General features: G+C 73.8%; 105 protein-coding genes, 1 tRNA gene, 1 pseudogene and 1 riboswitch (1 of these 108 only partly in view). Of the genes and pseudogenes, 56 read left to right on the top strand and 51 right to left on the bottom strand.

Annotated features, from left to right (window positions below):
* Positions 1 to 261: the 5' portion of a (2Fe-2S)-binding protein gene (locus tag ABIB53_RS11955; RefSeq protein WP_354588322.1), read on the bottom strand. The gene continues 378 nt to the left of window position 1, outside the view; only the first 261 of its 639 coding nucleotides appear in the window; its start codon is at positions 259 to 261; its stop codon lies beyond the left edge, outside the window.
* 221 nt (positions 262 to 482) lie between these two features.
* Between ABIB53_RS11955 and fdh the strand changes: the two genes are divergently transcribed.
* From fdh to ABIB53_RS11930, 5 genes are all read left to right on the top strand, one after another.
* Positions 483 to 3,809, top strand: a complete 3,327-nt coding sequence (fdh, locus tag ABIB53_RS11950; protein WP_354588321.1) for a formate dehydrogenase — start codon at positions 483 to 485, stop codon at positions 3,807 to 3,809.
* Positions 3,806 to 4,942: a 4Fe-4S dicluster domain-containing protein gene (locus ABIB53_RS11945; protein WP_205473708.1), complete on the top strand. Its 1,137-nt coding sequence runs from the start codon at positions 3,806 to 3,808 to the stop codon at positions 4,940 to 4,942. Before fdh ends, ABIB53_RS11945 begins: the two co-directional genes overlap by 4 nt.
* Entirely contained in the window at positions 4,939 to 6,075 is a 1,137-nt protein-coding gene (gene nrfD / locus ABIB53_RS11940) for an NrfD/PsrC family molybdoenzyme membrane anchor subunit (RefSeq protein ID WP_354588320.1), read from the top strand. Before ABIB53_RS11945 ends, nrfD begins: the two co-directional genes overlap by 4 nt.
* Before the next feature lie 31 nt (positions 6,076 to 6,106).
* Positions 6,107 to 7,402 (top strand): L-lactate MFS transporter, encoded by a 1,296-nt coding sequence (locus ABIB53_RS11935; RefSeq protein WP_354588319.1) that lies wholly within the window; start codon positions 6,107 to 6,109, stop codon positions 7,400 to 7,402.
* A 239-nt stretch (positions 7,403 to 7,641) separates the two neighbouring features.
* A complete protein-coding gene (locus tag ABIB53_RS11930; RefSeq protein WP_354588318.1) occupies positions 7,642 to 8,499 on the top strand; it encodes an SCO6745 family protein in 858 nt (285 codons plus the stop codon).
* Between the two features lie 221 nt (positions 8,500 to 8,720).
* Here ABIB53_RS11930 and selD read toward each other — a convergent pair whose 3' ends face one another.
* On the bottom strand, positions 8,721 to 9,728 hold the full coding sequence (gene selD / locus ABIB53_RS11925) for a selenide, water dikinase SelD (protein WP_354588317.1): 1,008 nt from the start codon (positions 9,726 to 9,728) through the stop codon (positions 8,721 to 8,723).
* A gap of 63 nt (positions 9,729 to 9,791) precedes the next feature.
* Positions 9,792 to 9,887, bottom strand: a tRNA-Sec gene (locus ABIB53_RS11920).
* A gap of 91 nt (positions 9,888 to 9,978) precedes the next feature.
* On the opposite strand from ABIB53_RS11920, the gene ABIB53_RS11915 reads away from it, so the two are divergent.
* The 4 genes from ABIB53_RS11915 to ABIB53_RS11900 are packed head-to-tail and all read left to right on the top strand — an operon-like array spanning position 9,979 to position 14,554.
* On the top strand, positions 9,979 to 11,091 hold the full coding sequence (locus ABIB53_RS11915) for a C2 family cysteine protease (RefSeq protein WP_354588316.1): 1,113 nt from the start codon (positions 9,979 to 9,981) through the stop codon (positions 11,089 to 11,091).
* On the top strand, positions 11,088 to 11,456 hold the full coding sequence (locus ABIB53_RS11910) for a hypothetical protein (protein WP_354588315.1): 369 nt from the start codon (positions 11,088 to 11,090) through the stop codon (positions 11,454 to 11,456). Before ABIB53_RS11915 ends, ABIB53_RS11910 begins: the two co-directional genes overlap by 4 nt.
* Before the next feature lie 51 nt (positions 11,457 to 11,507).
* The gene (gene selA / locus ABIB53_RS11905) at positions 11,508 to 12,800 is read left to right on the top strand and encodes an L-seryl-tRNA(Sec) selenium transferase (RefSeq protein ID WP_354588314.1); all 1,293 of its coding nucleotides are present in this window, start codon (positions 11,508 to 11,510) and stop codon (positions 12,798 to 12,800) included.
* On the top strand, positions 12,797 to 14,554 hold the full coding sequence (locus tag ABIB53_RS11900; protein WP_354588313.1) for a SelB domain-containing protein: 1,758 nt from the start codon (positions 12,797 to 12,799) through the stop codon (positions 14,552 to 14,554). Before selA ends, ABIB53_RS11900 begins: the two co-directional genes overlap by 4 nt.
* Positions 14,555 to 14,743: 189 nt before the next feature.
* Here the strand turns inward: ABIB53_RS11900 and ABIB53_RS11895 are convergent, their stop codons facing one another.
* The 4 genes from ABIB53_RS11895 to ppk2 are packed head-to-tail and all read right to left on the bottom strand — an operon-like array spanning position 14,744 to position 17,856.
* On the bottom strand, positions 14,744 to 15,577 hold the full coding sequence (locus tag ABIB53_RS11895; protein WP_354588312.1) for an SGNH/GDSL hydrolase family protein: 834 nt from the start codon (positions 15,575 to 15,577) through the stop codon (positions 14,744 to 14,746).
* On the bottom strand, positions 15,574 to 15,927 hold the full coding sequence (locus ABIB53_RS11890; RefSeq protein WP_354588311.1) for a DUF952 domain-containing protein: 354 nt from the start codon (positions 15,925 to 15,927) through the stop codon (positions 15,574 to 15,576). The genes ABIB53_RS11895 and ABIB53_RS11890 overlap by 4 nt, the downstream gene beginning before the upstream one ends.
* Positions 15,924 to 16,967 carry an LLM class flavin-dependent oxidoreductase gene (locus ABIB53_RS11885; protein ID WP_354588310.1) on the bottom strand — a complete coding sequence of 348 codons (1,044 nt, stop codon included), beginning with the start codon at positions 16,965 to 16,967 and terminating at the stop codon, positions 15,924 to 15,926. Before ABIB53_RS11885 ends, ABIB53_RS11890 begins: the two co-directional genes overlap by 4 nt.
* Entirely contained in the window at positions 16,960 to 17,856 is an 897-nt protein-coding gene (gene ppk2 / locus ABIB53_RS11880; RefSeq protein ID WP_354588309.1) for a polyphosphate kinase 2, read from the bottom strand. Before ppk2 ends, ABIB53_RS11885 begins: the two co-directional genes overlap by 8 nt.
* Before the next feature lie 122 nt (positions 17,857 to 17,978).
* Between ppk2 and ABIB53_RS11875 the strand changes: the two genes are divergently transcribed.
* From ABIB53_RS11875 to recD, 6 genes are all read left to right on the top strand, one after another.
* On the top strand, positions 17,979 to 18,143 hold the full coding sequence (locus ABIB53_RS11875; RefSeq protein WP_354588308.1) for a hypothetical protein: 165 nt from the start codon (positions 17,979 to 17,981) through the stop codon (positions 18,141 to 18,143).
* Between the two features lie 111 nt (positions 18,144 to 18,254).
* Positions 18,255 to 18,878, top strand: coding sequence for a thioredoxin-like domain-containing protein (locus tag ABIB53_RS11870; RefSeq protein ID WP_354588307.1), 624 nt, complete (start codon positions 18,255 to 18,257; stop codon positions 18,876 to 18,878).
* Positions 18,878 to 19,501, top strand: a complete 624-nt coding sequence (locus tag ABIB53_RS11865; protein WP_354588306.1) for a DUF305 domain-containing protein — start codon at positions 18,878 to 18,880, stop codon at positions 19,499 to 19,501. The genes ABIB53_RS11870 and ABIB53_RS11865 overlap by 1 nt, the downstream gene beginning before the upstream one ends.
* A gap of 147 nt (positions 19,502 to 19,648) precedes the next feature.
* A complete protein-coding gene (gene recC, locus ABIB53_RS11860; RefSeq protein ID WP_354588305.1) occupies positions 19,649 to 23,047 on the top strand; it encodes an exodeoxyribonuclease V subunit gamma in 3,399 nt (1,132 codons plus the stop codon).
* Entirely contained in the window at positions 23,044 to 26,451 is a 3,408-nt protein-coding gene (locus tag ABIB53_RS11855) for a UvrD-helicase domain-containing protein (RefSeq protein ID WP_354588304.1), read from the top strand. The genes recC and ABIB53_RS11855 overlap by 4 nt, the downstream gene beginning before the upstream one ends.
* Positions 26,448 to 28,310, top strand: coding sequence for an exodeoxyribonuclease V subunit alpha (gene recD, locus ABIB53_RS11850; protein WP_354588303.1), 1,863 nt, complete (start codon positions 26,448 to 26,450; stop codon positions 28,308 to 28,310). The genes ABIB53_RS11855 and recD overlap by 4 nt, the downstream gene beginning before the upstream one ends.
* A 116-nt stretch (positions 28,311 to 28,426) precedes the next feature.
* Here the strand turns inward: recD and ABIB53_RS11845 are convergent, their stop codons facing one another.
* From ABIB53_RS11845 to ABIB53_RS11825, 5 genes are all read right to left on the bottom strand, one after another.
* A complete protein-coding gene (locus ABIB53_RS11845) occupies positions 28,427 to 29,233 on the bottom strand; it encodes a M57 family metalloprotease (protein ID WP_354588302.1) in 807 nt (268 codons plus the stop codon).
* Between the two features lie 366 nt (positions 29,234 to 29,599).
* Positions 29,600 to 30,433 (bottom strand): ABC transporter permease, encoded by an 834-nt coding sequence (locus ABIB53_RS11840; RefSeq protein WP_354588301.1) that lies wholly within the window; start codon positions 30,431 to 30,433, stop codon positions 29,600 to 29,602.
* A complete protein-coding gene (locus ABIB53_RS11835) occupies positions 30,430 to 31,422 on the bottom strand; it encodes an ATP-binding cassette domain-containing protein (protein ID WP_354588300.1) in 993 nt (330 codons plus the stop codon). Before ABIB53_RS11835 ends, ABIB53_RS11840 begins: the two co-directional genes overlap by 4 nt.
* 48 nt (positions 31,423 to 31,470) lie before the next feature.
* Positions 31,471 to 32,454, bottom strand: a complete 984-nt coding sequence (locus ABIB53_RS11830; RefSeq protein WP_354588299.1) for an NAD(P)H-binding protein — start codon at positions 32,452 to 32,454, stop codon at positions 31,471 to 31,473.
* Positions 32,451 to 33,005: an SRPBCC family protein gene (locus ABIB53_RS11825; protein ID WP_163562432.1), complete on the bottom strand. Its 555-nt coding sequence runs from the start codon at positions 33,003 to 33,005 to the stop codon at positions 32,451 to 32,453. Before ABIB53_RS11825 ends, ABIB53_RS11830 begins: the two co-directional genes overlap by 4 nt.
* A gap of 40 nt (positions 33,006 to 33,045) precedes the next feature.
* On the opposite strand from ABIB53_RS11825, the gene ABIB53_RS11820 reads away from it, so the two are divergent.
* From ABIB53_RS11820 to ABIB53_RS11775, 10 genes are all read left to right on the top strand, one after another.
* On the top strand, positions 33,046 to 33,489 hold the full coding sequence (locus tag ABIB53_RS11820) for a VOC family protein (protein ID WP_354588298.1): 444 nt from the start codon (positions 33,046 to 33,048) through the stop codon (positions 33,487 to 33,489).
* A gap of 57 nt (positions 33,490 to 33,546) precedes the next feature.
* Positions 33,547 to 34,215 carry an alanyl-tRNA editing protein gene (locus ABIB53_RS11815; protein WP_354588297.1) on the top strand — a complete coding sequence of 223 codons (669 nt, stop codon included), beginning with the start codon at positions 33,547 to 33,549 and terminating at the stop codon, positions 34,213 to 34,215.
* Complete coding sequence (locus tag ABIB53_RS11810; RefSeq protein WP_354588296.1) at positions 34,215 to 35,234, top strand: NAD(P)H-dependent flavin oxidoreductase; 1,020 nt, start codon at positions 34,215 to 34,217, stop codon at positions 35,232 to 35,234. Before ABIB53_RS11815 ends, ABIB53_RS11810 begins: the two co-directional genes overlap by 1 nt.
* Positions 35,235 to 35,251: 17 nt before the next feature.
* On the top strand, positions 35,252 to 36,058 hold the full coding sequence (locus ABIB53_RS11805) for a MerR family transcriptional regulator (protein ID WP_354588295.1): 807 nt from the start codon (positions 35,252 to 35,254) through the stop codon (positions 36,056 to 36,058).
* A 155-nt stretch (positions 36,059 to 36,213) separates the two neighbouring features.
* The gene (locus tag ABIB53_RS11800) at positions 36,214 to 37,272 is read left to right on the top strand and encodes a Gfo/Idh/MocA family protein (RefSeq protein ID WP_354588294.1); all 1,059 of its coding nucleotides are present in this window, start codon (positions 36,214 to 36,216) and stop codon (positions 37,270 to 37,272) included.
* A complete protein-coding gene (locus ABIB53_RS11795) occupies positions 37,269 to 38,243 on the top strand; it encodes an NAD-dependent epimerase/dehydratase family protein (protein WP_354588293.1) in 975 nt (324 codons plus the stop codon). Before ABIB53_RS11800 ends, ABIB53_RS11795 begins: the two co-directional genes overlap by 4 nt.
* Positions 38,244 to 38,245: 2 nt before the next feature.
* Positions 38,246 to 39,388, top strand: a complete 1,143-nt coding sequence (locus ABIB53_RS11790) for a DegT/DnrJ/EryC1/StrS family aminotransferase (protein ID WP_354588292.1) — start codon at positions 38,246 to 38,248, stop codon at positions 39,386 to 39,388.
* The gene (locus ABIB53_RS11785; protein ID WP_191680418.1) at positions 39,385 to 40,029 is read left to right on the top strand and encodes an LbetaH domain-containing protein; all 645 of its coding nucleotides are present in this window, start codon (positions 39,385 to 39,387) and stop codon (positions 40,027 to 40,029) included. Before ABIB53_RS11790 ends, ABIB53_RS11785 begins: the two co-directional genes overlap by 4 nt.
* Complete coding sequence (locus ABIB53_RS11780) at positions 40,029 to 41,132, top strand: DegT/DnrJ/EryC1/StrS family aminotransferase (protein ID WP_354588291.1); 1,104 nt, start codon at positions 40,029 to 40,031, stop codon at positions 41,130 to 41,132. Before ABIB53_RS11785 ends, ABIB53_RS11780 begins: the two co-directional genes overlap by 1 nt.
* Positions 41,133 to 41,136: 4 nt before the next feature.
* Positions 41,137 to 42,582, top strand: coding sequence for an oligosaccharide flippase family protein (locus ABIB53_RS11775; RefSeq protein WP_354588290.1), 1,446 nt, complete (start codon positions 41,137 to 41,139; stop codon positions 42,580 to 42,582).
* Between the two features lie 63 nt (positions 42,583 to 42,645).
* Here ABIB53_RS11775 and ABIB53_RS11770 read toward each other — a convergent pair whose 3' ends face one another.
* The 3 genes from ABIB53_RS11770 to ABIB53_RS11760 form a co-directional block, all read right to left on the bottom strand.
* Complete coding sequence (locus ABIB53_RS11770) at positions 42,646 to 43,443, bottom strand: WecB/TagA/CpsF family glycosyltransferase (RefSeq protein WP_354588289.1); 798 nt, start codon at positions 43,441 to 43,443, stop codon at positions 42,646 to 42,648.
* Positions 43,440 to 44,519: a hypothetical protein gene (locus ABIB53_RS11765; protein ID WP_191563616.1), complete on the bottom strand. Its 1,080-nt coding sequence runs from the start codon at positions 44,517 to 44,519 to the stop codon at positions 43,440 to 43,442. Before ABIB53_RS11765 ends, ABIB53_RS11770 begins: the two co-directional genes overlap by 4 nt.
* Positions 44,520 to 44,596: 77 nt before the next feature.
* On the bottom strand, positions 44,597 to 45,238 hold the full coding sequence (locus tag ABIB53_RS11760; RefSeq protein WP_354588288.1) for a hypothetical protein: 642 nt from the start codon (positions 45,236 to 45,238) through the stop codon (positions 44,597 to 44,599).
* A 158-nt stretch (positions 45,239 to 45,396) separates the two neighbouring features.
* Here ABIB53_RS11760 and ABIB53_RS11755 point away from each other — a divergent pair, with 158 nt between their 5' ends.
* Together ABIB53_RS11755 and ABIB53_RS11750 are read left to right on the top strand one after the other, a co-directional pair.
* Complete coding sequence (locus ABIB53_RS11755) at positions 45,397 to 46,212, top strand: YveK family protein (protein WP_354588287.1); 816 nt, start codon at positions 45,397 to 45,399, stop codon at positions 46,210 to 46,212.
* Positions 46,209 to 47,576, top strand: coding sequence for an O-antigen ligase family protein (locus ABIB53_RS11750; RefSeq protein WP_354588286.1), 1,368 nt, complete (start codon positions 46,209 to 46,211; stop codon positions 47,574 to 47,576). The genes ABIB53_RS11755 and ABIB53_RS11750 overlap by 4 nt, the downstream gene beginning before the upstream one ends.
* Here ABIB53_RS11750 and ABIB53_RS11745 read toward each other — a convergent pair.
* The 4 genes from ABIB53_RS11745 to ABIB53_RS11730 are packed head-to-tail and all read right to left on the bottom strand — an operon-like array spanning position 47,573 to position 52,334.
* The gene (locus tag ABIB53_RS11745; protein WP_354588285.1) at positions 47,573 to 48,007 is read right to left on the bottom strand and encodes an NUDIX domain-containing protein; all 435 of its coding nucleotides are present in this window, start codon (positions 48,005 to 48,007) and stop codon (positions 47,573 to 47,575) included. The genes ABIB53_RS11750 and ABIB53_RS11745 overlap by 4 nt on opposite strands.
* A 37-nt stretch (positions 48,008 to 48,044) precedes the next feature.
* Positions 48,045 to 48,986: a right-handed parallel beta-helix repeat-containing protein gene (locus tag ABIB53_RS11740; RefSeq protein WP_354588284.1), complete on the bottom strand. Its 942-nt coding sequence runs from the start codon at positions 48,984 to 48,986 to the stop codon at positions 48,045 to 48,047.
* On the bottom strand, positions 48,983 to 51,370 hold the full coding sequence (locus tag ABIB53_RS11735) for a glycosyltransferase (protein ID WP_354588283.1): 2,388 nt from the start codon (positions 51,368 to 51,370) through the stop codon (positions 48,983 to 48,985). The genes ABIB53_RS11740 and ABIB53_RS11735 overlap by 4 nt, the downstream gene beginning before the upstream one ends.
* Positions 51,371 to 51,425: 55 nt before the next feature.
* Positions 51,426 to 52,334 carry a glycosyltransferase family 2 protein gene (locus ABIB53_RS11730; protein WP_354588282.1) on the bottom strand — a complete coding sequence of 303 codons (909 nt, stop codon included), beginning with the start codon at positions 52,332 to 52,334 and terminating at the stop codon, positions 51,426 to 51,428.
* A 52-nt stretch (positions 52,335 to 52,386) separates the two neighbouring features.
* On the opposite strand from ABIB53_RS11730, the gene ABIB53_RS11725 reads away from it, so the two are divergent.
* Positions 52,387 to 53,589, top strand: coding sequence for a glycosyltransferase family 4 protein (locus ABIB53_RS11725; RefSeq protein ID WP_354588281.1), 1,203 nt, complete (start codon positions 52,387 to 52,389; stop codon positions 53,587 to 53,589).
* A complete protein-coding gene (locus tag ABIB53_RS11720) occupies positions 53,586 to 54,437 on the top strand; it encodes a glycosyltransferase family 2 protein (protein WP_354588280.1) in 852 nt (283 codons plus the stop codon). The genes ABIB53_RS11725 and ABIB53_RS11720 overlap by 4 nt, the downstream gene beginning before the upstream one ends.
* Positions 54,438 to 54,599: 162 nt before the next feature.
* Here ABIB53_RS11720 and ABIB53_RS11715 read toward each other — a convergent pair whose 3' ends face one another.
* Together ABIB53_RS11715 and ABIB53_RS11710 are read right to left on the bottom strand one after the other, a co-directional pair.
* The gene (locus ABIB53_RS11715) at positions 54,600 to 55,166 is read right to left on the bottom strand and encodes an acyltransferase (RefSeq protein WP_201467968.1); all 567 of its coding nucleotides are present in this window, start codon (positions 55,164 to 55,166) and stop codon (positions 54,600 to 54,602) included.
* Between the two features lie 4 nt (positions 55,167 to 55,170).
* On the bottom strand, positions 55,171 to 59,970 hold the full coding sequence (locus ABIB53_RS11710; RefSeq protein WP_354588279.1) for a DUF4082 domain-containing protein: 4,800 nt from the start codon (positions 59,968 to 59,970) through the stop codon (positions 55,171 to 55,173).
* Between the two features lie 223 nt (positions 59,971 to 60,193).
* On the opposite strand from ABIB53_RS11710, the gene ABIB53_RS11705 reads away from it, so the two are divergent.
* Complete coding sequence (locus tag ABIB53_RS11705; protein WP_354588278.1) at positions 60,194 to 61,645, top strand: protein adenylyltransferase SelO; 1,452 nt, start codon at positions 60,194 to 60,196, stop codon at positions 61,643 to 61,645.
* A 203-nt stretch (positions 61,646 to 61,848) separates the two neighbouring features.
* Positions 61,849 to 64,785, top strand: a complete 2,937-nt coding sequence (locus ABIB53_RS11700; protein ID WP_354588277.1) for an AfsR/SARP family transcriptional regulator — start codon at positions 61,849 to 61,851, stop codon at positions 64,783 to 64,785.
* 146 nt (positions 64,786 to 64,931) lie between these two features.
* On the opposite strand, the gene ABIB53_RS11695 is transcribed toward ABIB53_RS11700, so the two are convergent.
* The 3 genes from ABIB53_RS11695 to ABIB53_RS11685 form a co-directional block, all read right to left on the bottom strand.
* Entirely contained in the window at positions 64,932 to 65,762 is an 831-nt protein-coding gene (locus tag ABIB53_RS11695) for a CHAP domain-containing protein (protein WP_354588276.1), read from the bottom strand.
* The gene (locus tag ABIB53_RS11690; RefSeq protein WP_354588275.1) at positions 65,759 to 66,625 is read right to left on the bottom strand and encodes a peptidoglycan DD-metalloendopeptidase family protein; all 867 of its coding nucleotides are present in this window, start codon (positions 66,623 to 66,625) and stop codon (positions 65,759 to 65,761) included. Before ABIB53_RS11690 ends, ABIB53_RS11695 begins: the two co-directional genes overlap by 4 nt.
* 67 nt (positions 66,626 to 66,692) lie before the next feature.
* On the bottom strand, positions 66,693 to 67,520 hold the full coding sequence (locus ABIB53_RS11685; protein WP_354588274.1) for a peptidoglycan-binding protein: 828 nt from the start codon (positions 67,518 to 67,520) through the stop codon (positions 66,693 to 66,695).
* Positions 67,521 to 67,634: 114 nt separating this feature from the next.
* Between ABIB53_RS11685 and ABIB53_RS11680 the strand changes: the two genes are divergently transcribed.
* The gene (locus ABIB53_RS11680; protein ID WP_354588273.1) at positions 67,635 to 68,462 is read left to right on the top strand and encodes a GNAT family N-acetyltransferase; all 828 of its coding nucleotides are present in this window, start codon (positions 67,635 to 67,637) and stop codon (positions 68,460 to 68,462) included.
* Positions 68,463 to 68,474: 12 nt separating this feature from the next.
* Here the strand turns inward: ABIB53_RS11680 and ABIB53_RS11675 are convergent, their stop codons facing one another.
* Positions 68,475 to 68,660 carry a hypothetical protein gene (locus ABIB53_RS11675; RefSeq protein ID WP_068270527.1) on the bottom strand — a complete coding sequence of 62 codons (186 nt, stop codon included), beginning with the start codon at positions 68,658 to 68,660 and terminating at the stop codon, positions 68,475 to 68,477.
* Between the two features lie 154 nt (positions 68,661 to 68,814).
* Between ABIB53_RS11675 and ABIB53_RS11670 the strand changes: the two genes are divergently transcribed.
* Together ABIB53_RS11670 and ABIB53_RS11665 are read left to right on the top strand one after the other, a co-directional pair.
* Positions 68,815 to 69,615: a GTPase domain-containing protein gene (locus tag ABIB53_RS11670; RefSeq protein WP_123093424.1), complete on the top strand. Its 801-nt coding sequence runs from the start codon at positions 68,815 to 68,817 to the stop codon at positions 69,613 to 69,615.
* A 64-nt stretch (positions 69,616 to 69,679) separates the two neighbouring features.
* Positions 69,680 to 70,045, top strand: coding sequence for a hypothetical protein (locus ABIB53_RS11665; RefSeq protein ID WP_354588272.1), 366 nt, complete (start codon positions 69,680 to 69,682; stop codon positions 70,043 to 70,045).
* A gap of 90 nt (positions 70,046 to 70,135) precedes the next feature.
* Here the strand turns inward: ABIB53_RS11665 and ABIB53_RS11660 are convergent, their stop codons facing one another.
* Positions 70,136 to 70,597 (bottom strand): VOC family protein, encoded by a 462-nt coding sequence (locus tag ABIB53_RS11660; RefSeq protein WP_354588271.1) that lies wholly within the window; start codon positions 70,595 to 70,597, stop codon positions 70,136 to 70,138.
* Between the two features lie 69 nt (positions 70,598 to 70,666).
* On the opposite strand from ABIB53_RS11660, the gene ABIB53_RS11655 reads away from it, so the two are divergent.
* Positions 70,667 to 70,969 carry a thiamine-binding protein gene (locus ABIB53_RS11655; RefSeq protein ID WP_068270538.1) on the top strand — a complete coding sequence of 101 codons (303 nt, stop codon included), beginning with the start codon at positions 70,667 to 70,669 and terminating at the stop codon, positions 70,967 to 70,969.
* Between the two features lie 44 nt (positions 70,970 to 71,013).
* On the top strand, positions 71,014 to 71,655 hold the full coding sequence (locus tag ABIB53_RS11650; RefSeq protein ID WP_354588270.1) for a cysteine hydrolase family protein: 642 nt from the start codon (positions 71,014 to 71,016) through the stop codon (positions 71,653 to 71,655).
* Positions 71,656 to 71,699: 44 nt separating this feature from the next.
* Here the strand turns inward: ABIB53_RS11650 and ABIB53_RS11645 are convergent, their stop codons facing one another.
* Positions 71,700 to 72,020 carry a putative quinol monooxygenase gene (locus ABIB53_RS11645; protein ID WP_201467988.1) on the bottom strand — a complete coding sequence of 107 codons (321 nt, stop codon included), beginning with the start codon at positions 72,018 to 72,020 and terminating at the stop codon, positions 71,700 to 71,702.
* 79 nt (positions 72,021 to 72,099) lie between these two features.
* Here ABIB53_RS11645 and ABIB53_RS11640 point away from each other — a divergent pair, with 79 nt between their 5' ends.
* The gene (locus ABIB53_RS11640) at positions 72,100 to 72,597 is read left to right on the top strand and encodes a metallophosphoesterase family protein (protein ID WP_354588269.1); all 498 of its coding nucleotides are present in this window, start codon (positions 72,100 to 72,102) and stop codon (positions 72,595 to 72,597) included.
* Between the two features lie 105 nt (positions 72,598 to 72,702).
* On the opposite strand, the gene ABIB53_RS11635 is transcribed toward ABIB53_RS11640, so the two are convergent.
* Complete coding sequence (locus ABIB53_RS11635; RefSeq protein WP_201467992.1) at positions 72,703 to 74,121, bottom strand: aspartate aminotransferase family protein; 1,419 nt, start codon at positions 74,119 to 74,121, stop codon at positions 72,703 to 72,705.
* 234 nt (positions 74,122 to 74,355) lie between these two features.
* Positions 74,356 to 74,521, top strand: a riboswitch (cyclic di-AMP (ydaO/yuaA leader).
* On the opposite strand from ABIB53_RS11635, the gene ABIB53_RS11630 reads away from it, so the two are divergent.
* The 3 genes from ABIB53_RS11630 (at position 74,517) to ABIB53_RS11620 (ending at position 78,223) form a co-directional block, all read left to right on the top strand.
* A complete protein-coding gene (locus ABIB53_RS11630; RefSeq protein ID WP_354588268.1) occupies positions 74,517 to 75,269 on the top strand; it encodes a C40 family peptidase in 753 nt (250 codons plus the stop codon). (Overlaps the previous riboswitch by 5 nt.)
* Before the next feature lie 184 nt (positions 75,270 to 75,453).
* On the top strand, positions 75,454 to 77,202 hold the full coding sequence (locus tag ABIB53_RS11625; RefSeq protein WP_354588267.1) for a S8 family serine peptidase: 1,749 nt from the start codon (positions 75,454 to 75,456) through the stop codon (positions 77,200 to 77,202).
* Between the two features lie 25 nt (positions 77,203 to 77,227).
* Positions 77,228 to 78,223, top strand: a complete 996-nt coding sequence (locus tag ABIB53_RS11620) for a GTP pyrophosphokinase (RefSeq protein WP_354588266.1) — start codon at positions 77,228 to 77,230, stop codon at positions 78,221 to 78,223.
* A gap of 316 nt (positions 78,224 to 78,539) precedes the next feature.
* Here ABIB53_RS11620 and ABIB53_RS11615 read toward each other — a convergent pair whose 3' ends face one another.
* From ABIB53_RS11615 to ABIB53_RS11600, 4 genes are read right to left on the bottom strand one after another with little or no spacing between them, the layout of a single operon-like run.
* Positions 78,540 to 78,863, bottom strand: a complete 324-nt coding sequence (locus ABIB53_RS11615; protein ID WP_354588265.1) for a TfoX/Sxy family protein — start codon at positions 78,861 to 78,863, stop codon at positions 78,540 to 78,542.
* A 44-nt stretch (positions 78,864 to 78,907) separates the two neighbouring features.
* The gene (locus ABIB53_RS11610; protein WP_354588264.1) at positions 78,908 to 79,690 is read right to left on the bottom strand and encodes a sulfite exporter TauE/SafE family protein; all 783 of its coding nucleotides are present in this window, start codon (positions 79,688 to 79,690) and stop codon (positions 78,908 to 78,910) included.
* Positions 79,687 to 81,753 (bottom strand): vWA domain-containing protein, encoded by a 2,067-nt coding sequence (locus ABIB53_RS11605; RefSeq protein WP_068270561.1) that lies wholly within the window; start codon positions 81,751 to 81,753, stop codon positions 79,687 to 79,689. The genes ABIB53_RS11610 and ABIB53_RS11605 overlap by 4 nt, the downstream gene beginning before the upstream one ends.
* Before the next feature lie 2 nt (positions 81,754 to 81,755).
* A complete protein-coding gene (locus ABIB53_RS11600; protein WP_396326609.1) occupies positions 81,756 to 83,198 on the bottom strand; it encodes a magnesium chelatase ATPase subunit I in 1,443 nt (480 codons plus the stop codon).
* Between the two features lie 154 nt (positions 83,199 to 83,352).
* Between ABIB53_RS11600 and ABIB53_RS11595 the strand changes: the two genes are divergently transcribed.
* Positions 83,353 to 83,673 (top strand): hypothetical protein, encoded by a 321-nt coding sequence (locus ABIB53_RS11595; protein WP_354588263.1) that lies wholly within the window; start codon positions 83,353 to 83,355, stop codon positions 83,671 to 83,673.
* 131 nt (positions 83,674 to 83,804) lie between these two features.
* Here the strand turns inward: ABIB53_RS11595 and ABIB53_RS11590 are convergent, their stop codons facing one another.
* On the bottom strand, positions 83,805 to 84,116 hold the full coding sequence (locus tag ABIB53_RS11590) for a hypothetical protein (protein WP_354588262.1): 312 nt from the start codon (positions 84,114 to 84,116) through the stop codon (positions 83,805 to 83,807).
* A gap of 55 nt (positions 84,117 to 84,171) precedes the next feature.
* Between ABIB53_RS11590 and ABIB53_RS11585 the strand changes: the two genes are divergently transcribed.
* Positions 84,172 to 85,020 (top strand): HAD-IIA family hydrolase, encoded by an 849-nt coding sequence (locus ABIB53_RS11585; protein WP_354588261.1) that lies wholly within the window; start codon positions 84,172 to 84,174, stop codon positions 85,018 to 85,020.
* 77 nt (positions 85,021 to 85,097) lie between these two features.
* Here ABIB53_RS11585 and ABIB53_RS11580 read toward each other — a convergent pair whose 3' ends face one another.
* The 8 genes from ABIB53_RS11580 to ABIB53_RS11545 all read right to left on the bottom strand — a co-directional run bounded on the left by ABIB53_RS11580 (position 85,098) and on the right by ABIB53_RS11545 (position 92,565).
* Entirely contained in the window at positions 85,098 to 86,543 is a 1,446-nt protein-coding gene (locus tag ABIB53_RS11580) for a peptide MFS transporter (RefSeq protein WP_354588260.1), read from the bottom strand.
* Positions 86,544 to 86,656: 113 nt separating this feature from the next.
* Entirely contained in the window at positions 86,657 to 87,352 is a 696-nt protein-coding gene (locus ABIB53_RS11575; protein ID WP_502914648.1) for a DsbA family oxidoreductase, read from the bottom strand.
* A 55-nt stretch (positions 87,353 to 87,407) separates the two neighbouring features.
* Complete coding sequence (locus ABIB53_RS11570; RefSeq protein WP_354588258.1) at positions 87,408 to 88,196, bottom strand: siderophore-interacting protein; 789 nt, start codon at positions 88,194 to 88,196, stop codon at positions 87,408 to 87,410.
* A 65-nt stretch (positions 88,197 to 88,261) separates the two neighbouring features.
* Positions 88,262 to 89,470 carry an L-2-hydroxyglutarate dehydrogenase gene (gene lhgD, locus ABIB53_RS11565; RefSeq protein WP_354588257.1) on the bottom strand — a complete coding sequence of 403 codons (1,209 nt, stop codon included), beginning with the start codon at positions 89,468 to 89,470 and terminating at the stop codon, positions 88,262 to 88,264.
* Between the two features lie 2 nt (positions 89,471 to 89,472).
* Positions 89,473 to 90,447 carry a threo-3-hydroxy-L-aspartate ammonia-lyase gene (locus ABIB53_RS11560; RefSeq protein WP_354588256.1) on the bottom strand — a complete coding sequence of 325 codons (975 nt, stop codon included), beginning with the start codon at positions 90,445 to 90,447 and terminating at the stop codon, positions 89,473 to 89,475.
* A complete protein-coding gene (locus tag ABIB53_RS11555) occupies positions 90,444 to 91,109 on the bottom strand; it encodes a type 1 glutamine amidotransferase domain-containing protein (protein ID WP_123093440.1) in 666 nt (221 codons plus the stop codon). The genes ABIB53_RS11560 and ABIB53_RS11555 overlap by 4 nt, the downstream gene beginning before the upstream one ends.
* Before the next feature lie 40 nt (positions 91,110 to 91,149).
* Entirely contained in the window at positions 91,150 to 91,839 is a 690-nt protein-coding gene (locus ABIB53_RS11550) for a response regulator transcription factor (RefSeq protein ID WP_354588255.1), read from the bottom strand.
* Between the two features lie 24 nt (positions 91,840 to 91,863).
* A complete protein-coding gene (locus tag ABIB53_RS11545; RefSeq protein ID WP_354588254.1) occupies positions 91,864 to 92,565 on the bottom strand; it encodes a VOC family protein in 702 nt (233 codons plus the stop codon).
* Positions 92,566 to 92,618: 53 nt separating this feature from the next.
* On the opposite strand from ABIB53_RS11545, the gene ABIB53_RS11540 reads away from it, so the two are divergent.
* The gene (locus ABIB53_RS11540; RefSeq protein ID WP_354588253.1) at positions 92,619 to 93,209 is read left to right on the top strand and encodes a protein-L-isoaspartate O-methyltransferase family protein; all 591 of its coding nucleotides are present in this window, start codon (positions 92,619 to 92,621) and stop codon (positions 93,207 to 93,209) included.
* A 101-nt stretch (positions 93,210 to 93,310) separates the two neighbouring features.
* The gene (locus ABIB53_RS11535) at positions 93,311 to 93,667 is read left to right on the top strand and encodes a hypothetical protein (RefSeq protein ID WP_123093444.1); all 357 of its coding nucleotides are present in this window, start codon (positions 93,311 to 93,313) and stop codon (positions 93,665 to 93,667) included.
* 1 nt (position 93,668) lies between these two features.
* On the opposite strand, the gene ABIB53_RS11530 is transcribed toward ABIB53_RS11535, so the two are convergent.
* Positions 93,669 to 94,508 carry an FkbM family methyltransferase gene (locus tag ABIB53_RS11530; protein WP_354588252.1) on the bottom strand — a complete coding sequence of 280 codons (840 nt, stop codon included), beginning with the start codon at positions 94,506 to 94,508 and terminating at the stop codon, positions 93,669 to 93,671.
* 125 nt (positions 94,509 to 94,633) lie between these two features.
* Here ABIB53_RS11530 and ABIB53_RS11525 point away from each other — a divergent pair, with 125 nt between their 5' ends.
* The 3 genes from ABIB53_RS11525 to ABIB53_RS11515 are packed head-to-tail and all read left to right on the top strand — an operon-like array spanning position 94,634 to position 97,922.
* Positions 94,634 to 95,719 carry a glycosyltransferase family 1 protein gene (locus ABIB53_RS11525; protein WP_354588251.1) on the top strand — a complete coding sequence of 362 codons (1,086 nt, stop codon included), beginning with the start codon at positions 94,634 to 94,636 and terminating at the stop codon, positions 95,717 to 95,719.
* On the top strand, positions 95,716 to 96,702 hold the full coding sequence (locus ABIB53_RS11520) for a hypothetical protein (RefSeq protein WP_354588250.1): 987 nt from the start codon (positions 95,716 to 95,718) through the stop codon (positions 96,700 to 96,702). The genes ABIB53_RS11525 and ABIB53_RS11520 overlap by 4 nt, the downstream gene beginning before the upstream one ends.
* Complete coding sequence (locus ABIB53_RS11515; RefSeq protein WP_354588249.1) at positions 96,699 to 97,922, top strand: glycosyltransferase family 2 protein; 1,224 nt, start codon at positions 96,699 to 96,701, stop codon at positions 97,920 to 97,922. Before ABIB53_RS11520 ends, ABIB53_RS11515 begins: the two co-directional genes overlap by 4 nt.
* Positions 97,923 to 97,949: 27 nt before the next feature.
* On the opposite strand, the gene ABIB53_RS11510 is transcribed toward ABIB53_RS11515, so the two are convergent.
* Positions 97,950 to 99,332, bottom strand: coding sequence for a pyridoxal phosphate-dependent decarboxylase family protein (locus ABIB53_RS11510; RefSeq protein WP_354588248.1), 1,383 nt, complete (start codon positions 99,330 to 99,332; stop codon positions 97,950 to 97,952).
* A 54-nt stretch (positions 99,333 to 99,386) separates the two neighbouring features.
* Positions 99,387 to 99,740: a hypothetical protein gene (locus ABIB53_RS11505; protein WP_123093450.1), complete on the bottom strand. Its 354-nt coding sequence runs from the start codon at positions 99,738 to 99,740 to the stop codon at positions 99,387 to 99,389.
* A 147-nt stretch (positions 99,741 to 99,887) separates the two neighbouring features.
* Between ABIB53_RS11505 and ABIB53_RS11500 the strand changes: the two genes are divergently transcribed.
* Together ABIB53_RS11500 and ABIB53_RS11495 are read left to right on the top strand one after the other, a co-directional pair.
* Positions 99,888 to 101,081 carry an NAD(P)/FAD-dependent oxidoreductase gene (locus ABIB53_RS11500; protein ID WP_354588247.1) on the top strand — a complete coding sequence of 398 codons (1,194 nt, stop codon included), beginning with the start codon at positions 99,888 to 99,890 and terminating at the stop codon, positions 101,079 to 101,081.
* Positions 101,082 to 101,223: 142 nt separating this feature from the next.
* Positions 101,224 to 101,559: a YnfA family protein gene (locus ABIB53_RS11495; RefSeq protein WP_354588246.1), complete on the top strand. Its 336-nt coding sequence runs from the start codon at positions 101,224 to 101,226 to the stop codon at positions 101,557 to 101,559.
* A gap of 127 nt (positions 101,560 to 101,686) precedes the next feature.
* Here ABIB53_RS11495 and ABIB53_RS11490 read toward each other — a convergent pair whose 3' ends face one another.
* Positions 101,687 to 102,121, bottom strand: coding sequence for an SAM-dependent methyltransferase (locus ABIB53_RS11490; protein WP_354588245.1), 435 nt, complete (start codon positions 102,119 to 102,121; stop codon positions 101,687 to 101,689).
* A gap of 53 nt (positions 102,122 to 102,174) precedes the next feature.
* On the opposite strand from ABIB53_RS11490, the gene pdxH reads away from it, so the two are divergent.
* A complete protein-coding gene (pdxH, locus tag ABIB53_RS11485; protein ID WP_354588244.1) occupies positions 102,175 to 102,855 on the top strand; it encodes a pyridoxamine 5'-phosphate oxidase in 681 nt (226 codons plus the stop codon).
* 25 nt (positions 102,856 to 102,880) lie between these two features.
* On the opposite strand, the gene ABIB53_RS11480 is transcribed toward pdxH, so the two are convergent.
* The gene (locus ABIB53_RS11480) at positions 102,881 to 103,360 is read right to left on the bottom strand and encodes a DUF8821 family protein (RefSeq protein ID WP_354588243.1); all 480 of its coding nucleotides are present in this window, start codon (positions 103,358 to 103,360) and stop codon (positions 102,881 to 102,883) included.
* Between the two features lie 5 nt (positions 103,361 to 103,365).
* Positions 103,366 to 104,055, bottom strand: a complete 690-nt coding sequence (locus tag ABIB53_RS11475) for an alpha/beta fold hydrolase (RefSeq protein WP_354588242.1) — start codon at positions 104,053 to 104,055, stop codon at positions 103,366 to 103,368.
* Positions 104,056 to 104,195: 140 nt separating this feature from the next.
* Here ABIB53_RS11475 and ABIB53_RS11470 point away from each other — a divergent pair, with 140 nt between their 5' ends.
* Entirely contained in the window at positions 104,196 to 104,657 is a 462-nt protein-coding gene (locus ABIB53_RS11470; protein WP_354588241.1) for a GNAT family N-acetyltransferase, read from the top strand.
* A gap of 18 nt (positions 104,658 to 104,675) precedes the next feature.
* On the opposite strand, the gene ABIB53_RS11465 is transcribed toward ABIB53_RS11470, so the two are convergent.
* A complete protein-coding gene (locus ABIB53_RS11465; RefSeq protein WP_354588240.1) occupies positions 104,676 to 105,347 on the bottom strand; it encodes a CPBP family intramembrane glutamic endopeptidase in 672 nt (223 codons plus the stop codon).
* A 68-nt stretch (positions 105,348 to 105,415) separates the two neighbouring features.
* Here ABIB53_RS11465 and ABIB53_RS11460 point away from each other — a divergent pair, with 68 nt between their 5' ends.
* Genes ABIB53_RS11460 through ABIB53_RS11445 form a run of 4 tightly spaced genes read left to right on the top strand, consistent with a single transcriptional unit; the run spans position 105,416 to position 108,056 of the window.
* On the top strand, positions 105,416 to 105,994 hold the full coding sequence (locus ABIB53_RS11460) for a TetR/AcrR family transcriptional regulator (RefSeq protein ID WP_354588239.1): 579 nt from the start codon (positions 105,416 to 105,418) through the stop codon (positions 105,992 to 105,994).
* Positions 105,991 to 106,704 carry a transporter substrate-binding domain-containing protein gene (locus tag ABIB53_RS11455; RefSeq protein ID WP_354588238.1) on the top strand — a complete coding sequence of 238 codons (714 nt, stop codon included), beginning with the start codon at positions 105,991 to 105,993 and terminating at the stop codon, positions 106,702 to 106,704. The genes ABIB53_RS11460 and ABIB53_RS11455 overlap by 4 nt, the downstream gene beginning before the upstream one ends.
* A 45-nt stretch (positions 106,705 to 106,749) precedes the next feature.
* Positions 106,750 to 107,460, top strand: coding sequence for a 4a-hydroxytetrahydrobiopterin dehydratase (locus ABIB53_RS11450; protein WP_354588237.1), 711 nt, complete (start codon positions 106,750 to 106,752; stop codon positions 107,458 to 107,460).
* Positions 107,461 to 107,465: 5 nt separating this feature from the next.
* Positions 107,466 to 108,056: a GNAT family N-acetyltransferase gene (locus tag ABIB53_RS11445; RefSeq protein ID WP_354588236.1), complete on the top strand. Its 591-nt coding sequence runs from the start codon at positions 107,466 to 107,468 to the stop codon at positions 108,054 to 108,056.
* A gap of 6 nt (positions 108,057 to 108,062) precedes the next feature.
* On the opposite strand, the gene ABIB53_RS11440 is transcribed toward ABIB53_RS11445, so the two are convergent.
* From ABIB53_RS11440 to ABIB53_RS11430, 3 genes and pseudogenes are all read right to left on the bottom strand, one after another.
* Positions 108,063 to 108,935 carry a serine hydrolase domain-containing protein gene (locus ABIB53_RS11440; RefSeq protein WP_354588235.1) on the bottom strand — a complete coding sequence of 291 codons (873 nt, stop codon included), beginning with the start codon at positions 108,933 to 108,935 and terminating at the stop codon, positions 108,063 to 108,065.
* Positions 108,936 to 109,080: 145 nt separating this feature from the next.
* Positions 109,081 to 110,374 (bottom strand): annotated as a pseudogene (locus tag ABIB53_RS11435) (ISL3 family transposase).
* A 658-nt stretch (positions 110,375 to 111,032) separates the two neighbouring features.
* On the bottom strand, positions 111,033 to 111,344 hold the full coding sequence (locus ABIB53_RS11430; RefSeq protein WP_007929439.1) for a putative quinol monooxygenase: 312 nt from the start codon (positions 111,342 to 111,344) through the stop codon (positions 111,033 to 111,035).
* 107 nt (positions 111,345 to 111,451) lie between these two features.
* On the opposite strand from ABIB53_RS11430, the gene ABIB53_RS11425 reads away from it, so the two are divergent.
* Positions 111,452 to 112,393 carry a GlxA family transcriptional regulator gene (locus ABIB53_RS11425; protein WP_039994216.1) on the top strand — a complete coding sequence of 314 codons (942 nt, stop codon included), beginning with the start codon at positions 111,452 to 111,454 and terminating at the stop codon, positions 112,391 to 112,393.
* Positions 112,394 to 112,681: the final 288 nt, after the last annotated feature.

Raw genomic sequence — 112,681 nt, 5'->3', positions numbered from 1 at the left:
GTCGACGCCCGCGAGCCCGGCGGCGGTCGTGATCTCGGCGCCGTCCTGCTGCACGGCGAGGGTGAGGCAGGTGAGGTGCCGGCGGCCGTCGAGGAGCACCGTGCACGAGCCGCACTGTCCGTGGTCGCAGCCCTTCTTCGCGCTCGCCACCCCGAGCCGCTCTCGCAGGGTGTCGAGCAGCGTCGTGCGCGGCTCGACCTCGATCTGGTGGCTGCGGCCGTCGACCGTCAGGCTCACGGTCGTGGTGCTCCGATCCGTCACGGGGCGTCCTCTCCTGGTGGGGTCCGGCACGCCGCGGACGCGGCCGTCCCACCATGCCACCGGCATCGGGCCAGGTGGGCGGCCCGCCGCCCCCCTGTCTGGCTGCCGAGGTCGCTCCCCCTTCGACACACCCGAAGGGGGCCCCCGCCGCCCGCGACGGTGCGAGCGCCGTGTGCGAGAGTGACGTGGAGCACCAGCACCGACGCCCGACGGAGGCTCCCATGGCCATCACCCCGCTCGACTGGCCGGTCGTACGACAGCTACGGACCGGCGACTACCTGGGCCGAGGGAAGTCGGTGCAGAGCAAGCGCACCCGGGAGATCGAGCCGCGCACCTCGACGGCCGACCGCGTCGTGCAGAGCGTGTGCCCCTACTGCGCCGTCGGCTGCGGTCAGCGCGTCTTCGTCAAGGACGAGAAGGTCGTCCAGATCGAGGGCGACAAGGACTCGCCGATCAGCCGTGGTCGGCTGTGCCCGAAGGGGGCGGCGAGCGAGCAGCTCGTCAACTCGCCCTCACGGCAGAAGCAGGTGCTCTACCGCGCGCCGGGCGCGAGCGACTGGCGCCCGATCGACCGCGACGAGGCCATCGACATGGTCGCCGACCGCTTCATGGCCTCGCGGGCCGCGGGCTGGCAGGAGCACGACGAGCAGGGCCGGCGGCTGCGCCGCACGATGGGCGTCGCGGCGCTGGGAGGAGCGACCCTCGACAACGAGGAGAACTACCTCATCAAGAAGCTCTTCACGGCCGCTGGAGCGATCCAGATCGAGAACCAGGCGCGTGTTTGACACAGCTCCACGGTTCCCAGTCTGGGATCCTCCTTCGGTCGCGGTGGCGCCACGCAGTACCTGCAGGACATGGCCAACGCCGACTGCATCATCATCCAGGGCTCGAACATGGCCGAGTGCCACCCGGTGGGCTTCCAGTGGGTCTCCGAGGCCAAGGCCCGCGGTGCGCGTGTCATCCACGTCGACCCGCGCTTCACCCGCACCTCGGCGATCGCGGACACGCACGTCCCGATCCGTGCGGGCAGCGACGTCGTGCTGCTCGGCGCGCTCATCAACCACGTCCTGAGCAAGGACCTCTACTTCCGTGACTACGTCGTGGCGTACACCAACGCCGCGACGCTCGTGAGCGACGACTTCCGCGACACCGAGGACCTCGACGGCGTCTTCTCCGGGTACGACCCGAAGACCGGCCACTACGACATGTCGACGTGGGCCTACGCCGAGCGCGAGGACCCCGCCGAGGGCGAGAGCGCCGACGGCGAGGTCGAGGGCCCCGACGGCACGAGCGAGCACGGGTCGAGCAAGTCGGCCCGCGCCGCGGGCGACGAGACCGGTGGTCACGGCGCCCCGCTCGAGCACGCGAAGGTCGAGCGCGACGAGACCCTGCAGCACCCCCGCTCGGTCTTCCAGGTGCTCAAGCGGCACTACCAGCGCTACACGCCCGAGATGGTCCAGGAGGTGTGCGGCATCCGCCCGGAGCAGTTCCATGAGATCGCCGACGCGATCGTGGACAACTCCGGGCGCGAGCGCACGACGTGCTTCGCGTACGCGGTGGGCTGGACCCAGCACTCGCTCGGCGCGCAGTTCATCCGCACCGCCGCGATCCTCCAGCTGCTCATGGGCAACGTCGGCCGCCCCGGCGGCGGCATCATGGCGCTGCGCGGTCACGCGAGCATCCAGGGCAGCACCGACATCCCGACGCTCTTCAACCTCCTGCCGGGATACCTGCCGATGCCGGCGGCCGGCCAGCACGACAGCTACGAGGAGTACCTGTCCTCGATCGCGTCACCGCTGCAGAAGGGCTTCTGGACCAACGCCGACGCCTACACCGCGAGCCTGCTCAAGTCGTGGTGGGGCGACGCCGCCACCCCGGAGAACGACTTCGCCTTCGACTACCTGCCGAAGATCAACGGTCCTCACGGCACGTACCAGACGGCGATGGACATGCTCGAGGACAAGGTCGAGGGCTACTTCCTCCTCGGCCAGAACCCCGCGGTCGGGTCCGCCCACGGCCGGATGCAGCGCCTGGCGATGTCGCACCTGAAGTGGCTCGTCGTGCGCGACCTGCAGATGATCGAGTCGGCGACCTTCTGGAAGGACGCGCCGGAGATCGCGACCGGTGAGCTGCGCACCGAGGACATCGACACCGAGGTCTTCTTCTTCCCCGCGGCCACGCACGTCGAGAAGGCCGGCACCTTCACCCAGACCCAGCGCCTGCTCCAGTGGCGTCACCGCGCGGTCATGCCGCCGGGCGACTGCCAGAGCGAGCTCGAGTTCTTCTACGAGCTCGGGGTGCGCATCCGCGAGCGCCTCGCCGGGTCCACCGACGAGCGCGACCGCCCGCTGCTCGACCTCACCTGGGACTACCCGAAGGACGAGGAGGGTGAGATCGACGGCGAGGCCGTGCTGCGCGAGATCAACGGCATGCACCTCACCGGCGACAAGGCGGGCCAGCCGCTGTCGACCTTCAACGAGATGAAGGCCGACGGCTCGACCTCCGGCGGGTGCTGGATCTACTCCGGCGTCTACGCCGGCGGCGTCAACCACTCCGCGGACCGCGTGCCGGGCCAGGAGCAGGACGAGGTCGCCAAGGACTGGGGCTGGGCCTGGCCGATGAACCGGCGCATCCTCTACAACCGCGCCTCTGCCGACCCCGAGGGTCGTCCGTGGAGCGAGCGCAAGAAGTACATCTGGTGGGACGCGGAGCAGGGCAGATGGGTCGGCAAGGACGTCCCGGACTTCCCCGTCGACCGCGACCCGTCCTTCCGGCCCGACCCCGGCGTCGGTGGTCCCGCGGCGATCGCCGGCGACGACCCCTTCATCATGCAGGCGGACGGCAAGGGCTGGCTCTACGCGCCGAAGGGGATGGTCGACGGCCCGCTCCCCACGCACTACGAGGCGCAGGAGTCACCGGTCGTCAACCCGCTCTACCCCCAGCAGCGCAACCCCGGGCGGGTGCTCTTCCCGCGCAAGGACAACCTGTGGGCGCCCTCGGGCGACGAGCCGGGCAGCGGGGTCTACCCCTTCGTCTTCACGACCTACCGGCTCACCGAGCACCACACGGCCGGCGGCATGAGCCGGTGGCTGCCCTACCTCTCCGAGCTCCAGCCGGAGATGTTCTGCGAGGTCAGCCCCGCGCTGGCGCAGGAGCGGGGCCTGACCAACGGCGACTGGGCGACGATCGTCTCCGCGCGCTCGGCCATCGAGGCCCGGGTGCTCGTCACCGACCGCATGCGACCGCTGCTCGCCGGCGGGCGCACCGTGCACCAGATCGGCCTGCCCTATCACTGGGGCGTCGGCCGTGACGCCGTCGTCGAGGGCGACGCCGCCAACGACCTGCTCGGCCTGGCCCTGGACCCCAACGTCCAGATCCAGGAGAGCAAGGTCGGCTCGTGCGACATCCGTCCCGGTCGCCGCCCCCAGGGCGACGACCTGCTGCGGCTCGTCGCGGAGTACCAGTCGCTCGCCGGCGCCACGACCGAGACCGGCAACGCCCGGGTCGCCGAGGACGTCGTCGAGATCATCGAGCAGGAGGACACGTGACCTGGTTGACCGAGCAGCTCTCCGGTGCCACCGACGTCGCGCAGGACGCCGGCTGGGTGGACCCGCCGTCTCGCAAGGGCTTCTTCACCGACACCTCGATCTGCATCGGCTGCAAGGCCTGCGAGGTGGCCTGCAAGGAGTGGAACGCCGTGCCCATGGACGGGCTCGGCCTCAGCGGCAACTCCTACGACAACACCGGTGACCTCGGTGCGAGCACGTGGCGCCACGTCGCCTTCGTCGAGCAGGGCCAGGAGCGCATCGAGGCGGCGCGCGCCTCCGGCAAGGCGCTCGTCGACCTCGGCATGCCGAGCATCGGGGCCCCGGCCCCGCAGCCGGCCCGCGGCGGCACCCCCGCCGGGTACGGCAGCCTCCCCGCGCCCGTCGAGGACCACGGCCCGGCGCTGTCGGACATGCTCGCCGCGAAGGGGGCGCAGGAGGGCATCACCCCGTCGACGAACGGCGGGTCCCCCTTCGGCACCACCGTCGACGGCCAGCCGAAGGTCGGCCCGCTGCCGGAGTTCCGCTGGCTCATGGCCTCCGACGTGTGCAAGCACTGCACGCACGCCGGCTGCCTCGACGTCTGCCCGACCGGAGCGCTCTTCCGCACCGAGTTCGGCACCGTCGTCGTCCAGCCCGACGTGTGCAACGGCTGCGGCTACTGCGTCGGCGGCTGCCCCTTCGGGGTCATCGGGCGCCGTGACGAGAGCGGTGTCGAGGACTCCCGCGGCAGCGGCGCTCACGACCACGTGCCCAACATCGGCGTGGCCCAGAAGTGCACGCTCTGCTACGACCGTCTCGGCCACGACCAGACGCCGGCGTGCGCGCAGACCTGCCCGACGACCTCGATCAAGTTCGGCGACCACGACGACATGGTGGCCTCGGCCCAGGAGCGCGTCACCCAGCTGCACTCCCAGGGCTTCACCGAGGCCCGGCTCTACGGCGCCAACGACCAGGACGGCGTCGGCGGGACCGGCTCGGTCTTCCTGCTCCTCGACGAGCCCGAGGTCTACGGCCTGCCGCCGGACCCGGTCGTGCCGACCGCGCACCTGCCCGAGATGTTCCGCAAGGCCGGTCTGGCCGCGCTGGGGCTCCTGGGCGCCGCGGCCGTGTCCTTCGTCGGGGCGCGCCGATGAGCACGAGCGCCTTCGACAGCTACCGCCCGCCGGAGACCCAGGGCCGGCGCGAGCGCCGCCGGGCCGGTGAGCACCGCGACCCGCGCGGCCTCGCGGCCCGTGGCAGCGACTGGCTCTCCGGGCGGCAGCGCGGACGCGGCGAGCAGGCCGTCGTGCCCGACGCGGAGTTCCGCAGCTACTACGGCCAGCCGGTCATCAAGCCGGTGCCGTGGAAGCACGAGATCCCCGCCTACCTCTTCACCGGTGGCGTCGCCGCCGGCTCGGGCATGATCGGCGCCGCGGCCCACGCCGTCGGGCTGGAGGCGCTGCGCCGCAACGCGCGGCTCACCTCTATGACGGCCGTCGCCGTGAGCGGCGGGCTGCTCGTCTCCGACCTCGGCCGGCCCGAGCGCTTCATCAACATGCTGCGCACGGTCAAGCTCACCTCGCCGATGTCGGTCGGCACGTGGATCTTCTCGGCCTTCTCCGCCTTCGGGGCGCTGAGCACCGCGGCCGAGGTCGACCGGATGCTCGGCGGGCGCAGCGGCGGTCGCGGCCTGCCCGTCCTCGGCGGCGTCGTGCGTCCGCTCGAGACGATCGGCTCGCTCGGCAGCTTCGCCTTCGGCCCGCCGCTCGCGGCGTACACCGCCGTCCTGCTCTCCGACACCGCCACGCCCGTGTGGCTCGAGTCGCGGCGCACCCTCCCCTTCGTCTTCGTCTCCTCTGCGGCCATGGCCTCCTCCGGCCTGCAGCTCGTCCTCACCCCGGTCTCCCAGACCCGGCCGGTCCAGCGCCTCGCGGTGCTCGGCGCGGTCGGCGACCTCGTCGCCACCGAGGCCGTCGAGCGTCGGCTGCGCGAGCTCGACATCGACGACACGATCCACCACGGCCGACCGGGCGCGATGATGCGCGCGGCGAAGGTCCTCACGATCGCCGGCGGCGTCGGCTCGCTGCTCGCCCGCCGCTCGCGCACCGTCGCGGTCGCGAGCGGGCTGGCCCTGGCCACCGCCTCCGCGCTCACCCGCTTCGCCGTCGTCGAGGCCGGGATCGAGTCGGCGAAGGACCCCCGCCACACGGTCGCCACGCAGAAGGCCCGCCTCGAGGAGCGTCGCGCCCGCGGCGTCGTCCACGACAGCATCACCACGGCGCGCTGAGCGCGCCACCGCCACCTGAGAAGGAGTCGTCATGAGCACCCCTGCCACCACGCCACGCTCGACCACCACGAGCGCAGGGGGCAACCGCTGGCTCATCCTCGTCGGAGGCGTCCTCGTCCAGCTCGCCATCGGCGCCGTCTACGCGTGGAGCACCTTCGCCAAGGCGCTCCAGGCGGACAGCTCGGCCTTCGACATCTCCAAGGTGCAGGCCGCGATCCCCTTCGAGGTCGCGATCGGCATGATCTTCGTCGGGACCTTCCTCGGCGGGCGGATCCAGGACAAGCGGGGCCCGCGCACCGTGGCCCTCGTCGGCGTCGCGATCTACTCGGTCGGCATCATGCTCGCCAGCCTCGCGCGGGACGGCAGCGACCTGTGGCTGCTCGTGCTCGGCTACGGCGTGCTCGGCGGCTTCGGTCTCGGCCTGGCCTACATCGTCCCGATCGCCATGCTGCAGAAGTGGTTCCCGGACAAGACGGGCCTCATCACCGGCATCGCTGTCGGCGGCTTCGGCTTCGGTGCGGTCATCACCAGCCCCCTCGCCCAGCGGATGATCGCCGGCAGCGAGGACTACCAGCGCTACCCGACGAAGGTCTTCCTCTGGCTCGGTCTGGCCTACCTCGTCGCGGGTGTCATCGGCGCCTCCGTCTTCCGCAACCCGCCGGAGGGCTACACCGTCGCCGGGGCGACGCAGAGCACCGCGGCGAAGGGGGACACCACCGCCCCCGCGGCGCGCGACTTCACGCAGGCCGAGGCGCTGTCGACCCCGCAGTGGTACCTCCTCACCCTCATCCTCACGATCTCGGTCACCGCGGGCATCTCGCTCATCTCGATCGCCGCGGGCACGGCGACCGATGTGGCCGGCTTCAGCGCCGGTGCCGCCGCGACGCTCGTCGGCGTCATGGGGCTCTTCAACGGCGTCGGGCGCATCGCCTGGGCCGCCGTGTCGGACAAGATCGGCAAGATGACGGCCTTCGTCGGCATCCTCGCGATCCAGGGCCTGGCCCTCATCGCGATCCCGCACGCCGGCAACGTCGTGCTCTTCTACGTCCTCGCCGCGCTCATCTACCTCTGCTACGGCGGCGCCTTCGGGACGATGCCGTCGACCGCCGGCAGCTTCTTCGGCGTAAAGAACGCCGGCGGGATCTACGGCCTCATGCTCATCGGCTGGTCCATCGGCGGCGTCGTCGGCCCGCTGCTCATCTCCGCGCTCGTCGGCGAGGACAAGGCGTACACCGTCGGTTACACGGTCGTCGGCATCATCGCCCTCGTCGGTGCCGCCATCCCCCTCATCACGAAGAAGCCCGCCGGCCGCACCGCCGAGGCCTGACCACCCCGGGGGCTTCCCCCTTCGCTCCACCGAGCACGAATCGCCGCTACGCCCCCCGCGTAGCGGCGATTCGCGCTCATTGGGGATGGGGCGGGGCTGGTCACGTGGCGAAGGGAGCATGGTGGTCGAGGTGCGAAGGCCCCCGACTCCTCGCTGGTCGAGGTGCGAAGGCCCCCCCGGGCCTGAGCCTCGAGACCACCGCCTCCCCCTTCGCCCGGGTGCCCCGTAGGGTGCCAGACGTGACTTCGACGCTGGCCCGCACCGCCTACGAGACGCTCGAGCCGTACCACGTCCTGGCGTACTTCAACCCGCACCTCAAGACGGAGTCGGTGCCGCTGCGGCTGTCGCGGGCCGGCATGTACGTCGGGGGGCGGGCGGCGCCGCTGGGCCGGACCTCGGCGGCGACGGTCGCGGCGACCTTCTACAACTTCAACCCCGCGCTCATCACCTTCGGCTGGTCGGAGGCGCTGTCGACCGGTCTCGACGAGACCGACGCCGGACGGACCCGCGCGGTCGACGCCTCGCTGCGCGACGCCCTCGGCGAGCGCGTGTCCGACCCCGAGATCGCCTCCGTCGTCGGCGCGCTGCGGGCGGGCGTCGTCGACGCGCGCTTCGAGGGCCGGCCCCTCGCCGCCGCGTGGGCCGCCCACCCGTGGCCGGACGAGCCGCACCTGCAGCTCTGGCATGCGATCACCGTCGTGCGGGAGCACCGGGGCGACGGGCACGTCGCGGCCCTCGTCCTCGCCGATCTCTCCCCCGTCGAGGCCCTCGTGCTGCACGAGGCGCCCCACCCCGACCCGGCGATCCGTCGGCGCACGCTCGGTCGCTCCCTGCTGCTGACGACGCGCGGCTGGGAGGACTCGGACTGGGAGAGCGCGTCGCAGTCGCTGCGCTCGCGCGGGCTGCTCGACGCGGACGGCGCGATGACCGCTGCCGGCGCCGAGCTCTACGACCGGGTCGAGCGCGAGACCGACGCCGCCGCCGCGGGCCTGTGGGCCGGGGTGCCGGAGGCCGAGGAGACGCTGCGGCGGGCTCGCCCCTTCGTCAAGGCCGTCATCGACGTCGGCTACCTCCCGGGCACCCGCCCCCGCTCCTGACCCCCCTCAGCAAGCTGCTGCATGCAGCAGCTCGTCGTCCCCAGCCGCACCTCGTGCTGCTGCTCGCGCGTCGAGGTGCTGCTGGGTCCCCCTTCGCCCCCCGCTGCCTACGAAACCCTGCTGGCTGGGTCTTGACGTACCAGGACCCTCTCGAGAGGGTCCTGACCCGTCGAAGGGCTGCTGGCAGAGTTTCGTAGCCCCAGCCGGCGAGCGCGAAGGGGTCAGCGCACCCGGAGGGTGATCCCCTCGCCGAGCGCGCCGCCGGCGACGGTTCGGCCGACGACGGGGGCGCCGGGGATCTCGCCGACGACGAGCAGGCCGCCGGAGGTCTGGGCGTCGGCGAGCATGACGAGCTCGTCCTCGCTCACCCCGTCGGCGCTGAGATGGGGGCGCACCCAGTCGAGGTTGCGCCGTGACCCGCCGGGGACGTGCCCGGCGGCGAGCGCCTCGCGCGCTCCGCTCACGTACGGCACCGCCGCCGCGTCGATCTCGGCCGCGACGCCGCTCGCGCGGCACAGCTTGTGGAGGTGCCCCAGCAGACCGAAGCCGGTGACGTCGGTCGCCGAGCGCACCCCCGCCGCGAGCGCCGCCTCGGACGCCTCGCGGTTGAGCGTCGTCATCACCTCGACCGCCTCGGCGCTCAGCTCGCCGGTCGCCTTGTGCCGGTTGTTGAGGATGCCCAGGCCGAGGGGCTTGGTGAGGCTGATCGGCAGACCGGGCTGCGCGGCGTCGTTGCGCAGCAGGCGGTCCGGGTCGGCGGTGCCGGTGACGGCCATGCCGTAGATCGGCTCGGGGTTGTCGATGCTGTGCCCGCCGATGACCGGGCAGCCGGCCTGGGTCGCGACGTCGAGACCACCGCGCAGCACCTCGGTCAGGAGGTCGGTCGGCAGGACGTCGCGCGGCCAGCCGACGAGGTTGATCGCCATGACGGGCGTGCCACCCATGGCGTAGACGTCGGAGAGCGCGTTCGCCGCGGCGATCCGGCCCCAGTCGTAGGCGTCGTCGACGACGGGGGTGAAGAAGTCGGCGGTGGAGATCGCGGCGAGACCGTCGGCGACCCGCACGGCGGCCGCGTCGTCGCCGTCGTCGAGACCGACGAGCACCTCGGCGGTCGAGGCGGTGCGCACCCCGCGCAGGCCGGCGACGACCTGCTCGAGCTCACCGGGCGGGATCTTGCACGCGCACCCTCCGCCGTGGGCGTACTGGGTCAGTCGCAGCTGCTCCGCCATGCCCTCACCCTAGGTCGGGCCCTCCGGCGAAGGGGGCGGCGGGCCCCCTTCGCCGGTGGTGGCTGGCGGAGGCGGACGGGAATCGAACCCGCCAGACCGAGATGCTCGGCCTCACCGGTGTTGAAGACCGGGGAGCCCACCAGGTGCCCAGACGCCTCCACTCCTCACGCTATCGCAGGGGAGTGCTGCCCTGGCCGCGCCCACCACGCCGCCACTAGCCTGCGCAGGGACGAGGGCAGGGAGGCCGGTCATGACGCTCACCGACGGGATGGACGTCGCCCGGGTGCGCCAGGTGGGGGCGCAGCTGAGGGCGACGGAGCAACGGCTCGACGAGGTGTGCCGCACCGGGCGGGCCGGGCTGGCCACGCTCGACGAGGCCTGGCAGGGACCGGATCTCGCGTCCTTCGGCGACCGGTGGTCGGCGGCCGAGCGGGTCGTCCACGCCGCCGCCGACCGGGTGCGGGCGTACGCGGACGAGCTCGAGCGCCAGGCCGACGCTCAGGACTCCGCCTCCGACTCCCCCGGTGGTCGCGGACCGGGCGGACCGGGCGGACCGGCCGGGCAGGGCGGCCGCGACGGGGGCGCCGGCGGGGCCGACGACGCAGGTGCCGGCGGCAGCACGAAGGAGAAGGACAACCCGAACTTCGACCCCGACGCCGAGGACGCCGTCGACACCGAGATCGAGGGGCCGCTCTTCCGCGACGGGGTCGCACCGACCGACGTCGAGCAGGGGAGCCTCAACGACTGCTGGTTCATCGCCTCGCTCCAGGCGGTCGCCGCGACCCACCCCGAGGTCCTCGAGCAGGGCGTCGTCGACAACGGCGACGGCACCTACGACGTCACCCTCTACGTCGACGGCGAGCCGGTCGTCTACCGCGTCGACGCGACGGTGCCCGCCGACGACGGCGACCCGGTCTTCGCCGACAACGCGAGCGCCTCGGAGCGCGAGCTGTGGCCGCTGCTCTACGAGAAGGCGATGGCCCAGCACATGGGCGGCGACTGGCGCGACCTCGACTACGACACCGCCGAGCGCGCCCTCGAGGCGATCACCGGCCAGGACGTCGACACCGAGAACACGAGCAGCGGGATCTTCGACTGGAACGCCCCGCCGGACTCCGACGAGATCCGCGAGGTGCTCGACACCGGCGGGCAGGTGGTCCTGTCCTCGCACGACGACGTCGGTGGCCGCCCGCTGTACGAGGACGACACGATCGCGACGAACCACCTCTACTGGGTGAGCGGCGTGACCGACAGCGGCGACCTCGAGCTCACCAACCCCTGGAGCCCCGGCGACGACCCGATCGTGCTCACCTACGAGGAGTTCCAGGACAACTTCGGCCACATCAGCACGAGCCGTCCATGAGGTGCGCGGCGATCGCGACCGGCCTCGCCCTCCTCGTCGGGGCGAGCGCCTGCGGCAGCGGGCCGGACCCCGCGTCCACCAGCACGAGCACCTCGACCCCCAGCGCACCGCAGGAGAGCCCCATGGCCGACGCCATCGTCCTCAAGCAGAACCTCCCGACGAAGGTCGACGGCACCCGCGTCGTCGCCTACAACGTCACCGACGACGGGGCCGGGCTGCAGACCCCCGACGGCCGGGTCTCGGTCGACCTCGACGGCACCGTCGAGCTCGACGGGCGCAGCTACACCGTCGTCGAGACCGTGCCGCACAGCGACGAGCGCGAGGGCACCAAGCCCAACGGCTGGGTCTCCCTCCAGCGGCGGTGAGCCACCCCGCCCGAAGGGGGAGGCCTCGGGCCGCGTCGTAGGGTCGAGACCATGACGCAGGACCCCCGGCGGCGCGTGCCGCGCACCGACGCCGTCCTCGCCGACCCACGGGTGGTCACCGCCCTGGGGACGCACTCCCGCGAGCGGGTCAAGGCCGCAGTCGTCGCCGCGCAGCAGCGCGCGCGCTCCGGCGAGATCGAGCCCGAGCGCGTCGTCGACGAGACGCTCGCCGGGCTGCCGAGCCGGGCGAGCAGCCTGACCCCCGTGCTCAACGCGACCGGCGTCGTCATCCACACCAACCTCGGCCGCGCGTCCCTCTCCCCCCGCGCGATCGAGGCCGTCGTCGACGCCGCCGGGTACGTCGACGTCGAGATGGACCTCGGGACCGGGCAGCGCTCGCGCCGCGGGGCCCAGGCCCTCGCCGCCCTGCGCTCGGCCGTGCCCGACGCCGGTGACGCGCTCGTCGTCAACAACGGCGCCGCCGCCCTCGTCCTCGCGACGACCGCGCTCGCCGCCGCCCGCGAGGTCGTCGTCAGCCGGGGCGAGATGGTCGAGATCGGCGACGGCTTCCGCCTGCCCGACCTCATCGCGAGCACCGGCGCCCGCCTGCGCGAGGTCGGCACGACGAACCGCACGCACCTGCGCGACTACGTCGACGCGATCGGTCCCGAGACCGGCTGCGTCCTCAAGGTGCACCCGAGCAACTTCCGCGTCGAGGGCTTCACCCGCTCGGTCGGCGTCGCCGAGCTCGCCGACCTCGGCGTGCCCGTCGTCGAGGACATCGGCTCCGGCCTGCTCGCCCCCGACGCGACCCTGCCGGACGAGCCGGACGCGACGACCTCCCTTCGCCGGGGGGCCCATCTCGTGACCGCGAGCGGGGACAAGCTCCTCGGCGGCCCGCAGGCCGGGCTCGTCCTCGGCCGCGCCGACCTCGTCGAGCGACTGCGTCGTCACCCGCTGGCCCGCGCGGTGCGGGTCGACAAGCTCACCCTCGCCGCGCTCGAGGCGACCCTCACCGGTCCGCCCACCCCGACCGCGCAGGCCCTGCACGCCAGCCCGGACGACCTGCGGGCGCGCACCGAGCGTCTCGCCGAGGCCCTCGGTCGGCAGGTCGTCCCGGTCGACGGGCGGGTCGGCGGTGGCGGCGCTCCCGGGGTGCCGCTCGACGGCCACGCCGTCGAGATCCCCGCGGACCTCGTGCCCGGGCTGCGCCGGCCGAGCGGCGACGTGCCCGCCGTCGTCGCCCGCGTCGACGGGGGCCGCGGCCTCGTCGACCTGCGCTGCATCCCGTCCGAGGCGGACGAGGACCTGCTGCGCGCGCTGCGTGAGGCGCTGGCCGGATGAGGCGCGTCCTCGCGACGGCCGGGCACGTCGACCACGGCAAGTCCACCCTCGTGCGCGCCCTCACCGGGCGTGACCCCGACCGGCTCGCCGAGGAGCGCGAGCGCGGTCTGACCATCGAGCTGGGCTTCGCCTGGACCCGCCTCGGCGACGACGTCGACCTCGCGATCGTCGACGTGCCGGGGCACCGACGCTTCATCGGCACGATGCTCACCGGGCTCGGGCCGGCCCCCGCGGTGCTCCTCGTCGTCGCCGCCGACCAGGGCTGGCAGGCGCAGACGAGCGAGCACGTCGGGGCGGTCGCCGCCCTCGGGATCCGCGACGTCCTGCTCGCGGTGACGCGCAGTGACCTCGCCGACCCCGAGCCGGTGCGCGCCGAGGCGCTCGCCCGCCTCGCCGAGCTGGGCTGGCCGGACGTGCCCACGGTCGTCGTGTCGGCGACGACGGGGCTGGGGGTCGAGGACCTGCGGGCCGCCCTGACGACCCTCGTCACGGCGCTCCCCGAGCCCGACCCCGCGGCGCCCGTGCGGCTGTGGGTCGACCGCTCCTTCACCATCGGCGGCGCCGGGACCGTCGTCACCGGAACCCTCGGGCACGGCACGCTCTCGGTCGGCGACCACCTCGAGGTGCACGATCCCGGCACGGGGCGTCATGCCGTCACCGTCCGCGGGCTGCACAGCGAGGACACCCGGCACGAGAGCCTCACCGGGATCACCCGGGCGGCGGTCAACCTGCGTCGGGTCGACGTCGACGCCGTGGGACGCGGGGCGGTCGTCGTCACGCCCGACACCTTCGTCCTCTCGCGCACCGTCGACGTGGCCGTCGAGTCCGCAGACCTGCCCGAGCAGCTCACGGTGCACGTCGGCACCGCCGACCACGAAGGGGTGGTGCGCCCCCTCGGCCCTGAGCACGCCCGCGTGCGCGTCGAGACCGCGCTCCCCTGGCGCGTGGGGGACCGCCTCGTCCTGCGCGACCCGGGCAGCCGCCGGACGTGGGGCGCGCAGGTGCGTGACGTCGACCCGCTCCCCCTGCGTCGCCGCGGCGCGGCCGTGGCCCGGGGCGAGGCGCTCTCGACCACGGACCCCCGCGCGCTGCGTCTCGCCGAGCGCCGCGTGCAGCGCGCCGACCACCTGGGTCGCCTCGGGCTGGGCACCGCCGGCGCCGACGAGGTCCACGTCGGCGGCCACGTCGTCGACCCGGCCGCCTGGGCCGGGTGGCGAGCCGAGGCACCCCGGCTCGTCGACGCGCTGCGCGACCGCGACCCGCTGAGCGCCGGCCTGCCGGTGGCCGAGCTCGCCCACCGACTGCGCCTGCCCGCCGACGCCGACACCCTCGTCGCCGCGGTCGCCGCGGCCGCCGGTCTGGAGGTCACGGAGGGCCGCGTCCACCGGGCGGGGCCCGCCGGGCTCGGCCCGGCCGAGGCGGGGGTCGCAGAGGTCGAGCGGAGGCTGAGGGAGTCCCCCTTCGCCGCCCCGGAGCGCGACGACCTCGCCGCGCTCGGGCTCGGCGCGCGCGAGCTGGCCGCCGCCGCGCGGCTCGGGCGGCTGCTCCGCCTGCCCGACGACGTCGTCCTCCTGCCCGACGGACCGGCCCGCGCGATGCGCGAGCTGGCCGGGCTGGGCGGTCCCTTCACCCTCAGCGAGGCCCGGCAGGCGCTCGGCACGACCCGTCGGGTCGCCGTGCCGCTGCTCGAGCACCTCGACGCGAAGGGGTGGACCCGCCGCCTCGACTCCCGCCTGCGCGAGGTCGCCCGCTAGCGACCGGCCCGGGATCTTTGCAGCCGCACGAGCTGCAACCCGCGCCGGCGCCAGCTTCTCGGGAGAGAGGCCCGGGACCTTTGCAGTCGCGCGGGTTGCAACCCGCGCCGGCGCCAGCTTCTCGGGAGAGAGGCCCGGGATCTTTGCAGTCGCACGGGTTGCAACCCGCGCGGGTGCCGGCTTCTGGGGCTAGTACGGGGGGCGGCGCATCGCACGGCCGGTCATGACGTCGCGCAGGGCGAAGGTCGGGGCGGTGCCGACGCAGGCCCCGTGCTCCACCTGCGGAGGTGCGGCACCGGCCACGACATCGGCCTCGACCGGCACGGCGCGCGCCGAGACGGCCCGCGCGTAGGCGGCGTGGCCCGCCGCGGTCGGGTGGTAGGACTCCTGCGTCGGCCACGACAGCCCGTGGACCCACGGGTCCGGGTCGCAGATCTGGTGGCCGTCGAAGGGGGCGCGGACGTCCACCCCTTCGCAGCCCTCGTCGGAGGCGACGCCGAGGATCGTCTCGGCGAGCCGGTCGGCCGCGTCGCCGAGGCGACGCATCTCGTGCACGGACACCGAGGTGATCCACGAGCAGTCGGAGACACCGTTGAAGAGGTGCGGGTAGCCGGTGACGACGACGCGGGCGTCGGGCGCGCGCCCACGGACCGCACGGAGCACCTCGCGCAGACGGCCGGGGAGCACCCCCGAGATCACCCCGAGCGCGTCGTCGATCGCCCCGTCGGAGCTGCCCGCCCATCCGGGCCGCGCGACCGAGAGCAGCACCGGCACGAAGCCCGCGTCGTTCCCGCCCACGGTCACCGTGACGAGCTGCGTCTGCGCCCCGACGGCGCCGACCTGGTCGCGCAGCACGTCGGCGCAGGTCGCGCCGAGCACCGCCTGGTAGGCGAGGTCGAGACCGGTCGCGCGGGGGACGGCGAGCGGGTAGCCGGCGTCGGTGCGGTACGGCCCCGGCTCGCGACGACCGGCCCCGACGCCTGCGGCGTAGGAGTCGCCGAGCGCGACGTAGGCCCGGCTCACACCCCGGCGACCCCGCGATCGAAGGGGGAGACGTCGACGACCGTGCTCACCGGCAGCGGGCCGCCGTAGACGTGCGGGAAGAGGTCGGCGCCCGGGGCCGGGCGCTCGCGGCGCACCGTCAGGCCCGCGGCAGCGACGGCCTCCTCGGAGATCGACAGCACGACCAGGGGCGCGTCGACGTCGGCGTAGTACCGCTGCGCCACCCCGTCGAGCTGGGCGCGGTCCTCGCACGCGTGGAGGTAGCCCTCCTCCTCGATGCTCACGCCGAGCGTCGAGGTGCCGTACGAGCCCCGCGCCGTCGCGCTCTCCCACTCGGAGGCGAGCGCGAGGTGGAGGATCGTGCCGCTCACGCCGCCGCCCGGATGTCCGCGAGGACCCGCAGGGTGCGCTCTCGGGCGTCACGCCCGGGCGCGGCGTTGGCGACGATGAGCTCGTCGGCGTCGGCGGTGCGCTGGAAGTCGGCGAGCCCGGCGGCGACAGCCTCGCGGTCGCCGTGGACCGTGTACGTCGCCATGTGCAGCGCCTGCTGGCCCACGGGGGTGTCCATGAGCTCGGCGACCATGTCGTCGTCGATGTCGACCCCGGCGAGCTGCGGCATCCGACCGGCGAGCGAGCGCACCCGCGAGGAGAGCACCTGGGCGCGCAGCTCGTCGGCCTCCTGCGTGCTGTCGGCGGCGACGACGTTGATCGCGGCGATGACGTAGGGCTCGGCGAGCTGCTCGGAGGGGCGGAAGCCGTCGCGGTAGGCGGCGACGGCTGCCTGCAGCGCGTCCGGCGCGAAGTGGGAGGCGAAGGCGTAGGGCAGTCCGAGCTGCGCGGCGAGCTGGGCGCCGAAGAGCGAGGAGCCGAGGATGTAGAGCGGGACCTTCGTGCCCTCGCCGGGGTAGGCGTGGATGCTCTCGATGCGGGTCTGCTCGGAGAGGTAGCCCTGCAGCTCGAGGACGTCCTGGGGGAACTGGTCGGACGCGACCGGTGAGCGGCGCATCGCGCGCATCGTCACCTGGTCGGTGCCGGGGGCGCGGCCCAGCCCGAGGTCGATCCGGTCGCCGTGCAGCTCGGCGAGCGTGCCGAAGTCCTCGGCGACGGTGAGCGGGGCGTGGTTGGGAAGCATGATCCCGCCGGAGCCGACGCGGATCCGCTCGGTGCGGGCCGCGACGTGGGCGATGAGCACCGCGGTCGCGGACGAGCTGATCGAGCGCATGTTGTGGTGCTCGGCGAACCACAGCCGCTCGAAGACCCCCAGCTCGTCGGCCACCTGCGCGAGATGGACGCTGTCGGCGAGCGCCTCGCTGATCGGCTGGCCGGAGCGCACCATGGCGAGGTCGAGCAGGGAGAGGCGAAGGGGGCGGGTCGGGTTCGAGGCAGTCACCTGGGTGCCAACCTCAGTCACCGACCGTCTTCTTCCCGCGACCGACGATCTTCTTGTCCGGGGGGTGGACGACGTCGGTGTCCTTGCCCTCGTAGTCGAACTGGTCGAGGAAGAAGCGCAGCGCGTTGACCCGGGCCCGCTTCTTGTCGTTGGAGCGCACCGTCGTCCACCGCGCGTGCTTGGTGTCGGTGCGCTCAAACATCTCCTCCTTCGCCGCGGTGTAGGCATCCCACTTGTCGAGGGACTCGAGGTCCATCGGCGAGAGCTTCCACCGGCGCACCGGGTCGAGCTGACGGATCGCGAAGCGGGTGCGCTGCTCCTGCTGGGTGACGGAGAACCACAGCTTCGTCACGTGAACCCCGGACTCGCTGAGCAGCCGCTCGAGCTTGGGGGCCTGGTCCATGAAGACCTCGTACTCCTCGTCGCTGCAGAAGCCCATGACCCGCTCGACGCCGGCGCGGTTGTACCAGGACCGGTCGAAGAGGACGATCTCTCCGTCGGTCGGCAGGTGCTGGACGTAGCGCTGGAAGTACCACTGCCCGCTCTCGCGGTCGGTCGGCTTCCCGAGGGCGACGACCCGTGCCCCGCGGGGGTTGAGGTGCTCGGTGAAGCGCTTGATCGTGCCACCCTTGCCGGCCGCGTCCCGCCCCTCGAAGAGGACGACGAACTTGCGCTGCACGTCCTGGGCCCAGTACTGGAACTTGAGCAGCTCGACCTGGAGGCGGTACTTCTCCTCGTCGTACTCCTCGCGCGGCATGAGCTCGTCGTAGGGGTAGCCCTCCTTCCACGTCTCGACGGCCTTGCCGTCGGGCATGAGGAGCACGGGGTCCTCCTGCTTGCTGCCGCCGACCGTGTACCCCTTCGCCTGCAGGTCGTCGATGAACTCGCGAAGGCCCATCTTCTGCGTCATGGACCGATCCAATCACCGCGAGACGGCGCGCAGGGGACGACGGGCCCCCGTGACAGCCGTCATGGGCAGGCCCGGCGCGCTGTCATGGGCGTAGGGGGACCCCCCGCGGCACCGTAGGACACATGGATCGCCGCGTGCTCGTCTTCGTCGCCCTCGCCGTCACGATGCTCTACGGGGTCACCGTCGGGCTGTCCGACGCCCGGGACGTCGTCGCCCCCGTCGGCGGGGTCGTCGTCGCCCTGTCGTGGGTCGCGGTGGGGATGCTCGGACGCACCTCGAGGGACTGAGCGAAGGGGGTCCCCCCTTCGCCCGGTCCTCCAGGGCGGGTCTCATGGTGCTCTCAGGTGGCCCGTGCACGATGATGGGGCAAGTCCTGCCCCGTCTGCCGCTGAGGAACGATGAGCAAGAAGAACACGACGACGACCAACGCCCGCCAGGAGCGTCTCGAGGCCGCCCGCAAGGAGCAGCAGGCCGCCGAACGCCGGCGCAACGGCATCCTCTACGGCGCCGCAGGCCTGGCCGTCGCGCTCATCGCCGGAGCGGTCTTCTGGGCGATCAGCAACGACGAGGGGCGCAAGATCGCCGCGGCCGACGAGATCGAGGGCGTCGAGACCTACGACTACCCGGGCGGCAACCACGTCCCCGGCACGGTCGACTACAAGGAGACCCCGCCCGTCGGCGGCGAGCACAACCCCGCCTGGCTCAACTGCGGGGTCTACGACAAGCCGGTGCCGAACGAGAACGCCGTGCACTCCCTCGAGCACGGCGCGGTGTGGATCACCTACCAGCCCGACCTCGCGGAGGACCAGGTCGACAAGCTCGTCGACATGACCCCGAAGACCTACGGGCTCATCTCCCCCTTCGAGGGCATGGACTCGCCGATCACCATCTCCGCGTGGGGCACCCAGCTCAAGGTCGACTCCGCGGACGACCCGCGCCTCGAGCCCTTCATCAAGAAGTACCGCCAGGGCCCGCAGACGCCGGAGCCCGGCGCCGCCTGCACCGGCGGCGTCGACGCCTGATGTCGCCGCGGGCCATCGTCGCGGCCCTGGTCGCTCTCGCGATCGGGGTCGCGGCCGGGGTCTTCGTCGGCCGCTCGACGAGCGGTGACGCCCCGGGGGACCTGAGCATCGACGCGGGCTTCGCCCGTGACATGCAGACCCACCACGACCAGGCCGTGGAGATGTCCTTCATCGTCCGTGACCGCACGGACGACGAGGACGTGCGCCGGATCGCCTACGACATCGCCCGCACCCAGTCGCACCAGTCCGGCCAGATGGCCGGGTGGCTCTCCGCCTGGGGCCTGTCGCCGACGAGCTCGCAGCCGGTCATGGGCTGGATGGACGACAGCCACGACCACACGATGCCTGCGACGCAGGACGGTGCGCTCATGCCCGGCATGGCCGTGCAGAGCGAGCTCGACCGGCTCGGCCGCCTGTCCGGCAAGGAGGCGGAGGTCTACTACCTCCAGCTGATGATCCGCCACCACCAGGGCGGGGTGCCGATGGCCCAGGCCGCCGTCGACGGCGCCTCCCAGCCCGAGGTCCGCCGCCTCGCGCAGTCGATCATCAACAGCCAGACCCTCGAGACCGAGACGATGACCCAGATGCTCCAGGAGCGCGGGGCCGAGCCCCTGTCCTCGTAGACCCGTCGCTGGTCGAGGTGCGAGGGCGCGCAGCGCCCGGGCCGCTTCGCTGGTCGAGGTGCGAGGGCGCGCAGCGCCCGAGCCTCGAGACCACCGCCGTCCACACCGCCCCCGCGCGATGTCCGCCCTCCTGGCTAGGTTGCTCTCGTGACCCTGCACCTCCACCGGGCGGTCCGCACCGCCGAGCTCGCCGACGACCTCGGCGCGCTCCTCGCGGACCCGCTGCCCGACCCCTTCGCCGAGGAGGTCGTCGTCGTGCCCGAGCACGGCGTCGAGCGGTGGCTGGCGCAGCGGCTCTCGCACCGCCTCGGGGCGGGCGGGGCGGGCTCCGACGGCGTGTGCGCGGGCGTGCGCTTCGTGCGGCCGGCCTCCCTCGTCACCCTGCTCACCGGGCGCGAGCTCGACGACCCCTGGCTGCCCGCCCACCTCGTGTGGCCGCTCCTCGCGAGCATCGACGCCGCGCTCGACGAGCCGTGGGCGGCGGCGCTGGCCCGTCACCTCGGCCACGGCCAGGACGAGGACGACGTGCGCCGCGGTCGGCGCTACGGCCTGGCCCTGCGCCTGGCCCGCCTCCTCCACCGCTACGGGGTCCAGCGCCCGGCCGTGCTCACCGCGTGGCGCGAGGGGCGTGACGAGGACGGCGCCGGCCAGCCGTTGCCCGACGACCTGCGCTGGCAGCCCGAGCTCTACCGCCGGCTCCTCGACGTCGTCACCGAGCCGCCGCCGGACGTGCGTCACGCGCAGACCCTGAAGCGGCTGGGTGACGACCCCGGGTCCCTCGACCTGCCCGACCGGCTCTCGCTCTTCGGCCACACCCGCCTCGCGGTGACCGAGGTCGAGCTGCTCCGCGCGCTCGCCACCCACCGCGAGGTGCACGTGTGGCTCCCGCAGCCCTCCCCCACCGCCTGGTCGGCGACGGCGGCCGCCCTCGCCGGGGCCGGCGTCGTGCCCCGCGCGCAGGACGACCCCGAGCTGCTCCCCGCCCACCCGCTGCTCGCCTCGCTGGGCCGCGACAGCCGCGAGCTCGTCCGGGTGCTGCGGCCCGGCGTCGACGACGTCGACCACGACGGCGGTGCCGGGCCTGCACCGACCGGTACCGTCCTCGGCTGGCTGCAGTCCGACATCGCCGCCGACCACGTGCCGGGCGCGCCGGAGCGGGCCGCCCGTGTCCCCGCCCCCGACGACCGCAGCCTGTCCATCCACGCCTGCCACGGCCCGACGCGCCAGGTCGAGGTGCTGCGCGAGGTGCTCGTCGGGCTGCTCGAGGACGACCCGAGCCTCGAGCCGCGCGACGTGCTCGTCATGTGCCCCGACGTCGAGGTCTACGCCCCTCTCGTCGGGGCGGCCTTCGGGCTGGGCGACCACGGCACCGAGGCCGAAGGGGTGGACGCGCACCCCGCGCACGGCATGCGCGTCTCGCTCGCCGACCGCTCGCTCGCGGCGACCAACCCCCTCCTCGAGGTCGCCGAGCGGCTCGTCGCCCTCGTCGGTGGCCGGGCCAGCGCCAGCGAGGTCCTCGACATCATCTCCAGCACACCCGTGCGCGCCCGCTTCCGGCTCGACGACGAGGACCTCGAGACCCTCACCTCGTGGGTCGGCGCCACCGGGGTGCGGTGGGGCTTCGACGCGGCGGGGCGCTCCCCCTTCGCCCTGGCCGCGGAGCGGCAGAACACGTGGGACTTCGGGCTCGACCGGCTGCTCGCCGGGGTCGCCGTCTCCGCCGACGGGCCGCTGTCGATCGGCGGGCACACCCTGCCCTACGACGACGTCGGCAGCGGCAGCATCGAGCTCGCCGGCACCCTCGCCGAGGTCGTCGACCGGCTCCGTGCCGCGACCGAGGCGCTCGGCGTCGCCCGGTCGGCCTCGCAGTGGACCGACGCCCTGCGCGAGGCCGTCCTCGACCTCACCGACGTGCCGACGACCGACGCCTGGCAGGTCGGTGAGCTCGAGCGGGTGCTCGCCGAGGCGTCGCGCCACGCCCCCGAGGACCTGCCCCTGCGCATCGCCGACGTGCGCGTCCTCCTCGCGGACGCCCTCGCGGGCCGCCCGGGACGCGCGAGCTTCCGCACCGGCGGGATCACCGTGTGCACGATGGTGCCGATGCGCTCCGTCCCGCACCGCGTCATCTGCCTCGTCGGGCTCGACGACGACACCTTCCCCCGGCAGCAGGCCGTCGACGGCGACGACGTGCTCGCCCGCACCCCGATGACCGGTGAGCGCGACGCGCGCAGCGAGGACCGCCAGCTGCTCCTCGATGCCGTCATGGCCGCGCAGGAGCGTCTCGTCATCACGTACACGGGCGCCGACGAGCGCAGCGGGGAGCGGCGCCCGCCCGCGGTGCCGCTCGGCGAGCTCATCGACGCGGCGGCCGACACCGTGGCCCCGGTCGAGCGAGATGCCGGCGCCGAGCACGACCCCGAGGGGGCTGCCGTCGCGGCGTCGAGCGCGGTCGGCGAGGTCCGCCACCCGCTGCAGCCCTTCGACCCGCGCAACTTCGAGCCCGGTGCGCTCACCGCCACCGGCTCCTTCTCCTTCGACCAGGCCGCGCTCGGCGGCGCCCGGGCCATGCTCGGCCCGCGCCCCGAGCCGCCACCCCTGCTGGACGGTCCCCTGCCGGCCGAGGCGCTGAGCGAGATCTCGCTGGCCCAGCTCGTCTCCTTCGTCCACTCGCCCGCACGCACCTTCGTCCACGACCGCCTCGGCGTCGCCACGAGCTGGGAGGTCGACGAGGTGAGCGATCGCATCCCCGTCGACCTCGACAACCTCGAGCGCTGGTCGATCGGCGACCGCGGCGTCCGTGAGCGCCTCGCGGGGCGCACCGCCGAGGAGGTGTGGACCGGCGAGCTGCTCCGTGGCGAGCTGCCCCCGAGCGGTCTGGCGCGCCACGCCCTCGGGGCGATCTGCCAGCGGGCCGAGGGGCTCGTCGCGAGCGTGGAGCAGCTGCGGGGCACCGAGCCCGGTCGCACCGTCCACGTCGACATCTCGCTGCCCGGCGGCCGCCGGGTCACGGGTGCGGTCGACTCCGTGCACGGCGACCGGCTCGTCGCCGCCGGCTACAGCGGCATCGGCGCGAAGCAGCTGCTCGGGGCCTGGGTGCACCTGCTCGCCCTCACCGCCGGTCACCCCGACGGCGGCTGGCAGGCGAGCCTGCTCGGCACGAGGCCCCGTGGCACCGACACCCGCGAGATCGGACGACTGGAGCCGCAGCTGGCCCTCGCCCGTCTCGGCGACCTCGTCGAGCTCTACCTCCTCGGTCGCACCGCGCCCCTGCCGCTGCCACCGAAGACCGGGTACGTCTACGCCCAGGCCGTCCATCACGACCCGCGGCGCGCACGGGCGGCCCGGCAGGCGGCGAAGGGCGAGTGGGAGCCCGGTGACCGCGGCTTCAGCGCCGAGCGCGACGACCGCTGGTGGCGCCTCGCGATCGGCGCCGGCTCGAGCATCGACGACCTCCTCGTCCCCGTGGCCGGGCCCGGCACCGACCTCGCCGCGCTGGCGAGCCGGCTGTGGGACCCGCTGCTCGACAACCTCGGAGGTGGGCGATGAGCGAGCCGGCCCTCGCATCTCAGGACAACGCCTCCGTCGCACCTCAGGACGACGCCTTCGACGTCGTGGGCGACCTCCCCGGGCCCGGCGACACCGTGCTGCTCGAGGCGAGCGCGGGCACCGGCAAGACGTGGACCATCGGCGCGCTCGTCGCCCGCTACGTCGCCGAGGGCCTGCCGCTCGAGTCCCTGCTCGTCATCACCTTCGGCCGCGCGGCCAGCCAGGAGATGCGCGAGCGGGTGCGCGAGCACCTGCGTCTCGTCCACCGCGGCCTGGTCGACCCGCAGACCGCGGACGGCGACCCCGTCGTCGCGCTGCTGCGCTCGGGCGCTCCCGACGAGGTCGCCCTGCGCGAGCGCCGGCTGCGCGAGGCGCTCACCCACTTCGACGGCGCGACCATCGCGACGACCCACCAGTTCTGCCAGCTCGTGCTGCGCGGCCTCGGCGTGGCCGGTGACACCGACCCCCGGGCGCGGCTCGTCGAGGACCTCACCGACCTGCGCGACGAGGTGGTCGACGACCTCTACCTGCGCGGATTCGCGGCGAGCGATGGCCCGCCCGCCTTCTCCCGCGAGGAGGCCGGGGCCATCGCGCGGGTCGTCGTCGAGCACCCGCACTCGGCGATCAGCCCGCACGAGCTGCCCGGTGCGACCGTCGCGGCCCGCAAGCTGCGCTTCGCCCATCTCGTCCGCGACGAGATGACCCGACGCAAGCGGCGGCTGGGCGTGCTGAGCTTCGACGACCTGCTCAGCGAGCTCGCCGACGCCCTCGCCGACGACACGAGCCCGGCCCGGCAGCGCATGCGCGACCGGTGGCAGGTCGTGCTCGTCGACGAGTTCCAGGACACCGACCCGGTGCAGTGGCAGGTCCTCGAGCGGGCCTTCGCCGGGCACAGCGCGCTCGTGCTCATCGGCGACCCGAAGCAGGCGATCTACGGCTTCCGCGGCGGCGACGTCCACACCTACCTCGCCGCGGCGGCCACCGCCACGCGCCGGCACACCCTCGTGCGCAACCACCGCTCCGACCCTGCCCTCGTCGGCGCCCTGACGACGATGATGCGCGGCGCCCGACTCGGGTCACCCGAGATCGTCGTCCACCCCGTCGAGCCGGCGAAGGGGGAGTCCCGCCTCGCCCTGCCCGGCGCCGACGAGGGCCCCCTCCTCTCCCCCGTCCGGCTGCGCGCCGTGCCCACCGCCCTCGTCGCCGACGACGACGGCAAGGTGAGCATCGGCTCGGTGCGCCCGGTCGTGGCCCGCGACTGCGCCGCCGAGGTGGCGCGGCTGCTCGCCTCCGGCATGACCTTCGAGGGGCGTCCGCTGCGCGCCGGCGACATCGCCGTGCTCGCCCACAAGCGCGACTCGCTCGAGCAGGTGCGGGGAGCCCTGCACGACATCGGCATCGCCTCGGTCGTCGTCTCCTCCGAGTCGATCTTCGCCACCCCGGCCGCGGACGACTGGCTCACCCTGCTCGAGGCGATGGCGCAGTCGCACCGCGCCGACCGGGTCCGAGCCGCGGCCCTGACGACCTTCGTCGGGCACCGGGCGGCGGATCTCGACGCCGGCGGCGACGACCTCGTCGACGAGGTCGCCCGGGTGCTGCGCACGTGGTCCGAGGTCCTCGGCCGGCGTGGGGTCGCGGCCGTGCTCGCCGCGGCGACGACGGGGGGTCTGGAGAGCCGTGCGCTGGGCCTCGAGGGTGGCGAGCGCCGCCTCACCGACCTGCGCCACCTCGGCGAGGTCCTCCACGAGCGCGCCGTCGTCGAGGGCGACGGTCTCGCCGCGCTCACGACCTGGCTGCGCGAGCGCATGCAGGCGGTGCGGCAGGAGGAGCGCACCCGCCGGCTCGACAGCGACGCCGACGCGGTCGCCCTGGCGACGATCCACGCGAGCAAGGGGCTGCAGTACCCCGTCGTCCTCCTCCCCTTCGTCGCCGACCGCTTCGTCACCCGCGCCAACCGGCTCACCCATCTGCGCTTCCACGACGACGAGGGCCGGCGCTGTCTCGACATCGGCATCACCGAGGACCCCGACCGCGGCGAGCGGGTCACCCGCCACCAGGACGAGGAGGACGGCGAGGCGCTGCGCATGCTCTACGTCGCCCTCACCCGGGCGCAGAGCCAGGTCGTCACGTGGTGGTTCCCCTCGGGGATGAACACCCCGCCCTCGGCGCTGCACCGAATGCTCTTCGGCCGCGAGCCCGGTCAGGGCCAGCTCCCGCCCCGGGTCGCCGTGCCCTCCGACGTCGAGGCCGCGGGCCGCCTGCGCGCGTGGGAGCGCGAGGGTGCCTTCGCCCTCGAGGTCGTCGACGAGGCGGTCGTGCAGCGCGCCGACCCCGAGGCCGTCCGTCGTGAGCTCACGGCCCGCACGTGGTCTCGCGTCGTCGACGACGGGTGGATGCGCACCTCCTACACCCGGCTCACCCGGCCCCTGGAGTCCGGCACCGTCGGCGTGCCGACCCCGTCGGCCCCGGACGACCTCGTCGGCAGCGAGCCCGAGCACGGACCGCGCGAGGGCGAGGACGAGGTCGGCCCGCTCGCCCGCCCGGGTGACGGGGACGGTGGCCGGCCCGCGACCCACGCCGTGCTGCCGTCGCCGATGGCCGACCTGCCGGTCGGCGCGACCTTCGGCAACCTCGTGCACGCGGTGCTCGAGGAGGCCGACCCCCAGGCGCCCGACCTGCGCGCCGAGCTGCTCGCGCACGTCGAGCACCAGGCGGGGCGGTGGCCCGTCGCCGGGCTCGAGCGACCCGCTCTGGCCGAGGCTCTCGAGCTCGTCTGCGAGACCCCCCTCGGCCCCCTCCTGCCCGGGGCGACCCTGCGGTCGGTCGGGCGCGACCGGTTGTGCGAGATGGACTTCGAGCTGCCGCTCGCGTCGGGCGACGCCGCTCACGCCGGTGACGGGGTGCCCCTCGGCGAGCTCTCGCGCCTGCTGCGCCACCACCTGCCGGAGGGCGATCCCGTGCGTGGTCTCGCCGAGACCCTCGACGACCCCGCGGTCGGCGATCAGCCGCTGCGCGGGTACCTCACCGGGTCGGTCGACGTCGTGCTGCGCCACGAGGGTCGCTACGTCGTCGTCGACTACAAGACGAACTGGCTGGGCGCCGTCGACGAGCCGCTCACCACCGACCACTACGGCCCGATGGCCCTGCACGAGGCGATGGGTCACAGCTCCTACCCGCTGCAGGCGCTGCTCTACGCCGTCGTCCTCCACCGTTTCCTGCGCTGGCGCCTGCCCGGCTACGACCCCACGACGCACCTCGGTGGTGTCCTCTACCTCTACGTGCGTGGCATGGCGGGGCCGTCGACACCGGTCGTCGGCGGCCATCCCACCGGGGTCTTCTCGTGGCTGCCGCCGGTCGCGCTCGTCGAGGCGGTCTCCGAGCTGCTCGACGGGAGGGCGCCATGAGCACCGAGCACCCCACGGCCGACGCCCCGCTGGCGGCCGCGACCCCCTTCGTCCCGACCGGTCCGCACGACCGCCGGCTCGCGGCCCGCGCCACCGGTGTGCTCGGCGACGCCAACCGGACGGGATGGGTCGAGTCGCCCGACGTGCACGTCGCGACCCGGCTCGCCGGGCTCGTCGGCGGTGATGACGACGCGGTCCTGCTCGCGCTGGCGCTCACCGTGCGCGCCGTGCGTGAGGGGTCGAGCTGTCTCGACGTCGCCGCGCTGCACGACGCCATCGCGGCACCTCCGGCCGACGACGTCGAGGACCCCGAGGGGTCCGCGGCCGTGCGCGCCGTGCTGCCGGCCACCCCGCGTGACTGGCTCGACACGGTCGCCTCGAGCCGGTGCGCCGAGGCCGGCGTCGTCCACGTCGACCACGACCTCGTCTACCTCGACCGCTACCACCGCGAGGAGGTGCAGGTCGCCGACGCCCTCGCCCGTCGGGCCGAGCTGCCGCCTGTCGAGGTGGACGTGCCTCGGCTCGAGGCGGGGCTGACCCGCGTCTTCGTCGGCGAGACCTGGCAGGAGCAGCGCGACGCGGTCCGGGCGGCCGCCGCGCGGCGCACGAGCATCCTCGTCGGCGGTCCGGGGACCGGCAAGACCTCGACCGTCGCGGGTCTGCTCGCCCTCCTCGTCGAGCAGAGCGAAGGGGTGACCCGTCGCCCGACGATCGCCCTCGCGGCGCCGACCGGCAAGGCTGCCGCCCGGCTGCGCGAGTCCGTCCTCGAGTCCGTCGCCGGATTCGAGGAGGCCGACCGCGACCGGGTCGGGACGGTCGAGGCGGTGACCCTGCACCGTCTCCTGGGCTGGCGCCGCGACAGCAGCACGCGATTCCTGCGCGACCGCACCAACCCCCTGCCCCACGACGTCGTCGTCGTCGACGAGGCCTCGATGCTGTCGCTGACGATGACCGCCCGGCTGCTCGACGCCCTGCGCCCGAGCGCGCGTCTCGTGCTCGTCGGCGACCCCGACCAGCTGGCCTCCGTCGAGGCGGGTGCCGTCCTGGCCGATCTCGTCGCCGGCTACGAGGAGCACCCGGCGAGCCCGGTGACCCGGCTGCTCACCTCGCGCCGTTTCGGCAGCCGGATCGGGCGCCTGGCCGCCGCGGTGCGCGACGCCGATGCCGACGAGGTGATGGATCTCCTGCGCACGGCGGCGGGACCCGAGAGCGAGGACGACAGCGTCGACTTCGTCGAGGTGGACGACCCCGCCGGCGCGGAGGAGGCCCTGCGCGGGCATCTCCTCGGGCGAGCCGAGCGGCTGCGCTCGCTCGCGCTCCGAGGCGACCCCGGGGCGGCGCTCGCGGCGGTCGACGAGCACCGCCTGCTCTGCGCGCACCGCGACGGCCCGTGGGGCGTGTCGTCGTGGAACGCCCGCGTCGAGCGCTGGCTGAGCGAGGCGACCGGGCACCATGCCCGGCAGTACGCGGGTCGCCCCCTGCTCGTCACGGCCAACGACTACCGGCTGGGCCTGTCCAACGGCGACACCGGTGTCGTCGTGCTCGGCCCGGCCCACCGCCTGGTCGCCGCCTTCGGCGACCCCGACGACCCCACGCTCTACGGCGCGAGCACGCTCGCCGACGCCGAGACCGCGCACGCGATGACGATCCACAAGAGCCAGGGCAGCCAGGCCGCGCACGTCAGCGTGCTGCTGCCCGACGCGGACTCCCGCCTGCTCACCCGCGAGCTGCTCTACACCGCCATCACCCGGGCGCAGAGCCGGGTGACCGTCGTCGGCTCCGAGGAGTCGATCCGCGCCGCGGTGCCGCGACGCACGGCGCGGGCGTCGGGTCTGCGCCACCGCATCGCCCGTCGCTGAGGACCACGACCCGCCGGACGCGCCGCACGGGGCTGCCGTCCGGAGGAGGAGACGGCAGCCCCGTGCGGGGCTGGTGCGACGAGCAGGCTGACCAGGCCGCTCGCTCGGGCGAGAGGTCAGCCCGGGTAGACCGACAGCACCCCGGCGCGGTCGGTGGAGGTCATGCTGAGGTCGGCCGAGGAGCCGTTGCACTGGGGGTAGTGCATGATCGACGCCGAGTCGTACGGGGTCAGCGGACGCCAGCTCGAGTCCTCGAAGCAGGTGCCGGCCTCGGGCCGGGTGTGCTCGTGCCGGAAGCCCAGGGCGTGGCCCAGCTCGTGGGCGATGATGTTCGAGGGCGACCAGCCGCCGGCGGAGAAGAACTGGTCGGTGTTGATGAGCACGTTGCGCTGCGACTTGCTCGTGCTGGGGAAGAAGGCGCGCGCGATGTAGCTCGCGCCCGTGACCGGCTCGACGGAGAAGGTGACGTTGCTGTTGCTCGTCGTGCACCGGGAGTCCTGGGCGCTGACGTAGGTGAAGTCGATGCCCGAGGTGGCCGACTCCCACTGGTTGCCACCGCTGCTCATCGCCGAGACGACGGCCGCCTTGTTGGTCCCGAAGCGGTCGCTCACGCAGTAGGTGAGGGCCTTGGCCTGGCTCGCGCTCCACAGGTCGTCGCGGCCGTACACCGTGTTGACGATGAGCTCGTTCTCCGGCGTGGGCGCCGCGATCTCCTCGTAGAAGGTCTTCAGGGCCCTCTCGCCGCTCAGCGGGATGTCGCCGTTGACGATGTACTGACCATCGGCGTCCTGGTAGGTCGAGCTCTTGAACTCGCCGTAGGACGGGGCGTCCGGGTCCTGGGCGTTGCTGGCCGTGGCACCGGTGATGCCGGCCAGACCGACGACAGCCGCCGCGGACAGCACGCGGGTGGTCATGCTCTTCATGGGAGCTCCTGGGGTGACGTGGACCGAGGCGGCTGATCGCGTCCCGGGTGCCACCGACCGTAGGAAGCGCTTGCTCAGCGGGACTGCCGTGGACCGTAAGATCGCCGCCCGGACTTCACCAAGATCGCCCCATGAGCACCACCAGCACCCCAAGTCGGTGACGGCCCAGTCAAGGCGACGCAGCACAACCCCCGCCCCCCGATCCGTGCGTCACACCCGATCAGCGAGAGATCCCCGACGGTCGAGGTGCGAAGGCCCGCCAGGGCCTGAGCCTCGAGACCTCGGGGGCGGTGGTCTCGAGGCTCCTTCGTCGCACCTCGACCAGCGAAGGAGGCCCTCCTTCGTCGCCCCTCGGCCCGCCAGGGGCTACTTCGTCATCGCGCGCTTGTACTCGCGGGTGGAGAGGGGCACGAAGATCGCGAGGATGATGACGACCCAGACGAGGGTGTAGATCTCAGCGTTCTCCAGGGCCCAGGTGTACTCGGCCGCGGAGCGCACGGACTCCTCGCTCATCCCGGTGCCGCCGCCACCGAGCGCGCCGAGGTTGCCGAAGTTGTCTCGCGCCGCGTGGGTGAGCGTCGAGACGGGGTTCCACCCGGCGAAGGTGCGCAGCACCGACGGGAGGTTCTCGCTGGGCACGAAGGTGTTGGCGATGAAGGTCAGCGGGAAGATCACGAGGAAGGAGGCGTTGCCGACGACCTCGGGGGTGCGGACCTTCAGCCCCACCCACGCCATGATCCAGCTCACCGCGTAGGCGAAGAGCAGCAGGATGAGGAAGCCGATGATCGCCCCGACGACGCCGTCGCGCAGCCGCCAGCCGATGAGCAGACCGGTGAGCGCCATGACGACGAGCGAGATGACGTTGTTGACGACGTCGGACAGGGTGCGACCGATGAGGACCGCGCTCGGGTGCATCGGCAGCGTGCGGAAGCGGTCGATGACGCCCTTCTGCATGTCCTCGGCCATGCCGAAGCCGGTGAACGTGCCGCCGAAGACGACCGTCTGGGCGAAGATGCCCGCCATCATGAACTCGCGGTAGCCGGCCCCGTCGCCCCCGGCGATGCTGCCGAAGACGAAGCCGAAGAGCAGCACGAACATGATCGGCTGCATGGTCGTGAAGACGAGCAGGTCGGGGACCCGCTTGATCTTGATGAGGTTGCGCCTGACGATCGTCAGGGAGTCGCTGACCAGGGCGCTCATGCGTGCTGCTCCTGCGTGGTCTCGTCGGGCTCGGCGCTCTCGGCGCGGTGCCCGGTCAGGGAGAGGAAGGCGTCGTCGAGGGTCGGGCGCCGGATGCCGATGTCCTGCACGGTGACCCCCGCGTCGGAGAGCCGCTGGACGGCGTCGACGAGCGCGGTGGTGCCGGTCTGGATCGGCAGGGTGAGGGTGCGGGTGTGGTCGTCGACGTCGGCGTCGCCGATGCCGATGGGGCGCAGGTCGGCCGCGGTCTGGGCCAGCCGGTCGCCCTGCTCGATCGTCACGACGAGGCGCTCGCCGCCCACCTGGGCCTTGAGCTCGTCGGACGTGCCGCGGGCGATGACCTCGCCCTGGTCGATGACGACGATGTCGTGGGCGAGCTGATCGGCCTCCTCGAGGTACTGCGTCGTGAGCAGGACCGTGGTGCCGGCCGCCACGAGGTCGGTGATGACCTGCCACATGTCGCCGCGGCTGCGTGGGTCGAGCCCGGTCGTGGGCTCGTCGAGGAAGACGACGGGCGGTCGCACGACGAGCGCGCCGGCGAGGTCGAGGCGCCGCCGCATGCCGCCCGAGTAGGTCTTCGCCGGGCGGTCCGCGGCGTCGTCGAGGCGGAAGTCGCGCAGCAGCTGCTCCGCCCTCGCCCGCGCCTCGCGCCGGGACAGGTGGTAGAGCCGGCCGATCATCTCGAGGTTCTCCCGGCCCGAGAGGTACTCGTCGACCGAGGCGTACTGCCCGGCGACGCCGATCGACTCACGGACGCCGACGGGGTCGGCGACGACGTCACGGCCGGCGATGGTGGCTCGTCCCGCGTCCGGCGGGATGAGCGTGGAGAGGATGCGGACGGCGGTCGTCTTGCCCGCGCCGTTGGGCCCGAGGACCCCGAGGACCGAGCCCGTCGGTGCCGCCAGGTCGACCCCCCGCAGTGCCTCGACCGTGCCGTAGGTCTTGCGCAGGCCCTCGGCCTGGATGGCGTAGTCAGTCACGACGGCCATGCTAGGGATGACCGCCGACAGCGACCACCGGGTTTGCGGCGGGCGCGCCTACCGCGACCAGGCGGGATCGCCGAGCGAGGGCCGGTGAGGGTCCTCCCCCGTCGCCGCGCCGTCGTGGGCGGGGTCGAAGGGGCGCGTCGAGCGACTCATCGACTCGCGGACCCCGACGAGCGTGCGCCCGGGATCGCCGAGCACCTCGCGGGCGTCCACGTGGCAGATCATGTCGTGCTCGAGCGAGTGCACGAGCGCCTCGACCGTCTCGCCCGGCACGTCGGTCAGCGCGCCCGCGATCGAGCCCATGAGCCGGGCGGGCATCCACGGCAGGGGCACCTGCACCCGAGAGACCGAGACGACGTCGGCGTAGACCCGCAGCAGCTCGGGGTAGGTGAGCACGTCGGGACCGCCGATGTCGAGGTAGCCCTGGGTCCCAGGTGACTCGAGCGCGAGCACGAGGTACTCGACCGTGTCGCTCACCGCGATCGGCTGCACCCGGGTCCCGCGCATCCACATCGGCACCGGCCGCACGAGCGGGATGCGTCGCGAGACCTGGCGCACGACCTCGAAGCTCGACGAGCCGGACCCCATGACGATCGCCGCCCGCAGCGTCAGGCTGCTGCCCTCGCGCGCCGTGAGCACGTCCTCGACCTCGAGCCGCGAGCGCAGGTGGTCGGAGAGCTGCTCGTCGGGTGTGCCCTGCGGCACGAGCCCGGAGAGGTAGACAAGGTGCTCGACCCCGGCGGCGTCGACCGCGGCGCGCATCGTCTGCGCGGCCTGCCGGTCGCGCGCGACGTAGTCGCGGTCGTCGAGGCCGTGGATGAGGTAGGCGACGGCGTCGACCCCGTCGACGGCGCGCCGGACCTGCCCGGCGTCGAAGACGTCCATCGGCCGCCACTCCACCGCGTCCCGCCAGGGGTACCCGGTGCGCGAGCTGCCGTCGGAGCTCGTCGCGACGACCTCGTGACCGCGGGCGAGCAGGGCGGGGACGAGTCGGGAGCCCACGTACCCGCGGGCCCCCGTGACGAGGACCCTCATCGGCCGCGTCCGAAGCGGCCCAGCACCGAGCGGCCGTACGACGCGACGAGCCCGGGGAGCACCGCGCGGCCGACGTCGAGCGGCTCGTCGTCCGGGCCGCCCTCCTTCGCCGAGGCCGGTCCCGCGAGGCAGTGGACGAAGCGCTCGATGAGCGGGTCGGAGGCGCGCTGGGCGATCCCGCCGCCGAGGTTGGTCGGGGCGCCGCGCACGTCGAGGCTCGTCGTGAGGTCGACGCCCGTGCGGCCGCCCTCGACCTCCGAGAGCTCGAGGTCGATGACGATGTCGGCCTTGCCGAAGCCGTGACGCTCCGCCCCCTTCGCCCGGATCTGCGCGTGGCGGGCCGACTCGTCGGCCTGCGTGAGGGTGCCGTCGCCGTCGTAGGTGAGGGTGACCGGCCCGAGCTTGACCTTGAGGGCGCCGACGAAGTCGTCGCCGGTCACCTCGGTGACCTGCGCCCCGGGGAAGCAGCGCCCGACCCGGCGCAGGTCGGTGAAGGCGGCCCAGAGGTGGTCGACGCTCGCGTCGACCTCGTGGTGATGACGTAGCTGCACCCTGGCGACCCTAGCCGCGCTCAGCCGTTAGGTTCGTCGTGTGATCACCGCAGTGCACACCCTCATCTACAGCGACGACGCGGTCGCGACGCGGACCTTCTTCAAGGACGTCCTGGGCCTGCCGCACGTCACCGACGCCGGGTCCTCCGACGACCCCACGGTCGCCGCCGGCGACCCGGCCGGCTGGCTGGTCTTCGACACCGGTCCGAGCGAGCTGGGCGTCCACCCGACGAAGGGGGAGTTCGCCGGCGAGGCCTTCACGGCGCCGCGGCACCACCAGATCAGCCTCATGGTCGACGACATCACCGCGACGGTCGCCGAGCTGCGCGAGCGCGGCGCCGTGTGCGACGGCGAGCCGCGCGACCTCGGCTTCGGGATCGGCATCGAGGTCGACGTGCCGGGCACCGACCCCGTCCTCGTGTACGAGCCCCGCCACGCGACGGCCTACCGCCGCGCGACCGCGGTCCGCCCGACGACGAGCTGACCCGTCGAGCGGAGGGCCGGTCTGGCCGCAGACCGGGCGCTGGGGTTGGATCGGGGCATGAGCGTCGAGCAGAGCCGTGCGTACTGGCAGGACACCTACCTCTTCACGACCCGGACCGAGGTCGTCGCGACCTCGACCGAGCCCGCCGGCATCGCGGTCCGCGAGGGCGTCGTCCACCCGAAGGGGGGCGGCCAGCCCGACGACGTCGTCACCGTCGACGGGTCCCCGGCCTCGGTGAGCAAGGACGCGGACGGCGTCGTGTGGCTGCACCCCGAGTCGGGCGTCGTGCAGGAGGGCAACGAGGTCGACGTCGCGATCGACCCCGACGTGCGGCGGCGGCACGCCGCGCTGCACTCGGCCGGCCACCTGCTCGACGCGTGCGTCACCCCGCTCGGGTACCGCAACGTCGGGCTGAGCCACACGCCCGGCCAGGCCTTCCTCCTCTACGACCTCGACGGCGGGTCGTTGCCCGAGGGCGAGGACGAGAAGGCCGCGCTCGTCGAGCGGGTGCTCGAGCGCGCTCGGGAGCACGTCGCCGCCGCGCTCGCGTACTCCGCCGAGGTCGACGACGAGGGTGTGCGGCGCGTGAGCATCGAGACCTTGCAGACCGACCCCTGCGGCGGCACCCATGTGCGCTCGACCGCCGACCTCGCCGGCATCGCGATCACCCGCGTGCGCACGAAGAAGGGCCAGCTGAAGCTCAGCTACACCGCCGAGCACGCCTGATGGCCCTCCTCGCCAGCCGGCGCCCGCTCGCCGCGGCCCCGATGGCCGGCGGCCCGACGACCGCACGGCTCTGCCTCGCGGTCGCCGCAGCGGGGGGCTTCCCCTTCGTCGCCGGCGGGTACAAGACCCCGGCCGCGCTGGCCGAGGAGGTCGAGACGGTGCGAAGGGGTGGTCACCCCTTCGGCGTCAACCTCTTCGTGCCCGACCGCCGGGTCGTCGACGCCGACGCCCTCGCCCGGTACGCCGAGCGGCTTGCCCCCGACGCCACCCGGTACGGCGTGACCCTCGACCCGACGCCGGTCGTCGACGACGACGCGTGGGACGCGAAGCTCGCTCTGCTCCTCGAGCGCCCGGTGCCCGTCGTGTCGCTGACCTTCGCCCTGCCGCCCGCGGACGAGGTCGCCGCGCTGCGGGCTGCCGGCACGACCGTGCTCGCCTCCGTGACGACGCCCGAGGAGGCCGAGCGGGCCCGCGCGACCGGTGTCGACGGGCTCGTCGTCCAGGGCCCAGGGGCCGGCGGGCACAGCGCGACCCTCGACCCCGACCGGGTCCTCGAGGACGTGCCGACCGCCGACCTCGTGCGCGCGGTGCGGGCGGCCTGCCCGCTGCCCGTCGTCGCCGCGGGCGGGGTGGACGGGCCCCGCGCCGTCGCCGCGCTGCTCGACGCCGGGGCCGAGACGGTCGCCGTCGGCACGATGCTCCTGCGCGTCGACGAGGCGGGCACGTCCGCCGTGCACCGGGCCGCGCTCGCCGACCCCCGCTTCACCCGGACCGCCCTCACCCGCGCCTTCACCGGTCGTCCGGCCCGGGCGCTGCGCAACGCCTTCGTCGAGGCCCACGACGCCGAGGCGATCACCGCCTACCCCGCCGTGCACCACCTCACCCGCGCGATGCGCCAGGCCGCCGCAGCGGCCGGCGACCCCGACGGGGTGCACCTGTGGGCGGGCACCGGGTGGCGTCACGCGCCGACCGGCCCGGTCGCCGACGTCCTCGCCGGGCTTGACCCTCACGCGACGTGAGGCGCCACGGTGGATCCATGACCACCGCACCCGGGCAGACTGCAGCCGTGGACCGGACGTGGACCGTGGGGCAGGTCGCGCGGACCTTCGGGATCTCCGTGCGGACCCTGCACCACTACGACGAGCAGGGTCTCGTCGTGCCGTCGGGGCGCACGGCCTCGGGCTACCGGCTCTACGACCACGGCGACCTCGAGCGGCTGAGCACCGTCGTCGGCTACCGCCGGCTGGGCTTCGCGCTCGAGGACGTCCGGGACCTGCTCGAGGCAGACGGCCCGGGCCGGCTGGCGCACCTGCGCCGGCAGCAGGCGGCGGTCAGGGCGAGGCTGGCGCAGACCGCCGACCTCGCCGAGGCCATCGAGCACGCACTGGAGGCAGAGATGCAGGACCGACCCGCGACCACCGAGGACCTCAGGGCGATCTTCGGCGACGGCTACTCCGAGGAGTACCAGGCCGAGGCGCAGGAGCGCTGGGGCCAGACCCCGCAGTGGGAGCAGTCGCAGGCGCGCACCGCGCGCTTCACGCCCGCCGACTGGGTCGAGATCAAGGAGCGCACGGAGGCCTTCGAGGCCGAGCTCGCGCAGGCCGTCGCCGACGGCGTGGACCCCGCGTCGGACGAGGGCGTCGCCCTCGCCGACCGCCACCACGCGAGCATCGAGGTGTACTACGACTGCTCGGACGAGATGCACGCGAACCTCGCCGAGCTGTACGTGAGCGACGAGCGCTTCACGCGCCACTACGACGAGCGCCGTCCCGGCCTCGCGCAGTGGCTGCACGACGCGATACTCGCGCGCGTCGCCCGCCACGACGGCGGGCACGCGGGCTGACGCCGCGCGGATCCCCCGGGCGCGAATCCCCCTTCGCCCCGGGGGATCTCGCGTCCCGCGCGACTTTCTGCGATAACCCAGCGGGGGTGCACGGGCGCTGTCTACAGTGACGAAGGCCGATCAGACCCTGGTCGGCTTCATCATCATCACGCACCGTGGGGGACAGCGTGGACAAGCTGGGCGTCGCCGTCATCGGGTCGGGGTACTGGGGGACCAACCTCGTCCGCAACTTCCGCAACCACCCGGACTGGGATCTCGTCGCCGTGTGCGACCTCGACCCGGCCCGGGCTGCCCGCGTCGTCGGGCAGCGCAGCACCATCGACCTGCTGAGCGACATCGACGAGCTCCTCGCTCGCAGCGACGTCACGGCCGTCGCCATCGCGACGCCGGCGAGCACGCACCACGCGCTCACCCTGCGCGCGCTCGCCGCCGGCAAGCACGTGCTCGTCGAGAAGCCGATCGCCGAGTCGCTCGACCAGGCGGCGGAGATGATCGCGGCCGCCCAGGCGGCGGGCCGGGTGCTCATGGTCGACCACACCTTCTGCTACACCCCGGCGGTGCGCTACATCCGCGACGCGCTCGCGGCCGGCGACCTCGGCGACCTGCTCTACGTCGACTCGGTGCGCATCAACCTCGGGCTCGTGCAGCCCGACGTCAACGTCTTCTGGGACCTCGCCCCGCACGACCTGTCGATCCTCGACTTCGTCCTGCCCGGCGGGCTCGCCCCGCAGACGCTGAGCGCCGTCGGCACCGACCCGCTCGGCGCGGGCACCGAGTGCGTCGGTCACCTGTCGATGCCGGTCGCCCCCGAGGTCCTCGCCCACGTGCACGTCAACTGGCTCTCGCCGGTCAAGGTGCGCCAGATGATCTTCGGCGGCAGCCGGCGCACCCTCGTGTGGGACGACGTCAACCCCGCCCAGCGCATCTCGATCTACGACCGCGGGGTCGACCTGCCGACGCAGCGCGAGAACGCGAGCGACCGGCGCGCCAGCACGATCTCCTACCGCCTCGGCGACGTCGTCGTGCCCGCCCTGCCCGAGCGCGAGGCGCTCTCGAGCATGGTCGGCGAGCTCGCCGCCGCGATCCGCGAGGAGCGCGCACCCCTGACCGACGGGCACGCCGCGATGCGCGTGCTGCGGCTGCTCTCCGCCTCGGACAGCAGCCTGGCCACCGGCGCCCCCGTGCGCCTCGACGACAGCAGGAGCGCGGCATGAGCGACCTCCACGGAGCGAAGGTCCTCGTCACCGGGGGCGCGGGCACGATCGGCTCGACGATCGTCGACCAGCTCCTGGCCGAAGGGGTGGGCGACGTCGTCGTCCTCGACAACCTCGTGCGCGGCCGGCGGGGCAACCTGCGCGACGCGCTCGCCGACGACCGGGTGAGCCTCGTCGAGGGCGACATCCGCGACCGCGACCTGGTCCACGACCTCGTCACCGGCAGCGACGTCGTCTTCCACCAGGCGGCGATCCGGATCACGCAGTGCGCGGAGGAGCCGCGGCTGGCCAACGAGGTCCTCGTGGACGGCACCTTCAACGTCGTCGAGGCCGCCGCGCAGCACAAGGTCGCCAAGCTCGTCGCCGCGTCGTCGGCGTCGGTCTACGGCCTCGCCGAGCAGTTCCCGACGACGGAGCGGCACCACCACCACAACAACGACACGCTCTACGGCGCGGCGAAGTCCTACAACGAGGGCATGATCCGCAGCTTCCGCGCGATGCAGGGGCTGGACTACGTGCTCCTGCGCTACTTCAACGTCTACGGCCCGCGGATGGACATCTTCGGTCTCTACACCGAGGTCCTCATCCGCTGGATGGAGCGCATCGACGCCGGCCAGCCGCCGCTGATCTTCGGCGACGGGCAGCAGACGATGGACTTCGTCAGCACGGTCGACATCGCCCGGGCCAACGTCCTGGCGGCCCGCAGCGACGTCGTCGAGGGCGTCTACAACATCGCGAGCGCGCGGGAGACCTCGTTGCTCGAGCTCGCCCAGGCGATGCTCGCGGCGATGGACAGCGACCTGCAGGTCGAGCACGGCCCGGATCGCGCGGTCAACGGCGTCACCCGTCGCCTGGCCGACATCTCCGCCGCCGAGCACGACCTCGGCTGGCGCCCGCAGATCAACCTCGTCGACGGGCTGCGCGAGCTCGTCGCGTGGTGGCGCTCCGAGCGCGTCCTGGCAGACGCGTAGCCATGGAGCGCATCAACGTCATGCGCCCCTACCTGGGGCGCGAGGAGGCCGAGGCGGCGATGGCCGCCATCGAGTCCGGCTGGGTGGCCCAGGGGCCGCGGGTCGCCGACTTCGAGCGGGCCTTCGCCGAGCTCGTCCAGGCCGAGCACGCGGTCGCGGTCTCGAGCTGCACCGCCGCGCTCCACCTCGCCCTCGTCGCGGTGGGCGTCGAGGCCGGCGACGAGGTGATCGTCCCGTCCTTCTCCTTCATCGCCACGGCGAACGCCCCGACCTACCTCGGCGCGACGCCCGTCATGGTCGACGTCGACGCGAAGACCGGCAACATCACGCCCGAGACGGTCGCCCCGGCGATCACCGGACGGACCCGGGCGATCATCGCCGTCGACCAGGGCGGGGTGCCGCTCGACCTCGCCCCCCTTCGCGCCCTCGCCGACGAGCACGGTCTCGCCCTCGTCGAGGACGCGGCGTGCGCGGCCGGCTCGACCTACGACGGCGCGCCCGTCGGGTCCGGCGCGGACGCGACGGCCTGGTCCTTCCACCCCCGCAAGCTGCTGACGACGGGCGAAGGGGGCATGGTCACCACCGACGACCCGGAGCGCGCCGCGCGCGTGCGCCGGCTGCGCGAGCACGCGATGGACGTCTCGGCCGCCGACCGTCACCAGAGCGTGCTGGCCCCGGCGGAGCAGTACCTCGAGATCGGCTTCAACTACCGGATGACCGACATCCAGGCGGCGGTCGGGCTCGTCCAGCTCGAGCGCCTGCCCGGTGTCGTCGAGCGCCGCCGCGAGCTCGTCGCGCGCTACCGCGCGGCGATCGCCGACGTGCCCGGGCTACGGCTCGTCGAGGACCCGCCGTGGGGCACGACGAACTACCAGTCCGCGTGGGTCGAGGTCGGCGAGGGCTACCCGACCGACCGCGAGGGGCTCCTCGCCGCGCTCGCCGCGCACGGGATCTCGGCGCGCCGCGGGATCATGGCCGCCCACCGGCAGCCGGCCTACGCCCACCTCGGTCTCGACGACGCCGACCTGCCGGCGACCGCGGCCCTCACCGACTCCACGCTCATCCTCCCGCTGTACCACCAGCTCCAGGAGAGCGACGTGGACCGGGTCGCCGCCGTGCTGCGCGACCCCGGCGCGACGCCATGACCGAGCCGGTCCTCCTCCTCGCGGCGAGCGGGCTGGCCCGCGAGACCCTCGCCGCGATCCGGGCGATCGACGAGCGCGACGGCACGAGCACCCCGGTCGGCATCCTCGACGACGACGAGGCCCGCCACGGCGAGGTGCTCCTCGGCAGCCCGGTGCTCGGGCCGACCGCGATGGCGGCCGACCTGCAGGACCGGCTGGTGCTGTGCGCCGGACGCGGCGCTGCCCGGCGTGCGATGGCCCAGCGCCTCGACGGGCTCGGCGTCGACCCGGCCCGCTACCGCGCCGTCATCCACCCGGCGGCGTCGGTCGGCGAGGGCAGCCACGTGGCGCCCGGCGCCGTGCTGCTCGCCGAGGTCGTGCTCACCGCCGACGTGCAGGTCGGCGCGCACGTCGTCGCGATGCCGGGAGCGGTCCTCACGCACGACGACGTCGTCGAGGACTACGCGACGATCTGCGCCGGCGTCGTCCTCGGCGGGAGCGTCCGCGTGGGCGCCGCCGCCTACCTCGGCATGTGCTCGAGCGTGCGCGAAGGGGTCCGTGTCGGCCCCGACGCGGTCCTCGGCATGGGAGCGACCCTGCTGGGCGACCTGCCCCAGGGACAGACGTGGGTCGGTGTGCCGGCCCGGAGCAAGGAGTCCTGATGTATGTCCCCCTGGTCGACCTGCGCGCCGCGCAGGCCGAGATCCTCGACGAGATCCGCGCCGACGTCGACGACGTGCTCTCGAGCGCGGGCTTCGTCGGTGGGCCGCACGTCGCGGGCTTCGAGGAGGAGTACGCGCAGCTGTGCGGGACGCAGCACTGCGTCGGGGTCGCCAACGGCACCGACGCCGTCGAGATCGCGCTGCGCGCCGTGGGCGTCGGGCCCGGCGACGAGGTCGTGCTGCCGGCCAACACCTTCGTCGCCACCGCCGAGGCCGTCGCCCGGATCGGGGCGCGTTCGGTGCTCGTCGACGTCGACCCCGACCACCTGCTCATCGACCCCGCCCAGCTCGGGGCCGTGACGACGGAGCGCACGCGGGCGATCGCCCCCGTGCACCTCTACGGCCAGCTCGCCCCGATGGGCGCGGTCCTCGAGCACGCCGACCGGCTCGGTCTGCCCGTCGTCGAGGACGCCGCCCAGTCGCAGGGCGCGACCCAGGACGGCCGGGTCTCCGGCAGCCTCGGCCGGATGGCCGCGACGAGCTTCTACCCGGGCAAGAACCTCGGCGCCGCCGGCGACGCCGGCGCGGTGACGACCGACGACGACGACCTGGCCCGCACGGCCAGGCTCCTCGGCGCGCACGGCAGCCTGACGAAGTACGTCCACGAGGTCGTCGGCTTCAACTCGCGGCTCGACGCCATCCAGGCCGTCGTGCTGCGTGCGAAGCTGCGCCGCCTCCAGCGGTGGAACGCCTGCCGTCGCGAGGCCGCCGAGCGCTACGCGAGCCTGCTCGACGGGCTGCCCGTCACCCTGCCCGCGGTCGCCCCCGGCAACGAGCACGTCTGGCACCTCTACGTCATCCAGGTCGACGAGCGCGACCGTGTGCTCTCGGCGCTGCACGAGGCGGGGGTCGGCGCGGGGATCCACTACCCCGAGCCCGTCCACCTCACGCGGGCCTTCTCCGACCTCGGGTACGGCCGGGGCGACTTCCCGGTGACCGAGGCCGCCGCCGACCGCATCCTGTCGCTGCCGATCTACCCGCACATCACCCCCGCGCAGCAGGAGCACGTCGCGCAGTCGCTCGCCGACGCGCTCGGCGCCTGAGCCGATGGGCACCCCGCCGCAGACCGAGAGCCGCGGGCTCGGGGCGCGGGCGGCGAACGCCCTGGGCTGGAGCCTGGTCAACACCGCGGCGTCGCGCTTCGGCACGCTCGCGATCGGCATCGTCCTCGCGCGGGTGCTCGGCCCGCAGGAGTTCGGCACCTTCGCCGTCGCCGTCGTCGCGCTGCTCGCGATCCTCGCCTTCAACGACCTCGGTGTGAGCCTGGCGATCGTGCGGTGGGCCGACGAGCCGGCGGACATCGCCCCGACGGTGACCTCGGTGACCGTGCTGACGAGCGCGGTGCTCACCGGCCTCGTGTGGGTCGGCGCGCCGTACTACGCGACGGCGATGGGGGCGCCCGCGGCGACCGACCCCGTGCGCTGGCTCGGCATGGCGATCCTCGTCAACGGCCTCGTCGCGACCCCGGCCGCGCTCATGCAGCGCGAGATGCTGCAGAAGCAGCGGATGGTCATCGACCAGGTCAACGTCTGGCTCGGCGCCTTCACCAGCCTCGCCCTGGCGCTGACCGGCTGGGGCGCGATGAGCCTGGCGATCGGGCGCCTGGCGGGCAGCGTCGTCTCCGCCGTGATGTTCGTCGTCGCCTCGCCGCTGCCCTACCGGCTCGGCTGGGACCGCGACGTCGCGCGCCGGCTGCTCGGCTTCGGGCTGCCGCTGGCGGGGGCGAGCGTGCTCGTCTTCGTCATCGGCTACCTCGACCAGCTCGTCGTCGGCGGGGTGCTCGGCCCGGTCCAGCTCGGCCTGTACGTCCTCGCCTTCAACCTCGCGAGCTGGCCGGTCAGCCTCTTCTCCCAGCCGCTGCGCAGCGTGGCGCCGGCTCTTTTCGCCCGCGTGCGCGAGAGCCCCGAGGTCATGGCGTCGGGGGTCTCGCTCTTCGTGCGCCTGCTGCTCGGCGTCTCGGCGCCCGCGTGCCTCGTGCTCGCGGCCGCGGCCGGACCGCTCGTGGCGCTCGTCTACGGGCAGGAGTGGGCCGGCAGCGCGCCCGTGCTCACCTGGCTCGCGGTCTTCGCGCTCGTGCGCATCCTCGCCGAGCTCTGCTACGACCTGCTCGTCGTCATCGGCTCGACCCACCTGCTGCTGCTCACCCAGCTGCTGTGGGTGCTCGCCCTCGCGGTCGGCGCGTACGTCGCCGCGCAGAGCGGGCGGGTGTGGGCCGTGGCGGTGGCCCAGCTCGTCGTCAGCCTCGTCGTCGTCCTGCCGCTCTACCTGTGGCAGCTGCACCGCGTCGACCTGCCCGTGCGGGCGCTCGGCGGTCAGGTGGCCCCGGTCGTCGGGGCGAGCGTCGTGGGCGCGGGGGTCGTCGCGGTGGGGGCGACGACGCTGCCCTCGGTGGCCGCCCTGGGTCTGGCGGGCGTCGTCGGGCTCGTCCTGCTCGCCGTGCGACGTCGCGAGCTGGTCTCCGACTGGCAGCGGCTGCGCTCCCTCACCGCCTGACCGGTCCCCCTTCGCCCGGTTCGAAGAAGGAGCGTCACCTCGAGGTGACGCTCCTTCTTCGACTCAGGCGACCCGACGTGGGTCTCGGTACGGCGCGCTCGGCCGGACCCGCTCGCGCAGGAGGAGGAGCACGAAGAGGGTGTTCGTCACGAGGTAGCGCCGCCACATGCGGCGCGGCTCCTGCAGCAGCCGGTAGGCCCACTCGAGGCCCGCGCGCTGCATCCAGCCCGGGGCGCGACGGGTGCGTCCGGACACGACGTCGAAGGAGCCGCCGACGCCGTGCAGGACGGGCACCGAGAGCACGTCACGGTGGGCGTCGACGAAGGTCTCCTTGCGCGGCGAGGGCATGGCGACGAAGAGGAGGTCGGCGCGCGCGCGCCCGATCTCGCGGGCGACGTCGTCGTCCTGCTCCGGCACGAAGTAGCCGTCGTGCGAGCCGGCGAGGACCGCCCCCGGGTAGCGCGTCGCGAGCACCTGCTCGACCCCGGCGAGGACCTCCGCCGTCGCGCCGAGCAGGTAGACCCGCAGCCTGCGCTCGGAGGCGACCTCGAGCAGGCTCGTGAAGAGGTCGATGCCGGCCACCCGCTCGGGCAGCGGGCGGCCCAGGGCCCGGCTCGCCCACACGACGGCCTGGCCGTCGGCGACGAGGAGGTCGCAGCCGAGGAGCGACTCGCGCAGCCGCGCGTCGCGACGCATGCTCACGACCTTCGCCGCGTTGAGCACCCCGATCTCGAGCACCTCGCGGCGCTCGACGGCGGCGACGCACCGGGCGACCACCTGCTCGGAGGTCAGGGCCGCGACGGGCAGCCCGAAGAGGTCGACCTCGTGGTCCGAGACCGGGCCCGCGACGGGGCCGGTCACGACCGGCCCCACGCGTAGAGCAGCCACCCCAGCTCGTAGGGGCGGCACTCGTGGTCGACCGCGCCCGGGGGCAGCAGGGCGTCGAGGCCGGGCACCTGGGTGCCGGGGCGAAGGGAGGTCACGGCCGCCCCGATGGCACGCGCGGCCTTCGGCGGCTCGGTCCGGCCGACCTTGCGCCAGATCATGCTGTGGCGCGGGCTCACGAGGTCCTCGAGCGACTCCGGGTGGTGCTCGAGCCAGGCCACCCCGGCCTCGGCCTCCGCGCTGCGGTCCGGTCCCCCGGCCTCGCGCAGGTCGCGAAGCGTCATCGGGCCCATCGCGTGCTGGTGGACGCTGTAGACGGGGAAGCGCTCGACGACCTCGGCGCCGCGCGAGTCGTAGTGCCACCACCACTGGCCGGCGCTGCCCTGGAGCCGGCACAGGACGTCGACGGTCCGGGTGGCCCGGCTCAGCGCGTCGGCGTCGTCGCGGGCGCGCGAGAGACGGGCGAGGGCGATCGCCGGGTAGACCTGGTCGGCGAAGGAGCCGACGTGCGCCCGCAGCGTCCCCGACGCGGGGAGCAGGTGCGGGTAGAGGCCGCCGGGCCCCTGCGCGGGCAGCAGCCGGGCCAGGGCGGCGTCGCGGACCTCGTGCAGCCCCGCCGACCCCTGGGGCACGCTCGTCGTGGCGGTGAGCGCCCACGAGGTGGCGACGGTCGCCACCGACGGCGCGCCCAGCTGGGTGAGCATGCGGCTGGTGAGGACGGGGTCCTCCTCGCCGCAGATCTCGCCGAGGCACCAGGCCGCGAGCGCGATCTCGCCGAGCTCGGCCGACCCCTTCGCCCGCTCGACGACGGTGCGCACGTACGCCGTGACGCCGCCCTCGCCGACGACCGACCGGGCCGCCTCGTCCCCGGCGCGCGACAGGCCGAGCGCGACCATGCCGTCGTAGCGCAGGTTCTCGCCCTCGGGCCGCAGCCGGACGCCGTCGGGCGTGCGCACCAGGCGCATCGTCTGCGGCACCCGACCGGTGCGCGCGTCGTACATCGTGCGCAGGCCCCTCAGTGCCAGGTCCTGCAGGTCCTCGTGGCCCGTCATGGGCGTCCTTCCCCCGGTGGTCGTCAGCGGACCCACCACGGCGGTCGGTCAGACCCGACCCCCTGGCGCCGCGGTGATCATGATGGCACCGGGCCGCGCGACGCCGTGAAGTTTCCGGCAGATCCACGCAGCCGCTCCACGCAGACGCACGCGAGGAGGGTGATGGTCCCGCCGACGAAGAGGACACCGAGCGCGGCGACCTTCGGTCGGCCCGCCGCGGCCTGCACGGTGTACTCCAGGGTCGAGTCGCTGAAGCCGACCCGGGGCGAGCTCGCGACGAGCAGGTCGCGCTGCAGCGTCGTCAGCTCACCGCGCAGACGGCGGATGAGCCCGTCCATCTGCTCGTGCACCGACGTCTCGTCCGGGCCGGCGGCCTCGAGGACGACGATCGGCTCGGTGAAGTTGTGGGCCCACTGGCCACCGCGGTCGGGCAGGAAGACGACCGTGCCGTGGGTGATCCCCCGGTCGATGATCGTGATGTCCGGCGAGTTCGTCGGGACGGCGTCGACCTCGGCGTTCATCCGTCGCTCGAGCAGCCCCGCCAGGGGGATCGCGCTCTCGCCCGGCTGGAGCAGCCAGTTGCGCAGGGCGCCGTCGGCGACGAGGACCGCGCGCACCCGAGCCCAGTACACGGGCTGCTCCTGGGTCACCGCGTGCGCGGCCCAGCCGGCGACGAGCAGGCCGACGAGCAGCACGACGAGCTGCCGCCGTGCTGCCACCGCCACGTCCCACGCACCCATCCCGCGTCCCCCTTCGTCACGGTCCACCCGCTGCGATCGCTGCGAAACCCCCACGGCGACAGCGGATCTGTTCCTAATATGGCACGGACGAGGTGTGGGCGAAGGGGAGTCGGGCCACACCGGAGAGAGGTGGGGACGTGCAGCTGCGCGAGGTGATGTCGGCCGGGCGCCGACGGTGGTGGGTCGTGCTCATCGGTGCGCTGTGCGCCGTGGGCGCGGCCTTCGGGGCGTACTCGACGACGCCACCGACCTACGAGGCCACGGCGACCGTGCTCCTCCTCCCGCCACAGGCGACGGTCGAAGAGGGCGACAACCCGCTGCTCCAGCTCGGCGGTCTCAACGAGGCGGTGGACGTCCTCGTCCTCGAGCTCTCCAGCCAGGACGTGCGCAAGCGGGTCGAGGGGCTGCAGCCGGATGCCTCCTACGAGGTCGTCAACGAGCCGAGCACGAGCAGCCCGGTGCTGCTCGTCACCGCGCGCGACGTCACGAGCGAGGGAGCCATCGCGGTCCGCGACGAGCTGCTCGCGGCGACGCCGACGAGCCTGTCGGGCCTGCAGTCGAAGATCACGAGCGGCTCGGACCAGCAGATCACGAGCCGCGTCGTCAGCTCCGACAAGGTGGCCGAGGCGGTGGGCCGTGACCGGCTGCGCTCGGCGCTCGTCGCGCTCGTCGGGATGGGCGTGCTCACCGTCATCGCCCTCGCGCTCGTCGACAGCGGGCTGCGCCGTCGTGCCGAACGACGCCGTGGCGCGGGCGGTCATGGCACCGGAGGCCGCCGGGGCCGGGGCCAGCAGGTCCCGCCCGCGCCGTCCGAGCTGCCCCCGCCGGTCGAGGGCCACGCACCTCCCGGCCACGACGGCCGGCGCTCCCCGCCGGCGCCCGGCGGCGAGACGCTCACGGCGCAGGACGAGGACCTCCTGCGCGACCCCCACGGGAGGGTCCCGCAGCCGTGACGAGGCCGCGGTACGGGGGCACGGGGCTGGAGGTCGTCGGCGACGGCATCACCGTGCTCACCATCGGCGTCGTCGCGACCCTGGCGATCCCCTCGCAGTTCGTCGTCCCCGGTCTCGGGGGCGTCGGGACGCCGGCGACGGTGCTCTGGCTCGGGTGCGGTCTGTGGTGGGTCTGGGACCGGGTGCACCGCGAGCGCAGCGAGCCCTCGACCCCGCTCGTCGCGGCGGTCGTCGTCTTCCTCAGCGTCGTCCTGCTGTCCTTCTGCCTCGCGATGGCGCGACCTGCGGCGGCGACCGAGATCGGCGTGGCGACGATGACGCTCATGCTCTACGCGGCGTGGAGCGGTGGGCTGCTGCTCACGCACGACGCGGTGTGGGACCCGGGCCGTCTCGTCACCCTCGTGCGCCGAGTGTCCGTGACCGGCGGCGCCATCGCCGTCCTCGGCATCGTCCAGTTCGTCACCGGTCGGTCCTGGGTCGACGAGCTGCGCATCCCCGGCCTGGTGACGATCCGGGCCATCTCCGAGGGCTACGTGCGCGACGGCTTCACCCGACCGGCGGCCACGGCCATCCATCCCATCGAGTTCGGGGCCGTGCTCGGCATGCTCATGCCGCTCGCCCTGACGAGCGCGATGGCCGCACGCGACCCCGACGACGACAGCAGCGCGCTGCGCCGCTGGTGGCCGGCCCTGGCGATCGCCACGGCGATCGGGGTGTCGAGCACGCGCTCGGCCCTCATCGGCCTGCTCGTCGCCCTCGTCATCCTCTTCCCCACGTGGCAGCGCGCGCAGCGGCTGTGGATCGGCCTGTCCCTCCTGCTCGGCAGCGCCGTCGTCTTCGTCACGGTCCCCGGCATGGTCGGCACGACGCTCGGCCTCTTCACCGGGCTCGACGGGGACACGAGCGTGCGGTCCCGGGTCGACGGCTACGCCGTCGCCGGGGACTACCTCTCGCGAGACACCTTCCTCGGCCGCGGCCCCGGCACCTTCCTGCCCCAGTTCCGCATCTTCGACAACCAGTACCTGCTCTCGTCGGTCGAGATCGGGGTCGTCGGCCTGGGCTCGCTGCTGCTCGTGGCCGTGACGGCCATCGGCTGCGCGCTCGTCGCCTACCACCGCACGACCGACCCGCGGGTCCGTCCGCTCGTCGCCGGCATCGGCGCCGGGGTGACCGTCGGCACGATCCTGCTCGCCTTCTTCGACGGCTTCAGCTTCCCGATGATGCCGGCCGTGTGGTTCATCCTCATGGGGCTGGCCGGCGCGTCGCTGCGGGTCAGCCGGATCCAGCGGGGTGCCCAGGGGTCCGTCCAGACCTCCCGCACGCCCCGGACGAAGGGGAGACGTCGCCTCCTGCCCGCCCGCTAGGCGGGACGGTCGGGCGGCGCCTGCGAGCCGGTGCCCTCGAGCGCGGCGAGCAGGTCGGGCAGCGCCGCCGGGTCCGCGAGGTCGAGGTCGGCGAGCTCGTCGGGCGCGAACCACCGGAGGTCGTCGTGCTCGTGCGGCACCGCGTTGCGCGGCTCACCGCTCCACGAGCTGACGACGTAGGCGTGCAGCTCGACGCCGGGGTCGGACACGGTCAGCGGCAGGGGCTGCGGGTCGAGCACGACGACGCCGAGCTCTTCGAGGCACTCGCGCCGCAGGGCCTCGAGGGGGCTCTCCCCCACCTCGACGTGGCCGCCGACGAGGTCCCAGCAGCTCGGGTAGTACGCGCGCAGCGGGTGCCGGTGGGCGAGCAGCGCCTGCCCGTCGCGGACGAGCAGTGCCGCCGCGACGCGGTGGGGCTCGGGCGTGCTCACCGGACCAGCGTGCCCCACCGCAGGACCGGGGCGGTGGTCACACGGGCTCGCCCGTGTCGTCCCAGAAGTTCCCCGACATCTCGTTGCCCGGCAGGTCGACGTCGAAGCTCGCCGTGAGGCCGAGCGAGCCGCCGGTCGGGTAGTAGAGCCGGGAGATCCGGTTGTCGACGAAACGGATCTTCGAGGTCGGGCCGAAGCGGCCGTTGCCGCCGTAGAAGATGTAGCCGCCACCGGCGAGCAGGTTGTCCTGCACGAGGTTGTCGGACTGCTGGCTGAAGTCCTGGTAGAAGGCGACCGCGGCGGTCTGCGCGTACTCGTTGAGGATCGTGCTGCGTCGCACGATCATGCCGCCACCACCGTTCGAGGCCACCCCGACGACGTGGCTGAGCCCCGGGATCATCGCGAGGTCGTGGATGTAGGTGTCCTCGACGAGACCGCCGCCGCTGGAGATGCCCGCGCTGCACCCGGAGATGTCGACGCGGCGCACCGTCGGCTCGGCGTCGCCGATGTTGAGCACGCAGGCGATGTCCTGCTCCGAGCCCTCGGGCGTGCGCAGCACGCTGTCCTCGATGACGAGACGCTCGGCGCCGGGGCGCACGACGACGACCCAGTCCGACGCCCCGGCACCACGGCCGCCGGTGACCCGCACGTCGCGGATCGTCACGTCGGCGGCGCTGACGCTGATCTCGCCGGTGATGTCGAGGCCCTCGACCACCTGGCCGTCCTCGTCGGCCATCACCGAGCCGGACTTCTTCAGGGTCACCCCGTCGCTCACCCCGGTCGTCGTCTCGTCGGGGTACCCGCAGCGGCTGGGCTCGTCGACGCAGTCGTGGGTCGACGGGCCGGCGACGGTCGGCGTCGCGCTCGGTGGCGCCGTGGCCGGCGACGTCGAGGGGCCCAGGCCCCCGCGGACGGACAGGGCGAGGGCGGCGGCGACGGCCACCCCTCCCAGGGCGAAGGTCGTGCGTCGACGTCTCATGACGTCCCCTTGTCTGCGCGGTCGAGCTCGACGAGCAGCGCCCGGGCCCTGCTGGCCCAGTCGTGGCCCGCGACACTGCGGCGGATCTCGTCCGGTCCGGTCCCCGCGTGCGCGAGCTCGGCCGCGCGCAGGGCCAGGCCCGGCGCGTCGTGCGCCGGGAGGACGAAGGGGGACCCCGCGGGGTCGGTGGCGACGGCGGTCGTCGCGACGGGCAGGCCCGCCGCGAGGTAGTCGAGGGTCTTCAGCGGCGAGCAGCTGCGGTTGAAGGCCGTGTCGGCGTACGGGCTGAGCCCGACGTCGGCGGCGGCGAGGTAGCCCGGGAGGTCCTCGCTCGGGACGCGACCGGTCCAGTGCACGCCGGGCGAGGCGACGAGCCGGTCGAAGCGGGCCCGGGCCTGCTTCGTGGCGAAGTAGGCCGGTCCGACGACGAGCAGACCCATGCCCTGGTCGCGGACCTCCTCGAGGCACCCGAGGTCGATGCGCTCGTTGAGCTGGCCGACGACGGCGGCGACCGGCTGGGGCAGGTCGAGGTCGACGGCCGCCACGTCGTGCCCCTGCGCGCCGGCGAAGCCGTTGGGCAGCACCACCGGGGTCTTGCCCTCACGGCGCAGGAGGCCGGCGAGATGGCTCGAGACGGCGAGGACGGTGCCCGCGCCGCGCAGGTTCGACTCGCGCCAGCGGTGGAGGAGGCGGGGCGAGACGCCCCAGAGCGGCGCAGCCGCGACGACGTCGTCGGTGGCGTAGTGGACGCTCGGCAGGTCGGGATGGCGCCGCAGGACCGGTTCGCTGCACGACGCGAGGACGACCTGCGGGGCGGTGCCGAGCCCGGCCAGTGCTGCGCGCACGCCGCGGGCCGACCACAGCAGGGCGAGCTCGCGCATCACGGGGCGGGTGACCCCGGGCAGCACCGGGGTGCTGATCCGGGTCAGACCCGGCAGCGGCCGGGTGACCCGGTGGCGCAGGCTGCCCGGCCGCCAGGGGCGCCCGGTCGGCTTCGGCGGGTCGACCCAGATGACCTCGCGCTCGCGCAGGACCTCGTCGACGAGCCGGTGGTCGGTGCCGCGCACGCCCTCCCAGGACACCCCGGCGTACCAGAGGACGGGGTCGCGCGGGCGCGTCGGGGCGGGGCGGGGGTCGCGGGCCGTCGTGCCGCCGGCCGCGACCGGGACCGCGTTGAAGTCCTCGGCCGCACCGCGTCCGACGAGCCGGGCGGACTTGCGGGCGACCTTGTAGCGCACGAGCTGTGCGGCCGCGCGGCCGGAGTCGGCCGCGTGACGGACGGCCCCCGGCCCCGAGACGAGCGCCTCCTCGTAGATGCGCAGCTGCTGCTGCGCCGCCGCCTCGACCGAGCAGCGCTCGACGAGCCGGCGGCCGAGGGCGGCTCGGCGCTCGCGCAGCGCCGGGTCGCGCAGCAGCGGCACGAGCGCCTCGCGCAGGGCCGCGACGCCGAGCTCGTGGTCGGCACCCGTGCCGTACCAGCCCTGCCAGGAGAAGACGTCGGCCGTCTCCTCGCTGAGCGGCAGGAAGAAGCCGGACTCGCCCTGGACGACGAGGGGCTTGGCGAAGGCGAGCGCCCGCAGGGCCGACCCGCCCATGCCGAGGCACACGTCGGCCACCGCGTACGCCGGGCGCGGGTCGCGCAGCTCGCCCGCGAGCACGACGACGCGGCGCTCGGCCCGGCGGTTGGCGGCCTCGGCCCCCTCGGTGACACGGTCACGAGCCGGGCCGTCGCCGACGACGAGCAGGTCGAAGGCGTCGTCGGTCGCCGCGAGGTCGGCTGCGAGGGTCATCGCGTGGAGCAGACCCTCGAGCTTGAGCTGGTCGGCGAGCCGGCTGACGACGACGACGAGCGGGCGGTCGCCGGTGAGGCCGTGCCGGGCACGCTGAGCGGCGACTGCCTCGTCACCCGGGTGCACGTTGTGGGCGAGGTCGACGGGCGGCTCGATGACGTGCACCCGGTCACGACCGCGGGCGCGCTCGGTCGCCGCGATCTGCTCGGTGCCGACGACGAGGTGCACGTCGTGCGGGACGAAGGGGGCGACCGCCATCGACATCACCGTCGAGACGACCGGGGGCCGGCCCCGCAGCCCTCCGGCGGCGACCAGCTCGAGGGTCGGGGGCCACTCGTACCCGTGGAGGAGGTCCAGCCCACGCTCGTCGACCAGACGGCGCACGCTCGCCGCGACCCGCGCGGACGGACGACGACCCGGGTCGGGGGTCTCGAGGAACTCCAGGCCGAGCTCCTCGATCCGCTCGACGAGGGCACCGGTGCGCCCGACGACGAGCGGCTCGACACCGGCCGGGCGCATCGCGGCCGCGATCTCGATGGCGTTGAGCTGGCTCCCGCCGATGGCGAGGTCGTGCGGGTAGACGAGTACGCGCATCGCGCCCCCTTCGTGACGGTGCGTCGTCCGACCCCCCGGACGCGCACCCACGAGGCTACTGCGGGAGCACGCTCCCCCGGGAGGACTTGGCCGATCTGCGGGAGGGCACGACGAGGGCGAGCGCCGCACGACGGTTGCGGCGGTTCCCCTTCGCCGCCCACCACAGCTCCTGCGCGGTCGACGCGCCGAGGTAGGCCCATCCGTACGCGGTGCCGCGTCGGCGGCGCACGAGGCGCACGCGGTTGAGGACCTGCATCTCGTGCAGCGCGTCGCTCACGCCCGAGCCGCCGCCCTCGTGGGTGACCTCCGCCGCCGGCTCGAACCACACCTGCCAGCCGAGGTCGCGGGCGCGCATGCAGTAGTCGGTCTCCTCGGAGTACAGGAAGTACGACTCGTCCCACGGCCCGATCTCCTGCGCGCACTCCCACGAGACGGCGAGGCAGGCGCCGAGGGCCCAGTCGACCGCGTGGGCGTGGCCGTAGGCCTGCGGGTCCCGGACGTACTCGCTGAGCGCGGGGCGGCCGGTCGAGCCCAGCCCGCACGAGCGCAGCAGGCTCGGGTCACGGCGCAGCGACCACGACGTCGAGCCGTCCGCGTCGCGCACGAGGGGTGCGGTGATGCCGACCCGGGCGCCGTCCGGGCCGTCGCCGAGACGCTCGACGAGGCGGCGCAGGCTGCCCGGCGCGAGGCGCAGGTCGGGGTTGAGCGCGACGTAGGCGTCGACGCGCTCGAGCGCGGCGATCCCGCGGTTGAGGCCGGCCGCGTAGCCCTCGTTCGTCGAGGGCACGACGGTGACGCCGGTGAGGGTCGCGAGGACCTCGAGCGAGTCGTCCTGCGAGCCGTTGTCGACGACGACGACCTCGCCCTCGAGCCCGGCGAGCGCGGCGGGCACCCCGTCGAGGAGCGCACGGGTGAGGTGCGCGCTGTTGTAGTTGACGACGACGAGGCCGACCCGGGCTGGCACGGCTTCACCGTAGCGGCCACGCGGCACCGTCCGTGCGTGGTTTGCTGACGCTGTGCCCCGTGTGCTCCTCATCGCCCCGACGTGCGACGGCCAGGACGTCGGCGAGTCCTGGGTGTCCTACCAGTGGGCCCGCCACCTCGCGCAACGGTGCGACACGACCCTCGTGACCTACCACAAGCGCACGGCGACCCCGGCGGCCGAGCAGCTCGACGGGCTGCGGGTCGTCGAGTGGGTCGAGCCGCCGCTGCTCGGCCGCGTCGAGCGGCTCAACAGCATCGCCAAGCCGGGCTACGTCTCCTTCTACCGGCGCGCGCGGCGCTGGGTCGTCGACGCGCTCGCCACGGGCGAGCACTTCGACCTCGCCTTCCAGCCCACCCCGGTCGCGATGCGCTACCCGAGCCCCGTCGTCGGGCTCGGGATCCCGACGATCGTCGGCCCGGTGGGCGGTGGGCTGGCCGACCCTCCCGGCTTCAGCGCCGACGGCACGAGCGAGCCCTGGTACTACCGCCTGCGCGAGCTCGACGGGATGCGGCTGCGGCGGGACCGGCTGCTGCGACGCACCTTCGAGGAGGCCGACTGCGTGCTCGGGATCGCCGACTACGTCGCCGAGGCGCTGTCCGGGCTGACGCTCAAGCGCTTCGAGACGATGCCGGAGACTGCGGTCGCGCAGATCCCCGAGCCCGTCGAGCGGGTTGCCGGGCCGCGGGTGCGCGCCCTCTTCGCCGGTCGTCTCGTGCGCTCGAAGGGGGTGCACGAGCTCGTCGACGCCCTCGCCGCGACGACGGCCCCGGTCGACCTCGAGATCGCCGGGGTCGGCCCGGAGGACGAGTCCCTGCGACGTCAGGTCACCGCGCTCGGTCTCGAGGACCGCGTGACCTTCCACGGCTGGGTCGAGCGGCCGGCGATGGCCGAGCTCTACCGGCGGGCCGACGTCTTCGCCTTCCCGAGCTATCGCGAGCCGGGCGGCAACGCCCCGCTCGAGGCGATGTCCTGGGGGCTGCCGCTCGTCGTCGCCGCCCGTGGCGGACCCGGCGCCTTCACGACCGACGAGTGCGCGATCCGGCTGCCGGTGACCTCGCCCGAGCGCTTCCGCACCGACATCACGGCCGCGCTCGACCGGCTCGGCGGCGACGCCGCCCTGCGCCGGACCATGGGCGAGGCCGGGCGACGTCACGTCGCCGCGACCGCCACCTGGCCGGCGAAGGTCGACCGTCTCCTCGCCCTGGGCGCCGAGCTCGCCGCGGACCGACGATGACCGTGCCGGCCGCGGTCGCCAGCCTGCTCGTGCCGGCGCACGACGAGGAGCGGGTGCTGCCGCGCCTGCTCGCGTCGGTGGCCCGCGCGGCCCGCACGACCGCGGTCGAGGTCGTCGTCGCGGCCAACGGGTGCAGCGACTCCACGGCCGAGGGCGCCCGGCGCAGCGGCCTGGCCCACCACGTCCTCGAGCTGGCCACCCCCTCGAAGCACGGCGCCGTCCTCGCCGCCGACGACATCGCCTCGCACCACCCCCGGATCATCTGCGACGCCGACCTCGAGCTCGGCGAGGGCATGATCGACGCCCTCGTCGCCCCGATCCTCGCCGGCGAGGTGCTCGCGACGGCACCCCGGCGGGTCCTCGAGACCACGGGGTGCTCGGGGCTCGTCCGCGCCTACTATCGCGTCTGGCAGGAGCTGCCGAGCGTGCGGAGCGGTCTCTTCGGGCGCGGGGTCATCGCGCTCGGCCCCGAGGGCATGCGCCGCTTCCGGGCGATGGAGGCGATGCTCTCCGACGACCTCGCGCTGTCCGAGGCCTTCGCCGAGCACGAGCGCCTGGTCGTGGCCGCCGAGGTCGTCGTCCGCGTCCCCCGCACCGTCGCCGACCTGCTGCGCCGTCGCGCCCGGGTCGTCGAGGGCAACACCGAGGCCGACGAGCGCGGTCTGCGCACCGCGGCCGCACGCACCACCCCGGCCGACCTCGTGACGATCGCCCGCGGCGACCTGCGCCGCCTGCCCGACGTCGCCGTCTTCGTCGCCGTCACCCTCGCCGCCCGCCTCCTCGTGCGCCGCCGCGCCCGCAAGGGCCACGACCACTGGCTGCGCGACGAGAGCAGCCGCCAGGGCTGACCCCCTCCCCCCCTACGCCCCCTTCGCAAACCCCACGATCCCCACGTTTCTCGGGTCACCCGAGAAACCCCGGCTCAGCAGGAGTAAGAAACTCGTGCTCACCAGGGGTTTATCGGGTGACCCGATAAACCAGTGACGGGTGAGGTTCGGGGCGAAGGGGGGTCAGGGCAGCTCGCGCAGGCCGACCTCGGCCTGCTCGAAGGAGCGACCGCAGGGACAGGTGAGGTCGGCGGGGAGGCGCTCGCCGCAGCGGCAGACCCAGCCGATCTGCCGGGCGGGGCTGCCGACGACGAAGGCGTGGGGCGCGACGTCGGCGGTGACGACCGCGCCGGCGCCGACGAAGGCGTCGTGGCCGATGACGGTGCCGCACACGACGACGACCCCGGCGCCCAGGGTCGCGCCCTGCTCGACCGTGGTCGGCAGGAGCGCGTCGCCGGAGCGCTTGACGTGGGCACGGGGGCGCATGTCGTTGGTGAAGACGACCCCCGGGCCGAGGAAGACGTCGTCGCCGACGCTCACCCCCTCGAAGAGGAGCACCGAGTTCTTCACCGTGACGCGGTCGCCGATGACGACCCCACCCTCGACGAAGGCTCCGCCGCAGATGTTGCAGTCCCGCCCGACCACCGCGCCGTCGAGCACCTGGGCGAAGCCCCACACCCGGGTGCCGTCACCGACGCGGTCGGACAGGCAGCGCCCGTCCGGGTGGACGAAGACCCCGTCGCTGCTCACCGGCTCACGCTCCCACGACGAAGACGACGTCGACCCAGTAGTTGGCGCCGTTGTAGCTGCCCGTCGGCACCGCCGTGCTCGACGTGCCGTAGCGGTAGAGGCCGTTGCCGCCGCTCACGCCGTTGCCGAGCGCCTCGATCGCCCCGCTCGTGCGCGTGCCGGCGTTGAAGTACCCGCCGTCGACGCTGTACCGGCCGCTCGGGGCGAAGTACGACACGACGTAGACCGTGCCCGGGGTGAGCGTCACGGGCGTGCTCAGCCGCACCCGCTGCCACCCGCGGGCGCTCTCCGCGCTCGAGGTCGCCGTCGCAAGCCGCGTGCCGTCGGGGCCCCACAGGTTGACGACGTGCGGACCGGCGTTGCCCGACCCGCCCTTGTAGAAGCGCAGCGCGGTGACCGAGCCGGTGGCGGTGACGCGGAACTTCATGCCGAGCTCGACGCTGCCGGTGTCGCCCGAGTCGAGCTTGGCCGGGACGACGGAGTCGGGCCAGACGGTCTGCTCCCCGGCCGTCGCCGTCGTGAAGGACCACGTCGACGGGGCCGTCATCGCGTTGCCGTCCGCGTCCTTCGCCCCGCTCACCGTCGCCGTGTACCGCGTCGCCGAGGCGAGCGGCGAGCTCGGGGTGAGGGTGGCCGTGCGCTCCGTCGCGTCGTATGCCACGCTCGCCGGCACGGCCGCGCCGCCCGGGTCGCGCAGCCCGAAGACGATGCTGCTCGACACCACCGGCTCGGAGAAGGTCGCCGTCACCGTCGAGGCCACGGGGATCGCCTCGTCGCCCGGCGCCGGGGTGCGCCCGGAGACCTCCGGCGCGGTCGCGTCGACGAAGACGACGTCGACGCCGTAGCTCGTCGCGTTCCACGTCTGCGTCGGGTAGGTCGCGGCACCCGCGGCGAAGACGCCGTTCGGGCGGCCGGTCGCCGAGGCGGGAGCGGTGAGCGGGCCGCGGGTGCGCGCCGTCTTCAGCGCGCCGCTGCTCGCCGCGTACCGGCCCTGGGGCGCCTGGTAGGACGCGACGTACTCCGTGCCGCCGGTGACGGGCACCGGGGTGGCGAAGTCCGCCTCCTGCCAGCCGGTCGCGCTCTCGTCGGCGAAGACTGCCGTCGCGAGCAGGGTGCCGTCGGTGCGCCACAGGTGGCCGACGTGCGTGCCGCCGTTGCCCGGCCCCTTGTAGAAGCGGATCGAGGTGATCGTGCCGTCGCCGTCGGGGCGGAAGCGCACGCCGACCTCGATGGCGCCGGTGTCGGAGACCGACGGGACCGTCGGCACGTCGGCGCTCGTCCACAGCGTCGCCGGGGTGCGCCCGACCTCGCTGTCGACGACGAAGCTCCACTGCCGCGCCTCGCCGAGGTTGCCCGCCCGGTCGGCCCCGCGCACGCTCGCCGTCACCGTCGCCCCGCGGGGCAGGGTCGACGACGGCGCGAAGCGCGTGGTGCGGGTCGCCGCGTCGTAGCTCGTCGTCCCGGCGATCGCGCCGGCGGCGGTCCGCACGCTCCACTGCACCGTGCTCTCGACGACCACCTCGTCGAAGGTCGCCGCGAGGCCCGACCCCGGGGTGACCGCGTGGACCCCCTTCGCCGGCTCGACGGACACGACCTTCGGCGCCGTCGTGTCGTCCGGCAGGTCGAGGACGACGTCGACCCAGTACGAGGTCTGGTTCCACGTCGAGGTCGGCACAGCCCCGCCGCCGTAGCGGTACACGCCGTTGCCGGCGACGGGGGCGGTGAGCGGTCCACGGGTGCGCGCGGTCGTGAAGTAGCCGCCGCTCGCCGCGTAGACGCCCTGGGGCGCGAAGACCGAGGCGACGAGGGTCGTGCCGGCGCGCACGGCCACCGGCGCGGTGAGCGGGGCCTGCTGCCAGCCGCTCGGCAGGCTCGGGTCGAAGCTCGTCGAGCCGAGCAGCTGGCCGTCGAGGGTCCACAGGTGACCGACGTGCGTGCCCTCGCTGCCGGGCGCCTTGTAGAAGCGGATCGAGGAGATCGTGCCGTCCACGGAGGTCGTGATCTTCGTGCCGACCTCGACCGCGCTGCGCTCGGTGACGAAGCGGTCGGGCGTCGCCGAGGAGTCCCACAGCGTCGCCGGCGAGTCGTCGTCGGCCGCCACGGTCTGGAAGCGCCAGCTCACCGGCGCGGTGATCGACGCGCCGGAGCGGTCCTTCGCCTCGTCGACGCGCGCGGTGTACCAGGTGCGGCGGCGCAGCGGCTGGCTCGGCGCGAGGCTCGCGGTGCGGGTCGTCGCGTCGTAGGACATCGTCCCCGTGAGCACCTGCCCGTCCGCGTCGCGCAGGCTGATCTTCACCGACGAGCCGGTCATCCCCTCGCTGAAGCGCGCCTGCACCGGCTGCCCGAGGCCGACGGCCTGCACCTGGTCCGAGGGCGTCGTCGAGATGACGGTCGGGGCGGTCGCGTCGTCGTCGCTGAAGGAGATGTCGACCCAGTAGTTCGACGCGCCGTAGGTCTGGTTGGGCATGCCCTGGCCGTCGCGGAAGACGCCGTTCGCCCCGTCCTCTCCCGTGCCGAGCGCCCGCAGCGGCGGGAGGGCGAAGGGGGAGGAGAAGTACCCGGTGTCACCGGCGGGGTGGCCGTTGGGCATGAAGACCGAGACGACGTAGGTCTGGTCGGCCTCGATGGCGACCGGGGTGATGGGGGCGGTCTGCCAGCCCGAGGCGGTCTCGCCGGTGAAGGTCACCTCGGCGAGCTGGCGCCCGTCGACGGTCCACAGGTGGCCGACGTGGGTGCCGGTGTTGCCCGCGCCCTTGTAGAAGCGGATGCCGCGCACAAAGCCCGGCTCGCTCGCGCGGAACTTCACCCCGACCTCGAGCGGTGTCGTCTCGTTCGTCGCCGGTGTCGCGGGCACGGTGCCCTCGGGCCAGATCGAGCACGGGTAGGCGCGGGCGACGCCCTGGACGGTCACGGTGGCCGGCTGGCCGATGTTGCAGCTGTCGTCGACCGCTCGGACCTTGATCGCGTGGGAGCCCAGCGCCATCGGGGTGACGACGGCGCTCCAGCTCGCCCGCCCGGTGGCCGGGCGCCACGTCGTGCCGCCGTCCGTCGAGTACTCGACGGCCGCGACGACGCCGCCGCCGGAGTCGACGGCCGTGCCGGTGACCGTCACGGGCGAGCCGACGGGGGCGTGGGTGCCCGACGCAGGCGCGGTGATCGTCACCGTCGGCGGTACCGAGTCGGTGGACTCGACGGCGCGGACGAGACCGGTCATGAGGGTGACCGGCTGGGCGCCCATGTCGGCGAGCACGTTGACCGTCGCCTGCTGCATCGCCTTGTTCGTCGCGGTGCCGGTGTGCGCGACGTGGTACTCGTCGAGGCCGTAGGCCCACTGGACGGTGCCCGTGCCCCACACGAGCGCCTTCGACGGCGCCCGGTACAACGTCATCGTGTGCACGACGACGCCCTCGGTGTACGTCTTGCCGTGGTCGCGCAGGATCTGCGGGGCGCTCGCCGAGGTCTCCGAGAGGTGGATGATGCCGCCGGGGCGGAAGCCGTTGTCCGCGTCGACGTCGAACTCGTAGCCCAGGCTGTCCTGGGCCAGGGTCGCGCTCTGGCCGGCCTGGAGGGCGGCGACGTCGGTGCCGCGCCAGAAGCGCAGCGGCGCGTAGTCCCGGGGGACGCGCAGCGCGAGGTTGGGCGCCTCGCCGCCGGGCAGGATGCCGACGAAGAGCTGTCCGGTGAGCTCGTTCTCGGGGAAGTTGCCGTTCGGCTTCGTCGTGAAGCGCGGGTCGCGCCACGTGCCCGTCCACTCCGAGCTCGGGTCGGTCTTCGCCCCGTCGAGCGTCTCCTTGTAGCAGACGATCGTGCGGTCGGGGGTGCTCGCGCCGTCGATCGACGGGGCGGTGCGCACCCGCCAGAAGTACTCGTTGCCGGTCATGAAGATCAGGTGCGTGCCGGCGTCGCGGGCCGCGGTGACGTTGGTGCGCTGGGCCCCGGTGACGTACTCGTCGTGACCGGAGGAGACGAAGATCTTGCGTCCCTGCAGGACCGAGGCGTCGCGGTGCACGTCGATGCCGCCGCAGTAGGCGACGTCGTAGCCGTTGCGCTCGAGGAAGCGCACGAGCGGGTACTCGGCGTTGAAGAAGTCGTTGTCGACGCCGTCGCCCTCGCCGAAGGGGCGGTTGTAGCTGACCTTGAAGGAGCGGCCGACGGGCTGGCCGAAGTACAGGCTGTTGCCGCCGTAGCGGTTGTACGCGTGCATCGTCATCTCGGAGGTCTGCACGAGGACGTCGGAGGGGCCCTGGCGGCGGACGACGAAGATCGTGTGGCTGCTCGAGGCGTCGCCGTCGCGGCGCTGCATCTTCGCGTAGTAGACCCCCGAGACCGCGCCGGTGGGCACCGTCCAGCTCGCCGAGACCGCCCAGTTGCCGCAGTCGACGAGCCCGCTCGACGCCTCCGTCCTCGGCTCGGGCTGGCTCTGGGGCAGGGTCGCCGTCGGGCTGACGTCCTGCAGCCAGCGCGCGCCGCGCCCGCCGTACCAGCCGAGCCGGTAGATCCGCACGACGTAGTCGCGGGAGTCGGTCTTGATCTTGAAGTCGACCCGCTGCCCGGGCAGCACGCTGTACTCGGTGGTGAAGCCGACGATCGAGGTGCTGTCGTCGGACTCCCACTGCTCCGGCAGCGCGCCGGTCTGCGCGTTCTCCTGTGAGATCGTCGGGCTCGTCGCCGCCGCGGCCACGTCGGGCACGAGCGCGGCGCCGACGCCGGCGGCCCCGGAGAAGGCGAAGAAGCGCCGACGGCTGAAGCCGCTGCGTCCCGCGGTGTCGGTGTCGCTCGGCGGCCGAACGTCGTCCTCGTGCATGTCATCTCCCCGATGCCGGCGCACCGCAGACCCATGGGTCCCCGACACGCTCGCCCCCGCCGACGGATCCCCCGGCCGGCTTGTACATCGTAGGGATCGGGCCCGCAACCGGGAGGCGAATCCGCAGAAGTGGTGCGCGATCTCGCGACGGGCCCGGCAGCGTCGGCGCCGCCCCCGGCCGGCCGGTGCCACGCCCCGGGGCCTGCGTGCGACGCTGGAGGACATGCAGTGGGACAACAGCTTCGTCCGCGACCTCGGCTGGCTCGGCGCCCGGGTCAACCCGGTCCCCGTCGCCGACCCTCGTCTGCTCGCGCTCGACGACGACCTCGCCCGTGAGCTCGGCGCCGACCCGGAGCAGCTGCGCCGCGCCGAGGGCGTCGAGGTCCTCGCCGGCAACCGAGTGGCGACGGGGTCGCAGCCGATCGCCCAGGCGTACGCGGGTCACCAGTTCGGGCAGCTGAGCCCGCTCCTCGGCGACGGCCGGGCGCACCTGCTCGGCGAGGTCGTCGACATCTCCGGTCAGCGGCGCGACGTGGCCCTCAAGGGTTCAGGACGCACCCCCTTCTCCCGCGGCGGCGACGGCCGCGCCGCGATCGGCCCGGTGCTGCGCGAGTACCTCGTCAGCGGCTTCATGCACGCGGTCGGCGTGCCGACGACCCGCTCCCTCGCGGCCGTCGCGACCGGCGAGCAGGTCCGCCGCGAGCGCCCGCTGCCCGGCGCGGTGCTCACCCGGGTCGCGTCGTCGCACCTGCGCATCGGGACCGTCGTCCTGCTCGCCACCCAGGGCAGCCGCGAGCAGCTCGGCGCGCTCGTCGAGCACGTCCGGGCCCGGCACCACCCGCACGTCGCCGAGGGCGACGTCCTCGACCTCTTCGCCTCCGTGCTCGAGCGCCACGCCGATCTCGTCGCGGCGTGGATGTCGCTCGGCTTCGTCCACGGCGTGATGAACACCGACAACATGACGCTGTCCGGCGAGACCATCGACTACGGGCCGTGCGCCTTCCTCGACACCTACGCCCCCGAGCAGTGGTTCAGCAGCATCGACCACACCGGTCGGTACCGGTACTCGCAGCAGCCGGCCATGGCGGCGTGGGGCCTCGCCCGCCTCGCCGAGGCGCTCGTGCCACTCGCGCAGGAGAGCCCGGACGACGCGGTCACCCGGGCCCAGTCCCTGCTCGACGGCTTCGACGCGCGCTACCGGGCGAGCCGGCTGGACCGCGCCCGCGCGGCGCTGGGCCTCACGGGCTCCACCGACGACCGCGACGGCGACCTCGTCGCCGAGCTGCAGGGCATCGCCCGTGACGAGGAGCTCGACCACACCGGCCTGCACCGCGACCTCGCCCGGCTCCTGCGCGGTGAGCCGGCCCGCCACCTCGACGAGGTGGAGGACCGCGAGCGCTGGGCCGCCTGGGAGCGCACCTGGCGCGAGCGGGTCGCGAGCTCCGGCCGGACGCACGAGGCGGCCGAGGCGATGGACCGGGTCACCCCCGTCTACATCCCGCGCAACCACCTCGTCGAGGAGGCCCTCGCCGCGGCCGAAGGGGGAGACCTCGCCCCCTTCGCCGCCCTCGACGCGGCGCTGCGCGACCCCTTCGTCGAGCGGCCGGGCCGCGAGCGCCTCGCCGAGCCCGCCCCCCGCTTCACCCGCGACTACGTCACCTACTGCGGCACCTGACCCTCCCCCGACAAGGTGCTGCAGGCAGCAGCTCGACGCGCCGGCAGCACCTCGTGCTGCGGCACGCGCGACGAGGTGCTGCCGGGTCGGCGGGCCGCCCGGTTGCGAAGCGCTGGTCATCTCTTGACCGGGACGAGGTAGACCCGCGCGGTGGTGGGGCTGGGATCCTGGGCCTTCGGTGCCACGCGCAGGGGAGTGCATGCATGCCGGACGACGACCCACGACCTCATCTCGGCGTGCTCGGGCCGCTGCAGGTCCACGACGGGAGCGCCTGGCGCACCATCGGCTCGCCGAAGCGCCGGGCCGTGCTCGCCGCCCTCGTCGCCCGCGCACCGCACCCGGTGAGCGTCGAGACCCTCGTCCGCGAGGTGTGGGGCGACGCCCCGCCCGCCTCGGCGCGCACCCAGGTCCACGGCTACGTCCTGCACCTGCGTCGCGCCCTGCCAGCCTGCGCTGCCGACGCGCTGACGACGACGACCACGGGCTACGCCCTCGACGTCGCGACGCTCGGGACCGACGCCGACCGGGCCGAGCGAGGTCTCGTCGTCGCCCGGGCGGCCCTCGCCGCGGATGACCCCGTGGGGGCGGCCCAGGTGGTCGACGGGGCGCGCGGGCTGTGGCGCGGCGACCCCTTCGAGGACGTCGTGGCCACCCCTGTCGTGCGGGCCCGGGTCGAGCACCTCGCCGAGCTGCGAAGGGAGGTCGAGGAGACCGGCTTCGCGGCGCTGCTCGGCCAGGGCCTGCACGCCGAGGCGGTCGGACCGTTGACCCGTCATCTCGCGGCCCACCCCGTGCGCGAGCACGTGTGCGCTCAGCTCATGACCGCGCTGCACCGCACCGGGCGGCAGGCCGAGGCCCTCCAGGTCTACCGCCGGCTGCGCCGGGTGCTCGTCGAGGAGCTCGGGGTCGAGCCGTGCGCCGAGGTGCAGGCGCTCCACCGCGAGATCCTGCGGGGCGCGGCCCGGGCCGCCCGGCCCTCCTCCGGGCGGACCGCGGCCGCCGCTGCCCCGGCCGCCCCTGCTCCGTCCACCCCTCCCCCGGACCCGCCCGCTCACCCGGTCCGTCGCCCGCGGCCCCGGGTCCCGTGCACGCCGGAGGCGCTCGTCGGGCGCGAGGAGGAGCTCGCCGAGGTCGTGCGCCGGCTGCGGCCCCGCGGCGTGCGCTCACCCGCCCCCGTGGTCGTCGTCCACGGCGGCCCGGGGACCGGGCGCACCGCTCTCGCCCTGCGCGCCGCGTCTGCCGTCGCCGATCGCCACCCCGACGGCCAGGCCTACCTGCTCGGCTGCGAGGCCGACGGCAGCCCCCGACCCCCGGCCGAGCTCGTCACCGAGCTGCTCGTCCAGCTCGGCATCCCCGACCTGCCCGGGTCGGCCCCGGCACGAGCGGCCCTGCTGCGCGCCCACCTCCACGAGCGGCGGGTCCTCGTCGTCCTCGACGACGCGATGGACGGCGACCAGGTCCGGGCCGTCGCACCGCCCGGCGGCGCGAGCGCTCTCCTCGTCACATCCCGTCACCACCTGTGCGACGCGCCGAGCACCGCGCGGGTCGAGCTGTCGGCGCTGCGACGCGCGGACGCCGTCGAGCTGCTCGACCGGGTCGTCGGCGACGGGCGCGTGGGTGCCGAGCCGGGGGCGGCGGCAGACCTCGTCGAGCGCTGCGGCCGGCTGCCCCTCGCCGTGCGGGCGGTCGGTGGCCGGCTCGCGGCCCGCCCCGGGTGGTCGGTGCAGACCGCGCTCGACCGGCTCGTCGACGACGACCGGCTCGTCGAGGGGATGCGGCTGGGCTCGCTCGACCTCGGCGCGTGCGTGGAGCGGGCCCTGCGCCCCCTGACACCGGGCGCCCGCCGGCTGCACGCCCTGCTCGCCCTGGCCGGGCCGGCCGACCTGCCGGCCTGGGCGGCTGCCTCGCTCCTCGACGTCTCGCCGGCCGTGGCGGACGGGCATCTCGACGAGCTCGTCGACGCCCACCTGCTCACCACCTCGTGCGCCGAGGGCCGGCCGCGCTTCCGCCTCGACGACGTGCTGCTCCCCGACGCGGCGCAGCGGTGCGCCGGTCTGGGCGCCACGGTCGTCGACCCGGCCCTCGACCGGCTCCTCGCGACCTGGCTCGAGCTCGCCCGCCAGGCGACTCAGGCGCTGCCGCCGAACCCCTTCGCCCCGCCGAGAGGCGAGGACCTCGCCGAGGTCAGCGCGCCCGCCGAGGCCATGGAGCAGGTCGCCGCGGGTGCGCTCGGCTGGTTCGACGCCGAGCGGGCCGGGCTCCTCGCCGCCGTGCGCACCGCGGCCCGGCACGACCGCCGGAGCACGTGCTGGCAGCTCGCCGTCGCGCTCGTTCCCTATCTCGACGCCCGGGCCCACCTCGTCGACTGGGCGCAGTGCCACGACGTCGCCGACGGCGTCACCGACGAGCCGCTCGGCCGGGCCGCTCTGCTGCGCTCGCGGGCCCAGCTGCACCTCTACCACTCGCGGATGCCCGAGGCGGCGCGCTGCGCGGACGAGGCGCTCGAGCTCTTCGAGTCCGTCGGGCACGAGCGGGGGGTCGCGATGGCCCTCGGCGCCCGGGCCGTGTGCCACCGCCTCACCGGACGACCCGATCTCGCGCTGCCCCTCCTGCGGCGCGCGGTGCGCATCGTCACCCCGACCGCGCCGGCCGCCGCCGCGCACCTGCGGTGGGGCATCGCCCGGGCGCTCGCCGATCTCGGCGAGCTCGACGCCGCGGTCGCCGAGCTCGAGCGCGCCCGACGCCTGGCCCGCGAGGTCGACGACAGCCACCGAGAGGCGGTCGTGCTGCGCGAGCTGGCCGTCGTGCACGGCCGGCAGGGGCGCCCGGCTCGGGCGCTCGCGGCGCTGGGCGAGGCCGAGCAGGTCTTCGAGGCGCTCGGCGACGAGCGCTGCCTCGCGCACGTGAGCCGGGTCCGGGGCCAGATCCTCTCCGAGCGCGCCGACCGCGACAGCGAGGACCTCGAGCACGCGGCCTTCGCGCTCGGGCGGGCGGCGAGCATCTTCGACCGCGGGTCGACCCGGCCCGACGCCGCCGAGTGCCTGCGCGGGCTGGCCCGGGTCGAGCTGGCCCGAGGGTCGGTCGCCGCGGCCCGGGCCCTGCAGACGCGGGCCGACGAGCTGGACGCGCGGAGCGCCTGACCGCACGGCGTGCGCCGCGCGGCTCCCCCGTCGCCCCCTTCGCCTCTCTCCCCCGTCGCCTCTCTCCCCCCTTCGCCTCTCCCCTTCGCCCCCACGCACGACGACGGGCGCCCCGGCGATGCCGGGACGCCCGTGGCCGTGAGCCGTCAGCGGAAGCGGATGAAGGAGCTGAACTGGCTGTTCGCCGTCCCCACCGAGGTTGTGCGGTGGCTGTAGCGCGAGCCGCCGCCGTAGTTGTACTCGTCGACCTCGAAGGTGCCGTTCGCGTTGACCTTCGTGACGAAGGCGACGTGACCGAAGGTGCCGCCCTCGCGCACGGCGACGTCTCCGGCCTTGGGCCGCGAGGAGACCGGCACCCCGACCGCACGGGCGGTGTTGTCCCAGTTCTTCGCGTTGCCCCAGCGGCTGGCGCCCTTGTACTGGTTGGTGAACTTCACGCCCATCCGGGAGTTGAGCGCCCACGCGGCGAAGCTCGTGCACTCGCCCTTGTAGAAGTTCCACCGGTCGATGCCGCTGGACTGGCCCTTGTACGGGTAGTCGTCGCCGGCCTTGACCCCGCCCGTGCTGCCGATGCGGTGCGAGGCGTTGTTGTTCTTCAGCGTCGCGTTGAGGTTGGCCTTGCCGCCCGCCGCGATCTTCTGCGTCGCACCGCCGTAGCTGGAGTTGTAGTAGACCGTCACCGTCTTGCTCGTGCGGTTCCACACGCTCGCGGCGTTGTTCTTCACGCACACGCCCTTGCCCGCCCCGGCGCCCTTGAAGTCGTAGCAGCCCGGCTGGCTCGTGCCGTAGTCACCGATCGAGGTCGTGAAGTCCGACACCGACCCGGCCTGGCCCGAGTTGTAGTAGTAGCAGAACTCCCCGCTCTGGCAGGTGCCGTCACGCCCCGCCGCCTGCGCCGTCGGGGCGGAGAGCAGCGGCGCGACGAGCAGCCCGAGGGCGGCGGCGCTCACCCCGGCCCGACGGGTCACGGCGCTCACGGGCACGAGCTCTTCCGCGCGAGGTTCTTGCTCCCGTAGTACACGGGGTTGCCGTCCTTGAAGGTCGCCTTCTTCACGACGCCGTTCTGCTTCTGCTCGTAGTGCAGGTGAGGTCCGGTGGAGCCACCGGTGCTCCCGACGCGCCCGATCATCGTCTTCGCCGAGACGCTCTGGCCGACCTTCACATTGAAGGACTGGAGGTGGGCGTAGAGCGTCTGCCAGCCACCGGAGTGGGTGATGACGACGTACTTGCCGTACGAGCTGCCGCCGAGGTCACGCACCGTCGAGACGGTGCCCGGGGCGGAGGAGTAGACCTTCCAGCCCAGGTCGTCGGGGTAGTGGTTGAAGTCGACCGACAGCTGGGGGCTGTGGTTGGTCCGGGTGCCGGCCGCCCACGTCTCGCCGCAGGGGAAGGGCAGCAGGAAGCTGCCGGTGCCCGCCGGCGGGGAGCCGATGCGGTGCGAGGCGTTGTTGTTCTTCAGCGTCGCGTTGAGGTTGGCCTTGCCGCCCGCCGCGATCTTCTGCGTCGCACCGCCGTAGCTGGAGTTGTAGTAGACCGTCACCGTCTTGCTCGTGCGGTTCCACACGCTCGCGGCGTTGTTCTTCACGCACACGCCCTTGCCCGCCCCGGCGCCCTTGAAGTCGTAGCAGCCCGGCTGGCTCGTGCCGTAGTCACCGACCGAGGTCGTGAAGTCCGACACCGACCCGGCCTGACCCGAGTTGTAGTAGTAGCAGAACTCCCCGCTCTGACAGGTGCCGTCACGCCCCGCGGCCTGCGCCGGCTGGAGGGCGAGCGCCATCGGGGCCACGAGGGCTCCCGTCGCGGCGAGGACCGAGAGGTGTCGGGTGTGTGGTCGTCTCATCGTGCTGCCTTCCCTGCGTCTTCGGTGGTCCGCCGCCGGGCCTGTCCCGGCGACGAGGTGCGTGGTGTCACCGGGTGCGTCGGTACTGCTCCCAGGTGACCTTCGTGACGGCCGGGCCGTCGTCGGGGGCGTTGCTCGCCAGCCCGTTGCGGCCGAGGTAGTACCGGCCGACCTGGGTCTGGGCGGGCGTCGAGAGGTCGGTGTCGTTGATCGCGACCGCGTGGATGTGCAGCGGCCAGTCGCCCTGCGACGGGGTGCGCAGCCAGGCGGCGAAGCCCACGCGGCGCAGGCTGCGCACGTGCCGGGTGCGCTGGGTCGCGGTGAGCGCCTCGGCGTCGAGGTCGACGGCACCGCCGCCGTCGTGCGTGCCCGCTGACGTCGGGTCGGTGCCGGGCGAGTACGAGCCCTGCTCGACGCGCGGCTCGACCCCGGAGAGCCGGCTGGCCTCGACGAGCATCGCGACGGTGCGCGTGGCGAAGGGGTGGCCGTCGTACCTCGTGCGGGCGCCGGGCGAGATCTGCCGGGTCACCGTGAAGCGGCCGGACCCGAGGGCCACGAGCGAGGAGCGGCCGGGCAGTCCGTTGGCGCCGAGACCCGAGTGGCCGAGCGAGCGCTGCCACCGGGCGTACGCGGTGCGGGTCGCGGTGCCGAAATGCCCGTCGACGTAGCTCGCGGCGAGCATCCCCTTCGCGACGAGCGCCTGCTCGACGAGTCGCACGCTCGTCGCGGCGCCCGGCGTCAGCCCCGTCCCGGTCTTCACCGGGTCGAGCTGCGCGGCGAGGACGACCGCCTCCATGTCGACGGTGCCGGCGGCCGCGGCGGGCCCGACGGCGAGCGTGCCGAGGGCCCCGACGAGCGTCGTGCTCAGGACGGTGCGGCGTGCGATGTGCTCCATGGGTGGTCCTCCCCGGGGTCCGGCGGTGCTCGTGGGGACGACGCTGCCCGGTGGGGCTATCACCGGGCTGAAGCCTGGCTACACCCGCGTGCAGCCGTGCGACACACTGGCGCCGTGCCCCTCCCCCTCCCCGCGCGCGTCGGCGCGCTCGTCGTGCGTGACCGCCGCCCCGACGAGGACGGGTGGGTCGCCCCCTTCGCCGCCCGGTACGACCTCGTGGCCGAGAGGGCCGGCGAGGTCGTCGGGTCGCTCGCGCTCGCCCTCGACGAGGCCGGCGCGACCGGCGAGCTGGCCTGGGCCTTCGCGAACGGGGTCGACGAGACCGAGGTGACCGGCGCCGTCGCGGACGTGCTCTCCCTCGCCCTGGACCACCACGGGCTGCACCGCGTCGTCGCGCGGACCGACCCGCGCGACGAGCGGGCGGCCCGCGTCGCCGAGGCGGTCGGCCTGAGGCGCGAAGGGGTGGCCCGTCACGACCGGTGGGCCGGCGGGCGGTGGCACGACAGCGTCGTCCACGCGGCGCTCGGCGCCGACGCGCCACGGCGGGCCGGTGCGATCGTCGTCAGCGCGGTGACCCTGCGCGACGCGGACGGCCAGGTCCTCACCGTGCGCAAGCGCGGCACCTCGCTCTTCATGCAGCCCGGCGGCAAGCCCGAGCCGGGCGAGAGCGCGCACGCGTGCGCGGTGCGCGAGGTCGAGGAGGAGCTCGGGCTGCGGCTCGACCCGGCGCTGCTGCGGCTCGTCGGTGTGCACCGGACCGCCGCCGCCAACGAGGCGGGTCAGGACCTGCTCGCGACGGTCTTCGAGCACCCGGCGCTCGAGGGTCAGAGCGCCCCGGTCGTGCACCCGGCGGCCGAGATCGAGCAGGTCAGGTGGCTCGACCCACGAGACCCCCTGCCCGACGACCTGGCACCGCTGCTGCTCCTGCTCCTCGGGCGCTGACCGGGCCTGCCGTCAGGCGCTGACGGAGTCCGGGCGGGTGCCGATGAGCCGCAGCGAGGCCATGCCGCACGACGGGCACGGGTGGACGAGCGGGGCGTCGACCTCCGGCCAGATGACGCGGAAGGTCGTGTGCCGCCGGCAGCGGTAGGCGACGGCGCGGGCGGTGCGGAGCGATCGTGCGGAGCGTGTCCTGGCCATGCACGGGATCTCACACCCTCGGTGTTTCCCGTTGTGAGAGAACGTGTTTCGCGGGTGTTGCGTGATGACCGCCCAGGTCGGAGGCCGGAGAACCCCCGCGGGTGTGATGGGCTGGGGTCCTGACCGACCCGCCCCACCACCCGAGGTGACGACGATGACCCCTTCGAGCCGATCCGTGCGCTCCAGCCTCAGCGGCCCGGCCCGCACCGCCATCGGCACGAGCATCGCCGGCGGTGCGCTCGGCGCGCTGACCAACGGGCCGGGCCACCTCACCCACCTCTTCCGCGGCCGCTTCCCCACCGTCGCCGTCACCGGGATGACCGGTGTCGGCAAGACCCGCCTCGCCGACACCCTCGCCCGGCGCAGCCCGACCCTGGGCAGCGACGACGTCGGGTCGGCGACGATGGAGCGGCGCACCCGCAAGACGGCGAAGGGGCGTGGCTTCCGCTTCCGCGTCGTGCCCGGCGACAACGCGGCGACCCGGCTCAGCGCGCTCGACGAGGTCTTCCACGACGACCCCGTCGACGGGGTGCTCCACGTCGTCGCCTACGGCCACGCGACCCCGCGGCGCACCGGCGGCACCACCGGTGTCGCGCAGGCGACGCGTGAGGAGCTGCTCGCCGACGAGCTCGAGGACTGGTCGATCACCGCGCACCGCATCGCCTCGATGGCCGTGCGCCGCGACCGCCCGATCTGGCTCGTCGTCGTCGTGACGAAGACCGACCTCTTCGAGGACGAGCTCGACGAGGCGGTGCGCTACTACTCCCCCGGCAGCGGGTCCCCCTTCGCCCGGCGGCTCGACGAGCTGCGCTCGCTCGCGGGCGGGGCGAAGCTGTCGATCGACGTGCTGCCGATGGCCGCGCCCGACGGGACGAAGCTCGGCAAGGGCTCGGCCGCCGAGCGCCAGCTGAGCGCTCTCGAGACCCGGATGGCACAGCTGAGCGGGCACGTCTGAGCACACCCGCAGGGGTGGGGGCCGTGCGGCCCCACGCACGGTCCGCGAGCGGTTGACTGACCTCATGGCGAAGTACCGCGTCCACGAGGCGGGGGTCGCACGCGCTCACGAGCGCATCGAGGCCCGCCAGTACGTCCTCGACAGCACCTGGACGGAGGTCCAGCCGGGTGCGGAGCGCCGCAACGCCTACCTCGAGCGGCACTCGTGGCAGGAGTACGCGCAGTGGCACCTCGGGCTGTGCGAGGGCGCGGGCGAGGAGACGAAGGGGAGGTACGCCTTCGCGTACGGCGACCTGCGTCGGGTGCACCGCTCGGCGCTCATCGCGTGCGTCTACCGGGCCTCCGAGTGGCACCACAAGTCCGTCGAGCTCGCCGCCCACGACCTCCTCCAGCACCTCGACGTGGTCGCCGGCATCGGCGACCACGAGTAGCCCCTTCGCCGGTCGAGGTGCGAGCGCCGGCGAGGCCCCTTCGCTGGTCGAGGTGCGAGCGTCAGCGAGCCTCGAGACCACCGCAGCCCCTCAGTCCAGGCAGAACTCGTTGCCCTCGGGGTCCTGCATGACGACGAAGCCGGCCGACATCGGCGGTGCCGGCTCCTCGCGGCGCACGCGAGTCGCCCCGAGCGCGACGAGCCGCTCGCACTCGGCCTCGAGCGCCGTCATCCGCTCCGGCCCCTCGAGCCCCGGCGCGGCCCGCACGTCGAGGTGCACGCGGTTCTTCACCGTCTTCGCCTCGGGGACCCGCTGGAAGAAGACCCGCGGACCCACCCCGTCGGGGTCTTCGACCGCCGACGCGTCACCCCAGCGGGCCTGCGGCACCCCGCGCTCCGCGAGGAAGGCGTGCCACGCCTCGAGCGGGTCCTCGCCCTCGCCGAGCTCGTGCCCGGGCGGCGGCGGGATCCGGTAGCCGAGGGCCTGCGCCCAGAAGCGGCTCAGCGTCTCGGGGTCGTCGGCGTCGATCGTCACCTGGATCGTCCTGGCCATCGACCGAGCCTGGCACGACGCCCGCACGCTGACCAGACCTGCGCGAGCAGACCTGGCTACGGTGGCGGCATGCTCGTCGCCTTCTCCGTCGCCCCGTCCACCACGACCGACCCCGAGGGCTCGGTGAGCGAGGCCGTCGCCGCCGCCGTCCGGGTCGTGCGCGACTCGGGCCTGCCGCACCGCACCGACGCGATGTTCACCACCGTCGAGGGCGAGTGGCAGGAGTGCATGGACGTCGTGCGCCGCGCGTGCGAGGCCGTCCAGGCGCACAGCCCCCGCGTCTCGCTCGTCCTCAAGGCCGACATCCGCGAGGGCCACACCGGGATGCTCGACGCGAAGGTCCAGCGCGTCGAGGAGCACCTGCGCGACTGACCCGACCCGGACCCGCTGGCACCCCCCACCCGAGGAGATCCCCCATGGCCGCACCCCGCCGCGCTCTCGTCGTCATCGACGTCCAGCAGGAGTACTTCGAGGGTCTGCTGCAGATCCAGCACCCGCCGCGCGAGGAGTCGCGCGCCCGCGTCGTCGAGGCGATGACCGCGGCCGCAGACGCAGGCGTGCCCGTCGTCGTCGTGCGGCACGCGGCACCTGCCGGCTCGCCGGTCTTCGACCCCGCGACCCCGACCTTCGAGCTGCACCCCGACGTCGCCGCCCTCGCGGAGGGCGCGACGCTCCAGATCACGAAGTCCTTCGCCAGCGTCTTCGCCGGCACCGGGCTCGAGGAGTGGCTGCGCGAGCGCGACGTCGACACCGTCACCCTCGTCGGCTACATGACGAACAACTGCGTCCTCGGGTCCGCGGCCGCTGCCGAGCCGCTCGGTCTGAGCGTCGAGGTGCTCTCGGACGCAACCGGGGCCATCGACATCGTCAACGCCGCCGGGTCGGCACCGGCCCAGCAGGTGCACGACACCCTCATGGCGCTGCTCGCCTCGAGCTGGGCTGCCGTTGCCACGACGAGCGCCTGGGTGGACGCGCTGCGCTCCGGCGAGACGTTGCCCGCGGACAACCTCGTCGAGTCGGCCGCACGCGGGCGCGAGTCCCGCCCGGCGCAGGCGTAGCCGGCGAAGGGGGGACCGGTCCGGTCCCCCCTTCGCCCGCCCGGTCAGTCGACGCTGATCTCGCCCATCGGCTCCCAGCCGTCGCCGTCGACCTGCCGCGAGACGATGAGCGGGGTCGAGACGAGGTACTGGGGGAAGACCTCGCGCATCTTCGCGAAGTGCTCGGAGCGCACGTGCGGCTCGGCGCCGTCGTCGTCGAAGGCCTCGAGCAGGACGTAGGTCGTCGGGTCCTCGACGCTGCGGGACCACTCGAACCACTTGTTGCCCGGCTCCGCGCGGGTCGCCTCGGTGAACTCGCGGCTGATCTGCGGCCACTCGTCGGCGTGCTCGGGCTTGATCGCGAACTTGACGTTGATGAGGATCATGAATCCCACGATGTCAGAGCGGCCGGGCCCGGGAGGCCGCGGCCCGGGGGTCTCGTCCAGACGGTGGCACGCTGGCCCCATGCTCGACGTCCTCGTCGTCTCCGACACCCACGCCCCCCGCTTCTGGAAGGCGCTGCCAGGCCCCCTTCGCGCCCCGCTCGAGCGGGCCGACCTCGTCCTGCACGCGGGTGACGTGTGCACGCCGGACGTCCTCGACACCCTCGCCGAGCACGCCCCGGTGCACGTCGTCCTCGGCAACAACGACGGTCCCGAGGTCGCCGCGTGGGGCGGCGGGGTGCCCGAGACCCTCGAGCTCGACCTCGACGGGCTGCGGGTCGCGATGATCCACGACTCGGGGGCGAAGGGGGGTCGCGACCGCCGCATGCGGCGCCGCTTCGAGACCGCCGACCTCGTCGTCTTCGGGCACTCGCACATCCCGATGGACGACGACACCGGCGCGGTGCACCTCTTCAACCCCGGCTCGCCGACGGACAAGCGCCGCCAGCCCTGCCCCACCTACGGCTGGCTGCGCGTCGAGGACGGGCGGCTGGTGAGCCACGAGGTCGTCGAGATCTGACCCCCGCTCTCCTGCCGCCCCTCGCCACGACCCCGCCTACCCCTCCGTATGTGGGGTGATCACCCCGCATACGGAGGGGTAGGTGGGTCGCCAGCCGGGTGGAGGTCAGCCGCGCAGCGCGCGCCCGAGCTCGGTGTACTGCTCGACGAGCCCGTCCATGTCGGCCTGCGTGTGCGCGAGCGAGACGAGCCACTGCTCGTCGAGCCCGGGCGGGGTGAGGACGCCGCGGTTGACGCCCCACAGCCAGGACAGCTCGGCGACCCCGAAATCGGTCGCCTTGTAGTCGCGGTAGTTGCGCACCGGCCCGCTCGACCACGTGACGCAGCCCTTGAGACCCATGCCGACGGTGTGCGCGGGCAGCTCGAGCTCGCGGATGACGTCGTCGATCCGGCCGAGCGTGCCGAGGTTGATGTCCTCGGCGGCCTGCAGCGCCTCGTGGGTGCACACCTCGTCGACGGCCTCGGCGGCCGCCATGACGAGCGGGTTGCCGTTGTACGTGCCGAAGTGGGCCATCCGCCCGTCGACGACGACCTGCATGACCTCGGCCGTGCCGCCGAAGGCCGCGAGCGGGAGCCCGCCGCCGATGCTCTTGGCGAGGGTGACGAGGTCGGGCTTGACCCCGATGCGCTGCGAGGCGCCGCCGTAGCCGGCGGTGAGCCCGGTCTTGACCTCGTCGAAGATCAGCAGGGTGCCCGCGGCGTCGCACGCGGCGCGCACGCCGGCGAGGTAGCCCTCGTCGGGCAGGACGATCGCGAGGTTCTCGACGACCGGCTCCATGACGACGGCCGCGACCTGCCTGCCGTGCTGCTCGAGGATGCGCTGCAGGTAGGGCAGGTCGTTGTAGGGCACGACGTGGACGGTGCCGGCCTCGACGTCGAAGGGGACCTCGGGCGTCGGCGCCTCGGCGGGACCGGCGTCGGCGAGGTCGGGCTTGACCGAGACCTGGAGGGCGTCGTACCCGCCGTGGTACCCCCCTTCGATCTTGATGATCGCCTTGCGCTCGGTGTACGCGCGGGCCGCGCGGACGGCGTACATGAGGGACTCGGTGCCCGACTGCGTGAAGCGCAGCATGTCGAGACCGAAGCGCTCCTGGTAGCGCTCGGCGACCCGCGTCGCGGTCGGCGACGGGGTGACGAAGAGCGTGCCGACCTCGGCGAGGGCGTGCTGGACGCGCTCGACGACGACGGGGTTGAGGTGCCCGACGAGCATCGCGCCGAAGCCCATCGACAGGTCGAGCAGCTGACGGCCGTCGACGTCGGTGAGGTGCGCCCCGCGCGCCGAGGTGATGGAGATCGGATAGGGCTCCCAGTGCTGGAAGGACGAGGTGACGCCGAGCGGGAGCGACTTGCTCGCGCGGGCGTTGTGCTCACCGGACCCCGGGGTGTCCTTGGTGAAGCGCTCCCACTCCTGGACGAGGAGGGCCTGGACCCGGTCCTGGTCGAGCGGGGTGGAGCTGGACGGGAGCACCCGTCGAGCCGCCGGGTCCGCGGCCGGCCAGCTCGGGGTCGGGGTCGCGTCGGACATGTCATCGCCTCCTGACGGGGCGGCCGACGGCCGCCGTGGTGGGCTCATCATGACGCACGCGAGGACCCCGGCGACGGCGGATCGAGCGCCCCCTGCGCGGTCGCCGCGGGCCGTCCCGCCGTCGGCGGGCGAGAAAAGAAGGTCACGGGCTGGTAAAGGCGGCGACTCTGGCCTACTCTTCAGGCACCTCCTGACGACGGGAGGAAGGCCTCCAGGCACGCCGAGTCCCGCCAGCTCGGAGGTCCCCCTGATTTGCGACATGGCGGGAGCGGGGGACCCAACTTCTACCGACCGGTCAGCCGGTCTCGGGGTGAAGCCGGGTCGTCCACCGTGACGACCGGCGGGGTGCATCTCCACCCTAATCCGACAGCTCACCTCGAAGGCGCTGGAGACACATGACCGCATATGCCGGCCGCCACCGCGCGCCCAAGAGCACCCCGTCCATCGCCCGTGCGGGCGCCACCGCCGCCACCTCCCTGGCCGCCGTCGCCGTCGCGGTGCCCGCCGCGGGCGCCGCGTCCGCCGCCCCTGCGAGCGTCGCCACCCCGGCCGCCACCGCCGCGTCGAGCACGAGCACCGCCACCATCCGCACGCTGTGGCAGGGCCACCGCGGCGGCCTCGTCAAGCAGGTCCAGCGCAAGGTCGGCGTGAGCGCCGACGGCGTCTTCGGCCCCCGCACGAAGTCCGCCGTCAAGAGCTGGCAGAAGCGTCACGGCCTCACCGCCGACGGCGTCGTCGGCCCGCGCACCGCCGCGAAGATGGGTCTGCGCGCCACGACGGCCAAGAAGAAGACCGCGTCGCGCACGAGCAGCCGCACCTCGAGCGTCGTCGCCACGGCCGCGCGCTACTACGGCACCCCCTACCGCTACGGCGGCACCTCGCCGTCGACCGGCTTCGACTGCTCCGGCTTCACCGGCTACGTCCTCAAGCAGCACGGCAAGTCGCTGCCGCGCACCGCCGAGGCCCAGCGCCGCGCCGCGTGGAAGACGAGCAACCCCCAGCCCGGCGACCTCGTCTTCTTCGGCGCCCCCGCCTACCACGTCGGCATCTACGCCGGCGCCGGCAAGATCATCGACTCGGGCCGCAGCGGCACGAGCGTGAGCAAGCGCGCCATCTGGACCAACCAGGTGAGCTACGGCCGCTTCTGAGCCGACCCACCGACGAAGGGGGACCCGTGGCGAGCGCCGCGGGTCCCCCTTCGTCGTCGGGGGCCCGGTGAGGCATCGTGGTCCCGTCAGCGAGCGAAGGGGTGTCACCGTGGGACGGTCGACGAGACGTGCAGGTGCGGGGGGCGCGCTGCGCCGGGCAGGGGCGCTCGGGGTGGTCGTCGGGGTGAGCCTGTCGGCCTGCTCGATGGTCTCGATCGGACGTGAGGAGCCCGAGGCCTCGGGCGAATCGGCGAGCTCGAGCGGCTCGTCGAGCCCGACGAGCTCCGCGGCCCTGCCGCAGGGCACCCAGAGCACGTCGTCGGTGACGACCTACCCGGTGACCGAGCCCGAGGGGCTCGAGTGGGTGGTGCTCGTCGACGACCCCGCCCAGACCCGTGCGGTCGCCGACCGCCTGCTCGGCGCCGGCGAGCCGGTCATCTCGGTCAACACCGCTATCGGCATGGTCGCAGTGCGCACGAGCGACGAGGGCTTCGAGGAGCGGGCCGCGCAGGTCGACGGCGTGAGCGCGGTCGCGACCGATCGCGACCCGGCGTGGCAGGGCCCCGAGGAGGACGGCTCGGGCGCGATGTCGCTCCGCGCCGCCACCTCCGTGCCCGCCGTCCGGCGTGCGACCATCGCCCCGGCCCGGCCCGCGCGCGCGGCGGCCGCGCCGAAGGCCGACCCCCTCGACGACCGGCTGTGGGGCATGAGCCTCATCGGGGCGCCGCAGGCCCAGGCCGCGGCGGACGACGGCGACGAGGGCGTGACGGTCGCCGTCATCGACTCGGGCGTCGACGTCACCCACCCCGACCTGTCCGGCGTCGTCGACGTCGATCGGTCCCGCAACTTCGTCGTCGACCGACCGGAGATCGACGGCGACTGCGAGCAGGACTCGTGCGTCGACCCCGTCGAGGAGGACCCGAGCGGTCACGGCACCCACGTCGCCGGCACCATCGCGGCCGCGCGCAACGGGCTCGGCGTCACGGGTGTCGCGCCCGGTGTGCGGCTGGTCAACCTGCGCGCCGGGTCCGACACCGGCATGTTCTACCTCGCGCCCACGGTCAACGCGATCACGGCCGCGGCCGACCTCGACGTCGACGTGGCGAACATGAGCTTCTACGTCGACCCGTGGCGCTACGCGTGCGCCGGTGGTGCCCCGGGCGACACCCCCGCGCAGGCCGCGATGCAGGACCTGACGGTCGAGCTCGTCGGGCGTGCCCTCGCCGACGCCCACGACCGGGGCGTCACCCTCGTCGCGGCGGCCGGCAACGGGCGCGGCGACCACGGCGACCCGGGCACGGACACGACGAGCCCGAACTACGGCGGCGAGGCGCGTAAGCGCACCATCGACGCCGACGACTGCCTCAGCCTGCCCACGGAGGGCGAGCACGTCATCGCCGTGAGCTCCGTCGGCCCCGACCGCGAGCTCGCCGAGTACTCCGACATCACGAGCGACCCGAGCAGCGGCACCCTCCACCTCGCCGCCCCGGGCGGTCCCGCGACGGGCGGGCCGGACGCGGTGCTGTCGACCTACCCGGCTGCCGCGCTGCGCGACGGCGGTCTCGTCGACGGCGAGGGCCGGGTGACCGACGCCGGGGCCCAGATGGGCGTCGAGCGCTCCTGCCCGAGCGGCACCGGCGCCGACGACGCCGACCCCTCCGCCCGGTGCGGCTACTACCAGGGCCTCGTCGGCACCTCGATGGCGAGCCCGCACGTCGCGGGCGCCGCGGCCCTCGTCATCAGCGCCGACCCCGACCTCACCCCCGACGAGGTGGCCGAGGTGCTCGGCGAGACCGCCCGCTCGCAGCGCTGCCCGGCGACCCCGAGCGCGGCCGGTCCGTGCGTCGGCGACCGTGACCTCAACGGCTACTTCGGTCGGGGGCTCGTCGACGCCGAGGCGGCGGTGGACGCCGCCGAGAAGCAGGCAGGCTGACGGTCGTGCGTGGGAGGGTTCGGGCATGAGCGACAGCGTCCGCCGAGCAGTGACCCGATACGCCGAGACCTACCCCGAGCTCGAGGTGCTCACCGGTGAGTGGGTCGCGCGCGTGACGGCGATGCTCGACGAGGCCGGGATCAACTACCTCACGGTGAGCGGTCGGGCGAAGGCGGTGGCGTCCTTCTCGGCCAAGGCGGCCCGGCGTCTGGACGGCGAGCTCGTCTACGACGACCCGCTCGTCGACATCACCGACCAGGTCGGGGTGCGGGTCATCACCTACGTCGCGAGCGACGTCGTCGCGGTGGCCGAGCTGCTCGCCGACCAGCTGACCGTCCTCGACGACCGCGACCTCGGTCTCGAGACGGCCGGCGAGGGCCGCTTCGGCTACGCGAGCCGGCACGTCCTCGTCACCCGTGACACCGGTGAGGGCGTGACCTACGACCGGACCCGCTGCGCCTCGGTGCAGCTGCGCACCGTCCTGCAGCACGCGTGGGCCGAGTTCGAGCACGACATCCGCTACAAGGGCAGCGTCCCTGAGCAGCTCGTCGCCGACCTCGACCGCCGCTTCACCCTCGCCGCCGGGCTCATCGAGCTCGCCGACAAGGAGTTCTCGGCGATCCGCGACCGCCTCCAGCTCCAGCTCGGCTCGCAGCCGGCCGAGGCCGTCACCGACGACCCGCGCATCGGCGCCAGCGAGCTCACCGCCTTCCTCGCCGGCCGGTACTCGACCGCCGGCTGGTCGCGCACCGACCGCTACGCGTGGATCGGCGGGCTGCTCCTCGAGCTCGGCATCACCTCGCTCGACGAGCTGAGCGAGCTGCTCCAGGGCATCGACAGCGACGACGTCACCGCGCAGATGGGCTACCGCTACCCGCCGGGCGCCGTGCGCCGTCTCGACGACGACCTCCTCCACCACTTCGGCCGGCTCTACCTCGACCTGCCCGGCAACGCCCACCGCCGCGACGCCCTCTCGGCCCGGATGGCCAAGCTCACGACACCCCCGCCGCCCGAGGCCTGACCCCCTTCGCCCCCCCGTCCCTCGCCCCACCCGCCCCAGGTTTCTCGGGTCACCCGATAAACCCCCACTTCGCATGAGTCCGGTACTCGTGCGAAGCCGGGGAAACTCTTGCTGAGCAGGGCGAAGGGGGAGCCCGTCACCCCTTCGGCGGGAGGGCGGGCACCCCTCCCACCGGGTCCAGATCCCCTTCACCCCGCCGTCTCACCCCACCGGTCCCAGGTTTCTCGGGTCACCCGATAAACCCCCACTTCGCATGAGTCAGGTACTCGAGCGAAGCCGGGGCAACTCTTGCTGAGCGGGGCGAAGGGGGAGCCCGTCACCCCTTCGGCGGGAGGGTGGCCACCCGGCGCAGGGCCATCTCGACGAGCTCGGCGAGGACGTCGTCGGCGATCTCCGCGCCGGCCGCCGTCTCGTACCAGCCGCTCATGGTGCGCCCGCGCATCTCCATCGGGGCGAGCAGCGGGTGGGCGCCGTCGGTCTCGTCGGCCCGCACCATGAGCGCCCCGCGGCTGCCGGCGGCGACCGCCAGGTGCCCGTCGACCATGAAGCCGAGACCCCCGAACATCGCCCGCTCGGTCGTGCCGGGCTGATCCCCGAGCAGCTGCCTGATCCGTCGCGCGAGCACCTCGTCGTAGGCCACGGGGCCAGTCTGCCGAGGGGGCGGCATCCCCGCCAGGGTCCGCCTCAGCCCAGCGCGCCGGCGGCCAGGTAGAGCGCGAGGCCGATGCCGCACACGCCGACGGCCCACCGCATCGGCGTCTCCGGCACGACCCGGACGACCGCCGGCCCGATGAAAGCCCCGACGACCGAGCCGACCATGACGGCGACGGCCGCGCGGTAGTCGACGGGGGCGAGCAAGACGTAGCCGATGGACCCGGCGGCGTTGGCGGCACCGGTCGCGACGTTCTTCACCGCGTTGGTCACCGCGAGCGGCTCGACCCGCTCGAGCGAGAGCAGCGCGAGCGCGATGACCCCGGCACCCGCCCCGAAGTACCCCCCGTAGATCCCCATCGCGAGCAGGGCGACGAACCACGCGCCGCGGCGACGCCGCGCGTGCGGGTCGGGCTGCAGCGAGTGCGGGTCGGAGTGTCGGGCCGACCACACCCGGATCCGGTCTCGAAGGAGCAGCAGCACCGCGCCGAGGAGCACCATCCACGGCACGACGAGCTCGAAGACCCCGGCCGGCGCAGACAGCAGGAGCGCCGCCCCGATCGCCCCACCGACCGCCGTCACCGGGATGAGCCGGACGAGCCGGGCGCCCTGCCCGGCGAGCTCGCGCTGCGACCCGGCGACCGACCCGACGGTGATGCCGAAGAGCGAGACCGTGTTCGTCACGTTGGCGACGAGCGGCGGTAGCCCGGCGGCAAGCAGGGCGGGATAGCTGATGAGCGAGGCCAGCCCGGTCATGGACCCGACGAGACCGGCACCGACGCCGGCCAGGACGAGCCACAGGAGGTCGGCGCTCACTCCCCCGTGGCCCAGGAGCCGCGGTCGCCGTACCAGCCACCGAAGCGTCCGCCGCCGAACCTGCCGTACCCGTCGTCCTCCGGGCCGAGGTTCGAGAAGCCTGTCCGCGAACGCAGGTAGGACCCGACGACGGCCGCGCCGAGGTCGTCGAGCTCGGGGGCGACGACCGAGCCGTCGACCCGCCGGGCCATGGAGTCGACGAAGCGTGCCAGGCCCGGGTCCTCGCCGAGGCGGAAGAAGGTCGTCTGCGCACCGAGGCGGCGCGACGTCTCGAGCTCGGTCACCGTCAGCGACAGGGTCAGCGGGTGCGGCGGGTAGTCGAAGAAGGGCTCGCCCTGGGGCATGAGGTGCGCGGTGGGCTCGCCGTCGGTGACGACCAGCAGCACCGGCTGGCTCGCCGGGTGCTTGCGGAAGAAGCGGTTCGCCAGGAGCAGCCCGTGGTGGAGGTTCGTGCCCTTGTCGTACATCGCGTCGAGACCGGTGAGCTCCTCGATCTCCATCGAGCGCGCGTACCGCCCGAAGCCGATGAGCTGCAGGTCGTCGCCGCGGAAGCGCGTGCTCACGAGCTGGTGCAGCGCGAGCGCGGTCCGCTTCATCGGAACCCAGCGCCCGTCCATCGCCATCGAGAAGGACGTGTCGACGAGCAGGGCCACGGCCGAGCGGGTCCGCGCCTCGGTCTCGGTGACCTCGACGTCACGGATGTCGATGCGAAGGGAGGTGAGGTCACCCCCTTCGCCCGCGGTGCGGCGCACGGCGTTGCCCACCGTCGCGGTGACGTCCCACGGCTCGGTGTCGCCGAACTGCCACTCGCGGGTGCCGCCGGTGCGCTCGCCGGCCGCGCCGGACGTGCGGTTGTCGTGCTGGCCGGTGCGGCGCGAGAGCCGCTCGGTCGCGTCCTTAAGCAGGCTCTGACCGAGCCGGCGCATCGCGGTCGGCGACAGGCGTAGCTCGCCGTCGGCGCCACGCCGCAGGTAGCCGCTGTCGCGCAGCGCGCGCTCGAGCTCGGCGAGGGTCCGGGCGTCGACGACGGAGTCGTCGCCGAGCTGGCGCTGGAGGGCGTCGAGGTCGACGTCGTCGAGGCGGGCGCCCTCGTGGGCCTGGGCCAGCTGGTCGGCGAGGGCGTCGAGGTCGGCGAGGTCCTGCAGCACCCCGGTGCCGTCGCCGAGCCCGACCCCCTGGTCACCGCTAAAGCGCTCCGAGCCCGACCAGTCCTCGCCCGGTCGCAGCGACTGCAGCGCGCCGTCGATGCGCTGCAGGCTCTCCGCGAGCTGCGGCGACCCGAAGGCCTGGGCGGAGAGCTGCATGAGCTCGTCCCGCTGCTCCTGCGTCATCGACGCCATCATCCGGGCGGCCGCCGCGGAGCGCGCCGCGAGGGCGTCGATCAGCTCGTCGACGTCCTGCGGGTCCTCGGGGAAGAAGTCGCCGTGCTTGGCCATGAAGTCGGCGAAGTCCTGCTCGGTGTCCGCACCCTGCGCGTGCTTGTCGAGCAGCTCGCCGAGGTCGTCGAGCATCTCCTGGACCTGCTGGCGGTCCTGCTCGGTCGCCCCTTCGAGCGCCTGCTTCATCCCCGCGAAGCGCTGGTCGAGCATCTCGCGGCCGAGGAGGTCCTTGATCCGCTCGAAGTCGGCGCGCGCCTGCGGCGAGCGCCACTCGTAGTCGGAGAGCTCGCTGACGGCCGCGGCCGGCGAGTCGGGCAGGCCGTCGAGGCGCATCTGCGCGAAGGCCCGGTCCGTGTCGTCCATGTCGACGTCACGGGCGAGCTGCCCGCGCTCGGCGAGCACCGCGGACTCGAGCAGCTCGGAGATCTCGGCGAGGGTGCCGCCGAGATCGGTCTCCTCGAGCAGCTCGCGGCGGCGCTCGGCGACCCGGCGGGCGAGGTCGTCGAGACCTCGCTGGTCGACGCTGCCGCGACGCAGGTACTCGCGCATCGCCCGCTCGGGCGAGGAGCCGGCCATGACGTCCTCGCCGATGGCCTGCAGCGCGTCGCCGAGGTCGACCGGCGGTGCGAGCGGGTCCGGGCCGCCGGTGTAGCGGCCGTAACGAGAGCGGTGCCGGCGTGCCACGGTCAGGCCCCGTAGACGACGCTCGAGCCGTCGCTGTCCTTGTCGACCTTGCGCGCGAGGTAGAGCCCCTCGAGGGCGAGCTCGACGGCACCGGCGCGCTCCCCCGCGTCGGTGGCGGCGAAGCGGTCGGCGATCGCGTCGTAGAGCGCGTCGTCGTCGTCGAGGTCGGGCAGCGAGGAGAGCAGCTCGTCCGCGGTCACCCGGTCGCCCGTGGTGACGGACGCGCCGTCGGCGATGGCCTCGACGAGGGCGGCGAGGTCGACCCCGCGCAGCCGCTCGCGCACGGCGTCGACGGTCGCGCTGCGCAGCAGGTGGGTGAGGATCGCGTCCTCGCGGCCCTCCTCACCGGCCTCGAACTCGATCTTGCCGCCGAGGACGTCGACGGCGGTCTCGATGTCGACGAGACGGGCGACCGGCTCCCCTTCGCCGCGCACGCTCGCCCGGTGCAGCGCCGCAGCCGCGACGGTCTCGGCGCCGGCGATGGAGAAGCGGGCCGAGACGCCGGAGCGCTGGTCGACCGACGAGGACTCGCGCAGGGCGCGGGTGAAGCGGGCGAGGATCTCGACGAGGACGTCGGGGACGCTCGCGACGAGGTCGGCCTCCTGGCGCACGACCGCCATCTCGTCCTCGAGCTCGACGGGGTAGTGCGTGCGGATCTCGGCGCCGAAGCGGTCCTTGAGCGGGGTGATGATGCGCCCACGGTTCGTGTAGTCCTCGGGGTTGGCCGAGGCGACGACGAGGACGTCGAGCGGCAGCCGCAGGAGGTAGCCGCGGATCTGGATGTCGCGCTCCTCCATGACGTTGAGCATCGCGACCTGGATGCGCTCGGCGAGGTCGGGCAGCTCGTTGATCGCGACGATGCCGCGGTGGCTGCGCGGGATGAGCCCGAAGTGGATGGTCTCGGGGTCGCCGAGCCGGCGCCCCTCGGCCACCCGCATCGGGTCGACGTCACCGATGAGGTCGCCGACGGAGGTGTCGGGCGTCGCGAGCTTCTCCGCGTACCGCTCGTCACGGTGGCGCCACACGACGGGCAGGTCGTCGCCGAGCTCGGCGGCTCGGCGCTGGGTCTCGACGGCGATCGGCTGATACGGGTGCTCGCCGATCTCGGAGCCCTCGACGACGGGGCTCCACTCGTCGAGCAGCCCGACGAGACTGCGCAGCAGCCGGGTCTTGCCCTGGCCGCGCTCGCCGAGGAGGACGACGTCGTGGCCGGCGAGGACCGCGCGCTCGAGCTGGGGGATGACCGTGTCCTGCAGGCCGTGCATGCCGGGCCAGGGGTCACGCCCCTCGCGCAGCGCGGAGAGCAGGTTGTCCCGCATCTCCTGGCGAAGGGGCCGCAGCGTGTGCCCGCTGCGGCGCAGCTCGCCGAGGGTCGTGGGTGCCGGCCGGGTCGTGCCGGCGGACTCGAAGGGGTGGGGCGTCGCGATCTCGAGCGGGTCCGTCACTTCTTGAACGCTACTCCGCGGATCCGACAGCGCCGAGAGCGCCGGGTGGTCTGTCCAGGGTCCGGACCTCGTCTGGAGTGCGACGAAGGGGTCTCGACGGATCGCCCCACCCGCTAGCGTCTCCCTACCGGGTCGTCGAGGACGGGGTGATGGCATGACGTGGACGCGGACGGTCCTCGCCGTCGCCCTCGCGCTGCCGCTCCTCACGGCCTGCGGTAGCTCGACGCCCTGCCCCGAGCCGGTCTCGGTCGAGGGCTCGTCCGAGATCTACGCGGCGCAGGACGCCGACGGCGTCGACGTCGTGGACTGCGAGATGGTCGGCGACCGGGTCGTCGTCGGCGACGTCACCCTGATGATTCCCGAGCCGGGCTCCGGCGTCGGCGGGCAGGGCGCGGGAGGCGGGAGCGACCCCGGCCGGGGCGGCAGCGCCACGACCTCGTCCAGCGGGGTGCTCACGACCGAGGTGCTGGAGTAGGGCGGCGCGGGCGGGGTGTGCGGGTGGTCTCGAGGCTCAGGCCCAGGGGGCCTTCGCACCTCGACCACCACGGGCCTTCGCACCTCGACCACCAGACCTCTGCCCCTCGACCACCGAGGAGGGGCGGCGCCTCAGCGGCGCCGGTCGGCGAGGAGGTAGGCGGTGGCGGCAGCGCCGAGGGAGACGGCGGCGACGGAGGGCCAGGTGCCGATCTTCTTCGCGAGCGGGTGCGAGACGCCCATCGAGGCCCAGTAGCCCGCGGTGAGACCGGCGGCGAGCGGGGTGCCGCCGGCAGCCCGCCAGGCGGGCACCGAGAGCACGTTCGCGGCCGCCATGACGGCTCCGCCGAGCGGGCGCACGCCGGTGCGCTGGGCGAGCGTGAAGCCCCCGGCGAGGCCGACGGCGAGGAAGGGTGCGGTGGGCAGGCTGCGCAGGTCGGGCATGCCCGCCAGCGTATGCCTCGCCCCGCGCCCCGCCCGGGGTGGGCACACTGGGCCCATGGCGATCTCCGCGCCCCCGGCCGATGCCCCCTTCGTCGACGCCTGGCTGACCGACATGGACGGCGTGCTCGTCCACGAGGAGCAGGCGATCCCCGGCGCGGCCGACTTCATCGCCGCGCTGCGCGGCAGCGGCGTGCGCTACCAGGTCCTGACGAACAACTCGATCTACACCCCGCGCGACCTGCGGGCGCGGCTGCTGCACAGCGGCATCGACGTGCCCGAGGAGGCGATCTGGACCTCGGCGCTCGCGACGGCCACCTTCCTCGCCGAGCAGCGCCCGCACGGGTCCGCCTTCGTCGTCGGCGAGGCGGGGCTGACGACGGCCCTGCACGAGGCGGGCTACACGATGACGCCGCGCGACCCGGACTACGTCGTCCTCGGCGAGACCCGCACGTACTCCTTCGAGGCGATCACGGCGGCGATCCGGCTCGTCGAGCGGGGCGCCCGTTTCATCGCGACCAACCCCGACGTCTCCGGGCCCTCGCCGCAGGGCACCCTCCCCGCGACCGGCTCCGTCGCCGCGCTCATCACCGCCGCCACCGGCCGCCAGCCGTACTACGTCGGCAAGCCCAACCCGCTGATGATGCGCACCGCGCTCAACCGGATCGAGGCGCACTCCGAGCACACCGTCATGGTCGGCGACCGCATGGACACCGACGTCATCGGCGGCCAGGAGGCCGGGATGCGCACGGTGCTCGTCCTCACCGGGTCCACGAGCCGCGACCAGGTCGAGACCTTCCCCTACCGCCCCACCCGCGTCGCCGACTCCATCGCCGACCTCGTCCCCCTCGTCACCGAGCGGCTCCGCCGCTCCGACCAGCACGAACGGCTCCGCCGCGAGGACTGACCCGCCCACGCACGCACGAGCGGCGCCGCCCAGATGACCCGGACGGCGCCGCTGCGCGTGGACGAGGGACGACGGGGTCAGTCGACCCCGGCCATGAGCCGCTTGATCGGCTTGCTGATCGCGACGACGACGAGCCCGGTGATGACCGCGACGAGCCCGACCCAGAAGAAGAAGGGTCCCTCCGAGCTCTCGTCGTAGTACCCGGCGAGCGTGCCCGCCATCGCGGTGCCCAGCGAGATCGAGAGGAAGAAGAGCGCCATCATCTGCGTCGTGTACTTCGGCGGCGCGAGCTTCGTCGTCATCGACAGGCCCACCGGCGAGATGAGCAGCTCGGCGATGGTGAAGACGAGCAGGATCCCGACGAGGCCGAGCAGCGGGGCCGAGCCGGCACCCGCGGGCATGAGCAGGAAGAGGAAGAAGGCCAGACCCATGACGACCGTGGCGACGCCGAACTTCAGCGGCGTCGACGGCTGGCGCCGGCCGAGCCGGGTCCACAGCGCGGCGAAGACACCCGCGAGCGCGATGATGAAGACCGGGTTGATCGACTGGACCCACGACACCGGCATCTCCCACCCGAAGAGGTCGCGGTCGAGCCGCTTGTCCGAGTAGATCGTCACGACGGTGAACTGCTGCTGGTACAGCGACCAGAAGACCGCGTTGCACACGAAGAGCGGGATGAAGGCGAGCACACGGGTGCGCGCGACCCCGGTGACGTCCTTGTCGCGCAGGATGATCGCGAAGTAGGCGACCGTCGCCACGACGACGGCGCCGATGACGATGTTCGCGAGGCGCTCGGCGGAGATGACGCCCAGCGCGACGAGCGCGGCGACGACGACGAGCGCGACGACGCCCCCGACGACGTAGCCGCGACGCTTGGCGGCGGGCAGGGGGTTGGCGACGTGGTGCGAGTGCTCGGGCAGCCCGCGACGGCCGATCGTGTACTGCACGAGACCGAGCGCCATGCCGACCGCGGCCGCGAGGAAGCCGGCGTGGAAGCCCCACTCCTTCTGCAGCACGCCGGTGAGCAGCGGCCCGATGAGCGCACCGATGTTGATGCCCATGTAGAAGAGCGAGAAACCGGCGTCACGGCGCGTGTCGCCCTCGTCGTAGAGGGTCCCGACGAGCGAGCTCGCGTTGGCCTTGACCCCGCCCGAGCCGATGGCGATGAGCACGAGGCCCACCCCGACGCCGAGCAGACCGGGCAGCAGCGACAGCGCGATGTGGCCGAGCATGACGACGACGGCCGAGTAGAAGAGCGTGCGCTCCGGCCCGAGGACGCGGTCGGCGAGCCACGCGGCGAGGACGGTCGAGAGGTAGACCGCGCCGCCGTAGGCGCCGACGATCTGCGTCGCGGTGCCCTCGTCGATCCCGAGCCCGCCCTGGGCGGCCGAGTAGTACAGGTAGATGAGCAGGATGCCCTGCATGCCGTAGAAGCTGAAGCGCTCCCACAGCTCGACCCCGAAGAGGTTGGCCAGCACTCCCGGCTGACCGAAGAAGCGGGTGTCCCGGGGGTGGTCCGTCACGGTTGCTTGCTGACTTGGCACTCTCTCCACGATGCCACCACCGGCTCGATCTGCGAAGTCGGGGGGGTCACCCCCCTCGTCGGCCGCGGCCTGACGACGGGGGCGCGAAGGGGTCAGATCGCGCAGCCGTCGGGGCCGCAGGCGGCGGCGTCGCCGCCGATCGGCTGCAGCGGGTTGCCCTCGCGCCAGGCCTGCTCGAGGGCCTGGGTGAAGACCTCGGCGGGCTGGGCTCCGGACACCGCGTACTTCATGTCGAGCACGAAGAAGGGCACGCCCTGGATGCCCAGCGAGCGCGCCGTGTCGAAGTCGCCCTGCACCTCGCGACCGACCTCGGGGTCGTCGAGGCCGGCCCGCACGGTCGCCTCGTCGACGCCCGCGGCGCCGCCGATCGCGACGAGCACGTCGTCGTCACCGATGTCGAGACCGCGCACGAAGTGGGCGTCGAGCAGCGCCTCCTTGACCTCGTCCTGCACACCGGCGCGCGCGGCGACGTGCAGCAGGTGGTGGGCACGCAGGCTGTTGGCCACGACGAGGGAGTCGAAGTCGTAGGTCAGTCCCTCACCGGCCGCCTGCTCGGCGACGTGCGCGGTCATCTGGCGCACCTGGTCGGCCGCCATGCCCTTGCGCTGCACGAGGTAGTCGACCTCGGTGCCGTCGTAGTGGCGCGGCAGGCTCGGGTCGAGCTGGTAGCTGTGCCAGGTGACGGTGACGTCGTCCTTGTGGGCGAAGCCGGCGAGCGCGCTCTCGAAGCGGCGCTTGCCGATGTAGCACCACGGGCAGGCGATGTCGGACCAGATGTCGATGTCCAGGGCCATGCCGGGGTCAACCCGGCCCGGCCCCAGGATGTTCCGGGCGAAGGGGGGGTCAGCCCTCCGTGGCCGCGAGCTCGGACTTCCACTCGCGGAAGCCCTCCTCGGTGCGCCCCCGGCGCCAGTACCCGGAGATCGACAGGTCGGCGCGCGGCACCTCGCGCTCGCGCACGAGGTAGGGCCGGATGCCGTGCATGACCTCGTGCGCCTCGCCGTGGACGAAGACCTGGACGCGCCCCTCGCGCCACGGCAGGGCACGCACCGCCTCGGCGAAGGGCTCGCCCGGTCCCTGCCGGTGCACGACGGTGACCCGCACGTGCTCGGGCGACTCGAGGTGCGGCGGGGCATCCGGCCCCTCGACGACGACGACGCACTCACCCGTCGCGTCGTCGGGCAGGGCCGCGAGCGCCGCGGAGATCGCGGGCACGGCGGACTCGTCGCCGGCGAGCAGGTGCCAGTCGGCGTCCGGGTCGGGCGCGTACGCCCCGCCGGGCCCGTTGGCGAGCAGCGTGTCGCCGGGCTCGGCCCGGGCGGCCCACGGGCCGGCGACGCCCTCGTCGCCGTGGACGACGAAGTCGATGGCGAGCGTGCCGGCGGCGACGTCGGGCTCCAGCGCCGTGTACGTGCGCACGACCGGCATGTCCTGCGGGTCCGTGCTCGCGCGGGCTGCACGCATGTCGAAGTCGGCCGGCAGGGTCGTGCCCGGCCTCGGGAAGATCAGCTTGACGTAGCGGTCCGTGTGGACGCTGCCCTCGAAGGCAGACAGGTCGTCGCTGCGGAAGTGCACGCGGCGCAGGTGCGCGGTGAGGTCCTCGGTGCGGGTGACGGTGAGATGGGTGGGCACGAGCGCTCCTCGGTGACGGTGTTAGGCCAGCCTAACTGCGCCCCCTTCGTGGATCTCGTGGGGCGTCAGGCCGCGGTCATCGCGTCGACGACGTGCTCGGCGATCGCCAGGCTCGACGTCGCCGCGGGCGAGGGCGCGTTGAGCACGCACGTCACCTCGCCGACCGTCGTGATCCGGAAGTCGTCGACGAGCGAGCCGTCGCGCTCGATCGCCTGCGCCCGCACCCCCGCACCCCCGCGCTCGACGTCGTCGACGCCGATCTCGGGCACGTAGCGCTGAGCCCCGGCCATGTAGGCCCTCGTCGACAGGGACCCGCGGACCTCCTGGATCCCCGTGCGCCAGTTGGCCCGCGCCAGCTGCCAGAAGCCCGGCCAGGTGGCCGTCTCGGCGAGATCGCGAAGGGAGACCTGCCGCCACCCGTAGCCCTCGCGCCGCAGCGCGAGGACGGCGTTGGGGCCGACCTCGAGACCGCCGCCGACCCGGCGGGTGAAGTGCACGCCGAGGAAGGGGTAGCGGGGGTCGGGCACCGGGTAGACCATGCCGCGCACGAGATCGGCCTTCGCGGGCGTGACCTCCATGTACTCGCCGCGGAAGGGGATGATCCGCAGCTCGCGCTGCCCGTCGACCCGCTGCGCGAGCCGGTCGCCGTGCAGCCCGGCGCAGACGACGAGCTCGTCGACGACGACCTCGTCGGCGCCCTCACCGGACCCGAGGACGAGACGCACGCGCCCCGGCTCCCGGCGGATGTCGCAGACCTCGGCGCCCAGGCGCACCTCGCCGCCGGCCGCGCGGACCTCGGCGGCCATCGCCTCGGCCATCGCGACGTAGTCGGTGATGGCGGTGGCCGGGGAGTGCAGGGCGGCCAGGCCCTGGGCGTGCGGCTCGACGTCACGGATGCCCGCGGCATCGACCCGGCGCAGGCCCGGGACGGCGTTGGCGCTCGCCGTGCGCTCGAGGGCGTCGAGACGCGCGACCTCGTCGGGCTCGACGGCGACGACGAGCTTGCCGCACTCGTCGTAGGCGATGCCGTGCTCGGCGCAGTAGTCCTTGAGCAGCTGACGACCGCGCGTGCACAGGCGGGCCTTGAGCGAGCCGGGGGCGTAGTAGATGCCGGCGTGGACGACCCCGGAGTTGTGCCCGGTCTGGTGAGCGGCGATCCGCTCCTCCTTCTCGAGCACGACGACGCGGTCGTCGGGCCGGCGGCGGGTCAGCTCGCGGGCGACGGCCAGGCCGACGATCCCGCCCCCGATGACCCCGACGGTGCGCTGGGCCACGATCACACCCCCGTCGCGAGGAGCTCGGCGTACCGGGCGAGGTCGACGTTGCCCCCGGTGAGGACCACCCCGACCCGTTGCCCGGGCGAGACCGGCACGGCGCCGGTGAGGACGGCGGCCAGGCCGAGGACACCGGTGGGCTCGACGACCTGCTTGAGCGTCCCGGCCATGTGCCGCATCGCGTCGACGAGCGCGGCGTCGCTCACGGTCGCGATGCCGGCGACGTGCTCGCGGATGATCGGGAAGGTCAGCGACCCGAGGTAGGCGGTCTGCGCCCCGTCGGCGATGGTGCGTGGAGGCTCGATGCGCACGACCTCGCCGGCCTCGAGCGAGCGCCGGCCGTCGTCGCCCGCCTCGGGCTCGACGCCCCAGACGGCCGCCGTCGGCGCGAGCTCCTGGGCGGCGAGGATCGAGCCCGCGAGCATGCCGCCGCCGCCGAGCGGGGTGACGACGACGTCGAGGTCGGGCACCTCCTCGAGCAGCTCGCGCACGGCAGTGCCCTGACCGGCGATGACGTGCCGGTGGTCGTAGGGCGGGACGACGGCGGCACCGGTGCGCTCGGCGATGGCTACCCCGATGGCCTCGCGGTCCTCGGTGTAGCGGTCGTACCCGACGACGGTGGCGCCGTACCCCTTCGTCGCCTCGACCTTCGTCTGCGGGGCGTCGTGGGGCATGACGATCGTCACCGGCATGCCGAGCTCGCGCCCGGCGAGGGCGACGGCCTGGGCGTGGTTGCCCGAGGAGTAGGCGACGACGCCGGCCGCGCGGCGGTCGGGGTCGACGGCGCTGAGCGCGGTGTACGCGCCCCGGAACTTGAAGGCGCCGATGCGCTGGAGGTGCTCGGACTTCAGGTGCAGCTCGCACCCGGCGAGCGCGTCGAGCCGGCGCGAGCGCAGGACGGGGGTGCGGTGGGCGACGCCGTCGAGGAGCGCGGCGGCCGCGCGGACGTCCTCGACCGTGGGCGGGGCGGTGCTCACGAGGGCAGGACCTCGAGCAGCCGCTGCGCGAGGGGGCGCGAGGAGGCGGGGTTCTGCCCGGTGAGCAGCATGCCGTCGACGACGACCTTCGGCTCGAAGGCGGGCCCGGTCTCGACCTCGAAGCCGGCCTCGCGCAGCCGGTCCTCGAGCAGCCACCTCGCCTGGTCGGCCTTGCCGCCGGCGCGCTCCTCCTCGTTGGTGAAGCCGGTGACGGTGCGCCCGGTGACGTCGCTGGCGAGCAGCGCGGCCGGTCCGTGGCACACGATGGCGAGCGGCACGTCGCGCTCGACGGCAGCGGTGATGAGGGTGCCCGAGGTCTCGTCGACGGCGAGGTCCTCCATCGGGCCGTGGCCGCCGGGGTAGAAGACCGCGTCGTAGTCCGCGAGGTCGACGTCCTCGAGGCGAAGGGGGGCGCTCAGCTCCTCGAGGTCGTCGAGGACCTCGCGCAGGTCGCGTCCGCCCGTGGCCTCGGGCGTGAGGCTGCGCTCGTCGGCGACCGGCCGCACCCCGCCCGGGGTGGCGAAGCGGACGGTGTGCCCGGCGTCGGCGAGGACCTCGAAGGGGGCCACTAGCTCCTCGGCCCAGTAGCCGGTGGGCACGCTCGACCCGTCGGCGAGGGTCCAGCTGCGGGCGCCGGTGACGACGAAGAGGACGGTGGCCATGAGGACTCCTGCGTGCTCGGTCGGGGACGTCCCCCCGACCTTACGACCCGTCGTGGGGCACGCGGTCGGCGAGCACGCGCATCCGCCCGCCGCGGCGGAAGCCGTGGTCGACGCCCCAGAGCACGGCCTGGCTGCGCGACGTCACCCCCATCGTCGCGTAGGCCGCGCGGATGTAGGACTTCACCGAGTTGATGCTGAGGTAGCAGGCGCGGGCGATCTCCTGGTTGCTCAGCCCCTCGGTGATGAGCGCGACGACCTCCGACTGGCGCGGGGTGAGGCCCTCGGCGCGTCCCGGCCACTCGGCCGGGCGGGGCTGGTCGTCGACGGGCTCGGTCTCAGCGGTGACGACGACCCGCTCGCCGGCCTGGACGCGCTCGACCGCGTCGACGAGCTCGCGCGCCGACGCGGACTTGCGCACGACGCCCGACAGGCGCGCGTCCTGCGCGACCGCGTCGACCCAGGGCCCGACCTCCCACGTGTAGATCACGGTGTGCCCGACCATCTCGTCGGCGGCGAGGAGGTCGAGGTCGCGGTGCCCCGAGCCGGTGATCGCGTAGGCGTCGTACAGCGCGACGTCGACCGGCTGCGACACGAGGACCCCGCAGTCGACCTCGACGACACGCACGCGGTCGGCGAAGGGGGCGAGCATCGCCGCGACACCGCGGGCGACCACCTCGAAGTCGTTGAGGACGGCGAGACGGATCGGCTGGCGTGCGTCGGGGTCGGGCATCTCTCGACCGTAGCGGCGAAGGGGTCAGCCCGGGCCGGGGAGCAGCTGCAGCTCGTTGTCGTCGGGATCGGTCAGGGCGACCCCCTCGGGGTCGTCGGCGACCCCGGTGCGAGTGGCGCCGAGACCCACGAGCCGCTCGACCTCCTCCTCGAGGGGGCCGTCGGCGACGAGGTCGAGACGCAGGCGGTTGCGCCCGTGCTTCGGGGCGACCGGGGCCCCGCCCCACGTGATCTTCGGCCCGCCGTGCGGTGACTGGACGGCGGTCTCGTCGTCCTCGTCCCACACGAGCGGCCAGCCGAGCGCCTCGCTCCAGAAGACCCCGGTCACCCGGCGACCGTCTCCGGAGAGCGCCCCCACCCGGCCGGTGCCGGCGAGGAAGCGGTTGCCCTCCTCGACGACGCACAGCTCGCCCCCTTCGGGGTCGGCGAGCACGACGTGCGTCGCGTCGTCGCCCTGCCCGACGTCGAGATAGGTCGCGCCGAGCGACAGGGCGAGCTCGACGACATGGGCCTGCCCGCCGGGCACGTCGCTCGTGATGTCGAGGTGCGTGCGGTCGAGGCCGCGCCGGGGCTCGGTGCTGCGCCGGAAGCGGATCGCGAGATCGCCCGGGCCGGCGGCGGGCAGCAGGTCGCCGCGCACCTCGCGCTCGAGGACCGCGCCCCAGAAGGCGGCCAGCCGCTCGGGGTCGGCTGCGTCGATGCTCAGGGCCTGCAGATGTGCCGTCATCGCCCACTCCTTCGTCGTCCCGCCAGCCTAGGACCGCCGCCTAGCCTCGTGGGGTGGACGAAGAGAGCGAGCACGAGGTCGTCCGACGGGTCGACGCGGCGATGGCGGCCAGCCCGCGGGCGGCTCACCTGCGGCCGGCGGAGCGGGACCGGGCCGCGGTGGACGCGCCGCTCGCCATCGGGTCGGGGCAGACGAGCTCCCAGCCGCGCACCGTGCGCGACATGCTCGTGCTGCTCGACGTCCGTGCGGGTCAGCACGTCCTCGACGTCGGCGCGGGGTCGTGCTGGACGACGGCGATCCTCGCCCGTCTCGTCGGCCCCGAGGGCCGGGTGCTCGGCGTCGAGCGCCTGCCCGAGGTGCTCGCGCTCGGCCGGGCCGCCCTCGCGCGCGCCGACCTGCCGCAGGCCCGGGTGCGTCTGGCCGACCCCCGTCACCTCGGAGCACCCGGTGACGCCCCCTTCGACCGCGTCCTCGTCTCCGCGATGGCGGGGCGGCTGCCCGATGAGCTGCTCGCGCAGCTGACGCCGGACGGCGTCATGGTCGTGCCGGTGGCCGGCGAGATGCTCCGCGTGCAGCGCCGGGGCGAGGACGACCCGCTCGTGACGACCCACGGGCGCTACCGCTTCGTCCCGCTCGTCACCTGAGACCCCCACCTGACGCCCCCTCTCAGACCCCCCGCGGTACCCCCCAAGGGGTGGTCCCGCTCCCCGGCCGTCGGTGCTGGTCCGGCGGCTACTGTCGCCAGATGAGCTTCGAGCTGACCAAGACCATGCAGGCGGCGAGCGCCGGCTACGGGCTGTACTGCCTGGCCAAGCCGTCGCACCTCGCGAGCGCCCTGCGCGAGCCGCGCAACCAGCGCGCGCTCGACCGGCTCGCCCGCACCTTCGCCGTCCGCGACATCCCCATCGCCGCGCTCGCCCTCGCCGGCCCGCCCGCCGCCCTGCCGTGGGCCGTCGGCGGCCGGGTGGCCTCCGACGTCGGCGACGCCCTGGTCCTCGGGGCGAGCACGAAGGGGTCGATCCGCACGAAGGTCCTCGCGGTCACCCTCGGGTGGGCCGCCCTCAACGCCCTCGCCTACGCAGCCGACACCCGTCGCCGCTGACTCAGCCGTAGTGCCGACCCAGCCGCGAGACGTACTGCGCCTCGAGATCACCACGACCGCACTCGTCGAGCAGACGGAGGCAGCGCCGGGCCAGCCCCCGGTGCCGGTAGCCGATGTCGGCGACGAGCGCGAGCACCGCGAGGTCGCGCACGGCCAGACCGGCGGGGTCTCGCACGTACAGCACGTCGGACTCGACGATCTGGAGCGAGTCGTGCTCCCACGGGTCGGCCCACTGGGTCGGGGCGAGCGGCCACGTGCGATGCTGCACGACCTGCAGCGGCATCAGCCCCATCGAGCGCAGCTGCGCGTCGAGCTCGCCGGCGGTCGGCTGGCCCTCGTACAGCGGCCAGAAGCCCATCTCGAGCTGCACGGCGAGGACCCGCTCGAGGGCGTGCTCGCCGCTGCGCAGCACGGCGAGCTCGCTGCCCTGCACGTCGACCTTGAGCAGGTCGACCGGCCCGAGGTCGGGCACGTCGTCGAGGCGCACCGTGTCGATCTCGACCTCGTCGACGACGCGGCCCAGCCGCTCGAAGTCGACGAGGTGCGCGAGCCGCATCGGGTCGGGCCGCAGCAGGCTCGAGAAGCCCTGCTCCTCGCAGACGTGCAGCACGTGCCGACCGCCGTCGCCGACGGCGTGCGGCAGGTAACGCTCGTGCGGCCCGGCCAGCCCGCGCAGCCGCTCCATGGCCTCGGGCAGCGGCTCGAAGCCGGTGACCCGCGCCAGCCCGGCGTCGAGCAGGTCGACGTACGGCACCTCGTCGTCGAGGGGGTTGGCCCCCACGTCGAGGACGTGCACGGGCGCGTGCTGGAGCACGCTCTCGGGCAGCATCGGTCGGTCCACGATCGGGTCCCCTGTCGTCTCGGAGTCGGCGCGACTCACCCTAGGACCAGCCCCACATCGACCCGGCGCCCGGGGGCGCCCGCACGGAAGGCGGCGACGTCATCAGCGAGATCGTCCTGAGCGAGGTGCGCAGCCACCGGCTGCGCGCCACCGGCCCGGTCGTGCGGCACGTGCCGCGAGGCCATGCCTACGTCGACGCCCTCGTCGGCGCCGAGCCCGCTCACCTCCACCCCGCGGACCCGCCCGTGCCCGGCGCCCCGGCCGGTCAGTGGTGGCCCCACCCGGCGCTCACCCCGCGCTGGGTCGCCGACCACGCGCACGAGATCGACGTCCTGCACGTCCACTTCGGCTTCGAGCACCTCGGGGTCGACGACGTCCGTCATCTCGTCGCGAGCCTGCGCGCCCACGGCATCCGGCTGGTCCTCACCGTGCACGACCTCGTCGACCCGCACGGCACCGGCGAGCGCTACGGGTGCGTCCTCGGCGAGCTCGTCGGCTCCGCCGACGCCCTGACGACCCTCACCCCGGGCGCGGCCGCCGAGGTCGAGCGCCGCTTCGGCCGGCGGCCCCAGGTCATCTCGCACCCGCCGCTCGTGCCCGCCGGGGTGCTCCCGGCCCGCCGGGCCGGGTCCCCCTTCGTCGTCGGTCTGCACCTGAAGTCGTTGCGCGCCAACGTCGCCGCGCTGCCGGTCCTCGACGCGTGCGCCGACGCCGTCGCCGGGCTCGACGACGCGCAGCTGCGCGTCCACCTCCACGAGGACGTCACCCGGGCCGACCACCCGCGCCACGACCCGGAGGTGCTGCGGCGGCTCGCCCGGGCCCGCGCGGACGGTGCCGACGTGCGCGTGCACGCCCCGCTCGACGACGCCCAGCTGTGGCGCGACCTCGCCCAGACCTCGCTCGCCGTGCTGCCCTACACCGACGGCACCCACTCGGGCTGGCTCGAGATGTGCCACGACCTCGGCACCCGGGTGCTCGCGCCCGACCTCGGCTTCTACGCCCAGCAGCGCCCCGTCCTCACCTACCGTCACGACGACCTCACCGCCAGCGTCGAGCGCGCCGTGCACGAGGCCCACGCCCGGTGGGCGCAGGGCGAGCCGGCCCCGGGAGGCGACGCCCGCGTCCTCGCCGCCGAGCTCGAGAGCGCCCGGGCCGCGCACCGCGAGGTCTACCTGGGCGTCGCCGAGGACCGCGTCGTGCGCGGGGCATGAGCGTCGTCCACCTCGTGCCCGGCCCGGGGTCTCACGGCGTCGTCCGGCACGCGCTCACCCTCCTCGCCCAGCCGCCCCTGACGGGCAGCCCCGTCGTGCGCGGGCGGCACCTCGGCTCGCCGCCCGGTCTGCACCCCCGCCTGGCGCACCTCCACGTCACCGACCACCTCTGGGGCGAGAGCCCCGACGCCGCCGCGGCGGCGGTCGAGCGGGTGGCGCAGCGCTGCCCGGTCTCCCTGACCCTGCACGACCTGCCCCAGGAGGGCGAAGGGGCAGAGCGCCGCGCCCGCCGGGCTGCGGGGTACCGGCGGATGGTCGCGGCTGCCCGCGGCGTCGTCGTCGCCTCGGACCACGAGCGCGAGCTCCTCCTCGCCTGCCTCGACGTCGGCCCGGTGCCGCCGGTCGAGGTCGTGCCGCTGCCGCTCGACGCGCCGGACCTCAGCCCCGCGCGGCCGCCCGGCAGCGGCGAGGTCGCCGTCCTCGGCTACCTCTACCCCGGCAAGGGGCACCTCGACGTCCTCGACGCGATGGCGGGCCTGCCGTCGAGCACCGGCTTCGCCGCGCTCGGCGCGCACTCCCCCGGTCATGACGACCTCGTCGGCACCGTCGTGGCCACCGCCCGCGCCCAGGGTCGCGTCGCCCGCGTCACCGGCTGGCTCGCCGACGCCGCGATGCACGACGAGGCCCGCCGGGTCGCGGTGCCCGTCGTCGCCCCGGTGCACGTCTCCGCATCCGGCTCGGTCGGGTCCTGGATCGCGGCCGGTCGCCGTCCGCTCGCGACGACGAACCCCTACGTCGTCGAGCTCGCCCGGCGCTGCCCCGGCTCGGTGACGCTCGTCGAGCGCGACGACCTGCCCGCCGCGATCGCCCGGGCCCTCGCCGACCCGACCTCGACCTGGCTCGAGCCCTCGGTGCCGATCGGCCCGAGCACAGCCGAGGTCGCGCAGACCTACTCCGACGTGCTCGCCGGCTGGGCGCGATGACCCCCGACATCGGGGTTGTCGTCCCGTACTACGACGACCAGCGCGGGCTCGACCTGCTCCTCGCCGCCCTCGACCAGCAGGGCTGCGCCGGCCGCTTCGAGGTCGTCGTCGCCGACGACGGGTCGCCGGTCGCCCCGACGGTGGGCGAGCACCCCTTCGCCGTCCGCGTCGTGCGCCAGGTCGACGCCGGCTTCCGCGCGGCCGCCGCGCGCAACCTCGGCGCTGCGCACACCGACGCCCCGGTCCTGTGCTTCCTCGACGGCGACACCCTGCCGACGCCGGGCTACCTCGGTGCGCTCGCCGCGGTCGTCGCGGCCGGTGACGAGCGCGGTGTGCTCGCCGTCGGGCGACGCCGGCACGCCGAGCTCTCCGGCCATGCCCCCGAGGACGTCGTGCGCTGGCTGGCGGGCGGGCCGGTCGACGTGACGACGCTGCCGGACCCGCAGTGGCTGACCCGGGGCTACGCCGAGACCGACGACCTCGCGAGCGCGGACGCCGGCGGCTTCCGGCTCGTCATCTCGGCGGTCCTCGCCTGCGACGCGGAGCTCTTCGCCCGGGTCGGCGGCTTCGACGAGGACTTCGTCGGCTACGGCGGCGAGGACTGGGAGCTGGGCCACCGGGCCTGGCTCGCCGGCGCCGCCCTGCGGCACGTGCCCGGCGCCGTCGCCTGGCACGACGGCCCCGACGCCGGCGGTCGCGCCCCCGACCACCTCGCGAAGACCGTCGAGACCCTGCGGGTGGCCTCCCGGGTCGCCGCGCCCGGCGCCCGCCACCCCGGGCTCGTGTGGCCCCACCCCGCCGTGAGCGTCGAGCTCGACGACACCGGGTGCGACCCGGCCGCCGTCCTCGCCTGCTGCGCCGACCTGCTCGCCGTGCCCGACGTCCGGGTGCACCTGCGCTCCGGCGAGTGCACGACCACCCCCGGGTGGCCGATCTCGGACCCCCGGGTCGTCATGGGCCCGGAGCCGGCGGCTACGGCCGCGCGCCGGGCGTGGCACGTGCAGGTGACGCGCCCCGTCCTGCTCGACCTCGACGTGCACGCGCTGTGCGCACGCGGCGAGGCCGCCTACGACGACGCGCTCGTCGTCACCGAGACCCGCAGCCGCGCGCTCGGCCTGCCCCCGCCGCCGGCCCGGTCGGGCGCGGGGGTGCTCCGTGACCTGCCCACGAGGGTGAGCCTCGAGGGCCTGTGGGGATGGGGCGACCCGAGCGCCCCGTGACCCCGAGCCGGCTCGCGTCGCCGGACCTCAGCCCTCGCCAAGGGTCACCGCCTCGACCGCCTCCCACACGGTGCGGATGGTCTGCGCGACCGCGACGTCGTCGGTCGCGTAGCCGCTCACCGAGAAGCGCATGACCGCCCGGTCGTGCCACCGGCTCGCGCTGGGGTAGACGAGCCCGTCCTCGTGCAGCCGGGCGAGGACCGCCAGGGTCGTCTCGTCGTCGACGGCCGCGACGGTGACCTGGGTGTAGACGACGTCGTTGAGCACGGTGAGACCCGGCACCTCGGCCAGACCCATCGCCAGGCCACGGGCGGAGCGCACGAGACGGTCGACGAGGTCGACGAGACCGGACCTGCCGAGCGAGCGCAGGGCCGCCCACACGGGCACGCCGCGGGCCCGGCGGGACATCTCGGGGACGAGCTCGTGGGGGTCGGGCTCCTGCGAGTGCAGGAGGTAGTCGGCGGAGTGGCCGAAGGCGCGGCGCAGGGCACCCGCGTCACGGACGACGGCGACGCCGCTGTCGTAGGGCGTGCTCAGGGTCTTGTGGGCGTCGGTCGCCCACGAGTCGGCGTCGGCCAGCCCGACGACGAGGTGGCGCAGGGCGGGCGAGGCCGCGGCCCACAGGCCGAAGGCGCCGTCGACGTGCACCCAGGCGCCGGCGTCGTGCGCCGCCGCGCAGATCGGGGCGAAGGGGTCGAAGCCCCCGGAGTGGATGTTGCCGGCCTGGGCGCAGACGACCGTCGGGGCGTCGTCCTGCCCGAGGGCCGCGCGCAGGGCGTCGGGGTCCATCCGGCCCTGGGCGTCGGCGGCGACCGGGGTCGGCGCCCCGAGCCCGAGGTAGCGCAGGGCGAGGTCGACCGAGCCGTGCCGCTCGGCGCCGACGAGGGCCCGCAGGCGAGGTGCCCCCTGGATGCCCTGCGTCGCCACGTCCCACCCACGGGCGGCGAGCAGCGCGTCCCGGGCGGCGGCGAGCCCGGCGAGGTTGGCCGTCGTGCACCCGGTGACGAAGCCGACGGCGCTCGAGGACGGCAGGTCTAGCGCCTCGAGGAGCCACTGCCCCGCGATCTCCTCGACGGCGACGACACCCGGTGTCGCGTCGCGCATGCCGGCGTTCTGGTCCCACGCGCTGACGAGCCAGTCGGCCCCGAGCGCGGCGGGGAGGGTGCCCCCCATGACCCACCCGAAGAAGCGGGGCGAGCCGATCGTCAGCAGGCCCGGCTCGACGACGTCGACGAGCTCCTCGACGACCTCGGTGGCGGGCATGCCCTGCTCGGGCAGAGACTGGGGCAGACGAGCGCGACCCGCGCCGACCGGCTGGGTCGCCGGGATCGGCCGGGTCGCGAGATCTGCGCGCCAGCGTCGGGCCGCAGCCAGGGCCGCGGTCAGCTCGGGCGTGCGCTCGGGCGCCACCCACCCACGGTCCTCCTGCGGGGCGTCACCGCGCAAGAGGACCGTGGGCCGGGGTCACGGCAGCTTGTCGCCGCCCGGGCCGAAGCCGCTCGTGTCGGCGTGCAGCTCGCCGTCGTCGCCGCGGTGGATCGTGTCGGGCAGGTCCTCGCCGCGACCCGGCAGGTGAGCGCTGCCCGCCTTGTCCTTGACGGTGCCGGCGGCGTCCTTCGCCGCGCCGGTCACCTTGTCGGCGACGACCGGCGCCTGGGTCTTCGCGGTGTCCTTGGCCTGGTCGACGGTGCGCTGCACCTTCGGGCTCGACCACAGCTGGCCGGCCTGGGTCTTGATCTGCTCGTAGCGCTGGCGCCCGGCGCGGGCACCGAGGACGTATCCGACGCCGACACCGGCGAGGAAGGAGATGCGGGCCATGAGATGCCTCCATGGGGTTGGGGAAGTCTCCACGATTACAGGTCGGAGGGGGCCTGGACGACCTTCGAAGGGGGGTGATCCGCCAGACCCTGGACGAGGCCGGCGCGATCGGGTCCCCCGCACCGCACCGTGCGCCACAGTGGGCGCATGACCACCTACGGACTCATCGTCATCGGCAGCGGACCGGCGGGGGTCGCCGCCGCTGCGTCCTACCTCGAGGCCGACGGCGAGGGGCCCGTGCTGCTCCTCACCGCCGACGAGCACCCGCCCTACGAGCGTCCCCCGCTGAGCAAGGAGTCGCTGCGCGGCGGGGAGCCCGAGCTCACCCCCAACGCCTCGGCCGACGGGCTCGACGGGGTCGAGATCCGCCTCGGCACGACCGTCGACGCCGTCGACCTCGACGCCCGTGCCGTGCGCGTCGGGGGCGAGGAGATCCCCTTCGCCTCGCTCGTGCTCGCGCCCGGCGCGCACCCCCGGGTCCTCGACGGGGTGGACGCCGACGCGGAGGTACGCGTGCTGCGCACCTACGCCGACCTCGAGCGGCTCGCCGAGTCGGCCGGGCACGCCCGCACCGCGCTCGTCGTCGGGTCGGGCTTCATCGGCTGCGAGGCTGCCGTCTCCCTCGCGCTGCGAGGTCTCGACGTCACCGTCGTCTCGAGCGAGGCGACGCCCCAGGCCGACCGGCTCGGCGAGCGCGCGGGCGCACTCGTCGAGGACCTGCTCGTCGGGCACGGCATCACGCTGCGCGGCGGGGTCCAGATCAGCGGCATCCGCGCCCCGCGCACCGTGCACCTCGACGACGGCACGACGCTCGAGCCCGATCTCGTCCTCCTCGCCGTCGGTGTGGTGCCCTCGACGAGCTGGCTCGAGGGCAGCGGTCTGCAGCTGCACGAGGGCCGGGTCGTCGTCGACGAGCACCTCCGGGCGGAGGAAGGGATCTTCGCTGCGGGTGACGCCGCCCGCGCGCACAACGCGACGGCCGGGCGGCCGATCCCCGTCGAGCACTGGTTCGACGCCGAGACGATGGGGTCGGTAGCGGGAGCCGGCGCCGCGGGCCAGGACGCGACGTGGGACTCGGTCCCCGGCTTCTGGAGCCAGATCGGCGAGCACTGGCTCAAGTACGCCGCGTGGGGCGACGGCCACGACGAGCTCGAGGCCGTGGAGCGACCCGGTGGGCTGACCGTCTGGTACGGCCGCGAGGGCACCCTCGTCGGCGTCCTCACCTACAACGCCGACGACGACTACGAGCGCGGCGAGCAGCTGATCGCCCAGGCCGCCCCCTTCGCCGCAGGTCCCCGCGGCGACCAGCCCGAGCCCGACGAGGAGGACGCGGAGGGCTGACCCCCCTTCGTCCCACCCGCCACAGCTTTCCCGCCCAGGGCGGGAAAGTACGACTTCGGGAAAGAACATTTCCTTCCCGACGTCGAATGTTCCCGCCCTGGGCGGGAAAGCTGGGACACCGGCCGCGCGCGAGGATGACCCCATGACCGTCGCACGCTCGATCCTGCTCTTCGTCCTCGCCGCGATCGCCGAGATCGGTGGCGCCTGGCTCGTCTGGCAGGGCATCCGCGAGCACCGCGGGCTGCTGTGGGTCGGCGCGGGGTTCGTCGCGCTCGGGATCTACGGGCTCGTCGCGACGCTGCAGCCCGATGCGAGCTTCGGGCGCGTGCTCGCGGCCTACGGCGGCATCTTCGTCGCCGGCTCGCTGCTGTGGGGCATGGTGGTCGACGGCTTCCGCCCGGACCGCTTCGACGTCGCGGGCGCGATCGTCTGCCTCATCGGGGTCGGGCTCATCATGTACGCGCCCCGCGGGGCCTGAGCGGGACACGACACGAGCGGTGGGTGGCTGAGGCGTGAGGTGCCGTCCCCTGGATGAGGTGACCATCGACCCGCACGCCGTGGCCCGGGGGACGAGACGGCCTGACCTGGCGTCGGCCGCGCCCGGCTCACCCGCCGAGGACCACCTCGTCGAGCGGGTCACCGGTGTCGAGGTAGAGCCGAGCGCCGGGCACGAGGGCCTCGGCGAGCGTGGCGAGCGCCCGGTCGCGGCCCCTCGGGTGGCGACCGTCGAGCACGCCCACCCGGCAGGCAAGGGCGAGGTCGAAGGGGGCGGTGCCCGGGGGCAGCTCGAGGTCTTCGACCGCCGTGCACAGCACGCTCATCGCCCCTGCGACGATCTCGTCCGCGCAGGCCGCGCGGGTGAGCTCGACGCCCCGGGCCGAGCGGTCGACGACGAGGACGTGGCCGCCCGGGCCGACACGCTGCGCGACGAGGCGGGCGGCGGCGCCGGGAGCGCCCCCGACCTCGAGGACCCGCATCCCCGGGCGCAGCGGCAGGGCGGCGACGACCGCGCGGAGCCGGGGCGAGACCGAGGAGGCCATGACGTCGACCCTAGGCCCCTGCAGTGACACCCCCGCCGCATAGGCTCGCCGACGTGGACGACGTGACGCGCACCGACTACACCGGCACCGGCATCAGCGAGGACGAGCTCGCCCGGACTCCGCTGCAGCAGGTGCGCCGCTGGGTCGACGAGGCCGTCGAGCGCTCCCGGGCGCAGCCGGACGTCCCCGAGCCGCACGCGCTGTCCGTCGCCACGGTCGACGCCGACGGCGTGCCTGACGTGCGCACCGTCCTCATGCGCGTCCTCGACGAGCGAGGGCCGGGCTTCTACACCGGCACGACCTCGACGAAGGGAGCTCATCTCGCGGCCAACCCGCACGTCGCCGCCTCGCTCGTCTGGCCGGCGATGTTCCGCGCGATCCGCTTCCGTGGGCGGGCCGAGCTGCTCGAGCGGGATCTCGTCGAGCAGTACTTCACCAGCCGGCCGTGGGGGTCGCGCATCTCCGCGTGGGCCTCGCACCAGTCCCAGCCCGCTGCCTCGCGGGCGGAGCTGCAGCGGGCCTACGACGAGGCGGCGACGCGGTGGCCTGACACGGGCAGCAGCGACGACGTCCCGGTCCCGGACTTCTGGGGCGGGTACCGCATCCGGTGCGACGAGGTCGAGCTGTGGGGCGGGCGCCGCGACCGGCTGCACGACCGTCTCGTCCTCACCCGCGTCGCCGAGGGATCGCTCGACGACGCCGCGGCCTGGCGTCTGCACCGCCGCCAGCCGTGATCGCCCACGTCGCCGGCTCGGGCACCTAGGTGCCGAGCGCCGGCGGCGGGTGGTCGCCCTTGACGACGAAGTAGGAGCCGCGGATCGTCCCCGCGAGCTTCGAGCGCTGGCGGGCGAACTTGAAGGCGCCGAGCTCGGCGGGCACCTCCATGCCGTCGGAGAGCTTGAGCCCGACGGCGCGCTTGCCGCCCTCGTCGAGCGTCCACAGCGCGTTGACCGCGAGCCCGCTCTCGTAGAAGACGTGCGCCCAGCGGATGCCCTCGACCTCGAGATCGCTCACCTCGAGGGCTGGCGAGGCGACGGCGATCGCGCGGAGGGCGAGCAGGTCGGTGACCCAGGCGAGGACCGCGGGGGCCTGCACGGCGGGCACCGTGACGAAGGTGTGCCCGTACTTCGTCGAGAAGTAGCGGGCCTCGTTGGCCCTCAGCCCGGCGAGCGCGTCGGCGACCGGCGAGGACTCCAGGCCGGTCGTCGAGACGTCGGCGAAGTCCACGACGTACGACATGGGCGTCAGGCTAGACCTGCGAGGAAGGCTCGGACCAGGTCCGCGACCTCGACCGGTCGGGCCGCATGCACCTCGTGACCGGTGTCGAGCGTCGTCACCCGACCGTCCGGGAGCAGGTCGACGAGCTCGGTGATGCTGTCCTGCGGCACGAAGCTCCTCGGCCCCCCGCCGATGACGAGCGTCGGTGCGGTGATCGCGGCCAAGGTGGCCGGCCAGTGCGCGGCGGGCGAGTCGATCTCGGGTCGCACCTGCTCGACGACCCTCCAGTCGAGGTCGAGCTCGCCATCCGGTCGCTGCGGCGGTGCCGGCTCACGCGGGCGGAGCAGCCCGACGTCCTCGAGGACGAGACCGCGCACGAGCCCCGGCGCTGCCGCGGCGACCCGGCAGGCGACGAGTCCGCCGAGCGAGTGGCCGACGAGGTCGACGGGTGCGCCGAGCCAGGTCACGAGCCCGCGGACGTCGTCGGCCATGAGGTCGACCGAGTACCGCCCCGGCCGCCCGCTGCGGCCGTGTCCACGCAGGTCGACGGCATGGACCACCCGGTCGCGGGCGAGGTCGTCGGCGACGACCGCCCAGTCCTCGGCGGTGAGACCGGTGCCGGGGAGCAGGACGAGCGAAGGGAGGTCGCCGGGCTCTCCCCGGCGCACCACCGAGATCTCGACCTCGCCGACGCGGTACGCGCTCTTGTGCGCCATCTCGCGACCCTACGACGGGTGGTCGTCGCTCCGCCGACGCGCACGCGCCCCGCGCCGAGCTCTCGGACCGGGGTCGCGGTCTCTGCCCGCCGGTCCGGATCGACCTCGGGTCGGACCGGCCGCCCGTGTTGGATGGTGCCGTGCCCGTCATCACCCGCGCCGACCTCGACGACGTCCGCCTGCTCACCTTCCTCCAGGAGCACCTCGACGACCTCGCCCCGACCGCGCCGCCCGAGAGCCGGCACGCCCTCGACGTCGACGGGCTGCGCGGACCCGGGGTGCGCATGTGGGTCGCGCAGGACGGCGGCGACGTCGTCGGCACGACCGCCCTCGCCGAGATCGCCCTCGGGCACGACGAGCTGAAGAGCATGCGCACCGCCCCGCACCGCCGCGGGTCGGGGATCGGCCGCCTCCTCCTCGGGCACGCGATCGACGACGCGCGGGGGCGCGGGGTCGGGCGGGTCTCGCTCGAGACGGGCAGCGCCGACTTCTTCGCACCGGCCCGAGCGCTCTACCGCCGGGCCGGGTTCGTCGAGTGCGCCCCCTTCGCCTCCTACGTCGAGGACCCCCACAGCGTCTTCATGACGACCACCCTGCGCTGACCCCCTTCGCCCCGGCGCTCACGCCTGGGCGACGGCGAGCACGACGACCGGGATGTCGAGCACCGCGTGGCACAGCACGCAACCCCACAGCGTGCGCCGCCACAGCAGGAGGGCGTAGAGGACCGCAGCGCCGGGCAGACCCGTGACGAGCCACGTCGGGCCGAAGTGGACGACGTGCGGGAGGGCGAAGACGGCGAGACCGACCGCCGCCGCCAGGCGCGGGTCGACCCGCGCGCCGAGCCGCTCGACGACGTAGCCGCGCCACAGCACCTCCTCGGTGATCGCCACGGTGACGACGAGGGCCAGCGAGAGCCCGACGCCGAGCCGCACGAGCTCGCCCTCGGCGCTCGCGGCCTGATCTGCGGGCAGCAGGAGCGACGCGACCCACTGCCACGCGAGGGCGGCGCCGCCGAGGTAGCCCGCCCACGACAGGTCCTGCTCGATGGGGCGCACGAGGCGAAGGGAGGCGAGGTCGAGACGCTCGACACGCACGACGTAGAGCAGGAGGGCGGCGACCGCGAGCCAGTTCCACACGAGCACCCGCGAGGGGCCGGGCAGGGGGACCTCGAGACCGACGAGACGGGCGAGAGCCGGCAGGTAGGTGGGCAGGTAGGCCAGGAGCAGCCCGCCCACGAGCACGGGCAGGGAGACCACCGGGCGGGTGGCCCGGTCGGCACGGCTGGTGGTCACGTCGTCCCCCTTCGTCCTCGGCAGTCCACACTAGAGCAGATCAGTATATTTGCTCTAGTGTGGATCTCGTGACCTCCGACCGACCCACGCCTCGCACTGCCCGAGGCGCGCCCGGGGTGATGCGCGAGGCGATCCTGCGGGCCGGCCTGACGACGATCGGCGAGAGGGGCTACCGGCACGCGACGACACGCGAGATCTGCCGGCGGGCGGGGGTGTCGAGCGGCACCTTCTTCCACTACTTCCCGACGAAGGCCGACCTCCTGCTCGCCCTGCTCGACCGGGGCGAGGACCAGCCCGCCGCACCGGACCTGCGAGCGTTCCTCGACGAGGTCGTCGCCGAGGCCGCCGACCCGGTCGTGCGCGCCTTCGTGCGCGAGGTGTCGACCCTGGCGGACGTCCCCGGGCTGGCCGAGGTGCTCGAGGCGGAGGAGACCGGGCGCCGGGCACGGCTCGTCGCCGCGCTCGAGACCGAGCGGGCGGCCGGGCGGGCCGGCACCGCCGTCGCCCTCGAGGAGCAGGTGCGCCGCGTCGAGCTGCTCGTCGCGGGCTACGAGTCACTCGTCACGACGAGCGAGGTCGACGCGCGCGCGCTCGGTCGCACGCTGCACGAGATGGCCCGGCTGACCCTGGCTACGCTCGCGCCATGACCTCCGACGTGGCCAGCGACCTCGCACCGACCGGCGTCCTGCGCGCCTCGATCAACCTCGGCAACCCGGTGCTCGCGCAGGGCACGGCGACGGACCCGAGCGGGGTCACCGTCGACATCGCCCGCGAGATCGGCGCCCGTCTCGACCTGCCCGTCGAGCTGGTCTGCTTCGACGCCGCCCGCAAGTCCTTCGAGGCGCTGACGAGCGACGCTGCCGACATCTGCTTCATGGCCGTCGAGCCCGCCCGGGCGGACGAGGTCGCCTTCACCGCGCCCTACGTCGTCATCGAAGGGGTCTTCGCCGTCCCCGTCGACTCCCCGGTCACCACGCCCGCCGAGGTCGACCGCCCCGGGGTGCGCATCGGGGTCAAGAAGGGCTCCGCCTACGACCTCTACCTCACCCGCACGATCGAGCACGCGACGCTCGTCCGCGGCGAGGACGGCGTTCAGGCCTTCCTCGACGAGGGCCTCGACGTCGCCGCCGGCATCCGCCAGCCGATGACCGCCTTCGTCGAGGGTCACCCGCAGACGCGTCTCGTGCCTGAGCGCTTCATGCAGATCCAGCAGGCGGTCGGCACGACGAAGGCGCGTCGCCCCGAGACCGTCGCCTGGCTGAGCGGGGTCGTCGAGGAGCTCAAGGCCGGCGGCTTCGTCGCAGAGGCGCTCGAGCGGTCCGGGCGCGGGGACGTCACCGTCGCCCCGCCCGCCTGACGCATCACGCTGAGCCGACGCCACGGCGGGTCTAGGTTCGCGGGCATGGACATGCTCAGGGGCGAGCAGATCGCCGAGGCCGCACTCACCGACTGGCGCAAGCTCGCCCAGGGCCTGCACGCCCGCTACGTCGTGCCGGACTTCGCGGCCGCCGTGCGGCTCGTCGCCGCCATCGGCGAGTCGGGCGATGCGATTGGGCACCACCCCCGGGTGCAGATCGGCGACGGGCACGTCGACCTCGAGCTCGTGACGCCCGACGCGGTCTACCGCGACGAGGACGACGGCAGCGAGCTCGTCGTCGAGTGGGTGACCCAGCAGGACGTCGACCTCGCCCGAGTGATCGAGCGCCTGGCCGCCGAGCAAGACCTGCACGCCGACCCCGCCGCGGTGAGCGAGGTCGAGCTCGGTCTCGACGTCGTCGCCTCAGGCACCGTCGCCCCGGTGTGGGCCGCCCTGCTCACCGGCGACCCCGGTGCGCAGGGCCGCGGCACCCCGGGCGACGAGATCCGCGACGCGACCGTGCGGGTGCCCAACCTGTGGTTCGGCGACCTCGACGAAGGGGGAACCCCCGCGCAGCGCGTCCACGTCGAGGTCTATGTCGCCCCCGAGGTGGTGCAGGCCCGGGTCGACGCCGCGGTGGCCGCCGGGGGCACGGTCGTCGACGACAGCCAGTCGCCCGGCCTGACCGTCGTCGCCGACCAGGAGGGCAACCGCGGGGTCGTCCTCGCCGACACCTCCGCGGCCGCGCAGGACTGATCGCCGTGGTCGACACGTCGAGGTGCACGGTCGTCCCGCTGAGCACGCAGACCTGGCCCGCCTTCGACGCGATGGTGCAGCGGCACAACGGCATCTTCGGGGGCTGCTGGTGCATCTGGTTCCACCCCGACGGGCCCGATCGCGGCCAGGGCGCCGAGACCAACCGGGCCCTGAAGAAGGCCTACGTCGAGCGGGGCGAGGCGCACGCCGCCCTCGTCATGGACGGCGACGAGGCCATCGCATGGGCCGAGTACGGCACGCCGGCCGAGCTGCCCACCCTGCACCACCTGAAGCAGTACGACGCGACGAAGACGGCCGACCCCGACTACCGGATCACATGCGTCTTCGTCGACAAGCGGTACCGACGGCAGGGCGTGACCGAGCTCGCGATCACCGGCGCGCTCGACCTCATCGCCAAGGCCGGCGGTGGGGTGGTCGAGAGCTATCCCCACGACCTCACCGAGCAGACGAAGACAATGTCGTCCTCCTTCCTCTACAACGGCACGCGCCGGCTCTACGAGCGGCTCGGCTTCACCTACGACCGTCCGAAGGGGCTCAGGAACTGCGTCATGGTGAGGACGGTCGACCCAGCCTGACTCGTCTCAGGAGGCCATGACCTCGACGACGCGCTCGGCGAAGGGGTCGGCTCCGGCGTGGTCGTCCGCCGTCACCGTGACGACCGCGTCACCGCGGAAGATGAGCATCTGCCCGTAGGCGCCGTGGAGTCGCCAGGCGTCCCCGGGGCCGCCCCACCCGGCGAGCGAGTAGCGCGAGTACGCCGGCGAGGCGTCGCGCTCGACCCAGTCAGAGCGCATCGCCCGCGGCCACCGCGGCGCGACGAGCCCGCGACCCTGCCACCGCCCGTCGTCGCGGATCAGCCGGCTGATACGGGCGAGCTCGTCGACGGTGAGCAGCAGGCCATCGGCCGCAGCGATCGCCCCCTTCGGGCAGCGCACCCACACCGGGTCCTCGATGCCGAGCGGCTCGAAGAGCCGTGGGGTCAGCCAGGCCTGCACGTCGCCGACGGCCCCGGCGAGCGCACGCATCGCCGTGTACGTGCTCGCCGTGGAGTACTGGAAGACCCGGCCCGCTGACGGGCGTGACAGGTACTCGTGGGCGAGATCGGGCCAGTCGGTCATCCACGTCGGGGTCCACGGCAGGTCGATCCCGCTCGTCATGCTCAGCAGGTGGCGGGTCGTGACCTCGTCGGCCCCCGCGCCGAGCTCGTCGTCGCCGAGCTCGGGGAGGTAGCGGCGCACCGGGGCGTCGACCTCGAAGACCCCCTCGTCGTCGGCCATCCCCGCGGCGAGGACGCACACCCCCTTCGCGACGGAGTGGATGTCGCGGCGCACGTCCGGTGACCAGTGGTGCACCGCCGAGTCGTCGCCGACGAGCACGTGCACGGCGTGCGCCCCGAAGCCCTCCTCGCGGACCGCGCGGACGAGCTCGTCGAGGACCTGCTGCGCGCCAGACACGCGAGCAGTATGTCGAGGCGCCGGGTCGACCTCTCGGGCGCCCCGGGTGTCGAGATGCAGCGAAGGTTGCACACGATGCTCGGCATACTTTGCCCAGATTTGGCCACACATGCCGTCCGTGCAAAGTGTGATCCCCATTAAGGGCTCATCCCAATCGGTGGTGTAGGAGTTGGGGTCTGAAGCCGCCGGTCTCGAGCAGGCTCCGGGCGATGTAGTTGGTCAGGTTGCGGAACCCGAGTGCGGAGCCACGCAGGTATTCGAGCCGTCCGTTGAGCGCCTCGGTCGGCCCGTTGCTGGTGCCGGGTCGTTCGAAGTAGGCGAGCACATCAGCGGCTCGCTTCTTCAGGGTCCGGCCCAGGGTAGTGAGCTCGGTGATCAGCTTCTCCATGAGCTCGCGCCCACATTGCCGGTCCTCGTGGCGATAGGCGGCGATCATGCGCTGGTAGACACCCCAGGTCGCCTCGACCTCGACGTGAGCGTCATCAACGAACAGCGCGCGTAGCCTGTCGCGCTGCTTGTCGGTGAGCAGGTCCGCGCCGGTGTGCAGCGTGCGCCGCGACTTGTAGAGCGGGTCGTCCCTGAACCCACGGTGCCCGTGGATCGCGAGTTGGACCCGGCGCCGGCACCTGTCGAGGGCGTCACCGGCCAGGCGCACGACGTGGAAGGGATCCATCACCGTGACCGCGTCCGAGATCTCCTCTGCAGCGGCGGTCTTGAACCCGGTGAAGCCGTCCATCGCGACCACCTCGACCCCGTCACGGAAGGCGTCGTCGCGGTCGGCGAGCCAAGTCTTGAACGCCGCCTTCGACCGGCCCTCGACCATGTCCAGCAGCCTTGCTGGGCCGGCGCCATCGCGGACCGGGGTGAGGTCGATGATCACGGTGACGTACTTGTCGCCACGCCTGGTGTGGCGCCAGACATGCTCATCGACGCCAATGACCATCACGCCCTCAAACCGCGTGGGGTCGTTGATCAGCAGCCGCTTTGCCTTCAGCCAGAACCGCGTTGTTGGCGGTGTCCCACGCGACCCCGAGTCCCTCGGCGACACGGGCGACGGTGAGGTGTGCGACCACGATCCCTTCCAGCGCCCACCGCAGCCCGGTGCGCGAGAGCTTCGCACGTGGCTCCGCCGCGGCGCTGGTGTCTTGGCGCCACACGTGTCCGCAGTCGGCACAGCGGTAGCGGCGCACTGCAACTTCCAGCACGGTCGGTCGCCAGCCCAGCGGCTCGTGGGCCAACCGCCGGATCACGGTGTCACGAGCAGCGCCTTCGCTGCCGCACCGTCGGCACCACTGATCTGGTTCCACCACGTGGCACGCGAGGACCGCACGATCCGGTTCAAGTCGTTGTCCGGTCACGCTCAGACCGAGGCCGTCGAGTCGAGCGAAGGCAGTCAGGTCAGGGCGGCCGAAGCCGGCCGGCGGGGTAGCGTCGGACACGTCGAGGTCTTTCGGATGGATGGCGTAGGAACCTCCATCGTCGGGAGACCTCGACGTCTATCTGCGGACCGACGCGCCCGGCCGACCTACACCGTCATCTGAGAAGACCCCTGAAACGTCTTCGACGACGACGGGACCGGCGAGGAGGAGGGCGCGGTGAGCTAAAGGAATGGAGCTTGCTCGGCTTCGACGCCGCCGCAAGCTCCGGTGAAACGGTCGGTACTGGTCGGTCGTCGTCGGTCACCACCGGATGGCGGCGTCCCCCACGCTCGGCGTTTGCGCAGGTCAGCGGCTCGTTCGCCCAGTGGGCGCATCAAGCGATAGACGCAAAGCCGACGTGATGAGGTCGTCGGTTCGATTCCGACAGGCGGCTCCGGCGAACAGCCCCTGACCTGCGGAAATGCAGGTCAGGGGCTGTTCGGTTCTGGTGGTCGCGCGATGCGCTGGCCTCACGGCTCTGCCCGACACCGACGTCGCTCTCCTCTGCGACGGACCCCTCGCCGGCTCCTCTGCGACGGACCCCTCGCCGGCTGAGCGCTCGCGGCCGGCATCCTGTCCGTGTGCCGATAGGCCTCGCACCGCTCGGCAACGCAGCATGGCGTTGCGTCGCGACCTGGCGACGGCTCGGCGGGGCGCGATCGTCTCGTGCGTTGGCGGACTACGGGAGCTTGGACGCGAGGACGTCGGCCGCCAGGATCTCGGGTGCTGCGCCGAGGAGGTGCTGGTTGGCCATCAGGGCTGCGACGATGTCGCCGTTGGCGTGGGCGTCGCGAGCGGCCTCGTCGGGGAATGCATCGAAGATCCAGAAGGTGTCGGCGTCGGTCCTGACCGCGAACCAGACAATCGTTCCTACTTCTTCGTTGGCGAGTGCGACAGCGCCAGCGAGCAGATCGGCGAGCGCGTCGTGCTGTCCATCGGCCGCGACGATCTTGGCGACGAAGGCATACGGAAGTGATGCGGGTGTGGACATGAGGGACTCTCCTTGAAATCGGGGTTCTTCGTGGGACGAGTTCAGCGTATGACGAGCGAGGGCCGGTGGGGAGTGGCGTATACGGCAGTATTGCTATTGTTTACGTCATGCGTATCGGACTGATCGCGATCGACGGCTGCTTCGGTTCGGCTATCGCGTCGATCATCGACATCGTGCGGGTGGCCGACGGAGCCCGCGGCGATGTCGACCCGCGGATCGACCCGATCGAACTCGCCATCCTCGGACCGAAACGGCGAGTGACCACGACGGCATCGATGACCCTGTCGGTGGACCACCCGCTGTCGGAGTCCGGAGAGTTCGACGTGGTCGTCGTCCCTGCGCTTGGAACCCTTACGGCCGCCGCTACTAACGACGCCCTCCAGAGCCGAGATGCTCGTTCGGTCATCGCCTCGCTCGGGCGCCTCGACGAGGCGACCACCCGGATCGCCGCGGCGTGCACCGGCGTGTTCGCTGTCGCCGAGACCGGACGGATGCATCATCGGCGGGCGACGACCAGCTGGTTCCTGGGGCCGGAGTTCCTGAAGCGCTATCCGACCGTCGCCCTCGATCTCGACACCATGGTCGTGGCCGACGGGAACCTCGTCACCGCCGGCGCCGCGTTCGCCCACATCGACCTCGCCCTCTCACTCGTGCGATCGATCAGCCCCGACCTGGCCCAACATGTCGCCAAGCTCCTCATCATCGACGAGCGCCCGTCGCAGGCGGCCTTCGTCGCCTACGAACATCTCCGGCACGAGGACCCGATCGTCGTCGAGTTCGAACGCTTCGTGCGCGCCCGCCTGGACGAACCGTTCAACGTCGCCTTCGTCGCGCAGTCACTTGGCACCAGCCGGCGCACCCTCGAACGACGAGTCCGTGCGGCGCTCAACCTCACTCCGCTCGGCTTCGTCCAACGGCTTCGCATCGAACGAGCTCGGCACCTCTCAGCAACCACGGACCTCACCTCCGCCGAGATCGCGCTACGAGTCGGCTACGCGAACGCCGAGACTCTGCGCTCCCTCCTGCGTAGGGAGCGACGCCGTTCCTGACCTATCGCCATGCCTGTAGCCGGTGTGCTAGTGCTCGACTGGAACCACCTCTCAGCACGTCGCGTCGACGCTCCTGCGTCGCCCCTGGACGACCCACTCGACACGCCCGCCGCACAGGCCATGTGACGTGTCCCGGCTTCCCGGACGGTCGGGGTTGGGTGGCTGTGATGTCGCTGCGTTCTCGTCGAGAGGATCAGCAGACCCGATCAGAGTCGATTGGGATAAGACGCGAAGGCGGTCAGGTCAGGGCGGCCGAAGCCGGCCGGCGGGGTAGCGTCGGTCACGTCG

Origin of the sequence: Janibacter sp. UYMM211 (genome assembly GCF_040547045.1) — a bacterium.
Classification (GTDB): Bacteria; Actinomycetota; Actinomycetes; order Actinomycetales; family Dermatophilaceae; genus Marihabitans; species Marihabitans melonis.
Note: the sequence above shows the minus strand (reverse complement) of the source record. Positions and strands in the feature narration are given on the sequence as shown.

Coding starts and splice junctions, on each gene's coding strand:
- nrfD (WP_354588320.1), top strand. CDS start 4,939: ATGAGCACGAGCGCCTTCGACAGCTACCGCCCGCCGGAGACCCAGGGC.
- ABIB53_RS11935 (WP_354588319.1), top strand. CDS start 6,107: ATGAGCACCCCTGCCACCACGCCACGCTCGACCACCACGAGCGCAGGG.
- selD (WP_354588317.1), bottom strand. CDS start 9,728: ATGGCGGAGCAGCTGCGACTGACCCAGTACGCCCACGGCGGAGGGTGC.
- ABIB53_RS11915 (WP_354588316.1), top strand. CDS start 9,979: ATGACGCTCACCGACGGGATGGACGTCGCCCGGGTGCGCCAGGTGGGG.
- ABIB53_RS11910 (WP_354588315.1), top strand. CDS start 11,088: ATGAGGTGCGCGGCGATCGCGACCGGCCTCGCCCTCCTCGTCGGGGCG.
- selA (WP_354588314.1), top strand. CDS start 11,508: ATGACGCAGGACCCCCGGCGGCGCGTGCCGCGCACCGACGCCGTCCTC.
- ABIB53_RS11900 (WP_354588313.1), top strand. CDS start 12,797: ATGAGGCGCGTCCTCGCGACGGCCGGGCACGTCGACCACGGCAAGTCC.
- ppk2 (WP_354588309.1), bottom strand. CDS start 17,856: ATGACGCAGAAGATGGGCCTTCGCGAGTTCATCGACGACCTGCAGGCG.
- ABIB53_RS11875 (WP_354588308.1), top strand. CDS start 17,979: ATGGATCGCCGCGTGCTCGTCTTCGTCGCCCTCGCCGTCACGATGCTC.
- ABIB53_RS11870 (WP_354588307.1), top strand. CDS start 18,255: ATGAGCAAGAAGAACACGACGACGACCAACGCCCGCCAGGAGCGTCTC.
- ABIB53_RS11865 (WP_354588306.1), top strand. CDS start 18,878: ATGTCGCCGCGGGCCATCGTCGCGGCCCTGGTCGCTCTCGCGATCGGG.
- ABIB53_RS11855 (WP_354588304.1), top strand. CDS start 23,044: ATGAGCGAGCCGGCCCTCGCATCTCAGGACAACGCCTCCGTCGCACCT.
- recD (WP_354588303.1), top strand. CDS start 26,448: ATGAGCACCGAGCACCCCACGGCCGACGCCCCGCTGGCGGCCGCGACC.
- ABIB53_RS11845 (WP_354588302.1), bottom strand. CDS start 29,233: ATGAAGAGCATGACCACCCGCGTGCTGTCCGCGGCGGCTGTCGTCGGT.
- ABIB53_RS11840 (WP_354588301.1), bottom strand. CDS start 30,433: ATGAGCGCCCTGGTCAGCGACTCCCTGACGATCGTCAGGCGCAACCTC.
- ABIB53_RS11835 (WP_354588300.1), bottom strand. CDS start 31,422: ATGGCCGTCGTGACTGACTACGCCATCCAGGCCGAGGGCCTGCGCAAG.
- ABIB53_RS11830 (WP_354588299.1), bottom strand. CDS start 32,454: ATGAGGGTCCTCGTCACGGGGGCCCGCGGGTACGTGGGCTCCCGACTC.
- ABIB53_RS11815 (WP_354588297.1), top strand. CDS start 33,547: ATGAGCGTCGAGCAGAGCCGTGCGTACTGGCAGGACACCTACCTCTTC.
- ABIB53_RS11810 (WP_354588296.1), top strand. CDS start 34,215: ATGGCCCTCCTCGCCAGCCGGCGCCCGCTCGCCGCGGCCCCGATGGCC.
- ABIB53_RS11805 (WP_354588295.1), top strand. CDS start 35,252: ATGACCACCGCACCCGGGCAGACTGCAGCCGTGGACCGGACGTGGACC.
- ABIB53_RS11795 (WP_354588293.1), top strand. CDS start 37,269: ATGAGCGACCTCCACGGAGCGAAGGTCCTCGTCACCGGGGGCGCGGGC.
- ABIB53_RS11790 (WP_354588292.1), top strand. CDS start 38,246: ATGGAGCGCATCAACGTCATGCGCCCCTACCTGGGGCGCGAGGAGGCC.
- ABIB53_RS11785 (WP_191680418.1), top strand. CDS start 39,385: ATGACCGAGCCGGTCCTCCTCCTCGCGGCGAGCGGGCTGGCCCGCGAG.
- ABIB53_RS11780 (WP_354588291.1), top strand. CDS start 40,029: ATGTATGTCCCCCTGGTCGACCTGCGCGCCGCGCAGGCCGAGATCCTC.
- ABIB53_RS11775 (WP_354588290.1), top strand. CDS start 41,137: ATGGGCACCCCGCCGCAGACCGAGAGCCGCGGGCTCGGGGCGCGGGCG.
- ABIB53_RS11765 (WP_191563616.1), bottom strand. CDS start 44,519: ATGACGGGCCACGAGGACCTGCAGGACCTGGCACTGAGGGGCCTGCGC.
- ABIB53_RS11740 (WP_354588284.1), bottom strand. CDS start 48,986: ATGAGACGTCGACGCACGACCTTCGCCCTGGGAGGGGTGGCCGTCGCC.
- ABIB53_RS11735 (WP_354588283.1), bottom strand. CDS start 51,370: ATGCGCGTACTCGTCTACCCGCACGACCTCGCCATCGGCGGGAGCCAG.
- ABIB53_RS11720 (WP_354588280.1), top strand. CDS start 53,586: ATGACCGTGCCGGCCGCGGTCGCCAGCCTGCTCGTGCCGGCGCACGAC.
- ABIB53_RS11710 (WP_354588279.1), bottom strand. CDS start 59,970: ATGCACGAGGACGACGTTCGGCCGCCGAGCGACACCGACACCGCGGGA.
- ABIB53_RS11705 (WP_354588278.1), top strand. CDS start 60,194: ATGCAGTGGGACAACAGCTTCGTCCGCGACCTCGGCTGGCTCGGCGCC.
- ABIB53_RS11700 (WP_354588277.1), top strand. CDS start 61,849: ATGCCGGACGACGACCCACGACCTCATCTCGGCGTGCTCGGGCCGCTG.
- ABIB53_RS11690 (WP_354588275.1), bottom strand. CDS start 66,625: ATGAGACGACCACACACCCGACACCTCTCGGTCCTCGCCGCGACGGGA.
- ABIB53_RS11685 (WP_354588274.1), bottom strand. CDS start 67,520: ATGGAGCACATCGCACGCCGCACCGTCCTGAGCACGACGCTCGTCGGG.
- ABIB53_RS11675 (WP_068270527.1), bottom strand. CDS start 68,660: ATGGCCAGGACACGCTCCGCACGATCGCTCCGCACCGCCCGCGCCGTC.
- ABIB53_RS11670 (WP_123093424.1), top strand. CDS start 68,815: ATGACCCCTTCGAGCCGATCCGTGCGCTCCAGCCTCAGCGGCCCGGCC.
- ABIB53_RS11665 (WP_354588272.1), top strand. CDS start 69,680: ATGGCGAAGTACCGCGTCCACGAGGCGGGGGTCGCACGCGCTCACGAG.
- ABIB53_RS11660 (WP_354588271.1), bottom strand. CDS start 70,597: ATGGCCAGGACGATCCAGGTGACGATCGACGCCGACGACCCCGAGACG.
- ABIB53_RS11655 (WP_068270538.1), top strand. CDS start 70,667: ATGCTCGTCGCCTTCTCCGTCGCCCCGTCCACCACGACCGACCCCGAG.
- ABIB53_RS11650 (WP_354588270.1), top strand. CDS start 71,014: ATGGCCGCACCCCGCCGCGCTCTCGTCGTCATCGACGTCCAGCAGGAG.
- ABIB53_RS11645 (WP_201467988.1), bottom strand. CDS start 72,020: ATGATCCTCATCAACGTCAAGTTCGCGATCAAGCCCGAGCACGCCGAC.
- ABIB53_RS11640 (WP_354588269.1), top strand. CDS start 72,100: ATGCTCGACGTCCTCGTCGTCTCCGACACCCACGCCCCCCGCTTCTGG.
- ABIB53_RS11635 (WP_201467992.1), bottom strand. CDS start 74,121: ATGTCCGACGCGACCCCGACCCCGAGCTGGCCGGCCGCGGACCCGGCG.
- ABIB53_RS11630 (WP_354588268.1), top strand. CDS start 74,517: ATGACCGCATATGCCGGCCGCCACCGCGCGCCCAAGAGCACCCCGTCC.
- ABIB53_RS11620 (WP_354588266.1), top strand. CDS start 77,228: ATGAGCGACAGCGTCCGCCGAGCAGTGACCCGATACGCCGAGACCTAC.
- ABIB53_RS11595 (WP_354588263.1), top strand. CDS start 83,353: ATGACGTGGACGCGGACGGTCCTCGCCGTCGCCCTCGCGCTGCCGCTC.
- ABIB53_RS11590 (WP_354588262.1), bottom strand. CDS start 84,116: ATGCCCGACCTGCGCAGCCTGCCCACCGCACCCTTCCTCGCCGTCGGC.
- ABIB53_RS11585 (WP_354588261.1), top strand. CDS start 84,172: ATGGCGATCTCCGCGCCCCCGGCCGATGCCCCCTTCGTCGACGCCTGG.
- ABIB53_RS11555 (WP_123093440.1), bottom strand. CDS start 91,109: ATGGCCACCGTCCTCTTCGTCGTCACCGGCGCCCGCAGCTGGACCCTC.
- ABIB53_RS11550 (WP_354588255.1), bottom strand. CDS start 91,839: ATGCCCGACCCCGACGCACGCCAGCCGATCCGTCTCGCCGTCCTCAAC.
- ABIB53_RS11545 (WP_354588254.1), bottom strand. CDS start 92,565: ATGACGGCACATCTGCAGGCCCTGAGCATCGACGCAGCCGACCCCGAG.
- ABIB53_RS11535 (WP_123093444.1), top strand. CDS start 93,311: ATGAGCTTCGAGCTGACCAAGACCATGCAGGCGGCGAGCGCCGGCTAC.
- ABIB53_RS11520 (WP_354588250.1), top strand. CDS start 95,716: ATGAGCGTCGTCCACCTCGTGCCCGGCCCGGGGTCTCACGGCGTCGTC.
- ABIB53_RS11515 (WP_354588249.1), top strand. CDS start 96,699: ATGACCCCCGACATCGGGGTTGTCGTCCCGTACTACGACGACCAGCGC.
- ABIB53_RS11505 (WP_123093450.1), bottom strand. CDS start 99,740: ATGGCCCGCATCTCCTTCCTCGCCGGTGTCGGCGTCGGATACGTCCTC.
- ABIB53_RS11500 (WP_354588247.1), top strand. CDS start 99,888: ATGACCACCTACGGACTCATCGTCATCGGCAGCGGACCGGCGGGGGTC.
- ABIB53_RS11495 (WP_354588246.1), top strand. CDS start 101,224: ATGACCGTCGCACGCTCGATCCTGCTCTTCGTCCTCGCCGCGATCGCC.
- ABIB53_RS11490 (WP_354588245.1), bottom strand. CDS start 102,121: ATGGCCTCCTCGGTCTCGCCCCGGCTCCGCGCGGTCGTCGCCGCCCTG.
- ABIB53_RS11480 (WP_354588243.1), bottom strand. CDS start 103,360: ATGTCGTACGTCGTGGACTTCGCCGACGTCTCGACGACCGGCCTGGAG.
- ABIB53_RS11475 (WP_354588242.1), bottom strand. CDS start 104,055: ATGGCGCACAAGAGCGCGTACCGCGTCGGCGAGGTCGAGATCTCGGTG.
- ABIB53_RS11455 (WP_354588238.1), top strand. CDS start 105,991: ATGACCTCCGACGTGGCCAGCGACCTCGCACCGACCGGCGTCCTGCGC.
- ABIB53_RS11450 (WP_354588237.1), top strand. CDS start 106,750: ATGGACATGCTCAGGGGCGAGCAGATCGCCGAGGCCGCACTCACCGAC.
- ABIB53_RS11430 (WP_007929439.1), bottom strand. CDS start 111,344: ATGTCCACACCCGCATCACTTCCGTATGCCTTCGTCGCCAAGATCGTC.
- ABIB53_RS11425 (WP_039994216.1), top strand. CDS start 111,452: ATGCGTATCGGACTGATCGCGATCGACGGCTGCTTCGGTTCGGCTATC.